Here is a 93,282-nt window from a genome sequence, read left to right as displayed (position 1 = left end):
ACGGCAAGATCGAGATCGACCCGATGATCACCCACACCATGCCGCTGGACGACATCAACAAGGGTTTCGACCTGATGCATGCCGGCGAATCTATTCGCTCGGTCGTCCTTTACTGATCGTAAAGGCCTGCTTAGTTACAAGGACGGCGGGGGCGGGCAACCGGTCCCGCCGTCAACCTGAAAGGACCGATTTATGGCTGAGCATTTTCACCTGGACGACGACGATGACGATGACGACGAGCGCCACCAGGAAGGCAAGAAGGACGAAGGGCTGGGCCTGCCCGAAGGGGACAAGATCGGCAAGCTGTATTTCAAATCGCGCACGGTGATCGTCGCCGGTCCGATCAACGACAAGCTGGCGCAGCGCACGGTCGCGCATCTGCTGGCCTTGGCCGAGGAAAGCGACGATCCGATCAACATGCTGATCAGCTCGCCCGGCGGCCATGTCGAATCGGGCGACATGATCCATGACGTGATCAAGTTCATCCGTCCGGTGGTGCGCACCATCGGCTCGGGCTGGGTGGCCTCGGCCGGGGCGCTGATCTTTGTCGGCGCGGAAAAGGAAAACCGCTATTGCCTGCCCAATACCCGATTCCTGCTGCATCAGCCCTCGGGCGGGATCGGCGGCACCTCGTCGGACATGATGATCCAGGCCGAGCAGGTGCGCCAGATGCGCGACCGGCTGAACCAGATCTTGGCCGAGGCGACCGGCCAGAGCGTCGGGAAGATCGAGCAGGACACGCAGCGCGATTTCTGGCTGAACACGCAGGAGGCGCTGGATTACGGCCTGCTGGGCAAGGTCATCCGCTCGGTGGATGAGCTGAAATGAACGCGGGCGGGACCGATATCCGGATCCGTCCCGCCACGCCCCAGGACCAGGCGGCCATCTGGGAGATTCTGGAGCCGGTCTATCGCGCGGGCGAGACCTATTGCATCCCGCCCGATATTTCCCGTGACGAGGCGCTGGCCGACTGGTTCGCCGCGCCCTTCACCGTTTTCGTGGCCGAGCATGACGGCCAGATCCTGGGCACCAGCCATGTCGGCCGCAACCGGCCCGGCCCGGCGGCCCATGTCGCCAATGCCAGCTTTGCCACCCATGCCCGGACGCGCGGCCGGGGCATCGCGCAGGCGCTGGTCACCCATGCCAAGGGCTGGGCCCGGGATCAGGGCTTTCGCGCCATGCAGTTCAACTTCGTCGTCGCGACCAATGCCGATGCCGTCCATTCGTGGCAAAAGGCCGGTTTCGATATTGTCGGCCGCCTTCCGGCCGCGTTTCTTCACCCGCAACATGGCTATGTCGATGCGCTGGTCATGTTCCACGATTTGACGAAAGAGGATCGCCATGACCCTGGCCCATGAGACCATATCGGAAAACCGCAGCTTCGGCGGCGTGCAGGGCGTCTATCGCCACCAGTCGCAGGCCACCGGCACCGCGATGACATTCGCGATCTACCTGCCGCCGCAGGCCCGGCATCACAGGGTGCCGGTCCTGTGGTATCTGTCGGGCCTGACCTGCACCCATGAGAACGCGATGACCAAGGCCGGGGCGCAGGAATGGGCGGCCGAGGCGGGGATCGCGGTGATCTTTCCCGACACCTCGCCCCGCGGCGAAGGCGTCGCGGATGACGAGGCCTATGATCTGGGGCAGGGCGCCGGTTTCTATGTCGATGCCACGCAAAAGCCCTGGGCGCCGCATTTCCGCATGTGGCACTATATCACCCATGAATTGCCGGAACTGGTCTTCGGCAATTTCGCGCTGGAACGCGAGGCGCAGGGGATCACCGGCCATTCCATGGGCGGCCATGGCGCGCTGACCATCGCGATGACCTTCCCCGAGCGTTACAGATCGGTCTCGGCCTTTGCGCCGATCGCCAATCCCAGCGAATCCGACTGGGGCCGCAAGCAGCTCTCGGCCTATCTGGGCGAGGATCGCGCCGCATGGGCGGGCCATGATTCCACCCTGCTGATGCGGGAAAAAGGCTATTCGGGCGAGGTGCTGATCGATCAGGGCAGCAAGGACCAGTTCCTCGATCTGCTGAAGCCCGAGGCGCTGGCCCATGCCATGGCCGAGCGCCGCCAGCCGGGCGTGTTCCGCATGCAGGAAGGCTACGACCACAGCTATTTCTTCGTGCAGAGCTTCATGGGCGACCATATCCAGTGGCACGCCGAGCGGCTGGGCTGATCCGCGCCATGGCGGCAAGATGAAGCGGATCCCCGCCGTCATCCTGGCCGGCGGCCTGTCGCGGCGCATGGGCGGCGGCAACAAGGCGCTGCGGATGCTGGCGGGCGAGACGCTGCTTTCCCGCGTCATCGCCCGGCTGCGCCCGCAGGCCGGCCCGCTGGCCCTGAATGCCAATGGCGAGGCGGCGCCGTTCGCGGCCTATGACCTGCCGGTCATCTCCGACAGTTTCGCCGGTTTCGCCGGGCCGATGGCCGGGGTTCTGGCCGGCATGGAATGGGCGGCCGGGCAGGGCGCGGAAAGCCTGGTCAGCGTCAGCGTGGATACGCCCTTTCTGCCCCGGGATCTGGTCTGGCGCCTGTGCGAGGCGGCCGGGCGGTCGGGCATCGCCATCGCCGCCAGCCCCGATGCCGGCGGCCTGCTGCGCGATCACCCGACCTGCGCGCTCTGGCCGGTGGCGCTGGCCGGCGACATGCGCGCGGCGCTGGAGGCGGGCCAGCACCGCATCGGGCTGTTCGCCGCCCGCTTCGATCCCGGCCGCGCGGTCTTTGACAGCCAGCCGGTCGATCCCTTTCTGAACCTGAACACGCCCGGGGATGTCGCGCGGGCCGAGGCGCTGCTTCAGACCCCGTAGCGGCGCCAGATCCGGTGCAGCCCCAGCGAGACCAGCCGCGCGAAGATCACCGTCATCAGCGACAGCATCAGCAGGGCGGCGAAGACGAGATCGGTCTTCATCCGGCCGTTCGCGTGGATCATCAGCGCGCCGAGGCCCCGCGCGCCGCCGACCCATTCGCCGATCACCGCGCCGATCGGCGCATAGACCGCCGCCAGCCGCAGCCCGGTCGCCAGTTGCGGCAGCGCTGCCGGCACCCGCAGATGCCACATGATGCGCCCGCGCGGGGCGCCCATGACATGGGCCAGATCCAGCGCTGCCTGTGGCGTCCGGCTCAGCCCGTCCAGAAAGGCGCTGGCGACCGGGAAAAAGACGATCAGCACGGTCACCGCGATCTTGGGCGCGATGCCGAAGCCCAGCCAGAGCGTCAGGATCGGCGCCAGCGCAAAGACCGGGATCGTCTGGCTGAAGGTCAGGATCGGGCGCAGCACGCCGCTCAGCCTTGCCGAGAACCCCATGGAAACCGCCAGCGCGGCGCCGATCGCGGCGCCAATGGCAAAGCCCAGCACCACCTCGGTCAGGGTGAAACCCGCATGGCGCAGGATCTCGACCCGGTTCAGCCAGAGCGCCTGCGCCACGGCCAGCGGCGAAGGCAGCAGAAACGGCGGGATGTCGGAGAGCCAGATGATCCCCTGCCAGGCGGCAAGGATCGTGGCGACAAGCACGGCCAGCGTCTTCATGCCATCATCCTGCGCATCAGATCGGCTTGCATGGCGAGCACCTCGAGCGCGTCATAGGGCCGGGCATGGCCTTGCCGGCGCGGCGGCGGGGCGGGGCATTCGCTCAGCCCCTGTTCGCGCAAAAGCAGGATGCGATCGCCCAGACGCGCGGCCTCGGCCGGGTCATGGGTGACCAGCAGCACGCTGCGGCCGGCCAGCAGCCCGGCCGAGAGTTCCTGCATCTGCGCCCGCGTGCGCGCGTCCAGCGCCGAGAAGGGTTCGTCCAGCAGCACCAGCGGCCGGTCCTCGAACAGGGTGCGGGCCAGCGCGACGCGCTGGCGCTGGCCACCCGACAGCCGGTCGGGGCGGTGATCCGCGCGATCCGACAGGCCGACCGCCCGGATCAGGGCGTCGGCGCGCGCGGCACTGTCGGCGGGGGGCGCTGCCCCCCGCCCATCCGTCCCCTTGCCGGGGCCGGATGGGCGCCCCCCGGGATATTTTGCCATGAAGGAGATTGGCAGAGTGCCGCGCAACCGCGCGCCCAGGGTGACGTTTCCGGTCACGTCGAGCCACGGGATCAGCCCGGGATCCTGGGCCATCAGGGCGACGGGCTGGTCGCGATGCACCTTTCCGTCGAAGCGGACGCCGGTATCCAGCCCCGCGATCAGCCGCAGGATCGTCGATTTGCCGACGCCCGAGGGGCCAAGCAGGCAGGTCCAGCGACCGCGTTCCAGCACCAGATCGACCGGGGCGAAAAGCGGCGCCTCACCGACCCAGGCGCGGCCGCTGAGGCTGGCGGCCGGGGTCGCGGCCGGGTCGGCGAGCCTGTTCATGTCGTCCCCAGGCCCCAGAACCCGACCTCGAGCCGGGTGGCGGCGGCGAAATGCTCGGTCAGCGCCGTCCAGCGGGGGCTGCTTTCGGGGTCATCGCCCAGGCGCTTGCGAATGGCGCTGTCCAGCAATGCGCCGGCATCGATGCAGGCCTGCTGATATTCCTTGCCGGAATAGACCTCGATCCAGTCGCGATAGGGCGTATCCTTCGCGGCCTCCTGCGCCAGCCGGGCGCCGATCTCGCCATAGCCCATCACGCAGGGCATCAGCGCCGCCAGCAGGTCGAGGAAATCGCCGGCGAAGCCGGTGGCGAGGACATAGCGCGTATAGGCCATGTTCGTATTCGCCTCGGGCGTGGTGAGGATGGTCTGGATGTCGATGCCGGCGGCGGCGCAGGTGCGCACATGCAGCGCGAGTTCGTGATCGAGCAGCGTGTGGACCGTGGCGGAACAGGTGCGCATCTCATCGAGATCGCCGGCCTTGACCACGGCCAGCGCCCAGGCCCGCGCGAACTGGATCAGAAACAGATAGTCCTGGACGAGGTAGTTCAGAAAATCCTGGCGCGGCAGGCTGCCATCGGCCAGTCCCTGAACGAAGGGGTGGCGGGTATAGGCGTCCCATTCCGGCGCCGCCGCGCGAAATCTGGCGAAGCTCAGGCCGTAGTTCATTTGTCTGCTCCCAGATCCATGGCAAGATCGGAAACCGGCAATATGCTGTCCACCAGCCCGGCATCGAAAAGGAACTGCTCGAACCGGGCATAGCGGCCCTGATCCAGCGCGGCGGGGCTTTGCGAGAACCGCGGCAGGGTGTCCTTCCACGCCTGTGTGTTCAATTCGTCCCGCAGGTCGGGCGCGGTGGCCGAGAAAAGCTGCCATGCCTCGTCGGGATGGTTGATCATGTATTGCGCGCCACGCTCGACCGCGCGCAGCAGGGCGCGGCCCTGTTCCGGGTCGAGCTTGTCCGGGTTGGCGACGATGATCAGCTCGTCATAGGTCGGCACGCCCTGTTCCTCGACATAGAAACAGCGGCCTTCGGCGCCTTCCAGCCGCATCTGGGTCAGTTCGAAGTTGCGATAGCCGCCGATGGTCGCATCGACCTGGCCGCTGATCAGCGCCGGCGAAAGCGACCAGTTCACGTTGATCATCTCGATGTCGTCCATGCCCAGCCCGGCATCGTCCAGAATGGCGCGGATCAGGGCGCTTTCGACCCCGGAGACGGAATAGCCGACCTTCTTGCCCTTGAGGTCCGCGACTTCCTGCACCGGCCCGTCGGCCCTGACCATCAGGCAGTTCAGCGGCGTCGCGACCAGCGTGCCGATGCGCCTGAGCGGCAGCCCCTCATGCACCTGCAGATGCAGCTGCGGCTGGTAGCTGATCGCGAAATCGGCCTGGCCGGCGGCGACCAGCTTCGGCGGATCGGCGGGATCGGCGGGGGCGACGATCTCGACCTCCAGCCCCTCTTCGGCGAAAAAGCCCTTTTCCTGCGCCACGATGATCGGGCCGTGATCCGGGTTCACGAACCAGTCAAGGATCAGCGAGACCCTGTCCTGCGCGAATGCCGGCTGCGCCAGCAGCGCAATGGCGGCGGCAAGCGTGACGTGCTTTATCAATTGTCTTCTCCAAGTGCCAAAAGGGTGATTTCGCCGCTCCAGCGGCGGGACAGCGCATCGGCCGCGCACCATGACCGCAACCCCGAGCGGCAGGCCAGGACCAGACGCTGGTCCGGTGCGGGCAGGGGGCCGGTTTCGCCGTAACCGGGGATGCGCAGCGCGGTGGCGGTCGCCTTGTGCGGGGCTTCGTCCTCGGGGCGCAGGTCGATGACCATGTCGCCCCTGGTGATCTCTTCGCGGGCGATGAAGCGGGGGCCGGGGTTCTCCGGCGCGCGGTCAAAGCGGAACTGCGTGAAACGGCCGCCTTCGTAGCGGATGAACTGACCCAGAGGCGAGGGGCTGAGTCCCAGCAGGACCGACAGCGCCATCTGTGCCTGCAGGCAGCCGAGCATGCCGACCACCGGACCCAGCACGCCCGCCGTGGCGCAGGTCTGGCCGCTGTCGGGCGGGTCGGGAAACAGCGCCCGCAGGCTGGGCGCGGTGCCGCAAAAGCCGCCGACATAGCCCGCGATGCCCAGGGCCGAGGCCGAGATCAGCGGCTTCCCCGCCGGCAGGCAGGCATCCGACAGCGTATAGCTGGCCGCGTAGCTGTCGGCGCAATCCAGCACCAGATCGGCCTGTGCGATCAGCGCGGGCGCGTTCGCCGGGGTCAGGCGATCGACCAGCGCGGTGATCCCGACCTCGGGGTTCAGGCGCGCCACGGCCTGCGCGGCGGCGCGGACCTTGGCCTGGCCGATATCCTTCATGCGATACAGCGGCTGGCGGTGCAGGTTGCTTTCCTCGACCGTGTCGGGGTCGATCAGCGTGATATGGCCGATCCCGGCGCCCGCCAGATATTGCAGCACCGGCACGCCAAGCGCGCCCGCGCCGACGACCAGCAGATGGGCGGCGGCGATGCGCGCCTGTCCCGGGGCGCCCATTTCCGGCAGGACCATCTGGCGCAGATAGCGGCTCATTGCGTCACCTTGAGCCATTCGCCGATGCGCGCCTCGGGGTCCGGGTTCAGCGTGATATCGGTCACGGCCGAGGCGATGTCGGCCCCCGCCCGGAACGCCTGCAGCGCGCGTTCGGGGGTCACGCCGCCGATGGCGACAAGCGGTATCGCCCCGACCAGCCTGCGCCATTCCGACACGCGTTCGAGCCCCTGCCGTTCCCATTTCATCTTTTTCAGGATGGTGGGCCAGACCGGGCCCAGGGCGATGTAATCCGGCTCAAGCGCCAGCGCGCGGTCCAGCTCCGCGTGATCGTGGGTCGAGACGCCCAGCCGCAGCCCCGCCTTGCGAATGGCGGGGATATCGGCCTCGTCCAGATCCTCTTGCCCCAGATGGATGAAATCGCAGCCAAGGTCGATCGCCGCCCGCCAGTGATCGTTGACCACCAGCGTCGCGCCATGTTCGCGGCAAAGCTTCTGACACAGGGCCAGTTCGCCCAGCAATCTTGCGGGCGGCAGATCCTTGATCCGGATCTGTACCAGTTTCACGCCCAGGGGCAGCGCGCGGCGCAACCAGTCCGAGCTGTCGAAAATCGGGTAAAAGCGGGGCAGTCTTGTCATTCTCATCCCAGGGAGGCCATGCCGAAAACAGGGGTCGAGGGGGCGGCCATGTCGCGCGCCTCGATCGGGTTCGCGGCGTGGGCAAGCTGTCCGGCCTCGATCGCCAGCGCCATGGCGCGGGCCATCGCGACCGGGTCGCCGGCGCGGGCGACGGCGGTATTCAGCAGCACCGCGTCATAGCCCAGTTCCATCGCCTGCGCGGCATGGCTGGGCAGGCCGATCCCGGCATCCACGACCAGCGGCACATCGGGGAAATGCGCCCGCAGGCTGCGCAGCCCGTAAGGGTTGTTCAGCCCCCGGCCCGAGCCGATCGGCGCGCCCCAGGGCATCAGCACCCGGCAGCCCGCATCCAGCAACCGGCCGCAGACCGACAGATCTTCGGTGCAATAGGGAAAGACCTGAAAACCGTCATCCGAGAGCACGCGCGCCGCCTCGACCAGCGCCACGACATCGGGGCACAGGGTGTCGTCGTCGCGGATGATCTCCAGCTTGATCCATGGGGTTTCAAACAGCTCGCGCGCCATCTGCGCGGTGGTCACCGCCTCGCGCAGGGAATGGCAGCCGGCGGTATTGGGCAGGATCGGGATGTCCAGCCCCTTGATCAGCTTGTGGAAATCTTGCCCCGCCCCGCCTTCGCGGCGCAGCGATACGGTGGCGATGCCGGCGCCGGATGCGCGAAACGCATCCGCCATGATGCTGGGCGAGGGGTATTGCGCCGTGCCCAGCATCAGCGCGCTCTCCACCCGCGTTCCGTAGAATTGCGGCATGGTCAGCCCCCCTGCATGGGCGCCACGACCTCAAGCGCGTCGCCGTCCTTCAGCGTCGCCGAGGGGCGGATGGCGGCGGGCAGAAACTCGCCGTTCAGCGCGGTGGCGACGCGGGCCGCGCCCAGCCCGATTTCGGCCAGAACGTCCTGCACGCTGGGGCCGGTCAGGTCGCGGATTTCTCCGTTAAGGGTGATTTTCATCCATGAACTCCGGTTTCTGGCCCGTCTGGATATGATCGGCGGCCATGCGGGCCACGGCGGGGGCCAGAAGATAGCCGTGGCGGTATAGGCCGTTTGCGTAAAGCGTGTTGCCGCGCCGGCGCAGGCGGGGCAGGTTGTCCGGAAATGCCGGCCGCGCGTCCGAGCCAAGCTCGACAATCTCGGCCTCGGCAAAGCCGGGATGCAGGGCATAGGCGGCGTTGAGCAGCTCGACCGCCGAACGCGCGGTGACGCGATGCTTGCCGCCCGTCTCCAGCATCGTCGCGCCGATCATGTAAAGCCCGTCGCCGCGCGGCACGATATACAGCGGGATGCGCGGATGCAGCATGCGGATGGTGCGGGTCAGCGTGACCTCGGGGCAGCGCAGCACCAGCATTTCGCCGCGCACACCGCGCAGGTCGGGCAGCGCATCGCGCGCCGCCAGCCCGCGGGCATCCACGATCAGGCCCGAGGGCTTGCCGTCGGGTTCGATCTCGATGCCCTGCGCCGCCAGCCGGTCGCGCAGCGTTCGCAATGCCTCGCGCGGGTTCAGATGCGCCTCGGTCCGATAGAGCAACCCGCGCTGGAAGCGGTCCTCCAGATCGGGCTCAAGCGCGGCGATTTCCTGTGCGCTCACGGTATCATGGCTGCGCGTCAGCCGGGCAAAGCGGTCCAGTTCCGCCCGGTCGCGCGACGGCGCCAGGACCAGCGTGCCCTCATAGGTGATGTCGGCACCGTTGGCCTGCCACCATTCGGCGGCTTTCAGGCCGTGATGCAGCACGGCGGGCTCGGCGCTTTCGGCCTCGCAATGGGGGGCCAGCATGCCGCCGGCATACCAGCTGCAACCATGCGGGCCGGGGCCGCCGGCCGGGTCGATGATCCGTGGCATGATCCCGCGCGAGGCCAGTTCGCTGGCGATCGCCAGACCCATGACGCCGGCACCAAGGATGGTGGCTGCGGTCATGGCTTGTCCCAGATCTCGTGGAAATGATGTACCGGACCATGGCCCATTCCGACGGCCAGGCTGTCGGCGGCGGCGATGGCGCCCTGCAGCCATTCATGGGCGCGGGTCACCGCCTGCGGTACGGTTTTACCCCGCGCCAGCCCCGCCGCGATGGCCGAGGATTGCGAACAGCCGGTGCCATGCGTGTTGCGCGTCTGCCGTCGCGGGGCGATCAGGGTCAGGGGATCGGGTCCGATCAGCAGATCGGTGCAGGTCGCGCCGATGCCATGCCCGCCCTTCATCAGCACGTTCGCGGCGCCAAGGGCGCGCAATGCCTCGCCCTGTTCGGTCATTTCCTCGGTGGTGGTGGCGGCATCGCGGTCCAGAAGCCGGGCGGCCTCGGGCAGGTTCGGGGTCAGCACCGTGGCCAGCGGCAGCAGTTCCGCGCGCAGCGCCGAGACTGCCTCGTCCGCGAGCAGCTTGTCGCCTGTCTTGGCGACCATCACCGGGTCCAGGACCACCGGGATCGGGTTGGAGTCCAGTACCGCCCGCAGATGCTGGGCGATAATTGTGATCACATCCGGCCCGCCGACCATGCCGATCTTGACCGCGCGCACATCGAGATCGCCGAAAACCGCATCCATCTGCGCGGCGATCATTGCCGGGCTGACCGGATCGACGGCCGAGACGATGCGCGTATTCTGCGCCGTGATCGCTGTGATCACAGATGCGCCGTACACGCCAAAGGCGGAAAACGCCTTGAGATCGGCCTGTATCCCCGCGCCGCCGCCGCTGTCCGAGCCGGCAATAGTCAGGGCGATGGGATAGGGCTGAATGACCGGCATGGCCCGCCTTTCCTATTGGGCGGGTCCTGCGAGCTTGGGGCGGATTGGTGGCGGCCGGTTCCTGTTCCTGCCGTCGCACTCTACCCTTCCCTACGCCGGCATGACCCGGATCAGGTTCGATGGGTCGGTGCCTGGCACCTCTCAGCCCCGCAAGGGGGCACCCCAAGTGTATGAGTCGTCCCGATAACCTAGGCTCCGACCGCGCAGGTTGCAAGAGGCTACAGGTAGTAGCTTCGGAACCATGCCACGTAATCGGCGACGCCCTGAGCGACCGGGGTCTGCGGGGCATAGCCGGTCAGCCGCCGCAGCAGCGCGGTATCGGCCCAGGTCGCGGGCACGTCGCCCGGCTGCATGGGCAGCATCTGCCTGTCGGCCTGTCTGCCGGTCGCGGTTTCGATCGCGGCGATGAAATCCAGCAGTTCGACCGGCGCGCCATTGCCGATATTGACCACCCGGAACGGGGCCACGGGGGACAGGCTGTCCTCGGGGCCTGCGGGCGCATCACCCGGCACCGCATCCACCAGCAGCCGGATCGCGCGCACCAGATCGGTGACATAGGTGAAATCGCGCCGCATGTCGCCGTGGTTGAAAACCTTGATCGGCTGGCCGGCCATGATCGCGCTGGTGAACAGCCAGGGCGCCATGTCGGGCCGCCCCCAGGGGCCATAGACGGTGAAAAAGCGAAACATGGTGATCGGCAGATCGAACAGGTTCGCGTAGCTATGCGCCATCGATTCGGTCGATTTCTTGCTGGCCGCGTAAAAGGACATCTGCGCATCGGCCCGGTCGGTTTCGCGATAGGGCATGTCCTTGTTCGCGCCATAGGCCGAACTGGTCGAGGCCAGCAGCATGTGTTGCGGCGGATGGGCACGGGCCGCCTCGAGCAGCTCGAACGTGCCGATGATGTTCGAGGCCAGATAGGCGCGCGGATTGTCGATGGAATGGCGCACGCCCGCCTGCGCGGCCAGATGCACCACGATCTCGGGCCTGTGGGTCGCGAACAGATCGGCCAGCACGCCGGGATCCTCGAGCCGGGCGCGGATCGGGGTAAAGCCGGGATGCGCGCGCAGCCGCGCCTCGCGCGCCTCTTTCAGGGCCGGGTCGTAATAGGGATCGTGCGCGTCCAGCCCGATGACCTGCGCCCCCTCGGCCAGCAGCAATTCGCACAGGTGATAGCCGATGAACCCGGCCGAGCCGGTGACGAGCGCGCGCATCAGTCGACTCCGAACAGGTCGCGGGTGTAGAGCTTGTCGGTGACATCGGCCAGTTCCGCGCTGTGGCGGTTGGCGATGATCAGATCGGCCTGCGCCTTGAAGTCGCGCAGATCGCGGACCACCGGGCTGTGAAAGAAATGATCCTCGGTCAGCACGGGTTCATAGACGATGCAGGGGATGCCCTTGGCCTTGATCCGCTTCATGATGCCCTGGATCGAGCTGTCGCGGAAATTGTCCGAGCCGGCCTTCATCACCAGCCGGTAGACGCCGACCAGTTTCGGGCGCCGGGCGATGATCTGATCGGCGATGAAATCCTTGCGCGTGCGGTTCGATTCCACCACCGCCGCGATCAGGTTCTGCGGCACGGCGTCGTAATTGGCCAGCAATTGCTTGGTATCCTTGGGCAGGCAATAGCCGCCATAGCCGAAACTGGGATTGTTGTAGCTGTCGCCGATGCGCGGATCCAGGCCGACGCCGTCGATGATTTCGCGCGTGTTCAGCCCGCGCGCCACCGAATAGCTGTCGAGTTCGTTGAAATAGGCGACCCGCATGGCAAGATAGGTGTTCGAGAACAGCTTGATCGCCTCGGCCTCGACCGGGCCGGTGAACAGCACCGGCATGTCCTTGCGGATCGCGCCCTCGGCCAGCAGGGCGGCCAGGCGTTTCGCGGCATCGCCGCGGTCGCCCACCACGATGCGCGAGGGGTAGAGGTTGTCGTAAAGCGCCCGTCCCTCGCGCAGGAATTCCGGGGAAAAGATGATCCCGTCATAGCCGGTTTCCGCGCGCATCCGGGCGGTAAAGCCCACGGGCACGGTGGATTTGATGACGATGGTGGCGTCGGGCGCATGTTCGCGGGCCTGGGCGATCACCGCCTCGACGCTGGAGGTATCGAAATGGTTCGAGCGCGGGTCGTAATTCGTGGGCGTGGCGATGATGACGAATTCCGCGCCGCTCAGCGCCTGTTGCGCATCCGTCGTGGCGGTCAGCGTCAGCGGCTTTTGCGCCAGCCATTCGCTGATCTCGGCATCCTCGATGGGCGAGCGGCGCGCATTCACCTGTGCCACCCGGGCCGCGTTCACGTCCAGCGCCGTGACCTGATTGTGCTGCGCCAGCAGCACGGCGATGGACATGCCGACATAGCCCAAACCGGCGACTGCGATTGTCATGCTTTACCTGCCTGTTACCTTTTCATCGGCTTAGCACGGCTTGGGCGCGCGCAAAAGCTGGCGCGGGTTCAGGGATCGGGCGCCTGGGTCTGTGCGGGGGCCGGAACCGGCAGGATCTCGCGGCTCGGGTCAAGCTGGTCATAGATCAGCACGGTAATGAAGCCGGCCCAGATGACCATGAACAGGACGGGCAGGGTGGCGGTGCTGAAGCCGCGATTGGCGATCGCGTTTGTCAGCCCTTCGCCATCGCGCCCCCTGGGATGGGGAAAGATGTCTTGGGTCCGCTTGTCCAGCTTTGCCGCGTATTCGTCCCATCGGGTTTTCAGCTCGTCCATGGCCTTCTGGCCATTGGTCAGCACCCCGTGTGAAATCAGCGCGACGAATATGCCGGTCAGCGCGACCATCAGGAAGATCGCCCTGCGCAGCCCCTCTGAATCAAGCGCGCCGCCATCCGTATCCACGCGCAGGATCAGCCCGAATGACGCGAAAAGAGCTGCCTGCAGCGAGATCAGCCAGGTAATGCGCTGGTTGTAAAGCCGGTCCTCGGACCGGACGCGTTCGCGGATCAGATGATAGACTTTCTCGGCTTCTTCGAACTGGTTCATCGATGTGATCCGGCAGGTTCGGGAAAGCTGCACTGGGCCTTGCCTGTCAGCCTAGCATGGCTGCGACGCCCGGAAAAGCCGCGATCACCAGCCGGTCGCGGCCTGCGGGATCGGGGCATCGCGCACCTGCCGCAGCAGCGCGATCATGCCGGCGGTCTGATGCGCCGCCGTGGCGCGGCCCTTGTCGGCCGTGGCCAGATGCGCCTCGCCCACCACGCCCTCGGGGTTCAGATCCGCCGAAATCCAGCCATGGCTGACCGGCCCGACGGGCTGGATCGCGGCCCCCTCGGCCAAGGAGCGGAAATCCCGCGCCGCCTGCATATCCACGCAATGCGGCTGAAACTCCAGCATCAGCGAGGTTTCGACATCGCCGCCATGGATGCCGAATTGCCGTTCCTGCGCGGAATACATGCCCTCGGGCAGGCCAAAGCCCATCCACTGGCATTTGACCGCCAGCATCCCCGCCTGCACCCGCAATTCGCGCGTCAGGATCGAGACCAGATCCAGATTGCCGCCATGGCTGTTCACGATGACGATCTTGCGCAGCCCGGCGCGGGCCACCGACAGGCCGATCTGCGTCCAGGCGCCGAGCGCCGTGGCGGCATCCAGCGTCAGCGTGCCGGCGGCCCAGAGATGCTCGGTCGATTTGCCGACCGCCTGCACCGGCAGGATGCGGATATCCAGGTCGTCCGGGCAATCGCGGCGCAGCGCGTCCAGCATGCCTTGGGCGATCATCGTGTCGGTGCCGACGGGCAGATGGGGGCCGTGCTGTTCGATCGCGGCGGTCGGCAGGATGGCGATGGTGCGCATCGGGTCGATCCCCGCATATTCCGGGGCGCGGTATTCGGCCCAGTCGAGACGGCGTTTCATGATATCTCCTTTCGCGGCGGGGCCGGTCACATCGGGGCCAGCAGCTTGTCCATCTTGCGCGCGACATGCTCCAGATGCCGCGCCCGGCTGTCGGGGGTCGAGCTGTCCATCAGGTAATGCGCGGCAAAGACGCTGCGCCGGTCCGGCGCGCAGAGATAGCCCACGCCGCGCAGCAATGTGCGCTTGCCCGGCGCGCCGATCAGCGAGGTCAGCCAGAAACTGGCACCGCAGGTGGTGAACACGCCCAGCCGCGAGATATGCTGCAGCCCCGGCCGGATCAGCCGGTTCTCGGCATCCGGCATCAGGAAAGCCAGATCGGGCAGCATCACCTTGTCGAGCCAGCCTTTCAGCATCGCCGGCAGCCCGTACCACCATGTCGGATAGACAAAGATCAGCGTGTCGCACCAGCGCAGGGCCTCGACCTCGGCGGCGACCGGCAGGGTGTTCCGCTTGGGGTCGAGATAGTTCAGCCATTCCTCGCGCGACATGACCGGCCGGAAGTCGTCGGCATAAAGGTCGCGCAGCCGCAATTCGGCCCCCGAGGCACGCAGCCGCTCGCAGACCAGATCGCGAATGGCGGCGTTGAAACTGCCCGGATCGGGATGGCAATAAACGACCAGCGCCCGCATCAGCGCCGCATGCCCGGATAGTCGTACATGCGGCGGTAATCCCAGTCGGGCGCGTCCCAGGCGATCATCTTGCCCGGGTTCAGCAGCCCCTTGGGATCGGCCTGCCGCTTGAATTCAAGCTGGCGCTCATCGACGGTCTGGCGGCCGCCCTCTTCCAGCGTGTAGCGATGCGGGTTGAAGATCATGCAACCCATGTCCTCATGGATGCGGATGATCTCGTCCAGCCGTTCCTCGGTCGAGAAACGCACCAGGGTCAGGCCGGCAGCGGTCATCACGCCGTTTTCGCGCAGGAATTCCAGGTGCTGGATCAGTTCGTCGCAGAAACGGGCGCGGATCTGGTCGACCTTGTCCAGAAAATCCGGCCCGGCATAGCGCACCTGCAGATAGGTGATCTCGGGCTGGACCTTCAGCGCGCGCAGGGTGGTGTGGTTCCAGCCATATTCATAGGCCGGGCCGGGATCGCGCGCCCAGTCATGCGCGTCGCTGCGATAGATCAGCTTCGCATCCGGCTCATGCGACAGGAACGACAGGAAACCGTCCATCGAATGCGGCGCGACCATCAGCGCGATGACATTGTCCCGGTCGGTCACTTGGCCTTTGAAGCGCTGGAAATAGCGCGCGGCGGTCGGCGCCTCGCAGACCGTAGCCAGTTTCAGCAGGATGCCGTCCTGCAGGGCCAGCGCATGCGCCAGCCGGCTGGCGCGGGCGAAATCCGGCAGGGTGACAAAGATATGGATCCAGTCATAGGCCGGGGCCAGCGGCATCTCGATCTCGGTGACGACGCCATTGGTGCCATAGGCATGGCTGACCCGCGCCAGATCCTCGCCGGTGAAGTCGAGGATGCGCGGCTCGGCCTCCATGGTGACGACGCGGATGCGCAGGATATTGCCGTAATCGCGCAAAAACCCCCAGCGGACCGAGCCGACCCCGCCCGAGCCGCCGCAGATGAAGCCGCCGATGGTCGCCGTCCCGGCGGTCGAGGGCATCATGCGCAGCTCCTGCCCGGAATCCGCGCGGGTGATGCGGTTCAGCTCGCGGATGACAAGGCCGGGCTGGGTGGTGACGCGGCCGGGCGCGATCCTGAGCACCTCGGCCATGTTCTGCATATGGATCACGCAGCCACCGGCCAGCGGCATGGCCTGGGCGTAATTGCCGGTGCCCGAGCCGCGCACCGTCACCGGCACGTCATGGGCATGGCAGGCGCGCAGGATCTCGATCACCTCGTCCTGGTTCTTTGGCATGACCACGAAATCGGCGCAGACATGGTCCAGCCGATCCTTGAGCACCGGCGAATACCAGAAGAAGTCCCGGCTCTTGGCGCGCACGGCGGCGGGGTTGTCGTCGATATCCAGATGCGCAAGGGCGGCTTTGGCGGCGTCGATATTCATGGGTCAACTCATCAGATGATCAAGTTCGGCGTAATCGGGCAGGCTGCGGTCGATCTGGTGCCCGTCGCGCAGCACGATGCGATCCGATTGTGGGCGGGCGAAAAGCTCGGTCCAGGAGCGCGCGCGACAGATCACCAGATCGGCAGGCGCGCCGGGCATAAGCGAGGGCGCGTCAAAGCCGCAGGCGCGGGCGGGATTGGCCAGAAAGGCCTGTATCCAGTCGTCGCGGGAATGGTCCAGATGCGCGATCCGCGTCGCCTCGCGCATGACCTCGATCATGTCCAGATCGCCATAGGCATAGAACGGGTCTCGGGTATTGTCCGAGGCAAAGCTGACATTGATCCCGCGCGCCGCCATTTCATGGACCAGCGTGATGCCGCGCCAGCGGGGCGTGCGGTCGGGTGCGCGGTCCTGCAGATAGAGGTTGCACAGCGGCAGGCTGACGACATGGATGCCGGCGCGGGCCACCAGATCCAGCGTAGCCTGCCATTCGGCATCGGGCTGCACCGCCAGCGAGCAGCAATGCCCGACGGTGACCGGCGCGTCAAAGCCGGTCTCAAGCACCACTTCGGCGATCGCGCGCAGGCTGGCGGCCGCGGGATCGCCGCTTTCATCGACGTGGAAATCGGCATGCAGCCCGCGCTGCCCGGCATGGGCGAAAAAGGCGCGCAGGCGGTCGCGCAGCAGCGGGTCGGGAAAGGTCACGCAGCCCAGCACGCCGCCGCTTTCGGCGGTCAGATCGGCGATCTCGGCGAATTCGCCGCCGCCCTGCGGGTCGATCCGGTCGATCGAGGTCAGGCAGACCGCCTGCAAGTCGATCCGGCCGGCCCATTCCTCGCGCAGGCGGGTGAATTCGGCAAAGCTGATCCGGTGCTGCGGCGGGATGCTGTCCAGATGGGTGCGGATGGCGCGGCTGCCATGCGCCCAGGCGCAGCGCAGCGCGAAATCCATGCGGGCGCGGACATCGCCGCCGGACCAGTTCGCCACGCGATCCGCCTCGACCACCCGAAGCGCGCCGTCGAAACTGCCATCGGGATTGGCGGCGCGGGGCCAGATATGCCCCTTGTCCAGATGGGTATGCATGTCGATAAAGGCGGGAAAGACCATCGCGCCCCGCATATCCACCTGTGGCAGGCCGGGCGCGGGCGCGGCGATGCGCCCGTCGCGGATGCTCAGCGATATCGTCTCAAGCGGGGCTTCGCGGCCGATCAGGCAGCCGGGCGCGGTCAGGTTGGTCAGGGTCAGATCGCCGCTGGGCAGAACGCGAAAATCCAATCAGCTCTCTTTCTTCAGCGCGCTTTCATGCCAGTGCCGCAACGCCAGATGCGAGATCAGCGACAGCACGGCAAAGATCAGCACCCCCAGCACCGCGATCAGCACCAGCGCCGCGAACATGCGCGGGATGTTCAGCCGGTAGCCGGCCTCGAGGATGCGGAACGCCAGCCCGGTGCCGATCCCGGCCGTGCCCGCAACATATTCCGCCACCACCGCGCCGATCAGCGACAGCCCGCCCGCGATGCGCAACCCGCCCAGGAAATAGGGCAGGGCCGAGGGCAGTTGCAGATGGATCAGGCGCTGCCACCGGCTGGCGCCATAGATGCGATACAGATCCGCCAGATTGCGATCGACTGAACGCAGCCCCAGCGAGGTATTGGACAGGATCGGAAAGAACGCCACGATCCAGGCGCAAAGCAGCAGGCCGATGGTGCGGTTCTCGACATAGATGAAGATCAGCGGCGCGATCGCCACGACCGGCGTCACCTGCAGGATGACGGCAAAGGGATAAAACGACATCTCGGCCCATCGCGACAGGCTGAACAGCACCGCCAGGCTGACGCCGCCGATCACCGCGACGACCAGCGCCATCATGGCGATCTTCAGCGTGACCCATGTCGCCGGGCCCAGGATCGCCCAGTCCTCGACCAGCGTGCGGGCGACCAGACCGGGGCCGGGCAGGATGTAATGCGGGATCTCGTTCCAGACCACGATCCGGTCCCAGATCGCCAGCGCCAGGGCGATGGTCAGCAGGGGCATCAGCCAGCGGCCGGTCTTTTCGGCGCGGGCGCGGCGCAGGCGGGCGATTTCCTCGGCATCGGGGATTTGCGTGCGGGCTTCGGTCATGTGTCACCTGTGGCGCGGGACAGCGCGGCCGAGACCGCGCGGCACAGCCCGGCATAATCGGCCGAGGTGCGGAAATCCTGATCGCGGTTGGCCGCGGTCACGGTCACCTCTTCGGCCACGCGGCCGGGGCGCGGCGCCATGACCACGATGCGGTCGGACAGATAGACGCTTTCAAAGACCGAATGGGTCACGAAGATCACCGTGCAGCCCAGCCGGCCGCGCAGCGCCAGCAGATCGTCGTTCATCCGGTTGCGGGTGATTTCGTCCAGCGCCGCGAATGGCTCGTCCATCAGGATCAGGCGCGGCTGGGTGACCAGCGCGCGCGCGATCGAGACGCGCATCTTCATGCCGCCCGACAATTCGCGCGGATAGGCATTGGCGAACTTGCCCAGGCCGACCATGTCCAGCGCCTCGCGGATGCGGGGGCGCATGGCGTCGAGCTTTTCGCCCCTGAGCCGCAGCGGCAGCCAGACATTCTTTTCCACCGTCGCCCAGGGCATCAGCGTAGGCTCCTGAAATACCACGCCCAGATCGCCGGTATCGTGCCGGCCCTGCCAGCTGACCTTGCCGGTGGTGGGCTGCATCAGCCCCGCGATCAGCCGCAGCGCGGTCGATTTGCCACAGCCCGATGGCCCCAGAAGCGAGACGAATTCGCCCTCGGCCAGGGTCAGGTTCATGTCGGAAAGCGCGGTGACCTCGCCGGCAAAGACCTTGCCGACGCCGTCCATGCGCATCAGATCGGGTCGTCCGGTCACGCTTATTTCTTCAGCTCCATGCCGACGCCCTTGCCGACGAAATCCAGCGTATAGGCGGCGGAATAGTCCAGGTCGGGCGCGATCGCGCCGGCCTCGGCCATGTCCTTGAAGAACTGGTCGATATGTTCGCGGGTCATCACGCCGATGCCCTTTTCCAGCGAGTCGCCGGAATCGACGATCCCGTAAGCCTTCATCTGCTCGCGGCCGAAGGCCAGGATCTCGTCGGTGATTTCGGGGTTGTCGAGCTTGATCTGCGCATCCGCCTTGCTGGCATCGCCGTAAAGATAGTTGTACCAGCCCTTGATCGAGCCATCGACAAAGCACTGCACCACCTCGGGGCGGTTGGCGATGGTATCGGCCATGGTCTCGATCAGGGTGGAATAGGTGCCGTATCCGGCATCCGCCAGCAACAGCGTGTCGGGCGTCCATCCGGCCTGCTGCTCGACCATCAGCGGCTCGGACGAGACATAGCCCTGAATGGCGCTGTTCTCGTCGGCGATAAAGGGCGCCATATTGAAGGTATAGACCTCGCGCTGCTCGTCGGTGAAGCCATGGGCGGATTTCATCCACAGATAGTAGGACGCGAAACCTTCGTCGCTGACATAGATTTTCAGCTTCTTCAGGTCCTCGAAGGTCTGGCCCTTGCCGGGATGGGTCAGAAAGACCTGCGGTTCCTTCTGGAACATGGCGGCGATGGCGACCACCGGCACACCCTCGGCCGCCGCGTTGAAGGTCGAAAGCAGGTTGCCGGCCATGTTGAAATCGATCTTGCCGGCCAGCATCATGGCGCGGTTGTTCACCTGCGGTCCGCCCGGCACGATGGTCACGTCAAGACCGCATTCCTTGTAGGACCCGTCCGCGACCGCCTGATAATAGCCGCCATGCTCGCCCTGCGCGACCCAGTTGGTGCCGAATTTCACGGCCGTTTCCTGGGCCATGGCCGCGGGGGCAAGGCTGATTGCCGCGACGGCCGGGACTAGCGATATGCGTTTCATGGGCAGCTCCTGTTGGCGCGATGATCTCATCGGTCGGTTTTGCGGACATCGTGCAACGATGCGCCGGTTTTCGCAATCTGCAGTTTTTGTCGCCGGACGGGGCGAGGGCATCGCCCGTCTTGACCACCGCGGATGGCTGCATCAGGATCGCCGCCATGCAGGCCCTGAACCCCTTGTCCATCGCCGCGCCCTTTGGCCGTTATTCGCACGGTGTCGCGACCCGCGGCGCGGGGCGGCTGGTGCTGACCTCGGGCCAGCTTGGCCTGCGCGCCGATGGCAGCCTGCCCGAGGGCGCGCTGGAGCAGGCGCGGCAATGCTTTGCCAATTGCGCCGCGATCCTGGCCGAGGCGGGCCTGTCCGCGCGCGACGTGCTGCGGGTGAACGCCTTTGTCACCGATCGGGCATATTTTGCCGATTATATGGCGGCGCGGGACGCGTTCCTGGCCGGGGTCGAGGTTCTGCCCGCCTCGACGCTGGTGATCGTATCGGGCTTTACCCGGCCGGAATTCCTGGTCGAGGTGGAATTGACGGCGATGGAAAGGGCCTGATGAAAAACGTGATCTTCGATCTTGGCGCGGTGCTCATCGAATGGGACCCGGCGCTGGCATTCGCCGATGCCTTTACCTCGCGCGAGGCGGCCGAGGACTGGATGGCGCGGATCGGCTTTGCCGCCTGGAACCGCGAACAGGATGCCGGCCGCAGCTTTGCCGAAGGCCTGGCGGCGGCGCATGCCGAACATGGCCATGAGGCGCGTCACCTGCAGGGTTATCTGGCGGCGTTCCCGCTGACCATCGACCGGCCGGTGCCCGGAAGCTGGGAAATCCTCGAGGCGCTGCTGGCGCGCGGCGTGCCGCTATATGCGATCACCAACTGGGCGGCCGAGACCTTTCCGGCGGCGCGCGAGCTCTATCCGCGGCTCGCGCGCGTGTTCGAGGATATCGTCGTCTCGGGCGAGGTCGCCATGCTCAAGCCCGAGCCGGGCATCTATCGCCTGCTGATGGACCGCAACGGGTTGCAGCCGCAGGACTGCATCTTCATCGACGACAGCCCGGCCAATGTCGAGGGCGCCCGCGCCGTCGGCATGGAGGCGATCCATTTCACCGGCGCCGAGGCACTGGGCCGCGAACTGACCGAGCGCGGATTGTTCTGAAAAGCGGCCCTGCGCGCCCGCGCCCCGTTTGCATTTTTCACACCGGCGTCATGCCGGAATCACGTCCTGATCACAGGCGGTATGGCATAGTGATTCCATGGCGCGGCCCCTTCCTCCCGTTACGGTTCGCGCCAGTGGTTCGGTTTACGAGGTGTAATCATGGTAACGAGTTCCAGCATGGTGACCGGCAGGGGCAAGCGATCCACAATTGACGAACATGCGCTGCCCCTGCCGGACCCGATCCGGGTGCTGCGCGGCAATATTCGCGTCTCTTCTTTGGTGAATGAAATCGGTCTTGGCGCGGGTTTGGGCTTGAGCCGCGTCGTGACCGTCGATCTGATCGACTCGCTCCTGGCCGGGTCGACAGGGTTCCGGCGCGCCCGTCGCCGGAATCATCCAAGCTTGCGTCCCCGGCCGATCGCCGGCTGAGGCCGCGGCAGGTTTCCTTGCCTTTCCCCGGCGGACCGGATTCCGTCGCTCGCGGCTTGTGATCCTCCCGGTCAGGGATCGCCGCCGCTTCCGATCCGCCCATGCGTGCCGCCGCTTTCGCCATCGAAGCGGCGGCATTGCCTGATCCGCATCCGCCCGTCACAGGATCATGCTGGCCGCGTGGCGCAGGGCCAGCGCGTAGCCATGGGTTCCGAAACCGGCGATCACGCCATCGGCCCGCAGGCTGACATAGGAATGGTGGCGAAAGCCCTCGCGCTTGTGCACGTTCGAGATATGCACCTCCAGCACCGGACCGTCAAAGGCGTTCAGCGCATCCAGGATCGCGACCGATGTATGGGTAAAGGCGGCTGGGTTGATGATGATCGCCTGCGCCTGATGCCGTGCCTCGTGGATGGTGTCGATGATCTGGCCTTCGTGATTGGACTGGAAAAAGCCGATCTCGACCCCAAGCTCGCGCCCCAGTTCGCGGCAGCGGGCCTCGATATCGGCCAGCGTCGTGCTGCCGTATATTTCCGGCTGGCGCTGGCCCAGCAGGTTCAGGTTGGGACCGTTCAGGATATAGACCTTGGGCATGGCGTTCTTTCTGGTGAAGGGGGCGGCAAGGGATTTGCCGCCCGGCTGGTCGTGGGAGCGCCTGGCGGTCCTGCTTGGTCAGGCGTAGCGCGCAGGAAAAGATACCCGCCATCGCGCCTGCCGCAAGCCTTTCCGGCACCGCTGCCGAATCGGGCCGGCCGCAAAGTCACGGCGCGCCGAACACAGATGCGTTGACGGAAAAAACCCGGCCCAGCATTATTGGACCCTGTCAAGGACGGCACCTAGATCCTGCGGGCACGCCGGATCGGGCATGGCGGTCGCCGGGTGCCGCGTTTAGGGTCGGGATCATCCGGCCGGCTTTGGGAATCAGTGAATTCATGGTGCGACTTGTCCTGATCCTGCTGGCGGTTCTGCTGGGCCCGGTTCCGGTCTGCGCGGAAAAGCGCGCCGTGGTGATCGGCAACGCGGATTATCGCAATGCGCCCGACCTTGCCGGCTCTGATACCGCGGCGCTGGCCGAAGCGTTGCGTCAGGCCGGATTCCGGACCGCGGATGGTGTCGATCTGGATGCCGCCGAACTGCGCGACAGGCTGACCGCGCTGGCCGGAAACGATCCTGCCCCGGGCGCGCGCATTGTCGTTCTGAACGGCCGTTTCCTGCATGACAGCGGCGAAACATGGTTCATGGGAACCGATGCGCAGGAGCCGGACCGGATCACCGCGGATCTGCAAGGCGTGCCCCTGTCGCTGGTGCTGCGGCTGATGGTCGGCGGGCAGCCGGGATCGATCCTGATCCTGGGAACCGATGGCCAGCAGATGCCGCGTCGCGACGGGCTTGAGAGCGGCATCGGTACCATCGCGGTGCCGACCGGCATGGCGGTGATCTGCGGAACGCCCGAGCTTGCCGCGCAAGCCCTGGCCGGGCTGTTGCGCGGCAACTCGACCGAACAGGCGGCGGCGATGGACCCGGCGCTGTTGCTCTTGCCGGGCAGCGCGCGCGATCTCGTGCTTGGCCGGCAGGGCGCCTCGTCGCGGCCCGAGGATCCGATGGCGGCCGATCGCGCGGCCTGGGCGCAGGCCGCGCAGACCAACAGCCCGGCCGCCTATACCGAATATCTGCTGCGTTTTCCGCGCGGTATCTTCGCGGCCGCGGCGCGGGAAAGACTGGCGCGCCGCGGCCATGATGCCAGCGCGCAAAGCGATGCCGATGCCGAGGCCTGGGCCGTCGCGCAGGCGGCGAACAGCCTCGCGGCCTATATGTCCTATCTGCATGCCTTTCCCGCGGGCCGCTATGCCGCGCAGGCGACCGAGCGGATCGAGGGTGGCGCGAGCCTGCTGCCGGTGGTGCCGCTCGCGCCACCCGGACAGGTACGCGAGCCCCGCCAGAAGCTTACCCCCGAGGAGCGCGTCGAGCAGGCGATGCGGCTGGACAATGGCAAGCGCGCCGCCGTTCAGCGCCGCCTGTCGCGGCTGGGCTTTGACAGCGGCGCGGCGGATGGCATCTTCGGGCAGCGCAGCCGGGCGGCGATCGCCGCGTGGCAGCGCGCCAACGGGGAAGCGCCGACCGGCTATCTCAGCCCGGGGCAATGGCGGCTGATCAACCGGCAGGTCGCCTATCTGGATGGCGACAATGGCAGCCGCGACAGCGCCTTCTGGCGCCAGACCGGCGCCACCGGCGACCCCGAGGGGCTGCGCGTCTATCTGCGCCGCTATCCCTATGGCATGCATGCCGAAACCGCCCGCGACATGCTCGAAGGACGAACCGATCCGGGGCCTCAGGACCGCCCGCAAGAGGATGAGGCGACATGGCGTTGGGCGCGCCGTCAGGGTTCGGCCGCGGCCTATGAAACCTATCTTGAGCGCTATCCGCAGGGCCGCCGCGCGAGCCAGGCCCGCGCGCGCCTGCAGACCCTGCGCGCCGGAACCGAGGCCGCGCGCCGGGAAGAGGCCGGCCTCGGGCTCGATTCCGCGACCCGAAGGATGATCGAGGAAAGGCTGATCGCCGCCGGGCTGCGCACCGGCCCGGTCGATGGCGAATTCACCGATGAGACCCGTGCGGCGCTGCGCCGTTATCAGGCGACCCGCAACCTGCGCGTGACCGGGCATGTCACGCAGGAAACCGTGACCCGGCTGCTCAGCGAAACGCCCCGGCCCTGACACGCGGCCAGCCGGCCGGCGAAAACGAAAAACGCCCGCACTGCGGGCGCATTCCTTGCGTCACAGGCGCGGCGCCTCAGCCCTGACGGGCCTTGAAGCGCGGGTTCGTCTTGTTGATGACGTAGATGCGGCCCTTGCGGCGCACGATCTGGCAATCGCGGTGGCGGCTCTTGAGCGAGCGAAGCGAATTGCGAACCTTCATCGGTCTTCTCCTATCGCGGCGCATCGCAAGTCGCGCCTTGGAACTGAAATGCCCCCGGTTGACGCCGGGGGCGCGAAAAATGGTGGGCGGTACTGGGATCGAACCAGTGGCCACTACGATGTCAACGTAGTGCTCTACCGCTGAGCTAACCGCCCCTTCCCGGTGATTCTGGCGACAAAAGCCATCAGAGCCCCGTGGTGCGCGTGTCTATATCGACCCCGGATCGGGGTTTCAAGCCCTCATTCGACAGCTCTTGGCGTCGCGTGGTGATGGTTTATAAATCCTTTTGCCTTATCATGCGAGGGGCAGACGCCGGCGGAGCGCGCAATGACCCTGGAACAGCAGACGTTCGATCTGAGCAGGCCCAGCGAATGGCGGGGCGGCGTGATCTTTGCGTCGCCGCATTCCGGTTGCCACTATCCCGACTGGTTCCTGGTCGAATCGCGGCTGGATCCGCTGCTCCTGCGCTCGTCCGAGGATGCTTTCGTGGACCGGCTGATCGCCCCGGCGCTGGATCACGGCGCGGTGCTGATGACGGCGCGGGTGCCGCGCAGCGTCGTGGATCTGAACCGCGGGCCCGAGGAAATCGATCCGCTGGTGGTCTCGGGCGTCGCGCCCGCCGCGCTCAGCCCGCGAATCATGGCCGGGCTGGGGGTGATTCCCCGTGTCGTCTCGCAGGGGCGGCCGATTCACGACCGGCCCATCCCCAGGGCCGAGGCGCAGCAGCGCATCGACCGGCTGTGGCGACCCTATCACGATGCGCTTTCCGCGCTGATCGACGAGGCGGTGGAGCGTTTCGGCGGCGCCATTCTGATCGACATGCATTCGATGCCGCGCGATGCGCTGGCCCATCTGCCGCGCCCGCGCCCGGATTTCGTGCTGGGCGATCGCAACGGGGTTTCCGCCGCGCGCCAGATCAGCGCCGGCGTGGCCGAGGCGGTGACGGCCGAGGGTTTCCGCCTGCGCCGGAATTCACCGTTTTCCGGCGCCTATATCACCGCACATTACGGCCGCCCGCGCCGCAACGTGCATGTCGTGCAACTGGAGATGGACCGTTCGCTCTACATGAACGAGACGCTGGTCCAGCCACGCGCCGATTTCGGGGTTTTTGCGCAGCGCTTTGGCCGGATTGTCGCGAGGCTGGCGGATCTGCGCCCCGATGCCTGTGATTCGGCCATCGCGGCAGAGTGATCGGCGAAAGGATATTTCATGCCCGCATCGTTTCTCGAACCGCTGAGCCAGAACATCGCGCTGATCGTTCTGGCGGTGGTGATCTTCTTCGCGGTCACCTCGGCGGTGCGGATCGTGCCGCAATCGGAAAAATACGTGGTCGAGCGGTTCGGCCGGCTGCGCTCGGTGCTTGGGCCGGGGATCAATTTCATCATGCCCTTTCTGGACCGGGTCGCGCACAGGATTTCCGTGCTGGAAAGGCAGCTGCCGACCGCCAGCCAGGATGCGATCACCGCCGATAACGTGCTGGTGCAGGTGGAAACCAGCGTCTTCTACCGCATTATCGAGCCGGAAAAGACCGTCTACCGCATCCGCGACGTGGATGCGGCGATCGCCACCACGGTGGCCGGCATCGTGCGTTCGGAAATCGGCGCGATGGAGCTGGATCAGGTCCAGTCGAATCGCGCACAATTGATCGAGCGTATCCGCGATGCGCTGGCCAATATCGTCGATGACTGGGGGATCGAGGTGACGCGGGCCGAGATTCTGGATGTCAATCTGGATCAGGCGACCCGCGCGGCCATGCTGCAACAGCTCAATGCCGAACGCGCCCGCCGCGCCCAGGTGACCGAGGCCGAGGGCAAGCGCCGCGCGGTCGAACTGGCCGCCGACGGCGATCTTTACGCCGCCGAACAGCAGGCCAAGGCCAAGCGTTTGCTGGCGGATGCCGAGGCCTATGCCACCAGCGCCATCGCCACCGCCATCCGCGAAGGCGGGATCGAGGCGGCGCAGTATCAGGTCGCCATGCGACAGGTCGAGGTGCTCAACGATGTCGGCAAGGGGCAGGGCAAGCAGATGATCGTCCTGCCGGCCTCGGCGGTCGAGGCCTTTGGCGATGCGTTCAAGCTGTTCAGGGGGGCGAAATGATCTGGGCCAATGGCTGGATCTGGGTCATCCTGGCGCTGATCCTGGCGGCGCTGGAACTGGCCATGCCGGGCTGGTTCTTCCTGGGTTTCGCCCTTGCGGTGCTGTTGATGGGGGGCGCGTTGCTTCTGGGCCTGTGGCCGGCCGGGCTGCCCATGGCGCTGGTCGCGACGGCGGTTCTGACCGGGCTGATCTGGCTTGCGCTGCGCCGCATCTTCGGTACCAACAAGGGCGAGATGAAGGTCTGGACGCGGGACATCAACGACAATTAGGCCTGAACTGCGCCAATCTGTTGCTCATCCGCGCCGCGCGACGATCGGCAGCGGATGCTCTTCCCGCGCATCGGGATCTTCAGGGCGGTGGCGCGGACCTTGCCGGCAGGCAAGTGGCCGAAGGCATTGCGGCAGAAATGCGCCACCGGGCTTATGAGCGGGACCGTCCGCAGCATGCAGGGCCGACCGATGGCACCACTCATAACGGGCGGTGCGGCGCCACGGCGTAATCGCGGGGGGCTTTCCCATTCCAACCCGGCCGTGTTAGGCGCAGGATGAGGGAGCTGCCTTTCCCCTTTCCGTCCGTCGCGCGAGGACGCCCCATGATTGACCGTTCGCTTGCCGAATTGCCCCTGTTCAAGGGCCTCAGTGACGCGCAACTGGCCGTTGTTCAGGCCGGCATGTCGCGGATTTCGCTGGACGCGGGCGAGCCGCTTTTTGCGCAAGGGGATGTGGCGACACGGTTTTTCATGCTGCTCGATGGCCGTCTCAAGGTCTCGCAGGTCAATGAAGAGGGGCGTCAGATCATCGTTCGCATCGTGCACCCCTCCGAGCTTTGCGGCTTTGCGCCCGCGCTGGGACGCGAGTCCTATCCCGGCAGTTCCGAGGCGATCGTCGGCAGCAGGCTGCTGGCCTGGCCGCGCAGCCGGTGGGAGCCGGTTCTGGGTGCGGCGCCTTCGCTCGCGATCAGCGCGATCCAGGCCGTCGGGCGCAAGCTGGACGAGGCCCATACCCGCCTGCGCGAAATGACCACGGAAGAGGCGGGCCAGCGCATCGCCAATCTGCTGCTGCGCCTGATCCGCGATTCCGGCGAGGTCGAGGGCGACCGGGCCAGCATTCCCTTTCCGCTGACCCGTCAGGACATCGCCGACATGAGCGGCAATACCATTCATACCGTGTCGCGCATCATGGCGGGATGGGAGGCGCGCGGCGTTCTTGCCCGGGCGCGTCGAAAGGTGATCGTCGCGGATATGCCGGCGCTGCGGGCGATCTCGGAAATCTCCGGCTGATCGCGGCATCAGGGCTTGTCGCCCCGCAACACCAGCAGCCGGTATCCCGTCCCGTCCGAGGCGTAGTTTCCGGCCCATTTATGACCCCGCGCATCCAGTTCCGGCAGCAGTATGGCGGGCTCTGCGGGCAGCAGCGCAAAGATGACATGGCCGGGTTTGGCAGCCCTGATCGCCGCCAGGATACGGGCCGCCGGCTCTGCCGGTTCGGGTCTGGTCAGGTCAAGAAAGACGGTGGGATCGGGCCAGTCGACCGCTTCCAGCGCGCTGCCCGGGCTAAGCTGATAGGCCGCCTGGGCGCGGATGAAATCCACCTGCCAGATATTGTCCCCCTGTTCGGTTTCCTCGTGGATATAGCCGCGTCGCTGCATCACGCTGAACAGCGGAACCGGGCGAAACGGGGCCAGAAGGCGCAGCGTCTGGCCCTCGGCAAGCCCGTCGGCCGCCTTGATTATGGCCAGGATCGGCTCTTCGCCCGCGGCCAGCAGGGGCCTGACATCCAGCGTGACGATCTTTTGCATCGGTGGCTTCCTTGCAGGTGGCGGTCGGAATGAGGCGCGGATACTGCCGCCGAACCGCCTGCGGGTTCAGCGGGTCGTGCGGGATGCGTCCTGGGTTCTGCCTGTGTCATGCAAAGCGGTGGTCTTGTCCCCTGCTGTCCAGCGCCAGGATCTCGATACCGGGCAGCCTGGCCATCGCGCTGCGGATCGCGGCGGCGGGGGCAAGGCTGAACCCGGTGGAAAGCGCATCGGCCAGCCCGGCCGTGTCCGCGATGACCGAGATGCGGCGCCATGCCGCGCGCGCGGCGCCGGTGGCCGGGTCGATCAGATGTGGCAAAAGTCCCGCCGCGTCAAAGGTAAAGCCGGCGGCCTCGGTCGTGGCGATGGCGCGATCGACCAGCCCGACCTCGGTGCCGCCGGGCAGGGCGACCTGCCAGGGATCGCGCGCGGTCCTGCCGCCGATGGCGCGGATCTCGCCCATATCGACCAGCGTGTGTTCGGCCCCGGCGGCCCGCAGGCGCGTGGCGATGCAATCGGTGATATGGCCCTGCGCGATGCCGTTCAGCGTCAGTTGCATGCCCGCGGGCATGGCGATCCGGTCGCGGCTGACCTTGACGCGGCCGAAGCCTGTCAGGGCGCGGGCCGCGCGGATCGCGCCGGCATCGCCGCCGGCCGCATGCGCGCGCCAGAGCGGCTGGACCGAGGGATCGAACCGGCCGCCCGTCACCCGATGCGCCAGCCCGGCAAGTTCAAGCGCGGCGACCATTTCGGGGCTGGGGGCGACCAGCGCGCCGCTTCGGTTCAGTCGCGACAGTTCGGAATCCGCGCGGTAAAGGGTAAAGATCGCTTCGAGCCGGCGCAGTTCGGTCGCAACCTCGCGCAGGATGGTCCGGGCGCGCGTCGGATCGGGGTGGTTCAGGATCAGCCGGACCGGCGCGCCCATGGCCTGCCCGTGCCAGATCGCGGCGTCACCGGCCGTTGCCGGATCGGCGATCAGCGGCGCGCCAAGCGCGGCCGCCGCGATGGTCAGGAAACGGCGGCGTCTAATTCGCTGCATGCTCGCCCCCTGCCGCTGTGCCATTGCCCAGAACCTCGTCAGGGGTGAGTTCGTCGAATGTCTGGACGATGCCGCCCTTTTCCGCGGCAAAGGCCTCGGCCGCCTCGCGGGTCGAAAAGGGCACCAGTTCTGCCCCGCCCATGCCGCCCTGCGCGGAAGAGCCGGTGACATAAAAGGCCGTTTTCGCGTCGATCCAGTTATCGGCACCGGGTTCGGCCCAGCTTTCCGCCCGCGCCATGTCCGAGACATAGAGGCCGCCGTAATCCTTGACCTCGTCCGGCATCATGGAGAACGCGATCGTGTCGCGCGCGGACGAAAACCAGTAGGCCCCCATTTCCCTGGACAGGACGACCTGCCCCTTGGGGCCTTCATGCTCCATCAGGTTCATGCCGCAATAGCGCCCGATGGCCTCGGCGGTCATGGTTTCGGGCGGCAGGGCGGCGGTTTCCTCGGTCTTGCAGCCCATCAGCGGCAGGGCGATCAGCGCGGCGATCAGCAGCGGTTTCATCTAGAGGTTCCTTTTCGAGAATGCGGCCATGGCCAGCACCAGCGGCACCGCGCTCCACAGCAGCAGCGCGCCGGTCAGCAGGCCGGGTGTCAGTTGCGAACTGTCATAGACCCCGCCCATGCCCGACAGCATGGCCGATGAGCCTTCGCCCAGGGTCAGCAGGCGATAGGCGTCGGTCGGGTTCAGCACCAGCGCCAGGTCCATGACCCAGCCCGCCACGGCATGGCCGCCCCGCGCGACCAGCGCCGCCAGCAACGCCATGTCGTAGATGGCGACGAACAGCAGCCACAGCCCGATCGCGATGCCGGCCGCGGTCGAGCTTTCCTGAACGCTGGCCGAGGCAAGCGTGCCAAGCGCCAGAAACACCGCGCCCAGCAGGATCGAGGCCCAGATCATCATGGCAAAGGCCTGCCAGCCCGCCGCGCCGTCGCGCCAGATGACGAACAGGGCTGCCAGGCCGAAGCCGATCACCGTGGCCAGCGCCATGATGACCAGCTGCCCCAGAAACTTGCCGGCGATCACCTGCGGGCGCGACAGCGGGTGGCTCAGCAGCAACAGCAATGTGCCGCGCTCGACCTCGCGCGTGATGGCGTCATGGGACAGAAGCAATGCGATCAGCGGCACCAGAAAGATGGTCAGGCTGGACAGCCCCACCACCACCACATCCAGCGCCGCGGTCGAGGTGGTGCCGGTCGGCGCCGATCCCAGTGCCGCGATGGTCAGCGCCAGCGCCGCCATGATCAGGGTGGTCGAAACGACCCAGCGGTTGCGCATGCCCTCGGCCAGCTCGCGCCGCGCGATGGTCAGGATGGCGGGTTGCGGGTTGGGCATCACGCGGCCTCGCGTTTCAGGAAATGGGCGTAGATGTCGTCAAGGCTCGGGTCTTCAAGCGTGATCTCCCGGGCCTCTGCCGCGATCACCTGGCGGAGGGCGGGGGCCTTTTCGTCCTCGGCCAGCTCGATCTGCCAGTAGTCGCCGGCACGGGTGGCGCGGTTGTCGGGGCTGGCATCGGCGCGAAAGCGCAGCCGCGAGGGCAGGCCGGCCAGCCGCCGCAATTCGGCCATGGTGCCATCGGCGATCTTGCGGCCGCGATTGACGACGATGACGCGGGCCGCCTGATCCTCAAGCTCGGTCAGCGCGTGCGAGGACAGCAGCACCGTCGCGCCGGCCCGCGCCAGTTCCGCGACGATGCCGTAAAGCTCGCGCCGCAGCGCCGGATCGAGGCCCGAGGTCGGCTCGTCCAGCAGCAGCAGGCGCGGCGTGCCCAGCAGGGCCTGCGCAAGGCCAAGGCGCTGGCGCATCCCCTTGGAATAGCCGCGCACCGGGCGGTCGGCGGCCTCGGCCAGACCGACGCGTTGAAACAGCGCGTCATGCCCGCGCGCCGGCAAGCCCTTGAGCTGCGCATAGAATCCCAGCGTCTCGCGGCCGGTGAAAGCCAGGTGGAACTGCACGCTTTCGGGCAGGTAGCCAAGCTGCCGCCGGGCCCCGGTGCCATGCACGGGGTCCGCGCCCAGCACCTGCAGCCGGCCGGCATCGGGCCGCGTCAGGCCCAGCATCATCTTGATCTGCGTGGTCTTTCCCGCGCCGTTATGGCCGACCAGAGCCACCACCTGCCCCGGTTGCAGGCTATAGGAAAGCTCGCTGACCGCGGCGCGGCCGCCATAGGTCTTGGTCACGGCTTCCAGGATCACGGTCGCGTCACTCATGGCAGCGGCCTTTCGGAATTGGGAAACATCAGCGGGTTGCTGTCGGTCACGCCGCCGGGCAGCACGGCGGGAAAGCGGGCCTGCGCCCAGCGGATGATCTGGACCGAGGGGCTGGTCAGCAGCATTCGCGCCTGCGGGGCGGTCCACATCACCTCGTCCACCATGTCGTTGGGGCGATAGGCGGCATCGGCCAGCCCGTCGCCGTTCAGATCGAAGGCGGCATTGTCCGACCAGTAATTGCCGACGCCGTCCTGCGACCATTCCAGATAGCGCGAGCCGACATATTTCACCTGCACGCGGTTGCCGATGAAATCGTTGCGCGACATCAGGTTGCCTTCGGCCCCGGCGGTGAAATGGATGCCAATGGCGCAGCCCTCGAAACGGTTGCCGGTGAACGCGTTCCGGTTGGCGTTGTAGATGAAGACGCATTTCTCGGGCGCGATGCGGCCGCCCGCGCCGCTGCCCGGCTCGATTTCCGGCACGCCGGCCTCGATGCTCTGGCCGGCATCCAGCCAGCGCGCGGCCGGCGCGAGACGGCCGGTGACGCGGTTATCGGTCAGCACCGAGTAATTGGCCGAGTTGAACAGGAAACCATAGTCGCGGTCGTTTTCGGAACTGTTGCCGGTGACCTTCAGCCGGTCCGAGAACATGATCGCATAGCCCATGGCATTGTCATACGAGACGTTGCCGCTGACCTCGCTGTCCGAGGTGTTCATGTAATGAATGGCAAAGCGCGTGTCGTGGATACGGTTGGCGCGAAAGGTGTTCCGTTTCGAGATATAGACGAAGATGCCGTCGCGGCCCCAGGATATTTCGTTTTCCGCGACCACGGCACCGGGGGCGTTCCAGACGCTGACGCCGTTGCCCAGTTCGGATTGGCGGCCGCGGCGGCCCTCGATGCGGTTGCCGGCGACCAGCGCATCGCGGGCGCCCTGAATGCGCACGCCATGCAGGTTGTCGCGCAACAGGTTGCCGGTGACCCGCGCGCCGGTGGCGTTGGCGGTCAGGAAGATGCCGGAATCCATCCGGTCCAGATCGCTGCCCGAGCCGGTGATCTCGAGCCCGGTGACGGTCGCGCCGGGGGCATCGACCAGGATGGCATGGCCGGCGTTCCGGCCATCGACCACGGCGCCCGGTTCGCCGCGCAGCGTCACCGGGGCGGCGATCTTCAGGGGGCCGCGCCAGCGGCCCGCCTTCAGCACGATTTCGTCGCCCGCACCGGCGCTGGCCAGCACGGCCTCCAGTTCCGCCTGGGAGGTCGGCTGCAAAACCTCGGCCGCCAGCAGCGGCGAGGCGATCAGCGCAAGGGCAAGGCCCATGATGCGGGCGGCGCGGATCATCAGGCCGGCTCGACCAGCATCCGGCCCTTCATCTCCATGTGCATGGCATGGCAGAACCAGCTGCAATAGTACCAGTAGACCCCGGCCCGGTCGGCGGTGAAGGTGACCGAGGCGGTGGCCTGCGGCGCGACCTCCATGTTGATGCCGTAATTCACGATGGCAAAGCCATGGGTCAGATCCTCGACCTCGTCGATATTGGTGACATAGACCGTCACCTCGTCGCCCTGTTTCACGGTAAAGCTTTCCAGCCCGAAAACCGGCGCCGAGGAGGTCATGTAGACCCGCACCTTGTTGCCGTCGCGGATCACTTCGCTGTCGCTGAGCAGGTCGATGCCGTCCTGTTCGGCCTGCGCCACCGCATCGGCAAAGAACGGGTCGTCGCGGCTCCAGATCGAGACCGGGTTGATCTTCGAGGCGTGGATGATCGTCGCGTCATGCGGCTCGGCGAAGGTGGGGTTGTCATGGACCAGCTTCATCTCGTCGCCGGAAATGTCGATCAGCTGGTCGCATTCCGGCTTGAGCGGGCCGACGTTCAGGAAGCGGTCCTTCGAGAACTTGTTCAGCGACAGCAGCCACTGGCCGTCCGCCTCCTTGGTCTGGCCCATCGAGGTATGGTTGTGGCCGGGCTGGTAATGGACATCCAGCTTCTGCCTGATCGGGTCGACCTGCTCGCCCTTCTGCGCGCGCACCGCGTCCTCGATGTTCCATTTGCAGATCTGGCTGTCGATGAACAGCGTCGTATAGGCGTTGCCGCGACCGTCAAAGGCGGTGTGCAGCGGGCCAAGGCCCAGCTCCGGCTCGGCGACCACGGTGTCGCGGGGCTGGATCTTGCCGGCGAAAAGATCGTCGAACAGGCGCACGTCCAGGACCGAGACGGTGGGCGACAGCTTGCCGTTGGCGACGATGTAATTGCCATCCGGCGCGGTGTTGATGCCGTGCGGGCTGTTCGGGATCGGCACATAGCGGACCAGCTTGTTTTCCGCCCCGCGCCCGTCCAGGACGCGCACGCCGTTCATCATCTCGCCCTCGCCGGCGGCGACCGCGGCCTCGATAGCCTGCAGGTTGAAGATGGTCAGCCAGTCCTGATCCTTTTCCATCATCTCGGCCAGGGTGACGCCGCCTTCCGAGTTGTAGCAGGTCGAAAAGGCATATTTGCCCTGATAGTCGCAATCGACATTGTCGAGGTTGCCGTCCACGATGACCTGCCAGGCGACCTCCATCGTGTCGCCGTCGACCGCAGAAAAGATCGAGTAATAGGCCGAGGGATCGTCCAGCGAGGTGCCGTCATTGGGCAGCGGAACGCCATCCTCGCCATTGCAGAACACATAGCCGGTGCGCGGGTATTTCTGCACGCGCAGCCCGTGGACCGTGTGCTGGTTCGGCAGTTCGATGATCTTGTCGCAGCGCATCACGTCCAGGCGGATGCGGGCGACGCGGGTATTGGCCTTGTCGTTGATGAAGAAATAGCGCCCGTCATAGGTGCCGTCGGTAAAGGACGGGTGCGGGTGGTGGGCGTCGCCGTTCAGGTAGATGCCGCCCTTGTCCTTGAGGAATTCCCGGGTCTGCGGGGTCAGCCCCTCGGTCAGGACCTTGCGCGATTCATTGGTCAGGCCCCAGCCGGTGCCGCTTTCGCGGTTGAAGATCGGCACGCGGGTCAGTTCCCGCATCGAGGGCAGGCCCAGGATACGCACCTCGCCCGAATGGCCGCCCGACAGCAGCACGTAATATTCGTCCAGCTCGCCCGGGCCGACCTCATAGGACAGGCCGCCTTCCTGCGCGCCGGCCTGGCCGGCGGCGATGCCGGCGGCGGTCAGACCCGCGCCGGTGCCGATCACGGCGCGCGAGCCAAGCGCGCCGGCGCCCGCCGCGACGACCGAGCTTCCAAGCAACTGGCGCCGGTTCATCCGGATCTTTCTGTCTTCCGTCATCTCATGCTCCTTTGACATGCTGTGTTTCGGATGGGGTTGCGCCGCGCTGCGCCCGGAATGCCGGTGGCTGCTGGCCGTTGGCTCGGGCTGCGCCTGCCGCAGAATCGGGTTGGGTGGCGGCCGGATGCGGCTTTGCCGCGCCGGGCCCGGCGCTGCGGGCGATCTTTTCGCGCCGCGCCTTGACGGTGATCATATGCGGGCAGCGGGTGTCGTCGTGGTAAAGCACCTGGCAATTCATGCAGTAGATGCATTCATTGACGTTGATATTGCCCTCGGGGTGGATCGCCTTGACCGGGCAGTCATTGGCGCAACGATGGCAGGGCGAGCCGCATTCCGGCCAGCGCTTGAGCCATTCGAACATCCTCATCCGGCCGGGAATCGCCAGCGCCGCGCCCAGCGGGCAAAGGTAACGGCAATAGAAGCGCTCGATGAACAGGCCCGGCAGCAGGCAGGCCAGCGCGAACAGCACAAAGCCCCATTCGCGGGCGAATTTCAGGATGATCGCGGTCTTGAACGGCTCGACCTCGGCATAGATTTCCGCATCCGACAGCGAATAGAGCGACAGCCCGAACAGCCCCAGAAAGATCATGTACTTGACCGGCCAGAGCCGCTCATGCAGGCCCCAGGGCAGGTCGATCTGCGGCACGCGCAGCTTGCGCGCGATGGTGTTGGACAGTTCCTGCAGCGCGCCAAAGGGGCACAGCCAGCCGCAGAACGGGCCCCGTCCCCAGAACAGCAGCCCCGCCGCGACCGCGCTCCACAGGATGAAGACCAGCGGCGCGGACAGGAAATAGTCCCAGGAAAAGCCCGACAGCAGCGAATTGAAGAAGGTCAGCACGTTCACCACGGAAAGCTGCGTGTTGACCATCCAGCCCAGCCATACGAGCGTGAAGGTCAGATAGGCGCGGCGCAGCCACAGAAACAGCACCGGCCGCCGGGTCAGAACGTCCTGAAAGAAAAAGATCGCGGTCAGCAGCGCCAGCGCCACGCCGGTGATGGCGATATTGACGCGGTTCATCTGCCAGATGGTTTTCCACAGCGGCGGGCCATCATCCGCTGCCAAGGGCTCGCCCACCCGGGGCTGTCCGGGCGCGGTCGTGGCGACCGGGGAGGGGTCAGGTTCGGGGGCGGGCAGCAGGTAGGTTTCGGGGATCCGATAGGCCAGATCAAAGGGGATCGTGGCCTTTTCGCGCCCCTGCGTCGCGCGCTGCACCAGCATTTGCAGGTCAAAGGGCCGGGTCACGTCCAGAACGAACCCCTCGGGCACCACGAACAGCGCGATCTCGCGCAGCCGCGGCGCGCCCTCGGCCGCCAGTGCCGCGATGCGGGTGTGGTCGCGATCGTGGAAACGCAGGCCCTGACCGTCCTGGATCAGCTCGATCCGGTCGAAGATGCCGCCGCGCACATAGCCCGAACCCTTGAAGCTGTAGGCCCCGTCGCCGGCGACCAGGACCGCCGCCTGCCCCGTCGCCAGATCGCCCGCCATGCGCTCGTAAAGGACATCGCCCAGCAGGCTGCGCCCGATCGCGGGAACCGAGACGGGCGCCAGGTAAAGGCTGATGAAATTATCCTCGGGGTTCCTGCTTTCCGGCTTTTGCGCGGCCAGCGGCTGGCCGGCCTCGTCAAAGGCTTGCGACACCTCGCCCACCGTCATCACCAGCGACCGCACCGAGCCGTCGCCCAGCAGCACCTGCCAGTCCCTGACCCCGGTCACCGAAGGGTCGAGTTCGCGCGCGGCCTCGGCCGGGGCGGTCTGCGCGGCGAAACCTTCGAGCCGGCCCGAGCGGATCAGCTTGACCGCCGAGCGCACGATGCTGTCGCCCATGACCAGCACCGTGACCGTGGCGCCGGCGACGATATCGGCCTGGGGCGGCTTGGCCTCGCCCGCCGCGACGCGGCCCAGATCGGCGCCGATCAGCCCGTTCAGCGCATCGAGAACGCGCTGCTCGGGGATGCCGATCAGCACGATGGGCTCGTGATGCTCGACCAGGTTGATGCCCCTCACGATGCCCTGGGTGTCGATGCCGACAAGGATATGGATGGGCTTGCCCGAATAGCCGGTCGAGGCGGTGAAATCGCTGTTCAGATAGGCATAGCCCAGTTTCTCGGCGCCTTTCATCACCGGCACGATGGCGGGCGAACCCTCGGCCGCGCCGTAGCCGTCGGCGCCCTCGAAAAGCTGTTCGGCCGGTGTCTGCTGCAGGGCCTCGTCAAGCGTCATGGCGCCGGCCGCCGCAGCCGCCAGAAGCGTGCAGGCGGCGATCAGAACCGCCCGGAGCCAGGCGGAAAACAGCTTGAGATTGAGCATGCGCGCTTCGATCCTTGGCAGGCCATTCGTCCCCGGGGGACAGTCTGGCAGATCGAATTCGGCGCGACTTTGCGCTGCCGCAATGTTGGGTGCGAAGGGATCGCGTTTCCGCCCCTTACAGCGCGCCGAGCGGCACCTTGAGGAAGCGCCTGCCGGTTTCGTCCTCGGGCGGCAGTTCGCCCGCCTTCATGTTGACCTGAAGCGAGGGGAGGATGAGGGTCGGCATCTTCAGCGTGGCGTCGCGGGCTTCGCGCATGGCGATGAACTCGGCGCGCGCGCGGCCCTGGCCGACATGGATATTGTGATCCTGCTGTTCGCCCACGGTGGTCTCCCAGGCGATGTCGCGGCCATTGGGGCCGTAGTCATGGCACATGAAAAGCCGGGTCTCGCGCGGCAGGGCCAGTACCTTCTGGATGCTGTCGTAAAGCGTGCCGGCATCGCCGCCGGGGAAATCGGCGCGGGCCGAGCCGCCATCGGGCATGAAAAGCGTGTCGCCGACAAAGGCCGCATTGCCCATGACATGGGTCATGCAGGCCGGGGTATGGCCGGGGGTGTGGAGGGCGCAACAGGCCATGCCGCCGATCCGATAGCTGTCGCCGTCATCGAACAGCCGGTCGAACTGGCTGCCGTCGCGCTGGAATTCGGTGCCCTCGTTGAACAGCTTGCCAAAGGTTTCCTGCACCACGGTGATGTTCCTGCCGATGCCGATCCTGCCGCCAAGCGGGGCCTGGATATAGGGCGCGGCCGACAGATGGTCGGCATGGACATGGGTCTCGATCAGCCATTCGACATGCAGCCCCCGTTCGCGCACATAGGCGATGATCGCATCGGCGCTGTCATGGCTGATGCGGCCGGCGGCATAGTCGATATCCATGACGGAATCGATGATCGCGCAGGCGTCCGAGGCGGGGTCCCTGACCACATAGGAAATCGTGCTGGTCGCGGGATCGGGAAAGGCTCTGACCTCGGGTTTCACGCTCGGATCGGCTTTGCAGGGCATGGGCTCCTCGTGCGTTCAGGCGGATTGCGGGGAACGGGCGGCGAGGGCCTTCAGCCCGCGCGCGATCAGCAGGCCAAGGGTCAGGGCCGCGACGAAGATCAGGGCCACGGGGCGCAGGCTGCCTCCGGCGGCGGCACTGTCTGCGGGCCTCGGACATGAGCGGCTGGCTGCTTCTGGGCCTGCCCGGGGCGCTGTACATTTCGGGGCTGGCGCAAAGCTGGATCGGCATCGGGCTGTTCGTCGGCGCGCTGATCAACTGGATCGTGGTCGCCCCGCGCCTGCGCCGGCAGACCGAGGAATATGACAACAGCCTGACCATTCCCGGCTTTCTGGGCAACCGCTTTCCCAGCACGGCGCGGCTGCTGCGCATCGTCTCGGCCATCGTGATCGTGGTGTTCTTTGCGGTCTATACCGCATCGGGTCTGGTGGGCGTCAGCCGCGCAACGCCCGACCGGGGTGAGTATCGCGCGCCGAAAACAGTCTGAGGCCGCGCCTTTGTGCCCGTCGCGAATACGGGGCGGGCGCCTTTTAGCTTAGCCTGATGGTCCGGGAAGCAATGCAACCACAGTGCTGGTATCAGCGGCCAATGACAACATGATACTGCCCGGAAAGAAAGCTTTGCGAGCCCAGGAAAGCAGCTTTTCCATCCGTGTTTGATAGTGCTTATCATGCGCAGAGAACTCAGCCGCGAAATCGGCGATTACGCTTTTCACCTTTCCTCTAAGTTCGGCTGCAGAGTAAAGGTCTGCCGTTTGTATGACGCGCTCTATGCAGTTCAACTGGATCAATAAGGTTCTTTGGGCATATTCGTCCATATCCCAAGTCTTGACCTCTGCTATCAGTGCTTCGGTCTCACGCATCATCTCATTGCGGTCTGGAAGCGTACCACTGCATACGCCCTTTTCTTCGATTTGCTCGACGACGCTGCTAAGCCTTTCAAGTTGTGCTTCGGACAATAAAGCGCCTCTTGAGTTTCCGCTGCCCCGTGTGACTAACGCGTTCAAGAGGGCGCGTTGCGTGGTTTCGATACGTTCAGTCATATCGACCCGACGTTCTTCCGATGTGAAGGATGCCCTGCTCAACTCGTTGCGAGCTTCTTCAGCAAGTGAGGCAATGCGCGAGAATACAGTAGCAAAATCGTTGCCAACATCTGCCAAAGCAAGCGCGGCATTGCCACCTTGTCTTTGAAATGCGTCATTGAGGGCTTTCGCCATATTCAGAAGAAGCCTCGCAGCAGTATCCGTTATCTAAGCACTCATGGACTGGTTCAATCTGCAGAAAGCACATCTGTAAGACCCGTGACAACCCGACGAATGGCTATCCCTGCACCCTGCAAGTCCCTTCCCAAACCCCATGTTTTCCTGTAAACGCCCCCAATCTGCGACGTGATGCCCCATGCCCCGGGGCTACGCAAAGGATAGGGGCAGGCGGCAATGGGGCCGCGAATATGACAGGGGCGGCCAGAGGGCTGGCACGTACCCAGAGGAAATCAGATGTTTGATGAAGTGAAGAAATCGATCCAGTGGGGGCAGGAAACGCTCACTCTGGAAACGGGCAAGGTCGCGCGTCAGGCCGACGGATCGGTCATCGCCACGCTGGGCGAGACCAGCGTCATGGCGAACGTGACCTTTGCCAAGGAGCCGAAGCCGGGTCAGGACTTTTTCCCGCTGACGGTCCACTATCAGGAGAAATACTATGCCGCCGGCAAGATCCCCGGCGGCTTTTTCAAGCGCGAGGCGCGCCCGACCGAGAAAGAGACGCTGACCGCGCGTCTGATCGACCGTCCCTGCCGCCCGCTTTTCGCCCCCGGCTTCAAGAACGAAGTGCTGGTCATGTGCACCGTGCTGTCGCATGATCTGGTGAACGACCCCGATATCGTCGCGATGATCGCCGCATCGGCCGCGCTGACGATTTCCGGCGTGCCCTTCATGGGTCCGATCGGTGCCGCGCGCGTCGGTTTCGTTGACGGCGAATATGTGCTGAACCCCGAGGTTCAGGATATGGACCAGCTGCGCTCCAACCCCGAACAGCGCCTTGATCTGGTCGTCGCCGGCACCAAGGACGCCGTGATGATGGTCGAGTCCGAAGCCTATGAGCTGACCGAGGACGAGATGCTGGGCGCCGTGAAATTCGGCCACGAGCAGATGCAGCCGGTGATCGATCTGATCATCAGCCTGGCCGAATCCGCCGCGAAAGAGCCCTTTGACTTCCAGTCGCCCGATTACAGCGCGCTTTATGCCCGCGTGAAGGACCTGGGCGAGGCTGACATGCGCGCCGCCTATGCGATCAAGGACAAGTCCGACCGCCAGGACGCCGTTGCCGCCGCCAAGGACAAGGTCAAGGCTGGCCTGTCCGAGGAAGAACTGGCCGATGCCAATCTGGGCTCTGCCCTGAAAAAGCTGGAATCGGGCATCCTGCGCGGTGACATCATCAATGGTGGCGCCCGTATCGACGGCCGCGACACGCGCACCGTGCGCCCCATCGAATGCGAAGTGGGCTTCCTGCCGCGCACCCATGGCTCGGCGCTGTTCACCCGTGGCGAAACCCAGGGTCTGGTCGTGACCACGCTGGGGACGGGCGATGACGAACAGATCATCGACGCGCTGCACGGCAATTTCCGCAGCAACTTCCTGCTGCATTACAACTTCCCGCCCTATTCGGTCGGCGAGGTTGGCCGCGTGGGCAGCCCCGGGCGCCGCGAAATCGGCCATGGCAAGCTGGCGTGGCGCGCGCTGCAGGCGGTACTGCCGGCGAATACGGATTTCCCCTATACCATCCGCGTGGTCAGCGAGATCACGGAATCGAACGGCTCCAGCTCGATGGCCTCGGTCTGCGGCGGCTCGCTGTCGATGATGGATGCGGGCGTGCCGCTGAAGGCGCCGGTGGCCGGTGTCGCCATGGGCCTGATCCTGGAAGAGGACGGCAAATACGCGGTGCTGACCGATATCCTGGGCGATGAGGATCATCTGGGCGACATGGACTTCAAGGTGGCCGGCACCGCGAACGGCATCACCAGCCTGCAGATGGATATCAAGGTGGCCGGCATCACGCCGGAGATCATGCAGCAGGCGCTGTCGCAGGCGCGTGACGGCCGCATGCATATCCTCGACGAGATGTCCAAGGCGATCAGCGAGGCGGGCTCCTTCTCGGCCCATGCGCCGCGCATCGAGACCATGCAGATCCCGACCGACAAGATCCGCGAAGTGATCGGCTCGGGCGGCAAGGTCATCCGCGAGATCGTCGAGGTCTCGGGCGCCAAGGTCGATATCAACGACGATGGCGTGATCAAGATCGCCAGCGCCAATGGCGAGGCGATCCAGAAGGCCTATGACATGATCTATTCGATCGTGGCCGAGCCGGAAGAGGGCAAGGTCTATACCGGCAAGGTCGTCAAGCTGGTCGATTTCGGCGCCTTCGTGAACTTCTTCGGCAAGCGCGACGGGCTGGTCCATGTCAGCCAGATCGCCGGCCGGCGCCTGAACCACCCCAACGAGGTGCTGAAGGAAGGCCAGGAGGTCAAGGTCAAGCTGCTGGGCTTTGACGACCGCGGCAAGGTCCGGCTGGGCATGAAGATGGTCGATCAGGAAACCGGCGAGGAAATCGCGCAGGAACGGAAAGAGGACGCGCAGGCCGATTGACCGGCGCGACAGCTTGAGTTTTCGGACCGGCCCGGGCAATGCTCGGGCCGGTTCCTTATCCGGAGACAGGAATGCACAGCGCCTTTTACATCACGGTCGATGACGGGTATCTGGGCATCGGGCTTGCGCAGGCCCGGCGGCTGCGGGCGCTGTGGCAGATCGACGTGCATGTCTTCATCGAAGGGGCCGGCGGGGTTCAGCGTGACGAACAGGGCGCCGGCGGCGTCTTTGTCCATCGCAACCTGATGCGCGACCTGATTCCGCAGGGGCTGCCCTCGACCGAAAGCTGGCCCCGCATCGTCTATGGCCGGATCTTCGCCCCCTATCTTTTGCCGCAATACGACCGGCTGATCTATCTGGACGCGGATATCTTTCCGATGGTCGCGGCGCCGGAACTTCTGCAGATCGAATTGCCCGGCGGGCTTGCCGCGGTGCAAGACGCGTCCACCATCGGCTCGGCGCCGCGCTCGGCCGGCGGCATGAGCCGCGACGACTGGCTGCGCTCGATCGGGATGCATACGCAGCGCTATTTCAATGCCGGGGTGATGATGCTCGACCAGAAGAAATGGGCGGCGGTCGATTTCGCGGCCGGGCTGCTGGCCTTCATGGCCCGGCACGGGCAGGCGGCGCATACCCAGGATCAGGACTTCCTGAACTGCCATTTCCAGGACCGCTGGACCGAGATCAGCCCGCGCTTCAACTATCAGAAAGCGCATTTCAACTATGGCTATGAAAGGCTGTTCGCCCCGGTTTTCCTGCATTTTTCCAGCTTTGAGAAACCCTGGCGGCAAGAGGCGGCGCCCGATACCGTGCATGGCCAGTTCTTTGCCCCCTACAGGCAGATGTTCGCGGCCGCAGGGATAGATCATCGCGACTATCTGCGCGAGCATCGCGAGGCGGGCATCCGAAGGCTGCGCGGCGAGCTGCGCCGCTGGCTGACGCGGCATGGCGTCCGGACCGGCAAGGAACGGCGGCTGCGGCAGGAATGGCAGCGCAAATCGGACAGCCTCTATGAGGGGCTGCGCGCCGATGCCCGGGCCGACCGCTATGCCGACATGCGCTTCACGCTTGACGCCAGGCCGCAGCCGACCCTGTCCTTTGACGGCAGCTATCTCAGGCGCAGTCTGGATGTCAGCTATGCCCCGATCGAATAAGAACCCGTCGCCCCGTTTTCCCGGCCCGCGCCGCGCGCCGGCGTCCCGCATCCCCGGAGGTTTCCCATGCGCGATCTAGCGACACTTTGGGTCGGTCATCTTGGCCCCATCGAATATGCCAGCATCGCGTCGTTCCTGCGGCACGGTCATCGTCTGACGGTTTACAGCTATGACAGGCTGGCCGGATTGCCGGCCGGGGTCGAGGGGCGGGATGCCAACGAGATCCTGCCTGCGAAGCAGGTGGCCATCTACAGCCGCGAGGGCAGCCCTTCGCTGCATTCCAATTTCTTTCGCTATGCGCTGATGGAGCGGACCGAAAGCGTCTGGGTGGATCTGGACATTATCGCCTTGCGGCCCTTTGATTTTCCGGGCGACCGGATCTATGCGCATGAAAACCCCGAGCGGGTGAACTGCGCCGTCCTGCGCATGCCGCGCAATTCGCCGGCGCTGGCCGAGCTGTTGCGGTTCCGGCCCGGGATGCGGGGCATCGCGCCGCATATCACCGGCCTGCGGCGGCTGAAATACCGCATCAAGACGCTGGGCCGGGGCGTTCCCATCGAGGAATGGCCCTGGGGCAGCACGGGGCCGCGCGCGCTCTCGGCCTATCTGCGCCGCCATGACGAGATGAAATACGCCCTGCCCGCAGAGACATTTTACCCGGTCGCGCCGCAGGAATGCGAGAAATTCGTGCGGCCCGGCGCCCTGAGCGATGACGATTTCGGCGCCGGGACATACGGGGTGCACCTGAGCGCATCGAATGTGCAGAAGATGCTGCTTCGTGATTTCGGCGGCGAAATCCCCGGGGAATCGTTTCCGGGCCAGCATGTGGCAAAAGCCCGGGCGGCCGGCTATCTGTGAGGGATGGGGGGGCGGATCCGGGCCCGTCCGGGTCATTGCTCCGGGCCGCGATGCGTGCCAGGTTTCCGAAACATTTCCGTTCCGGAGCGAGTCATGGATGAAGCCGTTCGGGATCTCTTCGCGCGCTATCAGGACTTCTTCAGGCGTTCTCTGGCGGGCGACTTCGACGAGAAAGAGGTCGCAGAGCTATATGCGTCCGAATTCATCGCGGCGTCGCCGGCCGGGGTCATGGCCGGAAAGAATGACGGGACACTGGTTCAGGCGATGGTCCAGGGCTATGCGCATTATCGGGAAATCGGCACCCGGGAGATGCGGATGCAGGGGCTGCGCCTTTCGCCGATAGACGATCGTCATTGCGTCGCCCATGTTTCCTGGATCGCGATCTATGCGCGGGACAACCTGCCCGAGACAGCGATAGGTTTCGAGGTCCACTATCTCGTGCAGGTCCGGGATGGCGCTGCAAAGGTTTTCGGCTGGGTGTCAGGCGATGAGCAGGCGCTGCTGAGGCAGCACGGCATCATCTGATGGCCACCGCATAGCGACCTGCCACCACGCGGGACGATCCGGCCGCAGACAGGCTTTGCGACCCGTGCCGCCTGTCGCGCAGCGCCCGGGATCACGGCAGCGGAATGAACTCGTCCCGGTCGTCCCGGGGCAGGTCGAACAGGCCCCGGCCCCAATTCGCCGCGCGCCATTCCTGCTTGGCATGTTCGATCCGTTCGCGGGACGAGGCGACGAAATTCCACCAGACATGGCGCGGCCCGTTCAGCGTCGCGCCACCAAGCGCCATCAGACGCGCGCCGCGCTCGCCGGCGGCGACGGTGATCGCGTCGCCGGGGCGGAATACCATCATCTGCCCGGCATGGAACTTCTGCCCGGCAATCAGGACCGAGCCCTCGGTGATGTAAAGGCCGCGATCCTCGTGATCGTCGGGCAGCGGGAAACGCGCCCCGGCGGCCAGCGTGACATCCAGATAAAAGGTCTCGGAATAAAGCGTCGCCGGGGCGCGTTCGCCATAGGCATTGCCCAGGATCAGGCGGGCGTCCACGCCCTCGGCCCCGATCCGGGGCAGGGCCTCCTGACCGTGATGTTCGAAGATCGGGTCCATGTCCTCGCGATCCTCGGGCAGGGCGATCCAGGTCTGGATGCCGTAAAGGCTGTGCGGCCCCTGCCGCCCCTGATCCGAGGTGCGCTCGGAATGGGTGACGCCCTTGCCCGCGACCATCCAGTTCAGCGCGCCGGGCAGGATCACCTGATCCGAGCCGATGCTGTCGCGGTGGTGAAAATCGCCGCGATAGAGATAGGTCACCGTGCCCAGCCCGATATGGGGATGCGGGCGCACATCGACGCCCTGTCCGGTCAGGAACTCGGCCGGGCCGGCCTGATCGAAGAAGATGAAGGGCCCGACCATCTGCCGTTTGGGCGCCGGCAGGGCGCGCTTGACCTCGAAACCGCCAAGGTCGCGGGCGCGGGGAATGATCAGGGTCTCGATGGCATCGACGCCGATCTCGTCGGGGCAACCGGGGGTCAGGGCGGGGTTCCAGCTCATCGCTCTCTCCTTGCTGATGGGCAAAGAGTAGGCGGGCCGGATGATTCCGGCAATGCGCGGCCCGTTCGACCCCGGCGAAAGCGGCGTTCGCGCCTAGCCGCGTTGCAGCGCAGCCGCGAAACCGGCGACGAATTCGGCCAGATGCTCGCGCGTGGCGGCATCGGTCAGGTTGCCCTGATCGTCGAACAGCGTGCCCGCGCGCGACACCATCAGCCGGCCCTGAAACCATGGCCTCATGCGCAAGGTGCGCAGCACCGGCAGCCAGTGATCCTGCGACAGGATCGTGCCGAACCCGCCGGGCGAGGCGCCGATGACGGCCACCGGCTTGTCCTTGAAATGGTCCAGCCCGTCGCCGCGCGACATCCAGTCGATCGCGTTCTTGAACACGCCGGGCACGCCGTTATTGTATTCCGGCGTGACCAGCAGCAGCCCGTCCGCGTCGCGAAGCTGCTCCTGCAGCTTTTGCACCGCCTGCGGCAGGCCATCGGCGGCCTCGAGATCGGCGTCGTAAAGCGGCACCTCGCGGATCGAGCCGGGCAGGATCGTCGTGCCCTCGGGCGCCAGTTCGGCCGCCGCGCGCAGAAGCCCGCTATTGAACGAGGCGCGGCGAAGGCTGCCCGACAGGCCAAGGATGGTGGTCATGCGCTGTCTCCGTCTGGTGATCGGCCCGGGACGGGCGTCTGGCGCGACGATACATGCGCCGGGCGGGGCTGTCGATCAGGCAGGCTGCGCCATTTCCGGGGCGTCCTCGCCGGGCGGGCATATCCGGACCTGCGTGCCCCATTCGGCGCAGCGCCGCGACAGGTCGGCGGGCAGCGGCCGGTCGGTAAAGACCGTGTCGATCTCGGACAGGCTGGCGATGCGGGCGGGGGCCGGGCGGCCCAGCTTGGAATGATCCGCGACCAGAAAGGCGCGGCGCGACTGGCGCAGGATCGTGCGGCTGACGCGCACCTCGGCCAGGTCGAAATCCAGCAGATCGCCGTCATGATCCAGCGCCGAGGTGCCGATCACCGCGTAATCCACCTTGAACTGTTCAAAGAACTGGGTGGTCAGTTCCCCCACCAGCCCGCCATCCGAGCGCCGCAGCGCGCCGCCCGCCACCATGATTTCGCAGCCCGGATTGGCCAGCAGGATATTGGCCACGTTCATGTTGTTGGTGGCCACGGTGATGTTCGAATGCCGGATCAGCGCCTGGGCGACGGCCTCGGTCGAGGTGCCAAGGTTCAGGATCAGGCTGCAATTGTCGGGGATCATGGCGGCGCAGGCGGCGCCGATCGCCGTCTTGGCATCGGCATTCATGCGCCGGCGCGCCTCATATCCCAGATTGACCGTGCCGGCGCGCGGCACCGCGCCGCCATGCACACGCTCGAGCAGGCCGGCCTCGGCCATTTCGCCCAGATCGCGGCGGATGGTCTGCAGCGTGACATCGAATCGCTGCGCCAGATCCTCGACCAGGACCCGGCCGTCCCCGCGCGCGAGTTCGAGGATCTCGTTCTGGCGGATGCTGAGGGCCAAGACATGCTCCTTGCCGGGCGGGCGTCGCGGGAAACGGAAAGGCCGGGGCGCTTTCCTGTCTGTGCGTATATATTCGTATTTTTGCGAATTGGCCGTCAAGCGAAAGTTTCTTGACCGGATCGGATCGGCGGTGCAGCCTGCCGCCGGTGCAGCACCGGAGAAAGATCAGATGACCGTTCCGCCCTTTCAGTTCGCCTTGCCGGGATGCGTGGTTTTCGGCCGGAACCAGGCGGCGCGGGCCCCGGCCGAGGCGCTGGCCCATGGTGCGCGCGGGGTGCTGGTCCATGGCGCGGATGGCGCGCGGGCGGAATGGCTGGCCCGGGCGCTGCGCGACGGCGGCGCGCGGCTGCGCATGGTGGCCTGCGGGGCCGAGCCGACCCTGCCCATGCTGGAGGCGGCGCTTGCGGATCTGCGGGACAGCGATGCGCAATGGGTGCTGGCCCTGGGCGGTGGCGCGGCGCTCGACATGGGCAAGGCGCTGGCGGCGCTGATCCCGGCGCCCGGGGGCATCATGGATCATCTTGAGGTGGTCGGCCGTGGCCTGCCGCTGACGGCCGCGCCCCTGCCCTTTATCGCCCTGCCGACGACGGCGGGCACCGGGGCCGAGGCCACGCGCAACGCGGTGATCGGCCTGCCAGATCATGGCCGCAAGGCCTCGATCCGCGATCCGCGGATGCTGCCGCGTCTGGCGATCGTCGATCCGGCGCTGACCGATGGCTGCCCGCGCGGCGTCACGCTGGCCTCGGGGCTGGATGCGCTGGCGCAGGTGATCGAGCCCTATCTGTCCTGCAAGGCCACGCCCTTTACCGATGCGCTGGTGCGGCCGGCGATCGGCCCCGGCCTGCGCGCGCTGATGCGGCTGATGCAGGCCGAGGATGCCGCCGCCCGCGACTGCATGGCCTGGGTCAGCCTGTGCGGCGGCATGGCGCTGGCCAATGGCGGGCTGGGCGCGGTGCATGGCCTCGCGGGGGTGATCGGCGGTGTCACGCCCGCCGCGCATGGCGCGATCTGCGGCGCGCTGCTGGGCCCGGTCCTGCGGATGAATCGCGACCATGCCCCCGATCCGGCCCGCGCGCATGAGGTCTGCCGCGAGATCGCCCTTGCCCTCGATTGCGCCGAATCCGAGGCACCACAGGCCCTTGCCCGCTGGGCGCGGGATGCCGGACTGCCGGGGCTCGGGGCGCAGGGGCTGGCGCCCGGACGCTTTGCCGCCGTGGCCGAGGCGTCGCTGGGCAGTTCCTCGATGAAGGGCAATCCCTTCCTGCCCGATGCGGCGCTGCTTTGCGAAGTGCTGGAGGCCGCCAGCCCGGGCTGACCGGACCGTTGACTGGCCGCGCGGCTGCGGCAATCCTTGCGCCATGATCAGCGAGGGCGGATGCAGGACGCCGGCAGGCAATCCGGCGACCAGAGGCGCGCGGCGGTTTCGCCTGCCGGATAAGCGAGGAGCGGCGCGCCGCCACGCCGCTGACCCTGATCACCGAATATCCCGACGAAACCCTGTCGGGCGCGGCCTTCATCGCCGCGCATGAGGCGCAGCGCGCCGCCGTGATCGCGGCATATGATGTCTTTCAGGCCCTTGATATCGCTGATCGCCATATCGGCTGAGCCGGGAAAACCCAAGACAGGCGGCGCGGTTTCTGGCATCATGGCGGGCATAGTTTAGGGCTTTTCGGAACTGCCGACCGAGGCCTCCTGAACCATTATGGGAGGGGAATCATGGTCGAAGAGGCCACGGGCGAGGTCAGATTCGCCGTTGTCCTGTATGGCGGCGTCTCGCTTGCCATCTACATGAACGGCATCGCGCAGGAATTGCTGAGCATGGTGCGCGGCAGTTCGGATCTGCCGGATGAGGAACTGCAGTCCACCGAAAAGATATACCGCGAACTTTCGCACGAACTGGCGGGCGCGCGCGGCGGCCGCAAGCGTTTCGTGATCGACATCATCTCGGGCACCTCGGCGGGCGGGATCAATGGCGTGGCACTGGCCAAGGCGCTGGCCATTGGCAGCCGCGACATGAAGGTGCTGCGCGAGGCATGGACCGACAAGGCCCATATCGGCCGGCTGCTGAACGACCGCGCCATGCAGGTCTCGGGCCTGAGCCGCACCGAATCGCTGCTGGATGGCGGCCATATGTACGAGGTGCTGTTCGATACGCTTTCGGCAATTACCGGCGACGGCAGGGCGCTGACAGAAACCCTGGACCTGTTCGTGACCGCGACCGACCTGCACGGGCAATCCGCGCCGATCCATCTGACCGGCGCCGAGCTGAAAGAGAATATCCACAAGACGGTGTTTCATTTCGCCTATGATCGCGCGCGGCCCGGACTGAACCAGTTCACCGCGGAATATGACGGCATGCTGGCCTTTGCCGCGCGCTGCACCTCGTCCTTTCCGGTGGCCTTTCCGCCGATGCGCTTCTCGGACATGCCGCGCGCCCGGCGGAAAGCGGAATATAGCGAGTTCTTCGGCAATGGCGGATCGCATGAGAAGCGGCTGTTCGCCGATGGTGGCTATCTGGACAACCGGCCCTTCAGCCATGCGATCGAGATGATCCCGTTCCGCCCGACCACCCTGCCGGGCGAGCGCAAGCTGATCTTCATCGACCCGTTTCCCAAGGCAAAGCCGGACGACAAGGCAAAGGACAGCGAACCGCCCGAGGTGGATTTCCTGCAAAACGCCATGCTTGCCGCCATGACCCTGCCGCGGACCGAGGTCATCCGCCAGGATATCAACGCCATCACCGCCATGAACCGGCGGCTGCAACGTCTGGGCGCGCTGCAGGAGCGCTGGAAAGTCGACCGGGAACAGGCAGACAAGCGCGGCCATCGGATACAAGAACCCGACAAGCCGGACAACCTGATGCTGCTGGATCTGGCTGACATGATGTCGCCTGACGGGAGCGGTTATGGCAACGGCTATGCGCTCTATCACCATCTTCGGGTCTATGACACGACCGACAGCCTGACCGGCATCGTCGCCCGGATGGCCGGATACCGGCACGATTCCGACCAGGCGATCTATCTGCGCCAGATCCTGCGGGCATGGCGGGAAGACCATTTCCAGCCCTATCACCAGCCGGGCCGGCAACCCGAAAGCGTGTTCCTGTCGAATTTCGATATCGGTTTCCGGCTGCGGCGTCTGAACGATCTGCGCGCCGCGATCGACGCAAGGCTTGAACCCGACCCGAAGGCGCCGCAGCCGCCGGAATCGGTCATCGCGCTGCGCGACCTGCGGCGGCTGGTCGAGCACGAACTGGCCGCGATGCGCCGATGGGCCTGGCCGCTCAAGGCGGATGCGGCCAGGCTGCTGAGCCCGGCCGAGATCGAAACATTGACCAAAGCGATCTCGGCCAATTATGGCGCGGCCATGCAATTGCCGACATTGGCCGCGCGTTACGAGAAAGCCAAGGAAGTCTACAAGCAAAAGGGTATCAAGCCGCTGGTGGACAAGGCGCTTGACCGTCTGGGCGCGGGCATGCGCGCCGCCTTTGACAAGAGCAGCGCCGATATCCGGGCCGCCCTTGCCCAGCCCGGATTGTCCGATCTGGCCAAAACCTATGACGGGTTTCACTGGCATGACGTCACCACCTATCCCTTTCTCGAAGGGTCCGAGGCCCAGGAACATTCCGAGGTGCAGATCTTTCGCATCAGCCCGGTCGACAGCAGTCTGAACCCCAGCCCCGAGAAGCTGGCCGGGATCAAGGTCGGCGCCTTTGGCGGCTTTCTCAATCGCGACTGGCGCGAACATGACATCCTTTGGGGGCGTCTTGACGGGGCCGAACGCATCGTGGCGGCGCTGATGCCGGACCGCACCAAGGACGAGCGCGAGCGATGGAGCGACCGGCTGCAGGACGCGATCCTGCGCGAGGAATTCGGACCCGAACTTGGCAGCGCCCGCCGGCTGGCGCTGGTCAAGGCCAAGCTGAAGGACGCGACGATCGGCGGCGATTCGATAGAGACCCTGGCCGCCGGCGCGCTGCGGATCAAGGAGCCGGCCGATCTGGACCTGCCCCGCTTTCGCGCGCTTTACACCAAGGTCCAGCCCCCCTGGCCGGGGGCCGAGGATATCGCCGGCTGGAGCAGCCGCGGCATGACGATCCTGTCGCGGATGATCTATGACCTGCCGGACAAGGGCCTGCTGGGTTTCGTGACACCGCGCATGGCGGGCGCGCTGCGCGCCGGGGGCGTGCTGCTGTCGCGCCTCATGCGGTTCGCCATGCCGGGCAGCTATATGAGGCTTCTGGCCGAGCGCATCATTTTTCTGGTGCTGTTCATGGGGATCGTGCTGGTGCTGTTGTCAGGGCCCACCGTTCCGGCGCTGGCAAAAGCCGGCTGGGCGATGATCGGGGTGTGCGCCGGCATCTGGTTCCTGCTTTATGTGCTCGGGCGCTGGCTGCGCGGTCGGGCGAGCCTGCCGCAGATCCTGCGATGGCTGCTGCTGCTTGTCGCGCTGTCGCTGATGGCGGTCGGTGGCGTCACTGTCGCAAAATACCTGTTCGGCTGACGCAGCGCGCGGGCGTCCGCGTCGCAAACATGCGTGGTCGTGTCGCAAAACGACCCCTGCGCGGCACTGTCCGGTTGGAAATATACGGTAACGGGGATAGAGCCGTCCTCGGCAGCGTCGCAGCCGTCCTTCGGGCGGCATGCGGATGCCGGGGCCGCGCTGTCCGCGCGCCGGTCACCGGTCGATGCCATCCGCCAACCGCGCGGAAAGCGAAGGAGAATTTGGCGCATGGGCGCAGATATCATCGACGGCAAGGGGTTCGCGGCGCGTGTCAGGGCCGAGGTGGCAGGGCATGTCGCGCGGCTGAAATCGGATCACGACATCACCCCCGGCCTTGCCGTCGTCCTGGTCGGCGCCGATCCCGCATCCGAGGTCTATGTGCGCAACAAGGGCATCCAGACCCGCGAGGCGGGGATGAATTCCCATGAGCATCGCCTGCCCTCCGACACGCCCGAGGCCGATCTGCTGGCGCTGATCGCGCAACTGAACGCCGATCCCGGCGTGCATGGCATCCTGGTGCAGCTGCCTTTGCCCGCGCATATGGATGCCGAGGCGGTGATCAATGCCATCGACCCGGCCAAGGATGTGGACGGGTTCCATATCCTGAACGTGGGTCTGCTGGGGACCGGGCAGAAGGCGATGGTGCCCTGTACGCCCCTGGGTTGCCTGATGATGCTGCGCGACCGGCTGGGCGATCTGTCGGGGCTGAATGCGGTTGTCGTGGGGCGCAGCAATATCGTCGGCAAGCCGATGGCGCAGCTGCTCTTGCGCGAAAGCTGCACGGTGACGGTGGCGCATTCGCGCACCCGCGATCTGGCCGCGGTCTGTCGCGGCGCCGATATTCTGGTCGCTGCCGTGGGGCGTCCGCGCATGATCCCCGGCGATTGGGTGAAACCCGGCGCGACGGTGATCGACGTGGGCATCAGCCGTATCGCGGACGGGGACCGGACCCGGCTGGTCGGCGATGTGGATTTCGACAGTGCCCTGCCGGTGGCCGGCGCGATCACGCCGGTGCCGGGCGGTGTCGGGCCGATGACCATCGCCTGTCTGCTGGCCAATACGCTGACCGCCTGTTGCCGGGCGAACGGCCTGGAGGCTCCGGAAGGGCTGACCGTCTGAGGCCGGACCGGGGGCGCTTCGCCCCCCGGACCCCCCGAGGATATTTGACGTGAAAGAGAATGGGTGGGCGCATCGCCCGGCATGACAGTGGAGATCCTGATGAAGAAATATACGCTGACGGTGGCCTGTGCCTCGACCCGCGGGATCGTGGCGGCGGTCGCGGGTTTTCTGGCGGGCAAAGGTTGCAATATCACCGACAGTTCGCAATTCGACGATGCCGAGACCGGCCGTTTCTTCATGCGGGTCAGCTTTGTTTCGGAAAAGGGTGTCGGGCTGGACGAGCTGCGCGAGGGCATGGCCGAACATGCCGCGCCCTTTGGCATGGATTACGCCTTTCACGACGAGGCCGCGAAGATGAAGGTCGTCATCATGGTCAGCCGCTTCGGGCATTGCCTGAACGATCTGCTGTATCGCTGGCGGATCGGGGCGCTGCCGATCGATATCGTGGCGGTGATCAGCAATCACATGGATTACCAGAAGGTCGTGGTGAACCATGACATCCCGTTCCATTGCATCAGGGTCACGAAAGAGAACAAGCCGCAGGCCGAGGCGCAGCTGACCGCGCTGGTCGAGGAATCGGGGGCCGAACTGGTGGTGCTGGCGCGTTACATGCAGGTCCTCTCGGACGAGCTGTGCCGCAAGATGTCGGGGCGGATCATCAATATCCACCATTCCTTTCTGCCCAGTTTCAAGGGCGCCAACCCCTATAAGCAGGCCTATGAGCGCGGGGTGAAGCTGATCGGCGCGACCAGCCATTACGTCACCGCCGATCTGGACGAGGGGCCGATCATCGAGCAGGACATCATCCGCGTCACCCATGCGCAAAGTCCCGAGGATTATGTCAGCCTGGGTCGCGACGTGGAAAGCCAGGTGCTCGCCCGCGCCATCCATGCCCATATCCATCGCCGTGTCTTTCTGAACGGAAACAAGACGGTGGTGTTTCCCGCCTCGCCCGGCTCCTATGCCAGCGAGCGGATGGGCTGAGCCGCCGGAGCTTGCATCCGGGGCCGCGCAATGCTTCCGTTGCGCGGCAAGCGGGAGGGCGGGATGTCAGGCCATCTCGAGGCGCGGTCGCTGAATCGCCTGGCGCTGTCGGCCACCATCCATTGCCTGACCGGTTGGGGCATTGGCGAGGTGCTGGGCACGCTTGCCGGTGCCGCGCTGGGATGGTCTGGCCCTGGCGCTGTTTCTGGCGGTGCTGACGGCATTTCCGGTGAATCGCTGGCTGATCGCGCGCGGAAGGGGGCATGCCGTCGTGGCGGATCGCTGAACGGGGCGCCCGCGCCGCCGGTCTCGGCAGCGCGGGGTGGTGGCGGGCTCTAGTCCAGCGGTTTCAGCCCGGCCTCGATCTGCGCGCGGCGCGGCGCGAGGAAGGGCGGCAGCGACAGCGATTCGCCCATCGTCTCGAAGGGTTCGTCGACCGCGAAGCCCGGCCCGTCGGTCGCGATCTCGAACAGGTTGCCGGCCGGCTCGCGGAAATAGAGCGAGCGGAAGTAATAGCGCTCGACCTCGCCCGAGGACGGGATGCGGAACTGGTTCAGCCGCTCGGCCCATGCCTGGATCGCGGCCTGGTCCGGCGTGCGGAAGGCGACGTGATGGACGGCGCCCGCGCCCTGGCGCGCGACCGGCAGATCGGGCTGGACCGCGACATGCAGTTCGGCCGCCGGTCCGCCATCGCCCATTTGGTAGACATGGGTCTGGCCCGCGCCATCGGGGCTGGGGTAGTCGCGGATGCGGGTCATGTTCATCACCCGGGTCAGCACCGTATCGGTCGGAGCAAGCTCGGGCACCGAGATCGTGATCGGCCCCAGACCGCGGATCTGGTGCTGCGCGGGCACCGGGCTGCGATCCCAGGGATGGGCAGGGCCGGGCTGGTCGGCGGTCAGGCGGAAGCGCTGGCCCTCTGGGTCCTCGAAATCGAGGCTGGCGCGGATGCCGGTGGTGGCGATATCGCCCATGGGCAGGCCGGCATCGCGCAGCCGCGCGGCCCAGTAATCCAGGCTGGCCTCGACCACGCGCAGGCCGGTGCGGCTGATCGAACGGGTGCCACGGCGCTCGCGCGCCACGGGCCAGTCAAAGAATGTCAGATCGCTGCCCGGGCTGCCCGCGCCATCGGCGAAGAACAGGTGATAGGCAGAGGTATCGTCCTGGTTGACGGTTTTCTTGACCCGCCGCATACCCAGCGTTCCGGTGTAGAAACGGTTGTTGGCGACGGCATCGGCCGTGATGGCCGTCAGGTGGTGAATGCCGGTGAGGTTCATCTGGGCCTCCTTTCGTTGGGCTCAATATCGGCCGCCGGGGCATGTCCCGCCAGCTTCCGGCGGGCGAAGCCGGCGTTCGGCGATTGCGAACGCAAGCGCGGCTGCTATGTTTTTTCCATGCGCTATTCGCTGGACGATATCGAAACCTTCCTGACGGTCATGGAGCTGGGCACCGTGACCGCCGCCGCCGCCCGGCTGAACCTGTCGAAATCGGTGATCAGCAAGCGTGTCTCGGATTTCGAGGCGACCCTTGGCGCCGCCCTGTTTCGCCGCAATGCCGGACGAATCACGCCGACCGAGGCTGCCCTGCGCCTGGCCGAGCGGCTGCGCCCGGCGCTTGGCGAGCTTGTCGCGGCGACGGAAAGCGCGGCCTGGGGCATGGATGGCACGACCTCGCTGCGCGGCAGCCTGGCGATCGCCGCGCCGATGAGCTTCGGCACGCTCTACATGTCGCCCGTGCTGGCGCGATTCGCCGCCGCGCATCCCGAGCTGGAGCTGCGCATCGACTATGACGACCGCGTCCGCGATCTGTCGCGCGAAGGCTTCGATCTGGGCATTCGCGTCGGGGATGCGCGCGACGGCGCGCTGATGGCGCGCAAGCTGTGCGAGGACCGGCAGATCGTCGTCGCCAGCCCCGATTATCTTGCGCATCACGGCACGCCACTGACGCCGCAGGATCTGCGCGGGCATCAGGTCATCAGCTACAGCCACATGCCGGACGCTGCCTTGTGGCAGTTCCGGCAGGGCGGGCGGGTCGTCTCGCCCCAGATCGCGGGGCGGCTGACGCTGAACAATGGCGAGGCGATGCGCGATGTCGCGATTGCCGGGCTGGGGCTGGCCGTGCTGCCCGAATTCATTGCCGCGCCGGCCCTGCGCGATGGCCGGCTGGTGCCGCTTCTGGCGGATGCCGGCACGCGCGCGCTGCCGGTCATGGCCGTCTGGCCGCCGGTGTCGCCGATGCCGGCCAAGCTGCGGCTGCTGATCGACCATCTGGCGGCGGCCTTCGCCGGCGGCGCGCCATGGAAATAGCCGCTCTCGGGCAATGAAAAAGGGGCGGCCTTGCGCGCCGCCCCTGTCGGTTCGGTTTGCCGGGACGGATCAGAAATCCATCTTGACGCCCAGGCTGACGGTGCGGCCCGGCGCGTAAAGCGGATCGATCTGGCGCGTGCCGCGGGTCTGCTGGACAAAGCTCGATCGCTCATAATAGTCGCGGTCGAACAGGTTGTCGACGTTCAGGTTCACCACGATATTGTCGTAGTTCTGCGGCCGCCATTCGCCGTAAAGGTTCAGCACGGTGTACGAGCTGTGCTCGGAGAAACCGGCCGCCCGCATCAGGCCGTTGTCCAGGCTGTCCGCCCATTCCACATTGCCGCCGATCTTCAGGTTGTATTGCGGGATTTCCTGATCGATGAACAGCGTCGCCATCTTGCCGATCGGCGAGGCGACGCCGCCATTGGGCAGCCTGTCCTCGCCATCCTCGGTCACGTCGGCCTTGGTGAAGCTGGCGCCGGCGCGGCCGCTGCCCCAGCTGTAATTGCCCTGCAGCGTGAAGCCCTTGGAGCGGATCTCGTCGCCATTGGTCAGGAAGGGCGCGGTCGCCGGGTCGGTATCGTATTGGCCGTCCACGTCATATTCGCCCAGATCCTTGATGCGGGTGTCGAAATAGGTCACGTTCCCGGTCCAGTTGCCCTGGCTGGCATTCAGGCCGATCTTGTAGTTCCGGGCGCTGGCCGGCTCGAATCCGTCCTCGACATAAAGATCGCGGGTGCGGGCATGAAGCAGCGCGTATTCGCCGAAATTATAGCCCATCCAGCTATGCGATGCGCCGGCAAAGACTTCGTAGCCCTGGGCGAATTCATAGGACAGGGTGCCGTTCACGCTGGCGCCGGTATCCGAACGGCGGCGGCCGTTCCAGTCGGTGAAGCGGTGATGATCCACGCGCAGGCCGGTGGACAGGTCGATGCCGTTGTCGAATTCGAAACGACCCTGGACAAAGGCGCCGATCTGCATGGTCTCCATCGACCAGTACTGACGGTCGGTATCGCCGTAATTGTCGATATCGTAATCGTCATGGGACCAGTCCACACCGGCGGTGACATTGCCCCGGCCCAGCGTGAAGGTGTTTTGCAGCACGCCGCCGATGGTCCGGGATTCCAGGTCCATGTCGCCATTCGTGCTGTCCATGGCATAGTCGGGCCGCCAGTAATCGTTGCGGCTGATATAGAGCCGGGCCTCGGGGTCCCAGCGATCGGTCGGCGCGGTGGTGCTGTATTTCAGGCTCAGCGTGTTGCGGCTGATCTTCATCGGATAGGTGCCGCGATCGATGCCCGAGCCGTAAAGGTCCATGTTCATCTTGATGGTGCGGTCGGCATCGTCGCGGCTGTAATCATAGCCCAGTTCGACCCGGTGGCCGTCGAATTCGTAGCCCAGCTTGAACAGCCCGCCAAGCGCCTTGGGCGAGGTGCCGTCCATGTTCAGCCCGTCGCCGGATTCGTAATCGTCGCCATCGGTCGCGTGGATCATCGCGAACCAGTCAAGGCCGCCATGAACGCCATAGCCGGCCAGGCTGCCCGACAGGCCGCGCCCGTTGCTGCCATAGGACAGGGCCACGCGCCCGCCCTGGCTGCGGCCGTCGCGCAGCAGATCCCTTGCGCCCAGGGTTTCATAGCGCACGGCGCCGGCGGCTGCGGCAAAGCCCGCATCGGCGGTGGCGGCGCCGGCCTCGACCTCGACCGATTTCAGGAAGGCCGGGTCCAGCACGTTAGAGCCGGTATGATGCCAGCTTGTCACGCCCTGCGGCACGCCATCCACGGTCACGGCAAGGTTCGACTGTTCGATGCCAAAGACATAGATGCGCTTGGCCGGACCCGCGCCGCCGGAAACCGCGACTGCCGATTCGCGCGAGAAAAGCTCGGACACGTCGGCCGGCTGCATCGCCTCGATATCTTCCTGGCTGACGACGGCGCCGCCGGTGGCCTCGACGCTTTCCTGACCGGCCGCGATCAGGGTGATCGGCGCCAGAAGGATGGTGGTATCGGCATCGTTCTGCGTCCGGGCGGTGTCCTGGGCGTAAAGCGCCGAGGCAAGCGCCAGCGACGACACCCCTGCAAGCGGGAGGATACGGGACAGTTTCACGGGTAACACCTTGATCTTGTGGTTCTTCCCGCGCTGAATTTCTGTCTCTCACGGAAATGTCAATCAAATCGATCGGGATTATTCGCGCGGCCGAAGTGAAACTGTCGGAATTGTGACAAAGATGTGTCACCGGCCGGCCGGGCGGCTTCGGGCTGGCGCTGATGCGCCGAATGGGGTTAGAGCGGGTCGGAAAAAACATTCCCGGCGGCGTGACATGAGCATCAACCTTTATCAGAACGACCTGCCCGACGATCTGGACCTTGGCCCGGTCGTGGCCATCGATACCGAGACGATGGGCCTTGACCCGCGCCGCGACCGGCTTTGCCTGGTGCAGATGTCCTCGGGCGATGGCGCGGCGCATCTGGTGCAGATCGCCCGGGGCCAGCGCAAGGCGCCCAACCTGACCCGCATGCTGGCCGATCCCAAGGTACTGAAACTGTTCCATTTCGGCCGTTTCGACATTGCCGCGCTCGAGGCGGCCTTTGGCGTCGTGACCAAGCCGGTCTGGTGCACCAAGATCGCCTCGAAGATGGTGCGGACCTTCACCGACCGGCACGGGCTGAAATACCTGCTCTCGGAAATGGTCGGCGTCGATATCTCCAAGCAGCAGCAGACCAGCGACTGGGGCGCGGCGGATCTGTCCGACGCGCAGCTGGAATATGCGGCATCCGACGTGCTGTACCTGCACCAGTTGAAGGCCGAGCTGGAAAAGCGACTGGAACGCGAGGGGCGCACCGGGCTGGCGCAGGCCTGTTTCGATTTCCTTCCCGCACGGGCGCATCTGGACCTGCTGGGCTGGGGGGATGAAAACGACATCTTTCACCACTAGGTAACCCTGCATGAGCGTATATCTGGACACCGCGCGGCGCGTCGTCGCCACCGAGATCGAGGGGCTTTCGCAGCTTGCCGCCAGCCTTGGCGACAGTTTCGACCGCGCCATCGAGACGATCCTCTCGGCGCAGGGTCGCATCATCGTCTCGGGCATGGGCAAATCCGGCCATGTCGGGCGCAAGATCGCGGCCACGCTGGCCTCGACCGGGACGCCGGCGCAATTCGTCCACCCGGCCGAGGCGAGCCATGGCGATCTGGGCATGGTCACCCGCGCGGATGTGGTGATGATGCTGTCCTATTCCGGCGAGACGCCCGAGCTGGCCGATATGATCGCCCATACACGCCGCTTCCGCATCCCGCTGATCGGGGTCGCCAGCCGCGCCGATTCGACGCTGCTGCGCCAGGCCGATGTGGCGCTGGTGCTGCCCGCCGCGCCCGAGGCCTGCGGCGAGGGGATCGTGCCCACCACCTCGACCACCATGACGATCGCGCTTGGCGATGCGCTGGCCATCGCGCTGATGGAGCATCGCCAGTTCACGCCCGAACATTTCCGCACCTTCCATCCCGGCGGCAAGCTGGGCGCGAAACTGTCGCGGGTGGGCGATCTGATGCATCGCGACATCCCGCTGGTGGCCGAGGATGCGCCGATGACCGATGCGCTGCTGGTGATCAGCCAGAAAAGCTTTGGCGTGACCGGGGTCACCGATGCCGATGGCCGGCTGAGCGGCATCATCACCGATGGCGACCTGCGGCGGCACATGCAGGGGCTTCTGGACCGCCGCGCGGCCGAGGTGATGACCCGCAACCCGCGCACCGTCCACCCCGATGCGCTGGCCGAGGCGGCCGTCGCGGAAATGCAGACGCGCCGGATCACCAGCCTGTTCGTCGTCGCCGATGACGGCAAGCCGCAGGGCCTGGTCCATATCCACGACTTTCTGCGCAGCGGGCTGGTTTAGCGATGCATCGTTCGCGCATCGTCGCATGGCTGCGCGTCATCCTGCCGCTGGCGGCGCTGGCGCTGCTGTCGGTGCTGTTCCTGCTGGGCGGCAAGCCCGACCCGGACGCGGTGATGATCCCCTATGCCGATGTCGATCCGCGCGACCTGGCCGAGCGTCAGGCGGTGACCTCGCCGCGTTATGCCGGCGTGACCGATGACGGGGCGCAGGTCAGCATCACCGGGGTCGAGGCCATGCCGGGCCGCTCTGCGGGCGCCGGCACTGCCGACAGCGTCCGCATGGTAATGCGCGCGCGCGACGGGAGCGCCGCCGATATCAGCGCCGGCCATGCCGAGCTGGAGGGCGACCTGCTGCGCCTCAGCGACGGGGCGCGGATGACCACCGCCGACGGCTGGGTGGTGACGGCGCCCGAGTTCCGCGCCCTGCGCAACCTGGGGACCGTCAATGCCGATGACGAGGTGAACGCCCGTGCGCCCTTTGGCGATCTGACCGCCGGGGCGATGGAAATGCGTCCCTCGGGCGACGGTTCGGGTCATCATGTCCTTGATTTGAGCGACGGAGTCCGGTTGATATACCGCCCATGACCCGCTGACGGCCCGCGCCGCGACGGGATGTCCTGTGCCAGAAGGAAAAACACGATGATCCGGCCCGGCCCGCTTTTACCCGTGTTGCTGTTCCTGGGGCTCTCGGTCTCGGCCGCGCTTGGGCAGGGGGCGGGTTTCGGCAGCGCGCAGGATACCGGCCTGCCGGTCGAGGTCACCGCCGACAACCTGTCCGTGGACCAGAACACCGGCATGGCGACCTTTACCGGCAAGGTGCTGATCGTTCAGGGCGAAATGCGGCTGGCGGCCGACAGCGTGACCGTGACATATGCCGAGGGCAGCCGGCGCCGGATCAGCGCCCTGAATGCCCAGGGCGCGGTCACGCTGGTCAGCGGCGACGACGCGGCCGAGGCGAATGCCGCCGTCTATGACGTCGAATCGGGCAATATCGTGCTGACCGGCGACGTGCTGCTGACCCAGGGCGAAAGCGTGCTGGCGGGCGACAAGGTCACCGTCGATCTGGCCACCGGCACCGCCAATGCATCGGGCCGGGTGCGCAGCCTGTTGCAATCGGAGGGCGAGCGGTGACCTCGCAGCCGGGGCAGGGTCTGCAGGCCACCGGCCTGCGCAAATCCTATCGCAACCGTCCGGTGATCCGCGACGTCTCGCTGCGGCTTGAACGGGGCGAGGTGGTGGCGCTTCTGGGGCCCAACGGCTCGGGCAAGACGACCTGCTTTTACTGCGTGGCGGGTCTGGTCACGCCCGATTCGGGTCAGGTCACCATCAATGGCGAGGACGCCACCGCGCTGCCCATGTATCGCCGCGCCCGCATGGGCATCGGCTATCTGCCGCAGGAAATGTCGATCTTTCGGTCGCTGACGGTCGAGCAGAACATCATGGCGGTGCTGGAACTGGGCGATGACGATCCGCTGCAGCGGCGCGAACGGCTCGAGGAGCTGCTGGGCGATTTCTCGATCGGGCATCTGCGCAATGCCTCGGCCATGGCGCTCTCGGGCGGCGAGCGGCGGCGCGCCGAAATCGCCCGCTGCCTGGCCTCGAACCCCTCCTACCTGCTGCTGGACGAGCCCTTTGCCGGGGTCGATCCCATCGCCGTGGGCGAGATTCGCGGTCTGGTCCATGACCTGAAAAGCCGCGGCATCGGGGTGCTGATCACCGATCACAACGTCCGCGAGACGCTGGAGATCGTGGACCGGGCCTATATCCTGCATGACGGCCATGTGCTGAAATCCGGCAGCATCGAGGAAATCGTCAGCGATCCGCAGGTCCGCCGGGTCTATCTGGGCGAGACGTTCCGCATGGGCTAGGGCCGATCGTCCCGCGCCCCCTTGCGCGCCCCGTTGACTGCGCGCCCGGCTGTCACCAAACTAACATCTATGGCGGGGCAAGCGTGCCCTGTCCGAGCGAAGCCCGCGGCGCCCTGGGCGCAGATGCCTGATCGCCGCAGGGCATAGGAAAGGACGGACCAACATGCGCTTTCAGATCAGCGGCAAACAGATCGACATCGGCGAGGCTCTCTCGACGCATGTGAAAACCGAGCTGGGGGAGACGGTCGAGAAATATTCGCAACGCCCGACCGATGCCACCGTCATCTTTTCCCGCAATGCGCATGAATTCCTTTGCGACGCGGTGGTGCATCTGTCCACCGGGTTGAACGTCCAGGCCAAGGGGGCCTCGACCGAGATCTATGCCGCCTTCGAGCAGTGCCGCGAACGGATGGACAAGCAATTGCGCCGCTACAAGCGCCGGTTGAAGGACCATTACAAGGACCGCTCCGAACCTGTTGCTTTCGAGCAGGCAGGCATGTATGTGCTGGCCGCTGACGAGGATGAATGGGAAACGCAGGAAGACGGCCTGCAGCCCGTGATCATCGCCGAGATGGAAACCCGCGTGCCCACCCTGTCGGTCGGCGAGGCGGTCATGCAGATGGAACTGGCCGGCAGCCCGCTGCTGGTCTTCCGCAACGAGAAGCATGGGGGCGTGAACGTGGTCCACCGCCGCGAGGATGGCAACGTGGGCTGGATCGACCCCCGCAACCTGGCCTAGGCTGCAGGCGCAGACTGGTCGATATAACAGTCCCGGCCGCGCTGCCTGCGACCGGGACAGGGATGATTTCAGGCGATATGCAGATCAGCGATATTCTCTCTCCGGCCGCAGTGCGGACGATGAGCCAGATCACCAGCAAGAAGCGGCTGTTTCAGGAGATCGCCGAGCAGGCGCGCGCCGTCTATGGCGTCGATTCCATCCAGACCCTGGATGCGCTCCAGGAACGCGAATCGCTGGGGCCGACCGGCGTCGGCCATGGCGTGGCGCTGCCCCATGCCCGGCTGCACGGGCTGGACCGCGTCGTGGGCCTGTTCCTGCGGCTGGAAAAACCGCTGGATTTCGATGCCGTCGACCGCCAGCCGGTGGATCTGATCTTTGCCCTTCTGGCGCCCAAGAATGCCGGTGTGGATCACCTCAAGGCCCTGGCGCTGGTCTCGCGCACGCTGCGCGATCAGGACTTGCGCAACAAGCTGCGCGCCAACGAAGAGGCGGTCACCCTGCATACGATCCTGGCCGCGGCGCCGGGCATCAAGGCCGCCTGAATATTTGGATTCAGCCCGATTCGGTCCTATATTGAGGCTTCACCGGACCTGAGGGGGGAGGCCAGAGGATGGCAAAGCATATCAGCGATCGTCCGCGCAGCCAGGCGCATCTGCGACTGCGCGAGTTCACCCGGCACGAGCGCGAATCCGCTGTGCATCCGGCCGTGCTGGCGCTGCGCAATCGTCCAAAGCTCCGCAGTCAGGACAGCCGGAAAGCCGCCGAATTCCTGCGTATCGACCGCGGCCGTACCGCCTGACGCGGGCTTTGCATGACCGGGGGGACCACCGTGAAAGTGGCCCCCCCGAACCCGCCGGCCGTACTGCAGCCCGTATCCGGGCTTTCACAGGGTCACGCGCGAACCAGCTTTTCGTAGCTTTCGGCGATATCGCGGGTCAGGCTGCCCACCTGGAAATGGTAATCTCCGATCTGGCCGACCGGCGTCACCTCGGCGGCGGTGCCGGTGAGCCAGCATTCGCTGAAATTCTCCATCTCCTCGGGCCGGATGCGGCGCTCGTGCACGGTCAGCCCCTTGTCCTTCAGCATCTGGATCACCGTCTGGCGGGTGATGCCGTTCAGGAAGCGGTCGGCCTGCGGCGTGTGCACCTCGCCGTCGCGGACGAAAAAGATGTTGGCGCCGGTCGCCTCGGCGACATAGCCCTCCCAGTCCATGAACAGCGCGTCCGAGCAGCCCTTGGCCTCGGCCGCGTGCTTGGACATGGTGCAGATCATGTAAAGCCCTGCGGCCTTGGCGGCGGTGGGGATGGTTTCCGGGCTGGGGCGCTTCCATTTGGCGATGTCCAGTTTCGCGCCCTGCCATTTGGCGTCGCCGTAATAGCTGCCCCATTGCCAGGCGGCGATGGCCATGCGGACAGGGTTGCGCCGGGCCGAGACCCCCATATCCTCACCCGAGCCGCGCCACATGACGGCCCGGACATAGGCATCGGTAAAGCCGTTGGCGCTCAGCACTTCTTCCTTGGCGCGGTCGATCTCATCGGCGGCATAGGGCGATTCCATGTCCAGAAGCCGCGCCGATTCGATCAGCCGCAGCGAATGTTCGTGGCTCTTGAAGATCTTGCCGCTATAGCAGCGCTCGCCCTCGAAGACCGAGCTGGCGTAATGCAGCGCGTGGGTCAGGATATGCACATTCGCGTCCCGCCAATCGACCAGCTTGCCATCCATCCAGATCTTGCCGTCACGATCATCATATGCGCCTGCCATTTTTCCCTCCGGCCGGTTCGATTTCTGATTGTTGCGCGCTCTGACCATGTTTGACGCAGAAAGTTGCGCAACTTGTCGCCACCGCTAGCCATTCATGGTTGGAAAGTCAACAAGCCTGACGTAATAAGAGTCATGCAGCAAGGGGATGTCATGCAAGACAAGATTGGTGTGGCAATCGCGGGCGGCGAGGGCCTTCTGTTTCTGACCGACGAGCAGCTTCGCCGCGGGATCGAGGCGATGTTCTTTGCCTATCGTGCCTTTACCGCCGATCCCGACCTGATTCTGGCCGATCTGGATTACGGCCGCGCCCATCATCGCGCGATCCATTTCATCCATCGCGAGCCGGGCCTGACCGTGACCGCGCTTCTGGATGTGCTGGGCGTGACCAAGCAGTCGCTGAATCGCGTCCTGCGCACCCTGATCGAGGACGGGCTGGTGGACAGCCGGATCGGCCGCCGCGACCGCCGCGAGCGACAATTGTTCCTGACCGACAAGGGCGCCGCGCTGGAACGCCGCCTGTCGGAAAGCCAGCGCGCCCGGATGCGCGCCGCCTATCGCGCCGCCGGGCCGCAGGCGGTGGCGGGATTCCGGCAGGTGCTCGAGGCGATGATGGACCGCGATACCCTGCGCCAGTATCGTGCGCTGAAGGACCTGCCCGAGCCGATATGACGATCGCATCCGATTCGCCGCCCCATGCCCATATCCTGGTCGTCGACGATGACGAACGCATTCGCAGCCTGCTGCGCCGCTTCCTGATGCGCAACGGCTTTCTGGTCAGCACGGCACGCGATGCCGCGCATGCGCGACGGCTGCTCGGGGGCCTCGATTTCGACCTGATCGTGCTGGATGTGATGATGCCGGGCGAGGACGGCTTTTCGTTGACCCGCGACCTGCGCGGCCGGATGAGCACGCCGATCCTGCTGCTGACGGCCCGTGGCGAAACCGGCGACCGGATCAACGGCCTTGAAAGCGGAGCCGACGATTACCTTGCCAAACCCTTCGAGCCGCGCGAATTGCTGCTGCGAATCGCGGCCATCCTGCGACGTGTGCCCGCGGCCGAGGCCCGGGGGCCCAAATTCCTGACGCTCGGGCATCTGCGCTATGACGTGGACAAGGGCGAATTGTGGCAGGGCGACACCTCGCTGCGTCTGACGGGAACCGAACAGGCGCTGCTGCGGCGCCTTGCCGACACACCGCGCCAGCCCGTCAGCCGGCTGGAGCTGATCGAGGATCTGGGTCGCAACCCCGCCGATGAGATCAGCGAAAACTCCGAGCGCGCGATAGACGTCCAGATCACCCGGCTGCGCCGCAAGATCGAGCGCGATCCGAAAGAGCCGCGCTATCTGCAGACCGTGCGCGGGACGGGCTACATGCTGGTACCCGACTGACCCGCGAGACAGGCGGTCTCGCGCCCCTTTCTGCCGTTATCGAATGGATATTTGAATGAAGAAGAAGGCCGGGGCTCTTTCTTCTTCATCCAAATATCCATGCCGGCGGTGCCGCTGGCCCCGGCGATGACAAAGGGGCCCGAAGGCCCCTCGTATCACGCCAAGGCGCCATGACAGTGTTTGAATTTTCTGCCCGAGCCGCAGGGGCAGGGATCATTGCGGGACGGGTTGCCCCAGCTTGACGGATCGTTCTCGTTGAAACCGGGCGCATGATCCGGGGTCTTGTCCTCATCGGCCTCGTGATGTTCGGGATGCATCTGCGCCTCGGTCGCGGCGCGTTGCTGCTGATATTCGCGCAGCATCTCTTCGCGCTCGGCATCGGTCAGCGGGCGGATGCGGGCCAGTTGCTGGGTCACGTCGAAGCGCAGCCCGTCCAGCATCGATTCGAACAGCTGGAAGGCCTCGGTCTTGTATTCCGCCAATGGATCGCGCTGTGCATAGCCGCGAAAGCCCACGACCGAGCGCAGGTGTTCCAGTGTCACCAGATGTTCGCGCCATTTGCTGTCGATCTGCTGCAGAAGCACCTGCTTTTCGATCTGGCGCATGTTCTCGGCGCCGAACTGTTCGGTCTTTTGCGCCATGTAGCCATCGGTCGCTTCCTGAATGCGCTGGCGCACCCCGTCCTGATCGACGCCCTCCTCGGCCGCCCAGTCGAGGATCGGCAGGTCCATGTTCAGCCGTTCGATCACGGCGGCGCGCAGCCCTTCGCGATCCCATTGGTCGGCATAGGCGCGGGGCGGCATGTACTGGTTCACCAGATCGTCGATCACCTGTTCGCGCATGTCGGCGGCGATTTCCTCGACCTCGTCGGTCTGCATGATCTCCAGACGCTGGCTGAAGATCGCCTTGCGCTGGTCGTTCATCACGTCGTCGAATTTCAGCAGTTGCTTGCGGATGTCGAAATTGCGCCCCTCGACCTTGGCCTGGGCGCGTTCCAGCGATTTGTTGACCCAGGGGTGCACGATCGCCTCGCCATCCTTCATGCCGAGCGTGGAGAGCACCTTGTCCAGCCGTTCCGAGCCGAAGATGCGCATCAGGTCGTCTTCCAGCGACAGGAAGAAGAGCGAGCGGCCCGGATCGCCCTGCCGGCCCGAGCGGCCGCGCAGCTGATTGTCGATGCGCCGCGATTCATGGCGTTCGGTGGCCAGAACGAACAGCCCGCCGGCATCCAGAACAGCCTGCTTTTCGGCGGCGTGCTCGGCTTCGATCCGGGCGCGCAGCTCGTCGGGATGGGCCTCGGGATCGGCGGCCAGCGCCTGCATCACCTTCATTTCGACATTGCCGCCCAGCTGGATGTCGGTGCCGCGCCCGGCCATGTTGGTGGCGATGGTCACCGCGCCCGGCTTGCCGGCATCGGCCACGATCTGGGCCTCGGCCTCGTGCTGGCGGGCGTTCAGCACGTTATGCGCAATGCCCTGCTGGGTCAGGACCCCGGACAGCATCTCGGATTTCTCGATGCTGGTGGTGCCGACAAGGATCGGCTGCCCCTTGGCATGGGCTTCCTTGATCGCCTCGACCACGGCGGCGTATTTTTCCTGCGCGGTGCGATAGACGCGGTCATGTTCGTCGATGCGGGCGATGGGGCGGTTGGTCGGCACCTCGACCACGCCCAGCTTGTAGATCTCGGCGAATTCCTCGGCCTCGGTGGCGGCGGTGCCGGTCATGCCCGAGAGTTTCGCGTAAAGCCGGAAATAATTCTGGAAGGTGACGCTGGCCAGGGTGACGTTTTCCGGCTGGATGGTGACGCCTTCCTTGGCCTCGATTGCCTGATGCAGCCCGTCCGAGAGGCGGCGGCCCTTCATCATCCGGCCGGTGAATTCGTCGATCAGCACGATTTCATCGTCGCGCACGATATATTGCTGGTCGCGGTTGAACAGCTTATGCGCGCGCATCGCCTGGTTGGCATGGTGCACGATGGTGGTCGATTCCGGATCGTAAAGCGTCTGCCCCTGCGGCAGGACACCGGCCTCTTGCAGGCGCTTTTCCAGAAATTCGTTGCCTTCCTCGGTAAAGGTGGCGTTGCGGGCCTTTTCGTCCAGCTTGTAATGTTCCGGCGTCAGTTCCGGCATGAACTTGTCGAGGGTCTTGTACAGTTCGCTGCGGTCCTGGCTTGGCCCCGAGATGATCAGCGGGGTGCGGGCCTCGTCGATCAGGATGCTATCCACCTCGTCGACGATGGCGAAGAAATGACCCCGCTGGGTCATCTGCTCGATCGAGCCCTTCATGTTGTCGCGCAGGTAGTCGAAGCCCAGTTCGTTATTCGTGGCATAGGTCACGTCGGCGCGGTAGGCGGCGCGCTTTTCCTCGTCGGGCTGGAAGGGGTAGACCACGCCGGTGGTCATGCCCAGCTGCGCGAATACCTTGCCCATCCATTCCGCGTCACGTTTCGCCAGATAGTCGTTGACGGTGACGATATGCACACCCTTGCCGGCCAGCGCGTTCAGATAGGCGGGGAAGGTGGCGACCAGCGTCTTGCCCTCGCCGGTCTTCATTTCGGCGATATTGCCCTGATGCAGGAAGATGCCGCCCATCAGCTGCGTGTCAAAGGCGCGCAGGCCAAGCGCGCGGCGCGCGGCCTCGCGGCAATTGGCGAAGGCCTCGGGCAGCAGCGCGTCCAGATCCTCGCCCGATTGCGCGCGGCCCTGCAATTCGCGGGTCTTGCCGATCAGATCGGCGTCGGCCATGGCGCTGAACTGTTCCTCAAGCCCGTTGATGCGCGCCACCAGCGGGCGGGTCGATTTCACCTTGCGGTCATTGGGCGTGCCAAAGACCTTTTTCGCCAAATTTCCGATGCCGAGCATATGAGCCTTCAAAATCGCGTATCTGGGGGTGCGCGGGACGTTCCGCCCACTTGCCGCCACCATTCGCCTTGCCCTATCACTTGGGCCGGAAAAACGGCGACGGGCGCGCATTTTCGGTTGCGCCGGATGTATGCCCCGCATGCCGTACTGTCAACGCTTGCGCCTGTTCACCGATGTGTGGACTTGTCGTCGCAAAAAGGGGAATTTCATGCTGAAACCGTTTCTTGCCGCCTCGGTCCTGCTTGCCGGATCGTTTTCCGCACTGGCGCAGGATGCCGATACGGTCGTCGCCACCGTGAATGACGAGGCGATCACCCTGGGGCAGATGATCGCCATGCGGCAGGGGCTGGGCGAGGAGGCGGTGCAGAACATGCCCGATACGGCGCTGTGGGACCTGTTGCTGGATCAGATGATCCGCCAGACCGCCGTGGCGCAGATGGCCAGCGATCCGCTGAGCAAGCGCGACGCCGCCGCGCTCGAGGTCGAGCGCCGCGCCTATCTGGCCGGACGGGTGCTGGAGGATGTCGCCGCCCCCGAACCGACCGATGAAGAACTGCGCGCCATCTACGACCAGATTTTCGGCGATCAGTCGGCGCCGGCGGTCGAATATAACGCCGCCCATATCCTGGTCGAAACCCGCGAGGAGGCCGAGGCAATCGCCGGGCAACTGGCCGAGGGGGCGGATTTCGGTGCCCTTGCGGAAGAGAAATCGACCGATAATTCCGGCCCCAACAAGGGCGATCTGGGCTGGTTCCAGGCCGACCAGATGGTCGCGCCCTTTGCCGAGGCGGTCAAGGCGCTGGAAAAAGGCCAGGTTTCCGCCCCGGTCGAGTCACAGTTCGGCTGGCATGTCATCAAGCTGAACGATTCGCGCGAGGTGACGCCGCCCAGCCTGGACGACATCAAGCCGCAGCTTGCCGTTCAGCTTCGCCGCGACAGGGTGCAGGCCGAGATCGAAAAGCGGGTTACCGAGTCGAAGGTCGAAAAGACCGAGGGGCTGGGCGCCGATCTGCTGAACAAGACCGAGCTTCTGGGAGAGTGATCGATGGCCAAATCCGCAGGCAAGAAGGCAAAGCTGACCGAGGAGGAAAAGCTCAGGGAACTGCGCAAGAAGCTGAAAAAGCTCAAGGGCGCAGTCAAGGAGGTCCGGGACGGGGTGGCCAGCAAGTTCGAGGCGATGAACAAGCCGCAGAACCCGGTTTCGCCGCTTGCGCCCGAGCGTTTTCCCGATCTGCCGCTGATCCGGGGCGCCGAGTTCGCCAGCGGCGCGGCGGGGGTGAAATACAAGGGTCGCACCGATGTCACGCTGGTGCGGCTGGCGCCGGGGACCTCGGTCGCGGGGGTGTTCACGCGATCCTCGACCCGCGCGGCCAGCGTGCTGGACTGTCAGGCCAAGCTGGCCGGCCCGGTCGACAGCAGCGCCGGCGCGGCGATCATCGTGAATTCGGGCAATGCCAACGCCTTTACCGGCAAGGCCGGGCAAGAGGCGGTGGACAGCGTCACGGGCAGTGTCGCCAATGCGCTTGGCATCCCGCGCGAACGGGTGTTTTCCTCATCGACCGGGGTGATCGGCGAGCCGCTGCCGGTTGAACGGATCACCGCCATCGTCGAGAATCTGGCCGGCAGGCTGGATCCGGCGGGCGCCGCCGATGCGGCGCGCGCGATCATGACCACCGATACGTTCGCGAAGGGCGCGGCGGCGAGTTTCGAGGGCGATGGCGGCACGATCAATATCGTCGGTATCGCCAAGGGTTCGGGCATGATCGCGCCGGATATGGCGACCATGCTGGTCTATATCTTCACCGATGCGCAGATCGCGCCCCGGACCCTGCAGCGGATGCTCTCGGCGCGGGTGGATCGCACCTTCAACGCGATCACGGTGGACAGCGACACTTCGACCTCGGATGCGCTGATCCTGGCCGCGACCGGGCAATCCGGGGCGGCGCCGATCACGGATCTGCGCTCCGCACCCGCGCGGGCCTTTGGCAAGGGGCTGGAGCAGGTCATGCTGGATCTGGCGCAGCAGGTGGTCAGGGACGGCGAGGGCGCGACGAAATTCGTCGAGGTGCGGGTGACCGGTGCGGCCGACAATGCCGATGCCCATCGCGTGGCCATGGCGATTGCGAATTCGCCGCTGGTCAAGACCGCGATCGCCGGCGAGGACGCGAATTGGGGCCGCGTGGTCATGGCGGTCGGCAAGTCGGGCGCGCAGGCCGATCGCGACCGGCTGACCATCCGCTTCGGCGATATGGTGCTGGCGGAAAACGGCTGGCGCGCGCCTGCCTATGACGAGGCCAAGGCCAGCGCCTATATGAAGCAGGAGCATCTGGTGATCGGCGTCGATCTGGGGTTGGGCAAGGGCAGGCGGACCGTCTGGACCTGCGACCTGACGCATCGCTATATCGACATCAACGCCGATTACCGTTCGTGACGTTTCCGGCATGAAGGTCGTTCTGGTTGCGGCGGTCGCCCTGATCGACAGGGACGGCCGCGTCCTGCTGGCGCAGCGTCCCGAGGGCAAGCCCCTGGCCGGCCTGTGGGAGTTTCCCGGCGGCAAGGTCGAACCGGGCGAGACGCCCGAGGCGGCCCTCATCCGCGAGTTGCATGAGGAACTGGGGATCGAGACCTGGTCCTCATGCCTGGCGCCGCTGACATTCGCCAGCCATGGCTACGAGGATTTTCACCTGCTCATGCCGCTTTTCGCCTGCCGCCGCTGGCAGGGCGTGCCGCATCCGCATGAGGGGCAGAAACTCGCATGGGCGCGGCCCGGCGATCTGGCCAGCTACCCGATGCCGCCCGCCGATATCCCGCTGATCCCGATTCTGCGTGACTGGCTTTGACATAATTGCCGCGATGGTTGCAGAAAAAGCGGCAATTCCGCGTAACTGGGCAATATTGCTAATTAACGGGTCACAATTTTGTGGCACATTTTACGCACTGTAGAGGAGAGAAACAGGACATGATTCGCACGATTACGATCGGCAGCTGTATTTCAGTCCAGGGAATCTTCGAACGTCAGCAGGCCAACGGCAATATCGTCGTTCGGGTCGGCAACAAGACTTTCGAAGGCAAGCCCGCAGTCCTTACCTGAAAGAAACTGTGCCCACAAGATTTCACGGGGCCCCTTCGGGGGCCCCGTCGGTTTTGACCGCCCGGGGCGGCCGGAACGAAAAAGGGCGGACCCGAAGGTCCGCCCATGATCGGCATCAAGCGCGGGTCACAGCTGGCGCTGAACCTCCTCGCGCTCGAAGATCTCGATGACGTCGCCCTTGCGGATGTCGTCATAGTTTTCAAAGGCCATGCCGCATTCCTGACCGGACTGGACCTCCTTGACCTCGTCCTTGAAGCGCTTGAGCGTCTTCAGCGTGCCTTCGTGGATCACCACGTTGTCGCGCAGCAGGCGGACGCCCGCCGAACGCCGCGCCACGCCCTCGGTGACCAGACAGCCGGCGACATTGCCCACGCCCGAGACGCGGAAGGTCTCCTTGATCTCGGCATAGCCGATGAAATGCTCGCGCACCTCGGCCGAGAGCAGGCCCGAGGCGGCCGCCTTGATGTCGTCCACCAGGTCATAGATGATCGAGTAATAGCGGATCTCGACCCCCTTCTGGTTGGCGCTGTTGCGCGCCGGCGCATTGGCCCGGACGTTGAAGCCGATCACCGGCGCGGCGCTGGCCTCGGCCAGTCCGATATCCGATTCCGTGATCGCGCCGACGCCGTAATGCAGCACGCGGACGCGGACCTCGTCATTGCCGATCTTTTCCAGCGCCTGAACGATCGCCTCGGCCGAGCCCTGCACGTCGGCCTTGACCAGAACCGGCAGCTCGGCCACGCTTTCATCCGCCTTGGCCTTGGCCAGCATCTGGTCCAGCGTGATCGCGGCACCGGCGGCGGCGCGCTTGTCCTTGGCGGCCTGTTCGCGGTAATCGGCGATCTCGCGGGCCTGGGCCTCGGTCTCGACGACGTTCAGCACGTCGCCCGCCTCGGGCGTGCCGTTCAGGCCCAGCACCTCGACCGGGACCGAGGGGCCGGCCTCATCGACGCGCTCGCCCTTGTCGTTGATCAGCGCGCGGACCTTGCCCCACTGCTCGCCGACGACGAAGATGTCGCCGCGCTTCAGCGTGCCGTTCTGGACCAGAACCGTGGCCACGGGACCGCGTCCGACATCCAGCTGCGCTTCGATCACCGCGCCCTGTGCCGGGCGCTCGGGATTGGCCTTGAGTTCCAGGATTTCGGCCTGCAGCGCGATGGCTTCCAGCAATTCGTCCAGCCCCTGGCCGGTCTTGGCCGAGATCTCGACATCCTGAACCTCGCCCGACATCGCCTCGACGACGACCTCGTGCTGCAGCAGGTCGGTGCGGACCTTCTGCGGGTTGGCGTCGGGCTTGTCGACCTTGTTGATGGCGACGATCATCGGGACATTGGCGGCCTTGGCGTGGTTGATCGCCTCGATGGTCTGCGGCATCACCGCGTCATCGGCGGCGACGACCAGCACGACGATATCCGTCACCTGCGCGCCGCGCGCCCGCATCGAGGTAAAGGCCGCGTGGCCGGGCGTGTCGAGGAAGCTCAGCACCGCGCCGTTCGCGGCCCTGACCTGATAGGCGCCGATATGCTGGGTGATGCCGCCCGCCTCGCCGGACACGACATTGGTCTTGCGGATCGCGTCCAGAAGCGAGGTCTTGCCGTGATCGACATGGCCCATGATGGTGACGACCGGCGGCCGCGGCTGCAGATCCTCGGCCTTGTCCTCGACCGTGGCGATGACCTGTTCGACATCGGAATCCGAGACGCGCACGGCCTTGTGGCCGAATTCGTCGATCACCAGCTCCGCCGTATCGGCGTCGATCGCCTGGTTGGCGGTGACCATCATGCCCATCTTCATCAGCGACTTGATGACATCGGGCGTGCGCTCGGCCATGCGGTTGGCCAGTTCCGAGACCATGATCGTCTCGGGCAGCTGCACGTCGCGCACCTGTTTTTCGGCACGCTGACCGCCGCCCATGGCCTTTTGCCGGGCGCGCTCCTGCTTGCGCTTCATCGCGGCCAGGCTGCGCTGGCGGCCACCCTCACCCTCGCCAAGCGCCTGGCTCAGCGACAGCTTGCCGGTGCGGCGGTTGTCCTCGCGGCCCTTGTTGCGGGTGTCGCGGGCATCGGGGCTGCTGCTGCGGTTGTCGCGCTCGCGGTCGGTCTTGCGCGGACCCGAGGCGCTGACGCCCTTGGTCTCGGCGCGCGCGGCGGCGGCCTCGGCGGCGGCGCGGTCGGCCGGCGCGGCCGGCGCCGGCGCGGCCGGCTTGGCGCGGACCTCGGCCTTTTTCTTCTCGCGCAGCTCGGTTTCGCGGGCGCGGCGCTCGTCCTCTTCGGCCTTCAGCCGCAGGGCTTCCTCGCGCTCGCGTTCCTCGCGTTCCTTGGCTTCCAGCTCAAGACGGCGGCGCTCGCGCTCTTCTTCGCGGGCCTTTTCCTCGGCTTCGCGCTGCGCGGCTTCCTCGACCTCGCGGGCCTTGGCGGCCTTGAGCGCGGCCAGGCGGCGCTCCATTTCGGCATCCGAGATGCCGGCCGGGCGCTTGGATGGATCGCCCGAGACGGCCGAGGGCGAACCCGAACGCCCGCCGCCGGAGCCCGCGCCGGTCTTGCCCGGCACGACCACGCGCTTGCGCTTGGTCTCGACGACCACGTTATGGGTCCGGCCGTGGCTGAAGCTCTGCTTCACCTGGCCCGAACGGCCGCCCCCAAGACCCAGGGGTTTCTTTCCGTCAGTATCGCTCATCCGATCTTCATTCCTTCCCGGCGGAAACACCGCCGTCATGCCCGCGCAGACCCGTCAGTCTGCTCGCGTCCCTGATCAATTTGTCGGTCAGGCCCCCCGGCGCAAGCGCGCTGTGTATGACATGATCGCGCCCAAAGGACAAACCCAATTCTGATGCGGTCAGGCAGCCGAACCAGCGCCCGCCGGGCGGTGTCCAGAGCTTGCCCTTGCCGCGGTCGGACCCGTCGCTGGCCTGCAAAAGCACGCGCGCCTTGCCGGCCGCCAGCCAGTCCTTGACCTTTTCAAAGCCGGCCACCGCCAGCCCCGCCTTGCGTGCCAGCGACAGCGTGTCGGTCACGCGTTTCGCCAGCCCGGTTTCAATCATCGCCAAAAGCTCGGGCGAGGCCGAAACCTGCGCCTTGGCCCCGCGCGAGAACATGCCCTTTTTCGCCGCTTTTTCCAGCGCATCGCGATCCGCGACAACCCAGAATCCGCGCCCGGGCAGCTTTTCGCCCAGATCGGGAACAACCTGCGCGTCGGGGCCCGCGACAAAGCGGATCAGCCCCGCCTTGGGCTGGGTTTCGCCCGTCACGATGCAGCGACGTTCGGGCGTCTCGCGGTCCTTGATCCGGCCCCCGCGTGTCATCTGTCTCCCGGGGCGTTACACCCCGGCCTCCTGGTCAGCGGCTTCGCCGGCCTCTTCGGCCGTCTCCAGCTCGGTCGGATCGACCCAGCCCAGCATGACACGCGCGGTCATCACCATGGTCTGCGCATCCTCGAGCGAGATCGAGAAGGGCTCCAGGATGCCGTCATCCTTGATCCGCTGACCGTCCTGCGTGGTCCAGCCGCCGGCGATTTCCCAATCGGCCAGGGTGGCGAAATCCTCGAGCGTCTTGACGTCGTCCTTGGCCAGCGCCTCGACCATCTGGGGGGTCAGCCCGTCGAATTCGATCAGGCTGTCCTGGGCGCCAAGCGCGCGGGCATTGTCCAGCGCGGCCTTGTTCGCGGCTTCCAGATGTTCGCGGGCGCGGGTCTGCAATTCCTCGGCTGTGGCTTCGTCGACACCTTCGATCGACAGCAGTTCGTCGACATCGACATAGGCCACTTCTTCCAGATTGGTGAAGCCTTCGGCGACCAGAAGCTGGGCAAAGAACTCGTCCAGATCCAGCGTGTCCATGAACAGCTGCGTGCGGGCGTTGAACTCGGCCTGACGGCGCTTGGATTCCTCTTCCTCGGTCAGGATGTCGATGTCCAGACCGGTCAGCTGGCTGGCCAGACGCACGTTCTGGCCGCGCCGGCCGATGGCCAGCGAAAGCTGCTCGTCGGGGACGACCACCTCGATCCGGGTCGCGTCCTCGTCAAAGACGACCTTGGCCACCTCGGCCGGTTGCAGCGCGTTCACCAGGAAGGTCGCCTGATCCTCGGACCACGGAATGATGTCGATCTTTTCGCCCTGAAGCTCGCCGACGACGGCCTGCACGCGGCTGCCGCGCATGCCGACGCAGGCGCCGACCGGGTCGATGCTGTTATCATAGGAAATCACCGCGATCTTGGCGCGGCTGCCCGGATCGCGGGCGACGGCCTTGATCTCGATCACGCCGTCATAGATTTCCGGCACTTCCATCTTGAACAGTTCCGCCATGAATTGCGGATCGGTGCGCGACAGGAAGATCTGCGGTCCGCGCGTCTCGCGGCGCACATCCTTGACATAGGCGCGGATGCGGTCGTTCGGGCGATAGCTTTCGCGGCCGATCTTTTCGTTGCGGCGCAGGATCGCCTCGCCGCGGCCCACGTCCACGATGATATTGCCGTATTCCTCGCGCTTGACGACGCCGTTGATGATGGTGCCGGCGCGGTCCTTGAATTCCTCGTACTGGCGGTCACGCTCGGCCTCGCGGACGCGCTGCAGGATCACCTGCTTGGCCGATTGCGCGGCGATCCGGCCCAGCTCGACCGGCGGCACGCGTTCCTGGAACACGTCGCCGACCTGCGGCCGGCCCGAGAAATCCTCGATCGGCGTGCCTTCGCGGGTCCAGAAATTATCGGGGTTCTTGCCGGGCTCGAAATAGGGGGCGGCTTGGTCGGCGGTGAACTGGGCCTGATAATTCTCGACCTCTTCCTCGTCGACCACGGTGCGGACGCGGGTGAAGGTGGCGTTGCCGGTCTTGCGGTCGATGGACACGCGGATGTCCATTTCGCTGCCATAGCGCGACTTGGCGGCGCGGGCCAGACTGTCCTCCATCGCCTCGATCACCAGATCGGGGTCGATCATCTTTTCGCGCGCGACTGCCTCGGCGGTCTGCAGCAGCTCAAGCTGGTTGGCAGAGGTGATGGCCATTCCTCACTCCTTCGCGTCGGCGTTCGTTTCGCCGGATTCCGTTTCGATCTCGTCAAAGGCGGATTCGTCGAGATTCTCGATCTGCACGCCCGCGTCCTTTTTCTGCCGAAGCATCTCGGCGATCAGCTCATTGGTCAGGACCAGCTTCGCGTCAGAGAGCCAGTCGAAATTCAGCCCGATGGTCTGCACCTCGCCGGCATCCTCGATGTTCAGCAGCACCTCGTCGCCCTCAGTGCCGGCCAGAACGCCCTTGAAGCGCTTGCGCCCGTCGATGGGCTGGTTGGTTTCCAGCCGCGCCTCATAGCCCTCGAAGGTCGCGAAATCCTTGATCCGGGTCAGCGGCCGGTCGATGCCGGGGCTGCTGACTTCCAGGTGATAGGCGTCCTCGACCGGGTCCTCGACATCCAGAACCGCGCTGACCGCGGTCGAGATATCGGCGCAGTCATCGACATTGATCCCGCCCTCGGGCCGGTCGGCCATGATCTGCAGGGTCGCGGTCTTGCCGCCCTGCAGACGGACGCGCACCAGTTCGAATCCCAGATCCTCGATCACCGGGCCGATGATCTCGGCCAGACGCCGGTCGATGGCGGTCTTGGCGATGAGGTCGGTCATGTCGCTATCCCAAATGCAAAAAACGGGCCGTGGCGGCCCGTGCGTCTTCCCGGTGGGCAGGTTGTGGAGGCCTGCGCCGCTGTTGAGCGCGATATAGGCCCGTCCGTCACGGATTGCAAGCCTTCTGTGATGCCGGGGCGCATTGTGCCCGCCAGGGCGGGCCGGGCGGCTTCACGAGGCCCTGAGGCCATCCATCGCCCGGACCAGCTCGGTCGCGATTCGCGGCTCGCTCAGCGCATGGCCCGAGGCCGGCACCAGCCGCAGATCGGCCTTGTCCCAGCCCGCGGCCAGTTGCCATGCCGAGCCGGGCGGGCAGACCATGTCATAGCGGCCCTGAACGATCACGGCGGGAATATGCTCGATCCGGTGGCGGTCGCGCAGCAGCTGGCCATCCTCGAGGAAGCAGTTATTGGCGAAGTAATGGTTTTCCAGCCGCGCGAAGGCACGGGCATAGGCGGGCGGCGCGTGGCCGGCGGCCGCGATCTCCAGCCCGGCCAGGGCGTTTTCCCAGATCAGCCAGGGCAGCGCGTAGCGCATCTCCTGCCCCTGCTCGCCGCCGAACAGGCGGCGGTGATAGGCGGCGATCATGTCGCCGCGCTCGGCCTCGGGGATCGGGGCCTGGAACTCGGCCCAGCGGTCGGGAAAGAATCGCGCCGCGCCGCCGCCATAGAACCAGTCCAGCTCGGCCCGGCTGCCCAGAAAGATGCCGCGCAGGACCAGCGCCATCGGCACCTCGGGATGGGTCTGGGCATAGGTCAGCGCCAGCGTGGCGCCCCAGCTGCCGCCGAACAGGATGGCCCGCCCGACGCCCAGCTGGTGGCGCAGGATCTCGATATCGGCGACCAGATGCGCGGTGGTATTGGCCTCGACGCTGGCATGGGGGCGCGAACGGCCGCAGCCACGCTGGTCGAACAGGATGGCCCGGTAATGGGCGGGATCGAAGAAGCGGCGCATATAGGGGCTGCAGCCGCCGCCCGGGCCGCCATGCAGGACGATGACGGGGACACCGTCCGGGTTGCCGCTCTGCTCGACATGGATCTGGTGGCCGTCGCCGACCTCGATGATCCGCCGGTCGAATGGCTCACCCATCGGGTGCAGCCTGCCATGCGACGCCGTGCCGCCTATTTGCCCTGCCAATCTGTCCATGACCCCATTATATAACGGCTTGCATCCGCTCGCCATAGAAGGACCTTCCGATGATCGAAACGCCAGATCCGCAAGCCATGGCGCCGAACAGCATCGATCCGGCCGAGGTCGCCAAGTTTCAGGCCATGGCCCAGGAATGGTGGGATCCCTCGGGCAAGTTCAAGCCGTTGCACATGCTCAATCCGACCCGGCTGGACTATGTGACGGCGCAGATCGCCGGGCAATTCGGACGCGACCGGGCCGAGGCCGCCCCCTTCGCCGGGCTCGATATCCTGGATATCGGCTGCGGCGGCGGGCTGATGGCCGAGCCGATGGCGCGCCTGGGCGCCTCGGTCACCGGCGCCGATGCGGCCGAGGGCAATATCGCCATCGCCGCGCTTCATGCCGCCGAACAGGGGCTGGCCATAGAATACCGAACCACCACAGCCGAGGCGCTGGCCGCCGAAGGGCGCCGTTTCGACGTGGTGATGGCGCTGGAAATCGTCGAGCATGTCGCCGACCCGCAGGCATTCATCGCCACCTGCCGCGATCTTCTGGCGCCCGAGGGGATGCTGATCGTCTCGACCCTGAACCGCACCGCGAAAAGCTTCGCGACGGCGATCATCGGCGCCGAATGGGTGATGCGCTGGTTGCCCAGGGGCACGCATGACTGGCGCCGCTTCATCACGCCGGACGAATTGGCGCGGATGACGCATGACGCCGGGTTGCGGGTGGTCGATCGTCGCGGCATGGTCTTCAACCCGCTCGGCTGGAACTGGTCGCTTTCGGATCGCGACCTGTCGGTGAACTATCTGCTGACCGCCCTGCGCGGAACGGCATCCCCTTCTTCTTCATGAAAATATCCATGCCGGCCGCGCAACGGGCGGCCGGCCACGCCTTCAGCGCCCGCCCGTCCCACGGCTGTCCTGCCCCCGGGCCTCTTCCAGCTGCTTGCGAAGCAGGCGCAGGACCGGCAGCGCGGCGCGCACCCGGTCCGCCCCGATATCGCGCACCACATCGGCGATCCGCGGCATGAAGGCAGCCAGCGCCGCATCCCGCGCCGCCCGGCCCGCCGGGCTGATCGAGATGAACTTGCGCCGCGCATCGTCCCAATCCGGGCGGACATGGATATGCCCGGCCCATTCCAGCCGCGACAGGGTATTGGTCATTGCCCCGCGCGTGACATGAAACGCCTCGGCCAGCTCGGCCGGGCTGCGCTCGACATTCAGATGCGCAAGCAGGTTCAGCACCGAGAAATGCGAAATCTGCATCCCCTTCGGCAGTGACTTGCCGATCAGGTCGCGCGCCAGCTGGTCCGAGATGAACACCTCGGAAAACAGGCTCGCGGCCAGGGCGTCGGCCGAACCTTCGGCTATCCGCAGACTGTCGTCCAGCTTGGTCGTCATGGGCCCGTGAATTCCCGGTCATGTGTCAAAGAAGGAATGCGCGACCGTGCCCTGACAACGGCTTCGGGGTCAAGCTCGACAAAAGTCACCCCGGGATCGGTGCCGCCATCGCCCAGGACCTGCCCCCAGGGATCGACGGCCAGCGAATGGCCGTGGCTGCGGCGCGGGCGGCGCCCGGGATCGGCATGGGTGGCATGCAGCCCACATTGCGCGGGCGCCAGGACATAGCTGCCCGTCTCGATGGCGCGGGCGCGCAGCAACACCTCCCAATGCGCGGCGCCGGTGGTGTCGTTGAAGGCGGCGGGCACGGTCAGCACCTGCGCCCCGGCCTGGGCGAGCGCGCGGTAAAGCCGTGGAAAGCGGATGTCGTAGCAGACCGTCAGGCCGACCGGCCAGGGTCCCTGCGCCAGAACGGCGCGGTCACCGGCGCGATAGGCGGCCGATTCGCGGTAGGATTCGGTTTCGGACACGGTCACGTCGAACATGTGCAGCTTGTCATAACGCGCGCGAATGGCGCCATCGGGCGCGATCAGAAAGCTGCGATTGGCAAAGCGGGTTTCATCGGGCTCGCCGGTTTTCAGCGCCAGCGAGCCGATCAGCAGCCATATGCGAAGCTCGCGCGCATCGGCGCGCAGCGCGGCAAGGGTCGGGTCCCCGGCTTCGGGATGCAGAAGACGGGCCAGCGATTCGCGGCTGGCGCCCAGCAGGTTCGTGACCTCGGGGGTCAGCACCCAGCCGGCGCCGCCGGCGGCGGCCTGCCGGATCAGATCGCGGGTGACGGGCAGGTTCAGCCGCGGATCGTCCGAGACGTTCAACTGGACCAGCCCGGCCCGGATCGGCCGGCTCATGCCGCGGCCAGCAGCCCGTCCAGCTTGCCCTCATGTTCCAGGGCGTGCAGCTCGTCACTGCCGCCGATATGCTGTCCGTCGATGAAGATCTGCGGCACGCTGCGGCGGCCGCCCGCGCGTTCGGTCATCGCGATGCGGATCTGCGGATCGCGGCTGACATCGGTTTCCTCGAACGAGACGCCCTTGCGTGTCAGCAGCGATTTCGCCGCCAGGCAGTAAGGGCAGGTGGGGGTGGTGTAGATTTCGACTCTGGCCATCTTTGGTCCCGGATTGGTGACTTACCCCATATCTAGGCATCCTTGACGGCGCGTGCCAGCACCACGACGGAAATCGGCCCGGCCCCGGCATCGCGCAGCGCCTGCGCCGATGCCGCAAGCGTCGCCCCCGAGGCCATCACGTCATCGACCAGCAGCAGCGCGCGCCCCTGCACGCGCGGGCGCATGCGTGCGGGAACGCGGATCGCATCGTCAAGATTGGCAAAGCGATCCGCGACCTTGCCATGATCCTGCATCGGCGTATTGCGCCTGCGCTGCAGCAGCCCCGGGGCATGGGCCAGCCCATGCACCCGCGCCAGATGCCGCGACAGCAACTCGGCCTGGTTGTATTTCCGCGACAGCCGTCGCCGCATATGAACCGGCACCGGCACCACGATCATGTCGCGCCGGATCAGCGGCCCGGCGGCCCGCGCCAGCCAGTCGCCGAGCGCTGGCGCCAGATCCGGCCGGTCGCCATGCTTGAGCATCAGGACAAGCCTGCGCCCGGTTCCGCGATAGGTCAGCGCCGCGCGCCCGCGCAGCCAGGGCCGCTGCATGCCCAGGCAGTCGTCGCAGACCAGCAGCCCCGCCGCCTCGTCCTGGTCCTCGCTGTCCTCGTCGCCCGGCAAGGGGGTGCCGCAGCGCGAGCATGAGATACCCTCGATGAAATCGGCCTCGCGCCAGCAGCCGGGGCAGAGCCCGCCTTCGCCGGCGACCGGCTCGCCGCAGCAAAGGCATTGCGGCGGGTAAACAAGCCGCAATGCGCCTTTAATCAGGGCGCGAAGCCCCCTATGTTGCGCCCCCATGATGCCTGACCGCTCCACGTCTGTTCCCAGCCTGACCGACCGCTGCGCCCTGATCCGTAACCGTGCCCGGTCCGTGCGCCTCGGCCCGGTCAATTTCCTGCATCGAATCATCCTCGACGAGGTCCAGGATAGGCTGACCGAGGTTAACAGACGGTTTATCGACCCGGCCATCGTGACCGGCATGCCGGGTTTCTGGGCCGGCGCCGTGCCGGGAGCAAAGGTCGTCGCGGACACGCCTGAACTGGCGCTGCAAGCCGGCGCGCATGATCTGGTGATCCACGCCATGGCGCTGCACTGGGCCGAGGATCCGGTCGGCCAGATCGTGCAATGCGCCCGCGCGCTGCGGCCCGACGGCCTGTTCATCGCCGCCTGTCCCGGCGGACGCAGCCTGCACGAGCTGCGCGATTCGCTGACCCGCGCCGAGGCCGAGGTCACCGGTGGCCTGTCCCCGCGCGTCCTGCCGATGGGCGAGATCCGCGATCTGGGCGCGCTGCCGGGCCGGGCCGGGCTGGCCCTGCCGGTCGCCGATCAGATCACCCAGATGGTCAGCTATCGAAACCTCTTTCACCTGGCGGCGGATCTGCGCGGCATGGCCGAGGGCAATGCGCTTGCCGCCCGCCTGCGCCGCCCGACGCGACGCGATGTCATGTTGCGCGCGGCGCGGATCTATGCCGAAAACCATCCCGACCCGCAGAACCCCGACCGCATCCGGGCCACTTTCGATCTGGTGTTCCTGACCGGATGGGCGCCCGACGACAGTCAGCAGAAACCGCTTCGCCCCGGCTCGGCGAAAACCCCGCTCGCCGAAGCCCTCAGCCGCATGAGAAAGCCCGAATGACCCGCCCCGAGCACGCCCCCGCCAGCCATCCCGAGATCGCCAGCCGCCGTATCGGCGTCCTGATCGCCAATCTGGGCACGCCCGACGCGACCGATTACTGGTCGATGCGGCGCTATCTGAACGAATTCCTGTCCGACAGGCGGGTGATCGATTATCCGGCCTGGAAATGGCAGCCGCTTCTGCAGACGATCATCCTGACCAAGCGGCCCTTCACCTCGGGCGCGAATTACCGGACGATCTGGAACGAGGAGGCCGATGAATCGCCGCTGATGACCATCACCAAGGAACAGGTGGCGGCGCTGCGGGACCGCGCCCGGGCGCTGTGGGGCGACCGGGTCATGGTCGATTACTGCATGCGCTACGGCAATCCCTCGACCCCCGATGTTGTCAGCCGCATGGTCGAGGCGGGCTGCGACCGCATCCTGTTCTTTCCGCTTTATCCGCAATATGCCGGCGCGACCATGGCCACCGCGAACGACCAGTTCTTTCGCGCGCTGATGGCGCAGAAATGGCAGCCTGCCTCGCGCACCGTGCCGCCCTATTTCGACCGGCCGGATTACATCGCGGCGCTGGCGGCCTCGGTTCAGCGCGCCCTGGCCGGGCGTCGGCCGAAAAAGCTGATCGCCAGCTATCACGGGATGCCGAAGCGTTATCTGATGGAGGGCGATCCCTATCATTGCCAGTGCCACAAGACCTCGCGCCTGTTGCGGGAACGGCTGGGCTGGGACGAGGGGGCGATCGATACCACATTCCAGTCGGTTTTCGGGACCGAGGAATGGCTGCGCCCCTATACGGTCGAGCATGTGGCCGAACTGGCGAAACGGGGCGTGACCGAGATCGCCGTGATCTCGCCCGCCTTTTCGGCCGATTGCATCGAGACGCTGGAGGAAATCCAGGGCGAGATCCGCGAGGCTTTCGAGCATGCGGGCGGGCGCGAGTTCACCTATATCCCCTGCCTGAACGCCGAACCCGACCATATCGAGGTGCTGACCGCGATCATCCGCGAAAACCTGGCCGGCTGGGTATGAGCCGGATGCGGCGCCGCGCAGGCCGCGGCGCCTCATACGACATTCAAACCTCGATCAGCGAATTGGCGATGGACGCGCGCCAGCAGTTTCTTGTCCGGGGGGCGCGTATGGGTCAGCTTGTATTCCAGGCCCAGCTCGGCCCATTTGAACTCTCCCATCTTGTGAAAGGGCAGAATCTCGACCCGCTCGACCTTGCGCAGCGAAGCGACAAATTCCGCAAGCCGGTCGACATTGCCGACCTCATCGGTCAGCCCCGGCACCAGCACGAAGCGCACCCACATCTGGCGGCGCTCGTCGGAAAGGCGGCGGGCGAAATCCAGCACCGGCCCGACCTCGGCGCCGGTGACCTCGCGATGGATGTCCGGATCGAATGACTTGATATCCAGCAGCCACAGGTCGACATCCGCCATCATCGCGGGCGTCACCTTGTCGCCAAGATAACCGTTGGTATCGACGGCGGTATGCAGACCGCGTTCCTTGCAGCGGCGCAGCAGGCGGCCGAGGAACCTGTCCTGAACCAGTGCCTCGCCGCCGCTGAACGTCACGCCGCTATGAAAATCGCGCAGAAATTCCGCATAGGGTTCGATTTCCGCCATCACTTCATCGACGGTAACGTGGCGTCCGTTCTTGAGATGCCAGGTATCCGGGTTGTGACAATACTGGCAACGGAAATGGCATCCGGTCAGGAAGGTCACGAAGCGTATGCCGGGACCATCCAGCGTTCCGCCCGTCTCATAGGAATGAATATAGCCCGAATGGCCGTCATTTCCGGTCCTGGAAACCGCTACTGCGGCCTCGGATTCGCCCTGATCGACGCGCAGCGCGTAGCGGCTGCCCTTGAGCGAACGCGCTGCGACAAAACTTCCCTTCATGGCTCGGCATCCTCCGTTGCGGGCGTGCCGGCTCAGGCGACCGGTTCTGGCTCTGCGCTTTCCGTGTCGCTGCGGCCGATCTCGGCCTCGTGCGTGGCAAGGCTCTGTTCCTGCGCGCCCACGGATTCGTGGAATGTCCGGGCGATGACCTCCTGCTGCTGCTCGCGGGTAAGCTTGATGAAATTGACCGCATAGCCAGACACCCGGACGGTCAGCTGCGGATATTTTTCGGGGTGATCCATGGCATCGATCAGGGTCTCGCGGTCGAAGACGTTGATGTTGATATGATGGCCCCGATACTGGGTATATGCGTCCAGGATGGTCAGCAGGTTGCCGATCTGATCGCTGTCCGTGCGGCCAAGCGCCTTCGGCACGATCGAGAAGGTATAGGAAATTCCGTCCTGCGCATGTTCATATGGCAGCTTGGCAACCGAGGCAGCCGCGGCAATCGCGCCATGGGTGTCCCGCCCGTGCATCGGATTGGCGCCCGGCGCAAAGGGCTCGCCCGCCTTCCGCCCGTCCGGGGTCGCGCCGGTCTTCTTGCCGTAAACGACGTTCGACGTGATCGTCAGCACGGATTGGGTGTGCACCGCATCGCGATAGGTCTGGTTCGCGCGGACCTTGTCCATGAAGCTTTTGACAAGACCGACGGCAATATCGTCCACCCGGCTGTCATTATTGCCGAATTTCGGAAAATCGCCGGTGATCTCGTAATCGACGGCCAGCCCGTCATCGTTCCGGATCACCTTGACGCTCGCATATCTGATCGCCGAGAGCGAATCGGCGGCGACGGAAAGCCCGGCAATGCCGCATGCCATGGTGCGATAGACATCGCGGTCATGCAGCGCCATTTCAAGCCGCTCGTAATTGTACTTGTCATGCATGAAATGGATGATGTTCAGCGCCTGGACATAGACCTTGGCCAGCCAGGACAGGAAATGGTCGTATTTCCCGGCAACGTCGTCATAGTCGAGGATCTCCGTCGTGACCGGTTCATGGGCGGGCCCGACCTGATCGCCGGTCATCTCGTCCTTGCCGCCATTGATCGCATAAAGCAGCGCCTTGGCCATGTTCACCCTCGCGCCAAAGAACTGCATCTGCTTGCCCAGCCGCATGGCCGATACGCAGCAGGCGATTGCGTAATCGTCGCCCCACATCGGGCGCATGATCTCATCGCTTTCGTACTGGATCGAGCTGGTGTCGATCGACACCTTGGCCGCGAATTCCTTGAAGGCGGCCGGCAGATCCCGCGACCAGAGGACCGTCAGGTTCGGCTCGGGCGCAGGGCCAAGGTTGTAAAGCGTATGCAACATGCGAAAGCTGCTCTTGGTGACCAGCGTCCGGCCATCCTCGCCCATGCCGCCGATGCATTCCGTCGCCCAGACCGGATCGCCGGTGAACAGCGAATTGTAATCCGGCGTCCGCAGGAAACGCACGATCCGCAGCTTGATGACGAAATCGTCGATCAGTTCCTGAATTTCCTCTTCGCTGATCTTTCCCGCCGCGACATCGCGTTCGATATAGATATCGAGGAAGGTCGAGACCCGGCCGACAGACATCGCCGCGCCGTTCTGATCCTTGATCGCCCCGAGATAGGCGAAATACAGCCACTGGATCGCCTCTTGCGTGTCGGTGGCCGGCAGGGAAATGTCGTAACCATAACTCAGCGCCATTTCCTTGAGCGATTTCAGGGCCTTGATCTGCTCGGACAGTTCCTCGCGCAAGCGGATGACATTTTCGTCCATCACATCGACTTCCAGCGATTTCTGCTGGCTCTGCTTGTCTTCGATCAGCCGGTCGACGCCATAGAGCGCGACCCGGCGGTAATCGCCGATGATCCGTCCGCGGCCATAGGCATCGGGCAATCCCGTCACCACGCCGACGCGCCGGGCGGCGCGGATCTCGGGCGTATAGGCGTCGAAGACGCCCTCGTTATGGTCCTTGCGATAGATCGAGAAGATGCGGTGCAACTCCTTGTCGGGCTCGTAGCCATAGGCTTCCAGCGAAGCCTCGACCATGCGTATGCCGCCATTCGGAAATGCCGCGCGCTTCAGCGGCGCATCGGTCTAGAGGCCGACGATCCGCTCGTTTTCCTTGTCGATATAGCCCGGGCCGAAAGCGGTGACGGACGAGGCGACCGCAGGGTCCACGTCGAGGACGCCTTTCTTCCGCTCCTCCTCGTAGAGATCGAGCACCTTCTGCCAGATCTTTTTCGTTCGCTCGGTCGGCCCGGCAAGAAAGGATCCGTCGCCTTCATAGGGGCTATAGTTTCTTTGGATGAAATCGCGGATATCGACCCGCTTTTGCCATTCGCCCGGTTGGAACCCCTCCCAGGCGATCCGATCGCTTGGGCTGATCTGGCGGCTAAATGAAGAAATCTCATGAGCGGTCATGATATTGTTTCCTCTATGTTTCCGGTAATCCTCTGCTGTCGGGCGCAGAGCCTCCATGCGTGGCTCGCGCAGGAACTGCCGCATCGTCACGTCGAGTGGGCCTGTCGCAAGCTGCGGCTGACCAAAAACCAAAGGCAAGCAGCGACTGACGGGGGACAGGATGCATACGACCTTCGCCGGGTCGTTGATACAGATCATTCCGGTTGTAACGGGAACCTGTCCGGCAGGGCGAATCGTGATCCGCTGCCGATCAGGCGGCACGCCGCGAGAGGTGACGGTTTGCCGTCTATGCTCCGGGCTTCATGCGACCTAGAGCCTGCGCGCCATCATCCGCACGACCGGGCGCATGGTTCGGCCCTTGATCAGCCAGCTTGTCGCGAATGCGAAACAGGCCAGCGCCTCAAGCCAGAAAACCGGGCGCAGCGCGGCCAGCGCGACATCCAGATCGGTCAGCCACAGAAAGGCGATCAGCGCCATGCTGGCAATGATGATCCAGCCGCAGATCCGATAGATGCGGTGTTCGGCCTGTTTTTCCGGCGCTGTCGCCTCGGGCGGGGAATCGTCGCGCACGAACAGCACCAGACAAAAGACCGCCAGCGCCAGCAGGAAGACCGCCGCGGCGGCAATATGCAGCCTGGGCCCCAGTTCCGGGCCGAGCAGGCATTGCATCAGGTTGTAATCGACGGATGGATGGTCCGCCGTCGGGCCGTTGTTCAGCAGACATTCCAGCGCCCCGCCATTCCCCGGACCGGCTGTTGCGGCGGGCTGGAGGCCGGCCTCGACCCGGGGCGGATCGGTGGGCGACAGCGATCCCAGCGTGATCGCCACGGCCGCGCACCGGGCCACCAGCCGGTCGGTGATCAGGCGGCCCGGCTCGCGATAGCCGCGATAGCTCCACATGAACACGGCGATCGCCAGCAGGCCGCCGACAAAGACCTCGCGCATGGGGGAATAGTAATAGCTTGAGATGCTGGAGCGCAGCGGATCGCCGGTCAGCAGCGCATAGAGCAGCATCGCCGTGGGGATGAAAAACCCCATGAACCCGATGGCCTTGCGCATCTCAAGATACGAGATGACCAGTTCGTTGTCGCGTTCCTGCCTGCCGTGATTGCCCGAATTGCCCATCTGCACCCCCTTGCGCTCCATTCATGCGGATTCTGCGTGACGGGGGTGTGAAATTCAATCTTTCAGGGCAGTTCCGCCAGAATGGCCTGCGCGGCGGCGCGGGGATCGGCGGCCTGCCAGACCGGGCGGCCGACGACGATGTGATCGGCGCCGTTGGCAATGGCGGTGGCCGGGGTCTCGATCCGTTTCTGGTCGCCGGCATCGCTGCCCGCCGGGCGCACGCCGGGGGTCACGATCAGCCGCCCGGCGGATTCGGGCAGCGCGCGGATCAGCCCCGCCTCGCGCGGGGAGGCGATGACGCCATCGGCGCCGGCCTCGAATGCGCGGGCGGCGCGGGCGGTCACGATCTCGGCCATGTCGCCCGGCCGGATCAGCCCGGCATCCAGATCGCCCCGGTCGAGCGAGGTCAGGATGGTCACCGCCAGGATCCTCAGCCCCGAGCCTGCGGCGCCCTGTTTCGCGGCCCGGACCACATGCGGATCGCCATGCACGGTCAGAAAGTCCAGATCATAGGCCGCGATGCCGCGCACCGCCGCCTCGACCGTGGCGCCGATGTCGAAGAATTTCATGTCCAGGAAAATGCGCTTGCCATGTTCCTGTTTCAGTTCATTGGCCAGCGCCAGACCGCCGCCGGTCAGCATGCCCAGCCCGATCTTGTAGAAGCCGACGGCATCGCCGATCTTCCCGGCCAGCTCCAGCCCTTCCAGCGCGTTCGGCACATCCAGCGCCACGATCAGACGGTCATCCATTTTTCACCCCGGGCTGCGACAAACGGCCTGTTTATAGGGGCGAAGCGACCGTCTTGAAAGCCTGTTTGTTTCTGCCCATTTAACAGGCATGACCCGGACAGGGCCGTGCCGATACGGGCGGTCCAAGGCGGGGGCTCAGGAAGGAAATTCATATGGATATGGAAAAATTCACCGAACGGTCCCGTGGCTTTCTGCAATCCGCGCAGACCATCGCGATCCGCGAGGAAAACCAGCGCGTGATGCCCGAACATCTGCTGAAGGCGCTGATGGATGACGATCAGGGTTTTGCCAGCAATCTGATCGCGCGCGCCGGCGGCGATGCGCAGGCCGTGCGCCGTGCCGTCGACGAGGCGGTGGCGAAACAGCCCAAGGTCAGCGGCGGGCAGGGCCAGGTCTATGTCGATCCCAGCATGGTCCGCGTTCTGGACGAGGCCGAGAAGCTGGCCAAGAAGGCCGGCGACAGTTTCGTGCCGGCCGAGCGTGTGCTGACCGCGCTCGCGGTCGTGAACACCAATGCCCGCGACGCGCTGGCCGCCGGCAAGGTCAATGCCCAGGCGCTGAACGCGGCGATCAACGATATCCGCAAGGGTCGCACCGCCGATACCGCCAGCGCCGAGGACAGCTATGAGGCGTTGCAGAAATATGCCCGCAACCTGACCGAGGCGGCCGAGCAGGGCAAGATCGACCCGATCATCGGCCGGGATGAGGAAATCCGCCGCGCCATGCAGGTGCTGTCGCGCCGCACCAAGAACAACCCGGTCCTGATCGGCGAGCCGGGCGTCGGCAAGACCGCCATCGCCGAGGGGCTGGCCCTGCGCATCGTCAATGGCGATGTGCCCGAATCCCTGCGCAACAAGCAGCTTTGGGCGCTGGATATGGGCGCGCTGATCGCCGGCGCGAAATATCGCGGCGAGTTCGAGGAACGCCTGAAGGCGGTGCTCAAGGAAATCGAGGATGCGGCCGGCGAGATTGTGCTGTTCATCGACGAGCTTCACGTTCTGGTCGGCGCCGGCAAGACCGACGGCGCCATGGATGCCGCGAACCTGATCAAGCCCGCTCTGGCCCGGGGCGAGCTGCATTGCGTCGGCGCCACCACGCTGGACGAATATCGCAAATATATCGAAAAGGACGCCGCCCTTGCCCGCCGCTTCCAGCCGGTGCTGGTCGAGGAGCCGACCGTGGAGGACACGATCAGCATTCTGCGCGGGATCAAGGAAAAATACGAGCTGCATCACGGTGTGCGCATCTCCGACGCGGCCCTGGTGGCGGCGGCGACGCTGTCGCACCGCTATATCACCGACCGTTTCCTGCCCGACAAGGCGATCGACCTGATGGACGAAGCCGCCAGCCGGTTGCGGATGGAGGTGGACAGCAAACCCGAGGAACTGGACGCGCTGGACCGCCAGATCCTGCAATTGCAGATCGAGGCAGAGGCCCTGAAGAAAGAGGATGACGCGGCCAGCAAGGATCGTCTGGAAACGCTGGAAAAGACCCTGTCCGAACTGCAGGAACAATCCGCGACCCTGACCGCTCGCTGGCAGGCCGAGCGCGACAAGCTGGAAGGCTCGCGCAATCTCAAGGAACAGCTTGACCGTGCCCGGGCCGAGCTGGATCAGGCCAAGCGCGAGGGCAATCTGGCCCGCGCCGGGGAGCTCAGCTACGGCATCATCCCGGGGCTGGAAAAGCAGCTGGCGGAAGCCGAGGGGGGCGAGGAAGACGGCCCCCTGGTCGAGGAAGCCGTGCGTCCCGAGCAGATCGCCGAGGTTGTCGAGCGCTGGACCGGCATTCCCACCAGCAAGATGCTGGAGGGCGAGCGCGAGAAGCTGCTGAAGATGGAAGAGGTGCTTGGTCAGCGCGTCATCGGCCAGTCCGAGGCGGTCACCGCCGTGTCGAACGCGGTGCGCCGCGCGCGGGCCGGGCTGAACGACGATAAGCGGCCGCTGGGCAGTTTCCTGTTCCTCGGTCCGACCGGTGTCGGCAAGACCGAACTGACCAAGGCCATCGCCGAATACATGTTCGACGACGATGCCGCGATGGTGCGCATCGACATGTCGGAATTCATGGAAAAGCATTCGGTCGCGCGGCTGATCGGCGCGCCTCCGGGTTATGTCGGCTATGACGAGGGGGGCGTGCTGACCGAGGCCGTGCGCCGTCGCCCCTATCAGGTCATCCTGTTCGACGAGGTGGAAAAGGCGCATCCCGATGTCTTCAACGTGCTGCTCCAGGTGCTCGATGACGGACAGTTGACCGACGGGCAGGGCCGGACGGTGGATTTCAAGCAGACGCTGATCATCCTGACCTCGAACCTTGGGGCGCAGGCGCTGAGCGCGCTGCCCGAAGGCGCCGACAGCAGTGCCGCGCGGCGCGAGGTGATGGCTGCGGTGCGCGCCCATTTCCGCCCCGAATTCCTGAACCGGCTGGACGAGATCATCATTTTCCACCGCCTGACGCGGGAAAACATGGACGGCATCGTCCGCATCCAGTTGCGGCAGTTGGAGAATCGTCTGGCGCAGCGCAAGATTGCGCTGGATCTGGACGATGCGGCGCTGAAATGGCTGGCCGACGAAGGCTATGATCCGGTCTTTGGCGCCCGTCCGCTCAAGCGTGTGATCCAGCGCAGCCTGCAGAACCCGCTGGCCGAGATGATCCTCGCGGGCGAGGTGCTGGACGGCGAGACGGTCAAGGTCAGCGCCGGTCCCGAAGGGCTGATCGTCGGCGATCGTGTCAGCGGCGTCCGGCTTGGCGATGACCATGAAAGCGGGCCGCGCGCGCCCTTGCACTGACCGTCCGCCGGCAGCAGCCGGCGTTTGAAACCGGGGCGGCCGACCGATGGCCGCCCCGCATTCAGTCCTGACGGCGCGCTCACGCGGAATTTCATCGGCCCGCGGCGCCGGGCATGGCATCATGGAATCGCCTTGAAACAGGAGACAGCCATGAAACTGAAATGGTCGGACGTCACGCCTGAACCCCTCTACCTGCGCCGACGCGCGGTTCTGGCAACGGGCCTTGCGGCGATCGCGGGCCCGGCCCTGGGGCTCAGCGGCAAGGCCTCGGGCTTTTCGACCGATGAGACGCCGAACAGTTTCGAAGAGATCACCAATTACAACAATTTCTACGAATTCGGCACCGGCAAGACCGATCCGGCGAACCACGCGGGCCAGATGGTGACCTCGCCCTGGTCGGTCGAGATCGGCGGGCTGGTCGACCGCCCCGGCAGCTACGGGGTCGAGGATCTGGCGCCCGAAGCCGCGCTTGAGGAGCGCATCTATCGCCTGCGCTGCGTCGAGGCATGGTCGATGGTGATCCCCTGGCTGGGCGTGCCGCTGGCCAGCATCCTGAACAAGGCCGGCGTGCAGCCGGGCGCGAAATATGTCGCCTTCCGCACCCTGCACGATCCCGAACGGATGCGCGGCCAGCGCGCCCGCATCATCGACTGGCCCTATCGCGAGGGGCTGCGCATCGACGAGGCGATGCACCCGCTGACCATCATGGCGACCGGGCTTTACAACAAGGCGCTGCCCAACCAGAACGGCGCGCCGATCCGGCTGGTGGTGCCGTGGAAATACGGATTCAAGTCGATCAAGTCGGTGGTGTCGATCACGCTGACCGACAAGCAGCCAGCCACCAGCTGGCAGATGCTGCAGCCGAGCGAATACGGTTTCTACGCTAATGTGAATCCGCAGGTCGATCACCCGCGCTGGTCCCAGGCGACCGAGCGGCGCGTCGGCGCGGGGCTCTGGTCCGGCCGGCAGGAGACGCCGATGTTCAACGGCTATGGCGAGCAGGTCGCCGGCCTTTATGCCGGCATGGATCTGGCGAAATATTACTGATGGGGGCGGGATGGTATCGTCGCTGAACCGCAGGCTGCGGCAGCTGCCGGTCTGGGCCGTCTGGCTGGCCGGGCTGATTCCGCTGGCCCTGCTGGTGCTGGACACGCTGCAGGGCAATCTGGGCGTCGATCCCGTCCGGGACATCCAGCAAAGGCTGGGCCGCACCGGCATCTATTTCCTGATCGCGACGCTCAGCGTGACGCCGCTGCTGCGGTTGACGCGGCTGAACCTGATGCGCTTTCGCCAGGCGCTGGGGCTGATCTGCTTTACCTATGTCGGCTGCCACCTGATCGCGTGGATCGTTTTCGACATGGCGTTCCTGTGGCGACAGATCGTTCAGGACGTGGTCAAGCGCCCCTATCTGGTCTTTGGCATGCTGGGCTTTGTCATGCTGCTGGCGCTGGCGGTCACCTCGAACCGCTATTCCATCCGCCGGATGGGGGCGAACTGGCGGCGCCTGCACCGGCTGGTCTATCCGGCGGCGATTCTCGTCGCCGTGCATTGGGTCTGGGCGCTCAAGGTCTGGGAATCATGGCCGCTGACGATTCTCTTGGTGATTCTGCTGCTCCTGGCCCAGCGTTTGCTGGCCCGGCTGCGCCTTGGGCGTGTGATCCAACAGGCGCTGGCCGGCGGGCGATTCCCCTGGCCGGCGGGTCGGACGGGGCAGGGCGAAGATATCTCGTGAAATAAAGTCATTTTATATCAGTTGCTTGCAAGTTTCCGTCAGTTTTTTGAAAATTCGCCCTTGCGGGTCGCGATTAGCATCCGTAAATACCCGCTCACCGAGACGGCGAGACGCTGAAACGGACGGACGGAACGGCGCCAGCGGCGCAACGAAGTTCGTAACAATCTGGGACAGGATGGCTTGACGGCGCCTTTTGTTATTGGCGCGGTTTGGTTGTTTTTGTTTCTGTGCTTTTTGACATTGCGAGATATCTGAAGGGATATGCGGGCGGTCTGGTCGTTATA

97 protein-coding genes, 1 tRNA gene, 1 pseudogene and 1 riboswitch are annotated in these 93,282 nt (G+C 65.8%); of the genes and pseudogenes, 43 read left to right on the top strand and 56 right to left on the bottom strand.

Annotated features, from left to right (window positions below):
- From IT41_RS20710 to mobA, 5 genes and pseudogenes are all read left to right on the top strand, one after another.
- A pseudogene (locus tag IT41_RS20710) lies at window positions 1–116 on the top strand (S-(hydroxymethyl)glutathione dehydrogenase); the annotation flags it as partial.
- Window positions 117–192: 76 nt separating this feature from the next.
- Window positions 193–828, top strand: coding sequence for an ATP-dependent Clp protease proteolytic subunit (locus IT41_RS10610; RefSeq protein WP_036740971.1), 636 nt, complete (start codon window positions 193–195; stop codon window positions 826–828).
- Window positions 825–1,358 carry a GNAT family N-acetyltransferase gene (locus IT41_RS10605; protein WP_036740969.1) on the top strand — a complete coding sequence of 178 codons (534 nt, stop codon included), beginning with the start codon at window positions 825–827 and terminating at the stop codon, window positions 1,356–1,358. Before IT41_RS10610 ends, IT41_RS10605 begins: the two co-directional genes overlap by 4 nt.
- A complete protein-coding gene (gene fghA, locus IT41_RS10600; RefSeq protein WP_036740968.1) occupies window positions 1,342–2,181 on the top strand; it encodes an S-formylglutathione hydrolase in 840 nt (279 codons plus the stop codon). The genes IT41_RS10605 and fghA overlap by 17 nt, the downstream gene beginning before the upstream one ends.
- Before the next feature lie 19 nt (window positions 2,182–2,200).
- Window positions 2,201–2,812, top strand: a complete 612-nt coding sequence (mobA, locus tag IT41_RS10595) for a molybdenum cofactor guanylyltransferase MobA (protein WP_036740967.1) — start codon at window positions 2,201–2,203, stop codon at window positions 2,810–2,812.
- Here the strand turns inward: mobA and IT41_RS10590 are convergent.
- The 20 genes from IT41_RS10590 to IT41_RS10495 all read right to left on the bottom strand — a co-directional run bounded on the left by IT41_RS10590 (window position 2,800) and on the right by IT41_RS10495 (window position 19,996).
- A complete protein-coding gene (locus IT41_RS10590; RefSeq protein WP_036740965.1) occupies window positions 2,800–3,531 on the bottom strand; it encodes an ABC transporter permease in 732 nt (243 codons plus the stop codon). The two genes, mobA and IT41_RS10590, sit on opposite strands and share 13 nt — an antisense overlap.
- Complete coding sequence (locus IT41_RS10585) at window positions 3,528–4,343, bottom strand: ABC transporter ATP-binding protein (protein WP_036740963.1); 816 nt, start codon at window positions 4,341–4,343, stop codon at window positions 3,528–3,530. The genes IT41_RS10590 and IT41_RS10585 overlap by 4 nt, the downstream gene beginning before the upstream one ends.
- Entirely contained in the window at window positions 4,340–5,008 is a 669-nt protein-coding gene (gene tenA / locus IT41_RS10580) for a thiaminase II (RefSeq protein WP_036740961.1), read from the bottom strand. Before tenA ends, IT41_RS10585 begins: the two co-directional genes overlap by 4 nt.
- Window positions 5,005–5,946: an ABC transporter substrate-binding protein gene (locus IT41_RS10575; protein WP_036741006.1), complete on the bottom strand. Its 942-nt coding sequence runs from the start codon at window positions 5,944–5,946 to the stop codon at window positions 5,005–5,007. Before IT41_RS10575 ends, tenA begins: the two co-directional genes overlap by 4 nt.
- A complete protein-coding gene (locus IT41_RS10570) occupies window positions 5,946–6,905 on the bottom strand; it encodes a HesA/MoeB/ThiF family protein (protein WP_036740959.1) in 960 nt (319 codons plus the stop codon). Before IT41_RS10570 ends, IT41_RS10575 begins: the two co-directional genes overlap by 1 nt.
- Window positions 6,902–7,501 (bottom strand): thiamine phosphate synthase, encoded by a 600-nt coding sequence (locus IT41_RS10565; protein ID WP_036740957.1) that lies wholly within the window; start codon window positions 7,499–7,501, stop codon window positions 6,902–6,904. The genes IT41_RS10570 and IT41_RS10565 overlap by 4 nt, the downstream gene beginning before the upstream one ends.
- Window positions 7,502–7,503: 2 nt before the next feature.
- Entirely contained in the window at window positions 7,504–8,268 is a 765-nt protein-coding gene (locus tag IT41_RS10560) for a thiazole synthase (RefSeq protein ID WP_036740956.1), read from the bottom strand.
- Window positions 8,269–8,270: 2 nt separating this feature from the next.
- On the bottom strand, window positions 8,271–8,468 hold the full coding sequence (thiS, locus tag IT41_RS10555; RefSeq protein WP_036740954.1) for a sulfur carrier protein ThiS: 198 nt from the start codon (window positions 8,466–8,468) through the stop codon (window positions 8,271–8,273).
- Window positions 8,452–9,429, bottom strand: a complete 978-nt coding sequence (locus IT41_RS10550) for an FAD-dependent oxidoreductase (protein ID WP_036740953.1) — start codon at window positions 9,427–9,429, stop codon at window positions 8,452–8,454. Before IT41_RS10550 ends, thiS begins: the two co-directional genes overlap by 17 nt.
- On the bottom strand, window positions 9,426–10,253 hold the full coding sequence (gene thiD, locus IT41_RS10545; RefSeq protein WP_036740952.1) for a bifunctional hydroxymethylpyrimidine kinase/phosphomethylpyrimidine kinase: 828 nt from the start codon (window positions 10,251–10,253) through the stop codon (window positions 9,426–9,428). Before thiD ends, IT41_RS10550 begins: the two co-directional genes overlap by 4 nt.
- A 70-nt stretch (window positions 10,254–10,323) precedes the next feature.
- Window positions 10,324–10,428: riboswitch (TPP riboswitch) on the bottom strand.
- Window positions 10,429–10,471: 43 nt separating this feature from the next.
- Window positions 10,472–11,470 carry an NAD-dependent epimerase/dehydratase family protein gene (locus tag IT41_RS10540; protein WP_139221679.1) on the bottom strand — a complete coding sequence of 333 codons (999 nt, stop codon included), beginning with the start codon at window positions 11,468–11,470 and terminating at the stop codon, window positions 10,472–10,474.
- Window positions 11,467–12,633 (bottom strand): nucleotide sugar dehydrogenase, encoded by a 1,167-nt coding sequence (locus IT41_RS10535; RefSeq protein ID WP_036740948.1) that lies wholly within the window; start codon window positions 12,631–12,633, stop codon window positions 11,467–11,469. The genes IT41_RS10540 and IT41_RS10535 overlap by 4 nt, the downstream gene beginning before the upstream one ends.
- 68 nt (window positions 12,634–12,701) lie before the next feature.
- Window positions 12,702–13,238, bottom strand: coding sequence for a hypothetical protein (locus IT41_RS10530; RefSeq protein WP_036740947.1), 537 nt, complete (start codon window positions 13,236–13,238; stop codon window positions 12,702–12,704).
- A gap of 84 nt (window positions 13,239–13,322) precedes the next feature.
- On the bottom strand, window positions 13,323–14,108 hold the full coding sequence (locus IT41_RS10525; RefSeq protein ID WP_036741004.1) for a creatininase family protein: 786 nt from the start codon (window positions 14,106–14,108) through the stop codon (window positions 13,323–13,325).
- A 26-nt stretch (window positions 14,109–14,134) separates the two neighbouring features.
- Window positions 14,135–14,737, bottom strand: coding sequence for an NAD(P)H-dependent oxidoreductase (locus tag IT41_RS10520; protein ID WP_036740946.1), 603 nt, complete (start codon window positions 14,735–14,737; stop codon window positions 14,135–14,137).
- Complete coding sequence (locus IT41_RS10515; protein WP_036740945.1) at window positions 14,737–16,125, bottom strand: FAD-binding oxidoreductase; 1,389 nt, start codon at window positions 16,123–16,125, stop codon at window positions 14,737–14,739. The genes IT41_RS10520 and IT41_RS10515 overlap by 1 nt, the downstream gene beginning before the upstream one ends.
- A gap of 3 nt (window positions 16,126–16,128) precedes the next feature.
- Complete coding sequence (locus IT41_RS10510) at window positions 16,129–17,400, bottom strand: cytosine deaminase (protein ID WP_036740943.1); 1,272 nt, start codon at window positions 17,398–17,400, stop codon at window positions 16,129–16,131.
- Window positions 17,401–18,246, bottom strand: coding sequence for an ABC transporter permease (locus tag IT41_RS10505; protein ID WP_036740941.1), 846 nt, complete (start codon window positions 18,244–18,246; stop codon window positions 17,401–17,403).
- Window positions 18,243–19,001 (bottom strand): ABC transporter ATP-binding protein, encoded by a 759-nt coding sequence (locus tag IT41_RS10500; protein ID WP_414811550.1) that lies wholly within the window; start codon window positions 18,999–19,001, stop codon window positions 18,243–18,245. Before IT41_RS10500 ends, IT41_RS10505 begins: the two co-directional genes overlap by 4 nt.
- A 2-nt stretch (window positions 19,002–19,003) precedes the next feature.
- A complete protein-coding gene (locus IT41_RS10495; RefSeq protein ID WP_036740939.1) occupies window positions 19,004–19,996 on the bottom strand; it encodes an ABC transporter substrate-binding protein in 993 nt (330 codons plus the stop codon).
- Window positions 19,997–20,115: 119 nt separating this feature from the next.
- On the opposite strand from IT41_RS10495, the gene IT41_RS10490 reads away from it, so the two are divergent.
- The 3 genes from IT41_RS10490 to IT41_RS10480 all read left to right on the top strand — a co-directional run bounded on the left by IT41_RS10490 (window position 20,116) and on the right by IT41_RS10480 (window position 21,575).
- Entirely contained in the window at window positions 20,116–20,544 is a 429-nt protein-coding gene (locus IT41_RS10490; protein WP_331435294.1) for a RidA family protein, read from the top strand.
- A complete protein-coding gene (locus tag IT41_RS10485; RefSeq protein WP_036740937.1) occupies window positions 20,544–21,146 on the top strand; it encodes an HAD family hydrolase in 603 nt (200 codons plus the stop codon). Before IT41_RS10490 ends, IT41_RS10485 begins: the two co-directional genes overlap by 1 nt.
- A 177-nt stretch (window positions 21,147–21,323) precedes the next feature.
- Window positions 21,324–21,575, top strand: a complete 252-nt coding sequence (locus tag IT41_RS10480) for a hypothetical protein (RefSeq protein ID WP_036740936.1) — start codon at window positions 21,324–21,326, stop codon at window positions 21,573–21,575.
- 159 nt (window positions 21,576–21,734) lie between these two features.
- Here IT41_RS10480 and aroQ read toward each other — a convergent pair whose 3' ends face one another.
- On the bottom strand, window positions 21,735–22,169 hold the full coding sequence (aroQ, locus tag IT41_RS10475; protein ID WP_036740935.1) for a type II 3-dehydroquinate dehydratase: 435 nt from the start codon (window positions 22,167–22,169) through the stop codon (window positions 21,735–21,737).
- Window positions 22,170–22,507: 338 nt separating this feature from the next.
- On the opposite strand from aroQ, the gene IT41_RS10470 reads away from it, so the two are divergent.
- Window positions 22,508–24,286, top strand: coding sequence for a peptidoglycan-binding protein (locus IT41_RS10470; protein ID WP_052081401.1), 1,779 nt, complete (start codon window positions 22,508–22,510; stop codon window positions 24,284–24,286).
- 76 nt (window positions 24,287–24,362) lie between these two features.
- Here IT41_RS10470 and ykgO read toward each other — a convergent pair whose 3' ends face one another.
- Both ykgO and IT41_RS10460 read right to left on the bottom strand, forming a co-directional pair.
- The gene (ykgO, locus tag IT41_RS10465) at window positions 24,363–24,488 is read right to left on the bottom strand and encodes a type B 50S ribosomal protein L36 (protein ID WP_017998967.1); all 126 of its coding nucleotides are present in this window, start codon (window positions 24,486–24,488) and stop codon (window positions 24,363–24,365) included.
- Between the two features lie 80 nt (window positions 24,489–24,568).
- Window positions 24,569–24,643, bottom strand: a tRNA-Val gene (locus IT41_RS10460).
- Window positions 24,644–24,815: 172 nt separating this feature from the next.
- Between IT41_RS10460 and IT41_RS10455 the strand changes: the two genes are divergently transcribed.
- The 3 genes from IT41_RS10455 to IT41_RS10445 are packed head-to-tail and all read left to right on the top strand — an operon-like array spanning window position 24,816 to window position 26,854.
- A complete protein-coding gene (locus tag IT41_RS10455; protein ID WP_036740934.1) occupies window positions 24,816–25,679 on the top strand; it encodes an N-formylglutamate amidohydrolase in 864 nt (287 codons plus the stop codon).
- A gap of 18 nt (window positions 25,680–25,697) precedes the next feature.
- Window positions 25,698–26,585 (top strand): SPFH domain-containing protein, encoded by an 888-nt coding sequence (locus tag IT41_RS10450; RefSeq protein WP_052081399.1) that lies wholly within the window; start codon window positions 25,698–25,700, stop codon window positions 26,583–26,585.
- Entirely contained in the window at window positions 26,582–26,854 is a 273-nt protein-coding gene (locus tag IT41_RS10445) for a hypothetical protein (RefSeq protein WP_036740933.1), read from the top strand. The genes IT41_RS10450 and IT41_RS10445 overlap by 4 nt, the downstream gene beginning before the upstream one ends.
- Here the strand turns inward: IT41_RS10445 and IT41_RS21590 are convergent.
- On the bottom strand, window positions 26,851–27,030 hold the full coding sequence (locus IT41_RS21590; protein WP_074948100.1) for a hypothetical protein: 180 nt from the start codon (window positions 27,028–27,030) through the stop codon (window positions 26,851–26,853). The genes IT41_RS10445 and IT41_RS21590 overlap by 4 nt on opposite strands.
- Window positions 27,031–27,177: 147 nt before the next feature.
- Here IT41_RS21590 and IT41_RS10435 point away from each other — a divergent pair, with 147 nt between their 5' ends.
- Window positions 27,178–27,864 (top strand): Crp/Fnr family transcriptional regulator, encoded by a 687-nt coding sequence (locus IT41_RS10435; protein WP_036740930.1) that lies wholly within the window; start codon window positions 27,178–27,180, stop codon window positions 27,862–27,864.
- Window positions 27,865–27,872: 8 nt separating this feature from the next.
- Here IT41_RS10435 and IT41_RS10430 read toward each other — a convergent pair whose 3' ends face one another.
- The 9 genes from IT41_RS10430 to IT41_RS10390 form a co-directional block, all read right to left on the bottom strand.
- Window positions 27,873–28,382: a DUF2249 domain-containing protein gene (locus IT41_RS10430; RefSeq protein ID WP_036740929.1), complete on the bottom strand. Its 510-nt coding sequence runs from the start codon at window positions 28,380–28,382 to the stop codon at window positions 27,873–27,875.
- Between the two features lie 106 nt (window positions 28,383–28,488).
- On the bottom strand, window positions 28,489–29,418 hold the full coding sequence (locus IT41_RS10425; RefSeq protein ID WP_036740928.1) for an FAD:protein FMN transferase: 930 nt from the start codon (window positions 29,416–29,418) through the stop codon (window positions 28,489–28,491).
- Window positions 29,405–29,926 carry a nitrous oxide reductase accessory protein NosL gene (locus tag IT41_RS10420; RefSeq protein WP_036740926.1) on the bottom strand — a complete coding sequence of 174 codons (522 nt, stop codon included), beginning with the start codon at window positions 29,924–29,926 and terminating at the stop codon, window positions 29,405–29,407. The genes IT41_RS10425 and IT41_RS10420 overlap by 14 nt, the downstream gene beginning before the upstream one ends.
- On the bottom strand, window positions 29,927–30,757 hold the full coding sequence (locus tag IT41_RS10415; RefSeq protein WP_036740925.1) for an ABC transporter permease subunit: 831 nt from the start codon (window positions 30,755–30,757) through the stop codon (window positions 29,927–29,929).
- Window positions 30,757–31,632 (bottom strand): ABC transporter ATP-binding protein, encoded by an 876-nt coding sequence (locus IT41_RS10410; RefSeq protein WP_036740924.1) that lies wholly within the window; start codon window positions 31,630–31,632, stop codon window positions 30,757–30,759. Before IT41_RS10410 ends, IT41_RS10415 begins: the two co-directional genes overlap by 1 nt.
- Window positions 31,629–32,972, bottom strand: a complete 1,344-nt coding sequence (locus IT41_RS10405) for a nitrous oxide reductase family maturation protein NosD (protein WP_052081397.1) — start codon at window positions 32,970–32,972, stop codon at window positions 31,629–31,631. The genes IT41_RS10410 and IT41_RS10405 overlap by 4 nt, the downstream gene beginning before the upstream one ends.
- A complete protein-coding gene (gene nosZ / locus IT41_RS10400; RefSeq protein ID WP_036740923.1) occupies window positions 32,972–34,900 on the bottom strand; it encodes a TAT-dependent nitrous-oxide reductase in 1,929 nt (642 codons plus the stop codon). The genes IT41_RS10405 and nosZ overlap by 1 nt, the downstream gene beginning before the upstream one ends.
- 1 nt (window position 34,901) lies before the next feature.
- Entirely contained in the window at window positions 34,902–37,208 is a 2,307-nt protein-coding gene (locus tag IT41_RS10395; protein ID WP_081967523.1) for a NosR/NirI family protein, read from the bottom strand.
- Window positions 37,209–37,323: 115 nt separating this feature from the next.
- Window positions 37,324–38,208: an MBL fold metallo-hydrolase gene (locus IT41_RS10390; RefSeq protein WP_036740922.1), complete on the bottom strand. Its 885-nt coding sequence runs from the start codon at window positions 38,206–38,208 to the stop codon at window positions 37,324–37,326.
- Between the two features lie 140 nt (window positions 38,209–38,348).
- Here IT41_RS10390 and IT41_RS21285 point away from each other — a divergent pair, with 140 nt between their 5' ends.
- Window positions 38,349–38,693, top strand: coding sequence for a sodium:solute symporter family transporter (locus tag IT41_RS21285; protein WP_269429313.1), 345 nt, complete (start codon window positions 38,349–38,351; stop codon window positions 38,691–38,693).
- A 48-nt stretch (window positions 38,694–38,741) separates the two neighbouring features.
- On the opposite strand, the gene IT41_RS20705 is transcribed toward IT41_RS21285, so the two are convergent.
- Window positions 38,742–39,422, bottom strand: coding sequence for a hypothetical protein (locus IT41_RS20705; RefSeq protein WP_139221680.1), 681 nt, complete (start codon window positions 39,420–39,422; stop codon window positions 38,742–38,744).
- Window positions 39,423–39,701: 279 nt separating this feature from the next.
- Between IT41_RS20705 and pnp the strand changes: the two genes are divergently transcribed.
- The 4 genes from pnp (at window position 39,702) to IT41_RS10360 (ending at window position 44,383) form a co-directional block, all read left to right on the top strand.
- Window positions 39,702–41,846, top strand: coding sequence for a polyribonucleotide nucleotidyltransferase (gene pnp / locus IT41_RS10375; protein WP_036740919.1), 2,145 nt, complete (start codon window positions 39,702–39,704; stop codon window positions 41,844–41,846).
- Between the two features lie 71 nt (window positions 41,847–41,917).
- Entirely contained in the window at window positions 41,918–43,000 is a 1,083-nt protein-coding gene (locus tag IT41_RS10370) for a glycosyltransferase family 8 protein (protein WP_036740918.1), read from the top strand.
- A gap of 66 nt (window positions 43,001–43,066) precedes the next feature.
- Window positions 43,067–43,858, top strand: a complete 792-nt coding sequence (locus IT41_RS10365; RefSeq protein ID WP_036740916.1) for a hypothetical protein — start codon at window positions 43,067–43,069, stop codon at window positions 43,856–43,858.
- Between the two features lie 93 nt (window positions 43,859–43,951).
- Window positions 43,952–44,383, top strand: coding sequence for a hypothetical protein (locus tag IT41_RS10360; protein ID WP_036740914.1), 432 nt, complete (start codon window positions 43,952–43,954; stop codon window positions 44,381–44,383).
- Between the two features lie 91 nt (window positions 44,384–44,474).
- Here the strand turns inward: IT41_RS10360 and IT41_RS10355 are convergent, their stop codons facing one another.
- The 3 genes from IT41_RS10355 to IT41_RS10345 all read right to left on the bottom strand — a co-directional run bounded on the left by IT41_RS10355 (window position 44,475) and on the right by IT41_RS10345 (window position 46,922).
- Window positions 44,475–45,407, bottom strand: coding sequence for a pirin family protein (locus tag IT41_RS10355; protein WP_036740913.1), 933 nt, complete (start codon window positions 45,405–45,407; stop codon window positions 44,475–44,477).
- A 93-nt stretch (window positions 45,408–45,500) separates the two neighbouring features.
- A complete protein-coding gene (locus IT41_RS10350; RefSeq protein WP_036740912.1) occupies window positions 45,501–46,049 on the bottom strand; it encodes an NADPH-dependent FMN reductase in 549 nt (182 codons plus the stop codon).
- 75 nt (window positions 46,050–46,124) lie between these two features.
- Entirely contained in the window at window positions 46,125–46,922 is a 798-nt protein-coding gene (locus IT41_RS10345) for a DeoR/GlpR family DNA-binding transcription regulator (protein WP_036740911.1), read from the bottom strand.
- 169 nt (window positions 46,923–47,091) lie between these two features.
- Between IT41_RS10345 and IT41_RS10340 the strand changes: the two genes are divergently transcribed.
- The 4 genes from IT41_RS10340 (at window position 47,092) to purU (ending at window position 53,528) form a co-directional block, all read left to right on the top strand.
- Window positions 47,092–48,237 (top strand): iron-containing alcohol dehydrogenase, encoded by a 1,146-nt coding sequence (locus IT41_RS10340; protein WP_036740991.1) that lies wholly within the window; start codon window positions 47,092–47,094, stop codon window positions 48,235–48,237.
- A 401-nt stretch (window positions 48,238–48,638) separates the two neighbouring features.
- Window positions 48,639–51,425 (top strand): patatin-like protein, encoded by a 2,787-nt coding sequence (locus tag IT41_RS10330; protein ID WP_036740909.1) that lies wholly within the window; start codon window positions 48,639–48,641, stop codon window positions 51,423–51,425.
- Window positions 51,426–51,653: 228 nt separating this feature from the next.
- Window positions 51,654–52,544 (top strand): bifunctional methylenetetrahydrofolate dehydrogenase/methenyltetrahydrofolate cyclohydrolase FolD, encoded by an 891-nt coding sequence (folD, locus tag IT41_RS10325; RefSeq protein WP_036740908.1) that lies wholly within the window; start codon window positions 51,654–51,656, stop codon window positions 52,542–52,544.
- A gap of 99 nt (window positions 52,545–52,643) precedes the next feature.
- Window positions 52,644–53,528, top strand: a complete 885-nt coding sequence (purU, locus tag IT41_RS10320; RefSeq protein ID WP_036740989.1) for a formyltetrahydrofolate deformylase — start codon at window positions 52,644–52,646, stop codon at window positions 53,526–53,528.
- A 335-nt stretch (window positions 53,529–53,863) separates the two neighbouring features.
- Here the strand turns inward: purU and IT41_RS10315 are convergent, their stop codons facing one another.
- Entirely contained in the window at window positions 53,864–54,805 is a 942-nt protein-coding gene (locus tag IT41_RS10315) for a ring-cleaving dioxygenase (protein ID WP_036740907.1), read from the bottom strand.
- Window positions 54,806–54,922: 117 nt separating this feature from the next.
- Between IT41_RS10315 and IT41_RS10310 the strand changes: the two genes are divergently transcribed.
- A complete protein-coding gene (locus IT41_RS10310; RefSeq protein WP_036740987.1) occupies window positions 54,923–55,834 on the top strand; it encodes a LysR family transcriptional regulator in 912 nt (303 codons plus the stop codon).
- A 69-nt stretch (window positions 55,835–55,903) separates the two neighbouring features.
- Here the strand turns inward: IT41_RS10310 and IT41_RS10305 are convergent, their stop codons facing one another.
- The gene (locus tag IT41_RS10305) at window positions 55,904–57,940 is read right to left on the bottom strand and encodes a TonB-dependent receptor domain-containing protein (RefSeq protein WP_036740905.1); all 2,037 of its coding nucleotides are present in this window, start codon (window positions 57,938–57,940) and stop codon (window positions 55,904–55,906) included.
- 214 nt (window positions 57,941–58,154) lie between these two features.
- On the opposite strand from IT41_RS10305, the gene IT41_RS10300 reads away from it, so the two are divergent.
- From IT41_RS10300 to IT41_RS10265, 8 genes are all read left to right on the top strand, one after another.
- The gene (locus tag IT41_RS10300; protein WP_036740904.1) at window positions 58,155–58,769 is read left to right on the top strand and encodes a ribonuclease D; all 615 of its coding nucleotides are present in this window, start codon (window positions 58,155–58,157) and stop codon (window positions 58,767–58,769) included.
- Between the two features lie 10 nt (window positions 58,770–58,779).
- Window positions 58,780–59,727: a KpsF/GutQ family sugar-phosphate isomerase gene (locus IT41_RS10295; RefSeq protein WP_036740903.1), complete on the top strand. Its 948-nt coding sequence runs from the start codon at window positions 58,780–58,782 to the stop codon at window positions 59,725–59,727.
- A gap of 2 nt (window positions 59,728–59,729) precedes the next feature.
- The gene (locus IT41_RS10290) at window positions 59,730–60,311 is read left to right on the top strand and encodes a hypothetical protein (RefSeq protein ID WP_036740902.1); all 582 of its coding nucleotides are present in this window, start codon (window positions 59,730–59,732) and stop codon (window positions 60,309–60,311) included.
- A 54-nt stretch (window positions 60,312–60,365) separates the two neighbouring features.
- Entirely contained in the window at window positions 60,366–60,857 is a 492-nt protein-coding gene (lptA, locus tag IT41_RS10285; RefSeq protein ID WP_036740900.1) for a lipopolysaccharide transport periplasmic protein LptA, read from the top strand.
- Window positions 60,854–61,594 (top strand): LPS export ABC transporter ATP-binding protein, encoded by a 741-nt coding sequence (gene lptB / locus IT41_RS10280; protein ID WP_231564731.1) that lies wholly within the window; start codon window positions 60,854–60,856, stop codon window positions 61,592–61,594. Before lptA ends, lptB begins: the two co-directional genes overlap by 4 nt.
- A 163-nt stretch (window positions 61,595–61,757) precedes the next feature.
- The gene (gene hpf, locus IT41_RS10275; RefSeq protein ID WP_036740897.1) at window positions 61,758–62,333 is read left to right on the top strand and encodes a ribosome hibernation-promoting factor, HPF/YfiA family; all 576 of its coding nucleotides are present in this window, start codon (window positions 61,758–61,760) and stop codon (window positions 62,331–62,333) included.
- A gap of 77 nt (window positions 62,334–62,410) precedes the next feature.
- Window positions 62,411–62,875: a PTS sugar transporter subunit IIA gene (locus IT41_RS10270; RefSeq protein ID WP_036740895.1), complete on the top strand. Its 465-nt coding sequence runs from the start codon at window positions 62,411–62,413 to the stop codon at window positions 62,873–62,875.
- A gap of 68 nt (window positions 62,876–62,943) precedes the next feature.
- Entirely contained in the window at window positions 62,944–63,132 is a 189-nt protein-coding gene (locus tag IT41_RS10265) for a hypothetical protein (protein ID WP_036740894.1), read from the top strand.
- Window positions 63,133–63,224: 92 nt separating this feature from the next.
- Here the strand turns inward: IT41_RS10265 and IT41_RS10260 are convergent, their stop codons facing one another.
- Entirely contained in the window at window positions 63,225–64,094 is an 870-nt protein-coding gene (locus IT41_RS10260) for a branched-chain amino acid aminotransferase (protein WP_036740985.1), read from the bottom strand.
- 150 nt (window positions 64,095–64,244) lie between these two features.
- Between IT41_RS10260 and IT41_RS10255 the strand changes: the two genes are divergently transcribed.
- Together IT41_RS10255 and IT41_RS10250 are read left to right on the top strand one after the other, a co-directional pair.
- The gene (locus IT41_RS10255) at window positions 64,245–64,763 is read left to right on the top strand and encodes a MarR family winged helix-turn-helix transcriptional regulator (protein ID WP_036740893.1); all 519 of its coding nucleotides are present in this window, start codon (window positions 64,245–64,247) and stop codon (window positions 64,761–64,763) included.
- Entirely contained in the window at window positions 64,760–65,482 is a 723-nt protein-coding gene (locus tag IT41_RS10250) for a response regulator (RefSeq protein ID WP_036740891.1), read from the top strand. Before IT41_RS10255 ends, IT41_RS10250 begins: the two co-directional genes overlap by 4 nt.
- A gap of 155 nt (window positions 65,483–65,637) precedes the next feature.
- Here IT41_RS10250 and secA read toward each other — a convergent pair whose 3' ends face one another.
- The gene (gene secA, locus IT41_RS10245) at window positions 65,638–68,343 is read right to left on the bottom strand and encodes a preprotein translocase subunit SecA (protein ID WP_036740890.1); all 2,706 of its coding nucleotides are present in this window, start codon (window positions 68,341–68,343) and stop codon (window positions 65,638–65,640) included.
- Between the two features lie 208 nt (window positions 68,344–68,551).
- Between secA and IT41_RS10240 the strand changes: the two genes are divergently transcribed.
- The 4 genes from IT41_RS10240 (at window position 68,552) to IT41_RS21880 (ending at window position 71,434) form a co-directional block, all read left to right on the top strand.
- A complete protein-coding gene (locus IT41_RS10240) occupies window positions 68,552–69,385 on the top strand; it encodes a peptidylprolyl isomerase (protein ID WP_036740889.1) in 834 nt (277 codons plus the stop codon).
- Between the two features lie 3 nt (window positions 69,386–69,388).
- Window positions 69,389–70,774, top strand: coding sequence for a bifunctional glutamate N-acetyltransferase/amino-acid acetyltransferase ArgJ (gene argJ / locus IT41_RS10235; protein ID WP_139221681.1), 1,386 nt, complete (start codon window positions 69,389–69,391; stop codon window positions 70,772–70,774).
- 10 nt (window positions 70,775–70,784) lie between these two features.
- Complete coding sequence (locus IT41_RS10230) at window positions 70,785–71,183, top strand: (deoxy)nucleoside triphosphate pyrophosphohydrolase (protein WP_036740888.1); 399 nt, start codon at window positions 70,785–70,787, stop codon at window positions 71,181–71,183.
- Window positions 71,184–71,302: 119 nt separating this feature from the next.
- Window positions 71,303–71,434: a hypothetical protein gene (locus IT41_RS21880; RefSeq protein WP_036740886.1), complete on the top strand. Its 132-nt coding sequence runs from the start codon at window positions 71,303–71,305 to the stop codon at window positions 71,432–71,434.
- Between the two features lie 126 nt (window positions 71,435–71,560).
- Here IT41_RS21880 and infB read toward each other — a convergent pair whose 3' ends face one another.
- The 5 genes from infB to pip form a co-directional block, all read right to left on the bottom strand.
- The gene (gene infB / locus IT41_RS10220) at window positions 71,561–74,110 is read right to left on the bottom strand and encodes a translation initiation factor IF-2 (protein ID WP_036740884.1); all 2,550 of its coding nucleotides are present in this window, start codon (window positions 74,108–74,110) and stop codon (window positions 71,561–71,563) included.
- Between the two features lie 7 nt (window positions 74,111–74,117).
- Window positions 74,118–74,735 (bottom strand): RNA-binding protein, encoded by a 618-nt coding sequence (locus IT41_RS10215; RefSeq protein ID WP_036740881.1) that lies wholly within the window; start codon window positions 74,733–74,735, stop codon window positions 74,118–74,120.
- A gap of 15 nt (window positions 74,736–74,750) precedes the next feature.
- Window positions 74,751–76,427: a transcription termination factor NusA gene (gene nusA / locus IT41_RS10210; RefSeq protein ID WP_036740880.1), complete on the bottom strand. Its 1,677-nt coding sequence runs from the start codon at window positions 76,425–76,427 to the stop codon at window positions 74,751–74,753.
- Window positions 76,428–76,430: 3 nt separating this feature from the next.
- Window positions 76,431–77,039 carry a ribosome maturation factor RimP gene (gene rimP, locus IT41_RS10205; protein ID WP_036740878.1) on the bottom strand — a complete coding sequence of 203 codons (609 nt, stop codon included), beginning with the start codon at window positions 77,037–77,039 and terminating at the stop codon, window positions 76,431–76,433.
- Window positions 77,040–77,210: 171 nt separating this feature from the next.
- Window positions 77,211–78,128, bottom strand: a complete 918-nt coding sequence (pip, locus tag IT41_RS10200) for a prolyl aminopeptidase (RefSeq protein ID WP_231564730.1) — start codon at window positions 78,126–78,128, stop codon at window positions 77,211–77,213.
- Between the two features lie 107 nt (window positions 78,129–78,235).
- Here pip and ubiG point away from each other — a divergent pair, with 107 nt between their 5' ends.
- Entirely contained in the window at window positions 78,236–79,021 is a 786-nt protein-coding gene (ubiG, locus tag IT41_RS10195) for a bifunctional 2-polyprenyl-6-hydroxyphenol methylase/3-demethylubiquinol 3-O-methyltransferase UbiG (RefSeq protein WP_081967521.1), read from the top strand.
- 42 nt (window positions 79,022–79,063) lie between these two features.
- On the opposite strand, the gene IT41_RS10190 is transcribed toward ubiG, so the two are convergent.
- The 4 genes from IT41_RS10190 to IT41_RS10175 are packed head-to-tail and all read right to left on the bottom strand — an operon-like array spanning window position 79,064 to window position 81,478.
- Window positions 79,064–79,570: a MarR family winged helix-turn-helix transcriptional regulator gene (locus IT41_RS10190; protein ID WP_052081395.1), complete on the bottom strand. Its 507-nt coding sequence runs from the start codon at window positions 79,568–79,570 to the stop codon at window positions 79,064–79,066.
- Window positions 79,567–80,418 (bottom strand): carbon-nitrogen hydrolase family protein, encoded by an 852-nt coding sequence (locus tag IT41_RS10185; RefSeq protein WP_231564729.1) that lies wholly within the window; start codon window positions 80,416–80,418, stop codon window positions 79,567–79,569. The genes IT41_RS10190 and IT41_RS10185 overlap by 4 nt, the downstream gene beginning before the upstream one ends.
- The gene (grxC, locus tag IT41_RS10180; RefSeq protein ID WP_036740875.1) at window positions 80,415–80,675 is read right to left on the bottom strand and encodes a glutaredoxin 3; all 261 of its coding nucleotides are present in this window, start codon (window positions 80,673–80,675) and stop codon (window positions 80,415–80,417) included. The genes IT41_RS10185 and grxC overlap by 4 nt, the downstream gene beginning before the upstream one ends.
- Window positions 80,676–80,707: 32 nt before the next feature.
- The gene (locus IT41_RS10175) at window positions 80,708–81,478 is read right to left on the bottom strand and encodes a ComF family protein (RefSeq protein WP_036740874.1); all 771 of its coding nucleotides are present in this window, start codon (window positions 81,476–81,478) and stop codon (window positions 80,708–80,710) included.
- On the opposite strand from IT41_RS10175, the gene IT41_RS10170 reads away from it, so the two are divergent.
- Together IT41_RS10170 and hemH are read left to right on the top strand one after the other, a co-directional pair.
- Window positions 81,477–82,316 (top strand): methyltransferase domain-containing protein, encoded by an 840-nt coding sequence (locus tag IT41_RS10170; protein ID WP_036740873.1) that lies wholly within the window; start codon window positions 81,477–81,479, stop codon window positions 82,314–82,316. The two genes, IT41_RS10175 and IT41_RS10170, sit on opposite strands and share 2 nt — an antisense overlap.
- A complete protein-coding gene (hemH, locus tag IT41_RS10165) occupies window positions 82,313–83,344 on the top strand; it encodes a ferrochelatase (protein ID WP_036740872.1) in 1,032 nt (343 codons plus the stop codon). Before IT41_RS10170 ends, hemH begins: the two co-directional genes overlap by 4 nt.
- A 32-nt stretch (window positions 83,345–83,376) precedes the next feature.
- Here the strand turns inward: hemH and pflA are convergent, their stop codons facing one another.
- The 5 genes from pflA to pyrF all read right to left on the bottom strand — a co-directional run bounded on the left by pflA (window position 83,377) and on the right by pyrF (window position 88,483).
- Window positions 83,377–84,216: a pyruvate formate-lyase-activating protein gene (gene pflA / locus IT41_RS10160; protein ID WP_036740871.1), complete on the bottom strand. Its 840-nt coding sequence runs from the start codon at window positions 84,214–84,216 to the stop codon at window positions 83,377–83,379.
- 32 nt (window positions 84,217–84,248) lie between these two features.
- The gene (gene pflB / locus IT41_RS10150) at window positions 84,249–86,270 is read right to left on the bottom strand and encodes a formate C-acetyltransferase (protein WP_269429312.1); all 2,022 of its coding nucleotides are present in this window, start codon (window positions 86,268–86,270) and stop codon (window positions 84,249–84,251) included.
- Between the two features lie 12 nt (window positions 86,271–86,282).
- Window positions 86,283–86,807 (bottom strand): hypothetical protein, encoded by a 525-nt coding sequence (locus IT41_RS22180; protein ID WP_269429309.1) that lies wholly within the window; start codon window positions 86,805–86,807, stop codon window positions 86,283–86,285.
- A 111-nt stretch (window positions 86,808–86,918) separates the two neighbouring features.
- Window positions 86,919–87,755: a hypothetical protein gene (locus tag IT41_RS10145; protein ID WP_036740870.1), complete on the bottom strand. Its 837-nt coding sequence runs from the start codon at window positions 87,753–87,755 to the stop codon at window positions 86,919–86,921.
- 41 nt (window positions 87,756–87,796) lie between these two features.
- The gene (gene pyrF / locus IT41_RS10140; protein WP_036740869.1) at window positions 87,797–88,483 is read right to left on the bottom strand and encodes an orotidine-5'-phosphate decarboxylase; all 687 of its coding nucleotides are present in this window, start codon (window positions 88,481–88,483) and stop codon (window positions 87,797–87,799) included.
- Between the two features lie 152 nt (window positions 88,484–88,635).
- Between pyrF and clpB the strand changes: the two genes are divergently transcribed.
- From clpB to IT41_RS10125, 3 genes are all read left to right on the top strand, one after another.
- Entirely contained in the window at window positions 88,636–91,266 is a 2,631-nt protein-coding gene (clpB, locus tag IT41_RS10135; RefSeq protein WP_036740868.1) for an ATP-dependent chaperone ClpB, read from the top strand.
- Between the two features lie 93 nt (window positions 91,267–91,359).
- On the top strand, window positions 91,360–92,313 hold the full coding sequence (msrP, locus tag IT41_RS10130) for a protein-methionine-sulfoxide reductase catalytic subunit MsrP (RefSeq protein WP_414811551.1): 954 nt from the start codon (window positions 91,360–91,362) through the stop codon (window positions 92,311–92,313).
- Between the two features lie 10 nt (window positions 92,314–92,323).
- Window positions 92,324–92,998 carry a protein-methionine-sulfoxide reductase heme-binding subunit MsrQ gene (locus IT41_RS10125; protein ID WP_052081393.1) on the top strand — a complete coding sequence of 225 codons (675 nt, stop codon included), beginning with the start codon at window positions 92,324–92,326 and terminating at the stop codon, window positions 92,996–92,998.
- 38 nt (window positions 92,999–93,036) lie between these two features.
- Here the strand turns inward: IT41_RS10125 and IT41_RS21585 are convergent.
- The coding region (locus tag IT41_RS21585; protein ID WP_231564728.1) for a hypothetical protein at window positions 93,037–93,282 on the bottom strand (246 nt) is incomplete at its 5' end.

The organism is Paracoccus halophilus (assembly GCF_000763905.1).
Taxonomy (GTDB): domain Bacteria; phylum Pseudomonadota; class Alphaproteobacteria; order Rhodobacterales; family Rhodobacteraceae; genus Paracoccus; species Paracoccus halophilus.
Note: the sequence above shows the minus strand (reverse complement) of the source record. Positions and strands in the feature narration are given on the sequence as shown.

Excerpts from the sequence above, each read along its gene's own strand:
- IT41_RS10565 (WP_036740957.1), bottom strand. The coding sequence starts at position 7,501 with ATGACAAGACTGCCCCGCTTTTACCCGATTTTCGACAGCTCGGACTGG.
- purU (WP_036740989.1), top strand. The coding sequence starts at position 52,644 with ATGAAGAAATATACGCTGACGGTGGCCTGTGCCTCGACCCGCGGGATC.
- IT41_RS10125 (WP_052081393.1), top strand. The coding sequence starts at position 92,324 with ATGGTATCGTCGCTGAACCGCAGGCTGCGGCAGCTGCCGGTCTGGGCC.
- IT41_RS10315 (WP_036740907.1), bottom strand. The coding sequence starts at position 54,805 with ATGAACCTCACCGGCATTCACCACCTGACGGCCATCACGGCCGATGCC.
- IT41_RS10550 (WP_036740953.1), bottom strand. The coding sequence starts at position 9,429 with ATGACCGCAGCCACCATCCTTGGTGCCGGCGTCATGGGTCTGGCGATC.
- IT41_RS10520 (WP_036740946.1), bottom strand. The coding sequence starts at position 14,737 with ATGCGGGCGCTGGTCGTTTATTGCCATCCCGATCCGGGCAGTTTCAAC.
- IT41_RS21590 (WP_074948100.1), bottom strand. The coding sequence starts at position 27,030 with ATGCTGCGGACGGTCCCGCTCATAAGCCCGGTGGCGCATTTCTGCCGC.
- IT41_RS10340 (WP_036740991.1), top strand. The coding sequence starts at position 47,092 with ATGACCGTTCCGCCCTTTCAGTTCGCCTTGCCGGGATGCGTGGTTTTC.
- IT41_RS10350 (WP_036740912.1), bottom strand. The coding sequence starts at position 46,049 with ATGACCACCATCCTTGGCCTGTCGGGCAGCCTTCGCCGCGCCTCGTTC.
- hemH (WP_036740872.1), top strand. The coding sequence starts at position 82,313 with ATGACCCGCCCCGAGCACGCCCCCGCCAGCCATCCCGAGATCGCCAGC.
- IT41_RS10215 (WP_036740881.1), bottom strand. The coding sequence starts at position 74,735 with ATGACACGCGGGGGCCGGATCAAGGACCGCGAGACGCCCGAACGTCGC.
- IT41_RS10240 (WP_036740889.1), top strand. The coding sequence starts at position 68,552 with ATGCTGAAACCGTTTCTTGCCGCCTCGGTCCTGCTTGCCGGATCGTTT.
- IT41_RS10190 (WP_052081395.1), bottom strand. The coding sequence starts at position 79,570 with ATGACGACCAAGCTGGACGACAGTCTGCGGATAGCCGAAGGTTCGGCC.
- IT41_RS10455 (WP_036740934.1), top strand. The coding sequence starts at position 24,816 with ATGACCCTGGAACAGCAGACGTTCGATCTGAGCAGGCCCAGCGAATGG.
- IT41_RS10530 (WP_036740947.1), bottom strand. The coding sequence starts at position 13,238 with ATGAACCAGTTCGAAGAAGCCGAGAAAGTCTATCATCTGATCCGCGAA.
- lptA (WP_036740900.1), top strand. The coding sequence starts at position 60,366 with ATGATCCGGCCCGGCCCGCTTTTACCCGTGTTGCTGTTCCTGGGGCTC.
- IT41_RS10295 (WP_036740903.1), top strand. The coding sequence starts at position 58,780 with ATGAGCGTATATCTGGACACCGCGCGGCGCGTCGTCGCCACCGAGATC.
- IT41_RS10365 (WP_036740916.1), top strand. The coding sequence starts at position 43,067 with ATGCGCGATCTAGCGACACTTTGGGTCGGTCATCTTGGCCCCATCGAA.
- IT41_RS10270 (WP_036740895.1), top strand. The coding sequence starts at position 62,411 with ATGCAGATCAGCGATATTCTCTCTCCGGCCGCAGTGCGGACGATGAGC.
- infB (WP_036740884.1), bottom strand. The coding sequence starts at position 74,110 with ATGAGCGATACTGACGGAAAGAAACCCCTGGGTCTTGGGGGCGGCCGT.
- IT41_RS10535 (WP_036740948.1), bottom strand. The coding sequence starts at position 12,633 with ATGACAATCGCAGTCGCCGGTTTGGGCTATGTCGGCATGTCCATCGCC.
- IT41_RS10570 (WP_036740959.1), bottom strand. The coding sequence starts at position 6,905 with ATGAGCCGCTATCTGCGCCAGATGGTCCTGCCGGAAATGGGCGCCCCG.
- tenA (WP_036740961.1), bottom strand. The coding sequence starts at position 5,008 with ATGAACTACGGCCTGAGCTTCGCCAGATTTCGCGCGGCGGCGCCGGAA.
- IT41_RS10260 (WP_036740985.1), bottom strand. The coding sequence starts at position 64,094 with ATGGCAGGCGCATATGATGATCGTGACGGCAAGATCTGGATGGATGGC.
- IT41_RS10255 (WP_036740893.1), top strand. The coding sequence starts at position 64,245 with ATGCAAGACAAGATTGGTGTGGCAATCGCGGGCGGCGAGGGCCTTCTG.
- IT41_RS10265 (WP_036740894.1), top strand. The coding sequence starts at position 62,944 with ATGGCAAAGCATATCAGCGATCGTCCGCGCAGCCAGGCGCATCTGCGA.
- IT41_RS10145 (WP_036740870.1), bottom strand. The coding sequence starts at position 87,755 with ATGGAGCGCAAGGGGGTGCAGATGGGCAATTCGGGCAATCACGGCAGG.
- IT41_RS10170 (WP_036740873.1), top strand. The coding sequence starts at position 81,477 with ATGATGCCTGACCGCTCCACGTCTGTTCCCAGCCTGACCGACCGCTGC.
- IT41_RS10480 (WP_036740936.1), top strand. The coding sequence starts at position 21,324 with ATGGTGACCGGCAGGGGCAAGCGATCCACAATTGACGAACATGCGCTG.
- IT41_RS21880 (WP_036740886.1), top strand. The coding sequence starts at position 71,303 with ATGATTCGCACGATTACGATCGGCAGCTGTATTTCAGTCCAGGGAATC.
- IT41_RS10525 (WP_036741004.1), bottom strand. The coding sequence starts at position 14,108 with ATGAAACGCCGTCTCGACTGGGCCGAATACCGCGCCCCGGAATATGCG.
- pflA (WP_036740871.1), bottom strand. The coding sequence starts at position 84,216 with ATGAAGGGAAGTTTTGTCGCAGCGCGTTCGCTCAAGGGCAGCCGCTAC.
- thiS (WP_036740954.1), bottom strand. The coding sequence starts at position 8,468 with ATGAAAATCACCCTTAACGGAGAAATCCGCGACCTGACCGGCCCCAGC.
- IT41_RS10390 (WP_036740922.1), bottom strand. The coding sequence starts at position 38,208 with ATGCCCTGCAAAGCCGATCCGAGCGTGAAACCCGAGGTCAGAGCCTTT.
- IT41_RS10415 (WP_036740925.1), bottom strand. The coding sequence starts at position 30,757 with ATGCCCAACCCGCAACCCGCCATCCTGACCATCGCGCGGCGCGAGCTG.
- IT41_RS10560 (WP_036740956.1), bottom strand. The coding sequence starts at position 8,268 with ATGCCGCAATTCTACGGAACGCGGGTGGAGAGCGCGCTGATGCTGGGC.
- IT41_RS10250 (WP_036740891.1), top strand. The coding sequence starts at position 64,760 with ATGACGATCGCATCCGATTCGCCGCCCCATGCCCATATCCTGGTCGTC.
- IT41_RS10435 (WP_036740930.1), top strand. The coding sequence starts at position 27,178 with ATGATTGACCGTTCGCTTGCCGAATTGCCCCTGTTCAAGGGCCTCAGT.
- argJ (WP_139221681.1), top strand. The coding sequence starts at position 69,389 with ATGGCCAAATCCGCAGGCAAGAAGGCAAAGCTGACCGAGGAGGAAAAG.
- IT41_RS22180 (WP_269429309.1), bottom strand. The coding sequence starts at position 86,807 with ATGATCTGTATCAACGACCCGGCGAAGGTCGTATGCATCCTGTCCCCC.
- IT41_RS10425 (WP_036740928.1), bottom strand. The coding sequence starts at position 29,418 with ATGCAGCGAATTAGACGCCGCCGTTTCCTGACCATCGCGGCGGCCGCG.
- grxC (WP_036740875.1), bottom strand. The coding sequence starts at position 80,675 with ATGGCCAGAGTCGAAATCTACACCACCCCCACCTGCCCTTACTGCCTG.
- IT41_RS10310 (WP_036740987.1), top strand. The coding sequence starts at position 54,923 with ATGCGCTATTCGCTGGACGATATCGAAACCTTCCTGACGGTCATGGAG.
- IT41_RS10420 (WP_036740926.1), bottom strand. The coding sequence starts at position 29,926 with ATGAAACCGCTGCTGATCGCCGCGCTGATCGCCCTGCCGCTGATGGGC.
- IT41_RS10450 (WP_052081399.1), top strand. The coding sequence starts at position 25,698 with ATGCCCGCATCGTTTCTCGAACCGCTGAGCCAGAACATCGCGCTGATC.
- IT41_RS10515 (WP_036740945.1), bottom strand. The coding sequence starts at position 16,125 with ATGAATATCGACGCCGCCAAAGCCGCCCTTGCGCATCTGGATATCGAC.
- ubiG (WP_081967521.1), top strand. The coding sequence starts at position 78,236 with ATGATCGAAACGCCAGATCCGCAAGCCATGGCGCCGAACAGCATCGAT.
- nusA (WP_036740880.1), bottom strand. The coding sequence starts at position 76,427 with ATGGCCATCACCTCTGCCAACCAGCTTGAGCTGCTGCAGACCGCCGAG.
- IT41_RS10185 (WP_231564729.1), bottom strand. The coding sequence starts at position 80,418 with ATGAGCCGGCCGATCCGGGCCGGGCTGGTCCAGTTGAACGTCTCGGAC.
- mobA (WP_036740967.1), top strand. The coding sequence starts at position 2,201 with ATGAAGCGGATCCCCGCCGTCATCCTGGCCGGCGGCCTGTCGCGGCGC.
- rimP (WP_036740878.1), bottom strand. The coding sequence starts at position 77,039 with ATGACCGACCTCATCGCCAAGACCGCCATCGACCGGCGTCTGGCCGAG.
- IT41_RS10585 (WP_036740963.1), bottom strand. The coding sequence starts at position 4,343 with ATGAACAGGCTCGCCGACCCGGCCGCGACCCCGGCCGCCAGCCTCAGC.
- IT41_RS10175 (WP_036740874.1), bottom strand. The coding sequence starts at position 81,478 with ATGGGGGCGCAACATAGGGGGCTTCGCGCCCTGATTAAAGGCGCATTG.
- IT41_RS10355 (WP_036740913.1), bottom strand. The coding sequence starts at position 45,407 with ATGAGCTGGAACCCCGCCCTGACCCCCGGTTGCCCCGACGAGATCGGC.
- pnp (WP_036740919.1), top strand. The coding sequence starts at position 39,702 with ATGTTTGATGAAGTGAAGAAATCGATCCAGTGGGGGCAGGAAACGCTC.
- clpB (WP_036740868.1), top strand. The coding sequence starts at position 88,636 with ATGGATATGGAAAAATTCACCGAACGGTCCCGTGGCTTTCTGCAATCC.
- IT41_RS10610 (WP_036740971.1), top strand. The coding sequence starts at position 193 with ATGGCTGAGCATTTTCACCTGGACGACGACGATGACGATGACGACGAG.
- fghA (WP_036740968.1), top strand. The coding sequence starts at position 1,342 with ATGACCCTGGCCCATGAGACCATATCGGAAAACCGCAGCTTCGGCGGC.
- pyrF (WP_036740869.1), bottom strand. The coding sequence starts at position 88,483 with ATGGATGACCGTCTGATCGTGGCGCTGGATGTGCCGAACGCGCTGGAA.
- IT41_RS10410 (WP_036740924.1), bottom strand. The coding sequence starts at position 31,632 with ATGAGTGACGCGACCGTGATCCTGGAAGCCGTGACCAAGACCTATGGC.
- IT41_RS10360 (WP_036740914.1), top strand. The coding sequence starts at position 43,952 with ATGGATGAAGCCGTTCGGGATCTCTTCGCGCGCTATCAGGACTTCTTC.
- IT41_RS10300 (WP_036740904.1), top strand. The coding sequence starts at position 58,155 with ATGAGCATCAACCTTTATCAGAACGACCTGCCCGACGATCTGGACCTT.
- IT41_RS10370 (WP_036740918.1), top strand. The coding sequence starts at position 41,918 with ATGCACAGCGCCTTTTACATCACGGTCGATGACGGGTATCTGGGCATC.
- IT41_RS10405 (WP_052081397.1), bottom strand. The coding sequence starts at position 32,972 with ATGATCCGCGCCGCCCGCATCATGGGCCTTGCCCTTGCGCTGATCGCC.
- aroQ (WP_036740935.1), bottom strand. The coding sequence starts at position 22,169 with ATGCCCAAGGTCTATATCCTGAACGGTCCCAACCTGAACCTGCTGGGC.
- IT41_RS10495 (WP_036740939.1), bottom strand. The coding sequence starts at position 19,996 with ATGAAACGCATATCGCTAGTCCCGGCCGTCGCGGCAATCAGCCTTGCC.
- hpf (WP_036740897.1), top strand. The coding sequence starts at position 61,758 with ATGCGCTTTCAGATCAGCGGCAAACAGATCGACATCGGCGAGGCTCTC.
- IT41_RS10430 (WP_036740929.1), bottom strand. The coding sequence starts at position 28,382 with ATGCAAAAGATCGTCACGCTGGATGTCAGGCCCCTGCTGGCCGCGGGC.
- IT41_RS10470 (WP_052081401.1), top strand. The coding sequence starts at position 22,508 with ATGGTGCGACTTGTCCTGATCCTGCTGGCGGTTCTGCTGGGCCCGGTT.
- secA (WP_036740890.1), bottom strand. The coding sequence starts at position 68,343 with ATGCTCGGCATCGGAAATTTGGCGAAAAAGGTCTTTGGCACGCCCAAT.
- pip (WP_231564730.1), bottom strand. The coding sequence starts at position 78,128 with ATGGGTGAGCCATTCGACCGGCGGATCATCGAGGTCGGCGACGGCCAC.
- IT41_RS10230 (WP_036740888.1), top strand. The coding sequence starts at position 70,785 with ATGAAGGTCGTTCTGGTTGCGGCGGTCGCCCTGATCGACAGGGACGGC.
- IT41_RS10505 (WP_036740941.1), bottom strand. The coding sequence starts at position 18,246 with ATGACCGAAGCCCGCACGCAAATCCCCGATGCCGAGGAAATCGCCCGC.
- IT41_RS10445 (WP_036740933.1), top strand. The coding sequence starts at position 26,582 with ATGATCTGGGCCAATGGCTGGATCTGGGTCATCCTGGCGCTGATCCTG.
- IT41_RS10330 (WP_036740909.1), top strand. The coding sequence starts at position 48,639 with ATGGTCGAAGAGGCCACGGGCGAGGTCAGATTCGCCGTTGTCCTGTAT.
- IT41_RS10590 (WP_036740965.1), bottom strand. The coding sequence starts at position 3,531 with ATGAAGACGCTGGCCGTGCTTGTCGCCACGATCCTTGCCGCCTGGCAG.
- folD (WP_036740908.1), top strand. The coding sequence starts at position 51,654 with ATGGGCGCAGATATCATCGACGGCAAGGGGTTCGCGGCGCGTGTCAGG.
- thiD (WP_036740952.1), bottom strand. The coding sequence starts at position 10,253 with ATGCCGGTCATTCAGCCCTATCCCATCGCCCTGACTATTGCCGGCTCG.
- IT41_RS10605 (WP_036740969.1), top strand. The coding sequence starts at position 825 with ATGAACGCGGGCGGGACCGATATCCGGATCCGTCCCGCCACGCCCCAG.
- nosZ (WP_036740923.1), bottom strand. The coding sequence starts at position 34,900 with ATGACGGAAGACAGAAAGATCCGGATGAACCGGCGCCAGTTGCTTGGA.
- IT41_RS10290 (WP_036740902.1), top strand. The coding sequence starts at position 59,730 with ATGCATCGTTCGCGCATCGTCGCATGGCTGCGCGTCATCCTGCCGCTG.
- IT41_RS10395 (WP_081967523.1), bottom strand. The coding sequence starts at position 37,208 with ATGCTCAATCTCAAGCTGTTTTCCGCCTGGCTCCGGGCGGTTCTGATC.
- IT41_RS20705 (WP_139221680.1), bottom strand. The coding sequence starts at position 39,422 with ATGGCGAAAGCCCTCAATGACGCATTTCAAAGACAAGGTGGCAATGCC.
- IT41_RS10485 (WP_036740937.1), top strand. The coding sequence starts at position 20,544 with ATGAAAAACGTGATCTTCGATCTTGGCGCGGTGCTCATCGAATGGGAC.
- ykgO (WP_017998967.1), bottom strand. The coding sequence starts at position 24,488 with ATGAAGGTTCGCAATTCGCTTCGCTCGCTCAAGAGCCGCCACCGCGAT.